The organism is Pseudarthrobacter sp. NPDC058362, assembly GCF_042723515.1.
In the GTDB taxonomy this organism is placed as follows: Bacteria; Actinomycetota; Actinomycetes; order Actinomycetales; family Micrococcaceae; genus Arthrobacter.
In genome coordinates this window covers 18330-131392 of the sequence record NZ_JBHXIW010000004.1, presented here as the reverse complement: position 1 = coordinate 131392, position 113063 = coordinate 18330, and the positions used below count along the sequence as shown (strand labels likewise).

The 113063-nt window shown below is 66.6% G+C and carries 106 protein-coding genes, 7 tRNA genes, 1 other RNA gene and 1 riboswitch (1 of these 115 only partly in view); of the genes, 33 read left to right on the top strand and 81 right to left on the bottom strand.

What is annotated here, in order from left to right:
• A protein-coding gene (locus ACFWIX_RS10310; protein WP_377216024.1) for a vitamin K epoxide reductase family protein crosses the window boundary here: on the top strand, window positions 1–572 show its 3' portion. The gene continues 100 nt to the left of window position 1, outside the view; the window shows 572 of its 672 coding nt (coding positions 101–672); the start codon falls outside the window, past its left edge; it ends in the stop codon at window positions 570–572.
• Between the two features lie 78 nt (window positions 573–650).
• On the opposite strand, the gene ndk is transcribed toward ACFWIX_RS10310, so the two are convergent.
• The 5 genes from ndk to ACFWIX_RS10285 all read right to left on the bottom strand — a co-directional run bounded on the left by ndk (window position 651) and on the right by ACFWIX_RS10285 (window position 7374).
• Window positions 651–1070 (bottom strand): nucleoside-diphosphate kinase, encoded by a 420-nt coding sequence (gene ndk / locus ACFWIX_RS10305; protein WP_377216023.1) that lies wholly within the window; start codon window positions 1068–1070, stop codon window positions 651–653.
• A 40-nt stretch (window positions 1071–1110) separates the two neighbouring features.
• A complete protein-coding gene (locus ACFWIX_RS10300; RefSeq protein ID WP_377216022.1) occupies window positions 1111–1581 on the bottom strand; it encodes a DUF4233 domain-containing protein in 471 nt (156 codons plus the stop codon).
• 2 nt (window positions 1582–1583) lie between these two features.
• Entirely contained in the window at window positions 1584–2954 is a 1371-nt protein-coding gene (locus tag ACFWIX_RS10295; RefSeq protein WP_377216021.1) for a bifunctional folylpolyglutamate synthase/dihydrofolate synthase, read from the bottom strand.
• Window positions 2955–2958: 4 nt separating this feature from the next.
• Entirely contained in the window at window positions 2959–6276 is a 3318-nt protein-coding gene (gene ileS / locus ACFWIX_RS10290; protein ID WP_377216020.1) for an isoleucine--tRNA ligase, read from the bottom strand.
• 339 nt (window positions 6277–6615) lie between these two features.
• Window positions 6616–7374: an SDR family oxidoreductase gene (locus tag ACFWIX_RS10285; protein ID WP_377216019.1), complete on the bottom strand. Its 759-nt coding sequence runs from the start codon at window positions 7372–7374 to the stop codon at window positions 6616–6618.
• Between the two features lie 27 nt (window positions 7375–7401).
• On the opposite strand from ACFWIX_RS10285, the gene valS reads away from it, so the two are divergent.
• Window positions 7402–10020, top strand: coding sequence for a valine--tRNA ligase (gene valS, locus ACFWIX_RS10280; RefSeq protein ID WP_377216018.1), 2619 nt, complete (start codon window positions 7402–7404; stop codon window positions 10018–10020).
• A 310-nt stretch (window positions 10021–10330) separates the two neighbouring features.
• Here valS and ACFWIX_RS10275 read toward each other — a convergent pair whose 3' ends face one another.
• From ACFWIX_RS10275 to ACFWIX_RS10250, 6 genes are all read right to left on the bottom strand, one after another.
• On the bottom strand, window positions 10331–10945 hold the full coding sequence (locus tag ACFWIX_RS10275; RefSeq protein WP_377216017.1) for a disulfide bond formation protein DsbA: 615 nt from the start codon (window positions 10943–10945) through the stop codon (window positions 10331–10333).
• Between the two features lie 81 nt (window positions 10946–11026).
• The gene (gene clpX, locus ACFWIX_RS10270) at window positions 11027–12307 is read right to left on the bottom strand and encodes an ATP-dependent Clp protease ATP-binding subunit ClpX (protein ID WP_377216016.1); all 1281 of its coding nucleotides are present in this window, start codon (window positions 12305–12307) and stop codon (window positions 11027–11029) included.
• A 174-nt stretch (window positions 12308–12481) separates the two neighbouring features.
• Window positions 12482–13141 (bottom strand): ATP-dependent Clp protease proteolytic subunit, encoded by a 660-nt coding sequence (locus ACFWIX_RS10265; RefSeq protein ID WP_058267539.1) that lies wholly within the window; start codon window positions 13139–13141, stop codon window positions 12482–12484.
• 36 nt (window positions 13142–13177) lie between these two features.
• On the bottom strand, window positions 13178–13798 hold the full coding sequence (locus ACFWIX_RS10260; protein ID WP_377216186.1) for an ATP-dependent Clp protease proteolytic subunit: 621 nt from the start codon (window positions 13796–13798) through the stop codon (window positions 13178–13180).
• A 248-nt stretch (window positions 13799–14046) separates the two neighbouring features.
• The gene (tig, locus tag ACFWIX_RS10255; protein ID WP_377216015.1) at window positions 14047–15423 is read right to left on the bottom strand and encodes a trigger factor; all 1377 of its coding nucleotides are present in this window, start codon (window positions 15421–15423) and stop codon (window positions 14047–14049) included.
• An 81-nt stretch (window positions 15424–15504) separates the two neighbouring features.
• Window positions 15505–15579, bottom strand: a tRNA-Pro gene (locus ACFWIX_RS10250).
• Between the two features lie 116 nt (window positions 15580–15695).
• Here ACFWIX_RS10250 and ACFWIX_RS10245 point away from each other — a divergent pair.
• Window positions 15696–15769 (top strand) — tRNA-Gly (locus ACFWIX_RS10245).
• A gap of 48 nt (window positions 15770–15817) precedes the next feature.
• On the opposite strand, the gene ACFWIX_RS10240 is transcribed toward ACFWIX_RS10245, so the two are convergent.
• From ACFWIX_RS10240 to ACFWIX_RS10230, 3 genes are all read right to left on the bottom strand, one after another.
• Window positions 15818–16747, bottom strand: coding sequence for an Fpg/Nei family DNA glycosylase (locus ACFWIX_RS10240; protein WP_377216014.1), 930 nt, complete (start codon window positions 16745–16747; stop codon window positions 15818–15820).
• Complete coding sequence (locus ACFWIX_RS10235; protein WP_377216013.1) at window positions 16747–17241, bottom strand: ribose-5-phosphate isomerase; 495 nt, start codon at window positions 17239–17241, stop codon at window positions 16747–16749. The genes ACFWIX_RS10240 and ACFWIX_RS10235 overlap by 1 nt, the downstream gene beginning before the upstream one ends.
• A gap of 80 nt (window positions 17242–17321) precedes the next feature.
• Entirely contained in the window at window positions 17322–18338 is a 1017-nt protein-coding gene (locus tag ACFWIX_RS10230) for a hypothetical protein (protein WP_377216012.1), read from the bottom strand.
• A 144-nt stretch (window positions 18339–18482) separates the two neighbouring features.
• On the opposite strand from ACFWIX_RS10230, the gene pepN reads away from it, so the two are divergent.
• The 4 genes from pepN to ACFWIX_RS10210 all read left to right on the top strand — a co-directional run bounded on the left by pepN (window position 18483) and on the right by ACFWIX_RS10210 (window position 22755).
• Window positions 18483–21077 (top strand): aminopeptidase N, encoded by a 2595-nt coding sequence (pepN, locus tag ACFWIX_RS10225; protein WP_377216011.1) that lies wholly within the window; start codon window positions 18483–18485, stop codon window positions 21075–21077.
• The gene (locus ACFWIX_RS10220; protein ID WP_377216010.1) at window positions 21074–21547 is read left to right on the top strand and encodes an OsmC family protein; all 474 of its coding nucleotides are present in this window, start codon (window positions 21074–21076) and stop codon (window positions 21545–21547) included. Before pepN ends, ACFWIX_RS10220 begins: the two co-directional genes overlap by 4 nt.
• Before the next feature lie 69 nt (window positions 21548–21616).
• Window positions 21617–22300 (top strand): mechanosensitive ion channel family protein, encoded by a 684-nt coding sequence (locus ACFWIX_RS10215; RefSeq protein WP_377216009.1) that lies wholly within the window; start codon window positions 21617–21619, stop codon window positions 22298–22300.
• A gap of 2 nt (window positions 22301–22302) precedes the next feature.
• Window positions 22303–22755 carry a globin gene (locus tag ACFWIX_RS10210; RefSeq protein ID WP_377216008.1) on the top strand — a complete coding sequence of 151 codons (453 nt, stop codon included), beginning with the start codon at window positions 22303–22305 and terminating at the stop codon, window positions 22753–22755.
• Window positions 22756–22796: 41 nt separating this feature from the next.
• Here the strand turns inward: ACFWIX_RS10210 and ACFWIX_RS10205 are convergent, their stop codons facing one another.
• A complete protein-coding gene (locus tag ACFWIX_RS10205; protein ID WP_377216007.1) occupies window positions 22797–23456 on the bottom strand; it encodes a hypothetical protein in 660 nt (219 codons plus the stop codon).
• A 62-nt stretch (window positions 23457–23518) separates the two neighbouring features.
• Here ACFWIX_RS10205 and ACFWIX_RS10200 point away from each other — a divergent pair, with 62 nt between their 5' ends.
• A complete protein-coding gene (locus ACFWIX_RS10200; protein WP_377216006.1) occupies window positions 23519–24499 on the top strand; it encodes an acyl-CoA thioesterase in 981 nt (326 codons plus the stop codon).
• Between the two features lie 131 nt (window positions 24500–24630).
• Here ACFWIX_RS10200 and ettA read toward each other — a convergent pair whose 3' ends face one another.
• From ettA to ACFWIX_RS10185, 3 genes are all read right to left on the bottom strand, one after another.
• Complete coding sequence (gene ettA / locus ACFWIX_RS10195; protein WP_377216005.1) at window positions 24631–26313, bottom strand: energy-dependent translational throttle protein EttA; 1683 nt, start codon at window positions 26311–26313, stop codon at window positions 24631–24633.
• Window positions 26314–26365: 52 nt separating this feature from the next.
• Window positions 26366–26959 carry a DUF6993 domain-containing protein gene (locus ACFWIX_RS10190; RefSeq protein ID WP_377216004.1) on the bottom strand — a complete coding sequence of 198 codons (594 nt, stop codon included), beginning with the start codon at window positions 26957–26959 and terminating at the stop codon, window positions 26366–26368.
• Window positions 26960–27081: 122 nt separating this feature from the next.
• Complete coding sequence (locus ACFWIX_RS10185) at window positions 27082–27642, bottom strand: single-stranded DNA-binding protein (RefSeq protein WP_377216003.1); 561 nt, start codon at window positions 27640–27642, stop codon at window positions 27082–27084.
• A 220-nt stretch (window positions 27643–27862) separates the two neighbouring features.
• Here ACFWIX_RS10185 and ACFWIX_RS10180 point away from each other — a divergent pair.
• Window positions 27863–27935, top strand: a tRNA-Arg gene (locus tag ACFWIX_RS10180).
• A 351-nt stretch (window positions 27936–28286) separates the two neighbouring features.
• Here the strand turns inward: ACFWIX_RS10180 and mptB are convergent.
• Window positions 28287–29843: a polyprenol phosphomannose-dependent alpha 1,6 mannosyltransferase MptB gene (gene mptB / locus ACFWIX_RS10175; protein WP_377216002.1), complete on the bottom strand. Its 1557-nt coding sequence runs from the start codon at window positions 29841–29843 to the stop codon at window positions 28287–28289.
• A 177-nt stretch (window positions 29844–30020) separates the two neighbouring features.
• Between mptB and orn the strand changes: the two genes are divergently transcribed.
• From orn to def, 3 genes are all read left to right on the top strand, one after another.
• The gene (gene orn / locus ACFWIX_RS10170; RefSeq protein ID WP_377216001.1) at window positions 30021–30650 is read left to right on the top strand and encodes an oligoribonuclease; all 630 of its coding nucleotides are present in this window, start codon (window positions 30021–30023) and stop codon (window positions 30648–30650) included.
• 129 nt (window positions 30651–30779) lie between these two features.
• Window positions 30780–30852 (top strand) — tRNA-His (locus ACFWIX_RS10165).
• A 93-nt stretch (window positions 30853–30945) separates the two neighbouring features.
• Window positions 30946–31518, top strand: a complete 573-nt coding sequence (gene def, locus ACFWIX_RS10160) for a peptide deformylase (RefSeq protein ID WP_377216000.1) — start codon at window positions 30946–30948, stop codon at window positions 31516–31518.
• A gap of 6 nt (window positions 31519–31524) precedes the next feature.
• Here the strand turns inward: def and ACFWIX_RS10155 are convergent, their stop codons facing one another.
• The 5 genes from ACFWIX_RS10155 to rnpB form a co-directional block, all read right to left on the bottom strand.
• Complete coding sequence (locus ACFWIX_RS10155) at window positions 31525–32322, bottom strand: HNH endonuclease family protein (protein WP_377215999.1); 798 nt, start codon at window positions 32320–32322, stop codon at window positions 31525–31527.
• Window positions 32323–32444: 122 nt separating this feature from the next.
• Window positions 32445–32654, bottom strand: a complete 210-nt coding sequence (locus ACFWIX_RS10150; RefSeq protein ID WP_377215998.1) for a hypothetical protein — start codon at window positions 32652–32654, stop codon at window positions 32445–32447.
• Between the two features lie 66 nt (window positions 32655–32720).
• Complete coding sequence (locus ACFWIX_RS10145; RefSeq protein ID WP_377215997.1) at window positions 32721–34199, bottom strand: glyceraldehyde-3-phosphate dehydrogenase; 1479 nt, start codon at window positions 34197–34199, stop codon at window positions 32721–32723.
• Between the two features lie 266 nt (window positions 34200–34465).
• Entirely contained in the window at window positions 34466–34975 is a 510-nt protein-coding gene (locus ACFWIX_RS10140) for a TspO/MBR family protein (protein WP_377215996.1), read from the bottom strand.
• A gap of 61 nt (window positions 34976–35036) precedes the next feature.
• An RNA gene (rnpB, locus tag ACFWIX_RS10135) (RNase P RNA component class A) lies at window positions 35037–35424 on the bottom strand.
• A 56-nt stretch (window positions 35425–35480) separates the two neighbouring features.
• On the opposite strand from rnpB, the gene ACFWIX_RS10130 reads away from it, so the two are divergent.
• Window positions 35481–36245 carry a YaaA family protein gene (locus tag ACFWIX_RS10130; protein ID WP_377215995.1) on the top strand — a complete coding sequence of 255 codons (765 nt, stop codon included), beginning with the start codon at window positions 35481–35483 and terminating at the stop codon, window positions 36243–36245.
• 15 nt (window positions 36246–36260) lie between these two features.
• Here the strand turns inward: ACFWIX_RS10130 and ACFWIX_RS10125 are convergent, their stop codons facing one another.
• Together ACFWIX_RS10125 and ACFWIX_RS10120 are read right to left on the bottom strand one after the other, a co-directional pair.
• The gene (locus ACFWIX_RS10125) at window positions 36261–36998 is read right to left on the bottom strand and encodes a zinc ribbon domain-containing protein (protein ID WP_377215994.1); all 738 of its coding nucleotides are present in this window, start codon (window positions 36996–36998) and stop codon (window positions 36261–36263) included.
• Window positions 36999–37088: 90 nt separating this feature from the next.
• Window positions 37089–38039: a Nif3-like dinuclear metal center hexameric protein gene (locus ACFWIX_RS10120; protein WP_377215993.1), complete on the bottom strand. Its 951-nt coding sequence runs from the start codon at window positions 38037–38039 to the stop codon at window positions 37089–37091.
• A gap of 98 nt (window positions 38040–38137) precedes the next feature.
• Between ACFWIX_RS10120 and msrA the strand changes: the two genes are divergently transcribed.
• The 3 genes from msrA (at window position 38138) to epsC (ending at window position 40286) form a co-directional block, all read left to right on the top strand.
• Window positions 38138–38662, top strand: a complete 525-nt coding sequence (gene msrA / locus ACFWIX_RS10115; protein ID WP_377215992.1) for a peptide-methionine (S)-S-oxide reductase MsrA — start codon at window positions 38138–38140, stop codon at window positions 38660–38662.
• Window positions 38663–38726: 64 nt separating this feature from the next.
• The gene (cysK, locus tag ACFWIX_RS10110) at window positions 38727–39662 is read left to right on the top strand and encodes a cysteine synthase A (protein ID WP_377215991.1); all 936 of its coding nucleotides are present in this window, start codon (window positions 38727–38729) and stop codon (window positions 39660–39662) included.
• 39 nt (window positions 39663–39701) lie between these two features.
• Window positions 39702–40286 (top strand): serine O-acetyltransferase EpsC, encoded by a 585-nt coding sequence (epsC, locus tag ACFWIX_RS10105; protein ID WP_377215990.1) that lies wholly within the window; start codon window positions 39702–39704, stop codon window positions 40284–40286.
• 90 nt (window positions 40287–40376) lie between these two features.
• Here epsC and gndA read toward each other — a convergent pair whose 3' ends face one another.
• Entirely contained in the window at window positions 40377–41813 is a 1437-nt protein-coding gene (gene gndA / locus ACFWIX_RS10100) for an NADP-dependent phosphogluconate dehydrogenase (protein WP_377215989.1), read from the bottom strand.
• Between the two features lie 195 nt (window positions 41814–42008).
• On the opposite strand from gndA, the gene ACFWIX_RS10095 reads away from it, so the two are divergent.
• Window positions 42009–42734 (top strand): FadR/GntR family transcriptional regulator, encoded by a 726-nt coding sequence (locus ACFWIX_RS10095; RefSeq protein ID WP_377215988.1) that lies wholly within the window; start codon window positions 42009–42011, stop codon window positions 42732–42734.
• Window positions 42735–42893: 159 nt separating this feature from the next.
• On the opposite strand, the gene ACFWIX_RS10090 is transcribed toward ACFWIX_RS10095, so the two are convergent.
• From ACFWIX_RS10090 to ACFWIX_RS10070, 5 genes are all read right to left on the bottom strand, one after another.
• Window positions 42894–43184 carry a hypothetical protein gene (locus tag ACFWIX_RS10090; RefSeq protein ID WP_377215987.1) on the bottom strand — a complete coding sequence of 97 codons (291 nt, stop codon included), beginning with the start codon at window positions 43182–43184 and terminating at the stop codon, window positions 42894–42896.
• A 104-nt stretch (window positions 43185–43288) separates the two neighbouring features.
• A tRNA-Val gene (locus ACFWIX_RS10085) sits at window positions 43289–43364 on the bottom strand.
• Window positions 43365–43456: 92 nt separating this feature from the next.
• Entirely contained in the window at window positions 43457–44377 is a 921-nt protein-coding gene (locus ACFWIX_RS10080) for a Sir2 family NAD-dependent protein deacetylase (protein WP_377215986.1), read from the bottom strand.
• A 6-nt stretch (window positions 44378–44383) separates the two neighbouring features.
• A complete protein-coding gene (locus ACFWIX_RS10075) occupies window positions 44384–44878 on the bottom strand; it encodes a peroxiredoxin (protein WP_377215985.1) in 495 nt (164 codons plus the stop codon).
• Window positions 44875–45294, bottom strand: coding sequence for a DUF3052 domain-containing protein (locus tag ACFWIX_RS10070; protein WP_377215984.1), 420 nt, complete (start codon window positions 45292–45294; stop codon window positions 44875–44877). The genes ACFWIX_RS10075 and ACFWIX_RS10070 overlap by 4 nt, the downstream gene beginning before the upstream one ends.
• Before the next feature lie 426 nt (window positions 45295–45720).
• Here ACFWIX_RS10070 and aceE point away from each other — a divergent pair, with 426 nt between their 5' ends.
• From aceE to fabF, 6 genes are all read left to right on the top strand, one after another.
• Window positions 45721–48462: a pyruvate dehydrogenase (acetyl-transferring), homodimeric type gene (gene aceE, locus ACFWIX_RS10065; RefSeq protein WP_377215983.1), complete on the top strand. Its 2742-nt coding sequence runs from the start codon at window positions 45721–45723 to the stop codon at window positions 48460–48462.
• A 171-nt stretch (window positions 48463–48633) separates the two neighbouring features.
• The gene (locus ACFWIX_RS10060) at window positions 48634–49878 is read left to right on the top strand and encodes a PucR family transcriptional regulator (RefSeq protein ID WP_377215982.1); all 1245 of its coding nucleotides are present in this window, start codon (window positions 48634–48636) and stop codon (window positions 49876–49878) included.
• A gap of 88 nt (window positions 49879–49966) precedes the next feature.
• A complete protein-coding gene (locus ACFWIX_RS10055) occupies window positions 49967–50896 on the top strand; it encodes an ACP S-malonyltransferase (RefSeq protein WP_377215981.1) in 930 nt (309 codons plus the stop codon).
• Entirely contained in the window at window positions 50893–51954 is a 1062-nt protein-coding gene (locus tag ACFWIX_RS10050) for a beta-ketoacyl-ACP synthase III (RefSeq protein ID WP_377215980.1), read from the top strand. Before ACFWIX_RS10055 ends, ACFWIX_RS10050 begins: the two co-directional genes overlap by 4 nt.
• 79 nt (window positions 51955–52033) lie before the next feature.
• A complete protein-coding gene (locus ACFWIX_RS10045) occupies window positions 52034–52279 on the top strand; it encodes an acyl carrier protein (RefSeq protein ID WP_377215979.1) in 246 nt (81 codons plus the stop codon).
• A gap of 157 nt (window positions 52280–52436) precedes the next feature.
• A complete protein-coding gene (gene fabF / locus ACFWIX_RS10040) occupies window positions 52437–53672 on the top strand; it encodes a beta-ketoacyl-ACP synthase II (protein ID WP_377215978.1) in 1236 nt (411 codons plus the stop codon).
• Window positions 53673–53802: 130 nt separating this feature from the next.
• Here the strand turns inward: fabF and ACFWIX_RS10035 are convergent, their stop codons facing one another.
• The 17 genes from ACFWIX_RS10035 to ACFWIX_RS09955 form a co-directional block, all read right to left on the bottom strand.
• Entirely contained in the window at window positions 53803–54306 is a 504-nt protein-coding gene (locus ACFWIX_RS10035) for a DUF3145 domain-containing protein (RefSeq protein ID WP_377215977.1), read from the bottom strand.
• Window positions 54307–54588: 282 nt separating this feature from the next.
• Window positions 54589–55515 (bottom strand): tyrosine recombinase XerC, encoded by a 927-nt coding sequence (locus ACFWIX_RS10030; RefSeq protein WP_377215976.1) that lies wholly within the window; start codon window positions 55513–55515, stop codon window positions 54589–54591.
• Window positions 55516–55598: 83 nt separating this feature from the next.
• The gene (gene dprA / locus ACFWIX_RS10025) at window positions 55599–56783 is read right to left on the bottom strand and encodes a DNA-processing protein DprA (protein WP_377215975.1); all 1185 of its coding nucleotides are present in this window, start codon (window positions 56781–56783) and stop codon (window positions 55599–55601) included.
• Between the two features lie 11 nt (window positions 56784–56794).
• Window positions 56795–58339 (bottom strand): YifB family Mg chelatase-like AAA ATPase, encoded by a 1545-nt coding sequence (locus tag ACFWIX_RS10020; protein WP_377215974.1) that lies wholly within the window; start codon window positions 58337–58339, stop codon window positions 56795–56797.
• Window positions 58339–58695 (bottom strand): YraN family protein, encoded by a 357-nt coding sequence (locus ACFWIX_RS10015; protein WP_377215973.1) that lies wholly within the window; start codon window positions 58693–58695, stop codon window positions 58339–58341. Before ACFWIX_RS10015 ends, ACFWIX_RS10020 begins: the two co-directional genes overlap by 1 nt.
• A gap of 109 nt (window positions 58696–58804) precedes the next feature.
• Entirely contained in the window at window positions 58805–59131 is a 327-nt protein-coding gene (locus tag ACFWIX_RS10010; RefSeq protein WP_056335405.1) for a DUF2469 domain-containing protein, read from the bottom strand.
• A gap of 39 nt (window positions 59132–59170) precedes the next feature.
• Window positions 59171–59944, bottom strand: coding sequence for a ribonuclease HII (locus tag ACFWIX_RS10005; protein ID WP_377215972.1), 774 nt, complete (start codon window positions 59942–59944; stop codon window positions 59171–59173).
• A gap of 2 nt (window positions 59945–59946) precedes the next feature.
• Entirely contained in the window at window positions 59947–60762 is an 816-nt protein-coding gene (gene lepB, locus ACFWIX_RS10000) for a signal peptidase I (RefSeq protein ID WP_377215971.1), read from the bottom strand.
• On the bottom strand, window positions 60763–61440 hold the full coding sequence (lepB, locus tag ACFWIX_RS09995) for a signal peptidase I (protein ID WP_377215970.1): 678 nt from the start codon (window positions 61438–61440) through the stop codon (window positions 60763–60765).
• 78 nt (window positions 61441–61518) lie between these two features.
• Window positions 61519–61878, bottom strand: coding sequence for a 50S ribosomal protein L19 (gene rplS, locus ACFWIX_RS09990; protein ID WP_377215969.1), 360 nt, complete (start codon window positions 61876–61878; stop codon window positions 61519–61521).
• A 221-nt stretch (window positions 61879–62099) separates the two neighbouring features.
• Window positions 62100–62894, bottom strand: a complete 795-nt coding sequence (trmD, locus tag ACFWIX_RS09985) for a tRNA (guanosine(37)-N1)-methyltransferase TrmD (RefSeq protein WP_377215968.1) — start codon at window positions 62892–62894, stop codon at window positions 62100–62102.
• Window positions 62895–63440 carry a ribosome maturation factor RimM gene (gene rimM / locus ACFWIX_RS09980; RefSeq protein WP_377215967.1) on the bottom strand — a complete coding sequence of 182 codons (546 nt, stop codon included), beginning with the start codon at window positions 63438–63440 and terminating at the stop codon, window positions 62895–62897.
• Between the two features lie 107 nt (window positions 63441–63547).
• Complete coding sequence (locus ACFWIX_RS09975) at window positions 63548–63790, bottom strand: RNA-binding protein (RefSeq protein ID WP_377215966.1); 243 nt, start codon at window positions 63788–63790, stop codon at window positions 63548–63550.
• Between the two features lies 1 nt (window position 63791).
• Window positions 63792–64214 carry a 30S ribosomal protein S16 gene (rpsP, locus tag ACFWIX_RS09970; RefSeq protein ID WP_377215965.1) on the bottom strand — a complete coding sequence of 141 codons (423 nt, stop codon included), beginning with the start codon at window positions 64212–64214 and terminating at the stop codon, window positions 63792–63794.
• 199 nt (window positions 64215–64413) lie between these two features.
• Window positions 64414–64857, bottom strand: a complete 444-nt coding sequence (locus ACFWIX_RS09965) for a hypothetical protein (RefSeq protein ID WP_377215964.1) — start codon at window positions 64855–64857, stop codon at window positions 64414–64416.
• Window positions 64858–64968: 111 nt separating this feature from the next.
• Window positions 64969–65844, bottom strand: coding sequence for a VOC family protein (locus ACFWIX_RS09960; RefSeq protein ID WP_377215963.1), 876 nt, complete (start codon window positions 65842–65844; stop codon window positions 64969–64971).
• Window positions 65845–65908: 64 nt separating this feature from the next.
• On the bottom strand, window positions 65909–67006 hold the full coding sequence (locus ACFWIX_RS09955) for an amidohydrolase family protein (RefSeq protein WP_377215962.1): 1098 nt from the start codon (window positions 67004–67006) through the stop codon (window positions 65909–65911).
• A 78-nt stretch (window positions 67007–67084) separates the two neighbouring features.
• A riboswitch (TPP riboswitch) is annotated at window positions 67085–67192 on the top strand.
• On the opposite strand from ACFWIX_RS09955, the gene thiC reads away from it, so the two are divergent.
• A complete protein-coding gene (thiC, locus tag ACFWIX_RS09950) occupies window positions 67187–68989 on the top strand; it encodes a phosphomethylpyrimidine synthase ThiC (protein ID WP_377215961.1) in 1803 nt (600 codons plus the stop codon). (Overlaps the previous riboswitch by 6 nt.)
• Here thiC and ACFWIX_RS09945 read toward each other — a convergent pair.
• Both ACFWIX_RS09945 and ffh read right to left on the bottom strand, forming a co-directional pair.
• Window positions 68986–69582 carry an alpha/beta fold hydrolase gene (locus ACFWIX_RS09945; protein WP_377215960.1) on the bottom strand — a complete coding sequence of 199 codons (597 nt, stop codon included), beginning with the start codon at window positions 69580–69582 and terminating at the stop codon, window positions 68986–68988. The two genes, thiC and ACFWIX_RS09945, sit on opposite strands and share 4 nt — an antisense overlap.
• A gap of 100 nt (window positions 69583–69682) precedes the next feature.
• Complete coding sequence (gene ffh, locus ACFWIX_RS09940) at window positions 69683–71260, bottom strand: signal recognition particle protein (RefSeq protein ID WP_377215959.1); 1578 nt, start codon at window positions 71258–71260, stop codon at window positions 69683–69685.
• A gap of 79 nt (window positions 71261–71339) precedes the next feature.
• Here ffh and ACFWIX_RS09935 point away from each other — a divergent pair, with 79 nt between their 5' ends.
• The gene (locus ACFWIX_RS09935; RefSeq protein ID WP_377215958.1) at window positions 71340–72743 is read left to right on the top strand and encodes a glucose-6-phosphate dehydrogenase; all 1404 of its coding nucleotides are present in this window, start codon (window positions 71340–71342) and stop codon (window positions 72741–72743) included.
• 76 nt (window positions 72744–72819) lie between these two features.
• Here the strand turns inward: ACFWIX_RS09935 and ACFWIX_RS09930 are convergent, their stop codons facing one another.
• Window positions 72820–73158, bottom strand: a complete 339-nt coding sequence (locus ACFWIX_RS09930; RefSeq protein ID WP_050687078.1) for a P-II family nitrogen regulator — start codon at window positions 73156–73158, stop codon at window positions 72820–72822.
• Window positions 73155–74513 carry an ammonium transporter gene (locus tag ACFWIX_RS09925; protein ID WP_377215957.1) on the bottom strand — a complete coding sequence of 453 codons (1359 nt, stop codon included), beginning with the start codon at window positions 74511–74513 and terminating at the stop codon, window positions 73155–73157. The genes ACFWIX_RS09930 and ACFWIX_RS09925 overlap by 4 nt, the downstream gene beginning before the upstream one ends.
• Before the next feature lie 227 nt (window positions 74514–74740).
• Here ACFWIX_RS09925 and ACFWIX_RS09920 point away from each other — a divergent pair, with 227 nt between their 5' ends.
• Window positions 74741–75976 carry an MFS transporter gene (locus ACFWIX_RS09920; protein WP_377215956.1) on the top strand — a complete coding sequence of 412 codons (1236 nt, stop codon included), beginning with the start codon at window positions 74741–74743 and terminating at the stop codon, window positions 75974–75976.
• A 36-nt stretch (window positions 75977–76012) separates the two neighbouring features.
• Here the strand turns inward: ACFWIX_RS09920 and ftsY are convergent, their stop codons facing one another.
• The 7 genes from ftsY to coaD form a co-directional block, all read right to left on the bottom strand.
• A complete protein-coding gene (gene ftsY, locus ACFWIX_RS09915; RefSeq protein WP_377215955.1) occupies window positions 76013–77215 on the bottom strand; it encodes a signal recognition particle-docking protein FtsY in 1203 nt (400 codons plus the stop codon).
• A 23-nt stretch (window positions 77216–77238) separates the two neighbouring features.
• On the bottom strand, window positions 77239–80844 hold the full coding sequence (smc, locus tag ACFWIX_RS09910; protein ID WP_377215954.1) for a chromosome segregation protein SMC: 3606 nt from the start codon (window positions 80842–80844) through the stop codon (window positions 77239–77241).
• Between the two features lie 95 nt (window positions 80845–80939).
• Window positions 80940–81890 (bottom strand): bifunctional DNA-formamidopyrimidine glycosylase/DNA-(apurinic or apyrimidinic site) lyase, encoded by a 951-nt coding sequence (mutM, locus tag ACFWIX_RS09905; RefSeq protein WP_377215953.1) that lies wholly within the window; start codon window positions 81888–81890, stop codon window positions 80940–80942.
• 5 nt (window positions 81891–81895) lie between these two features.
• Complete coding sequence (gene rnc, locus ACFWIX_RS09900) at window positions 81896–82588, bottom strand: ribonuclease III (RefSeq protein ID WP_377215952.1); 693 nt, start codon at window positions 82586–82588, stop codon at window positions 81896–81898.
• A gap of 20 nt (window positions 82589–82608) precedes the next feature.
• Window positions 82609–82812: a 50S ribosomal protein L32 gene (gene rpmF, locus ACFWIX_RS09895; RefSeq protein ID WP_009356569.1), complete on the bottom strand. Its 204-nt coding sequence runs from the start codon at window positions 82810–82812 to the stop codon at window positions 82609–82611.
• 36 nt (window positions 82813–82848) lie between these two features.
• The gene (locus ACFWIX_RS09890) at window positions 82849–83373 is read right to left on the bottom strand and encodes a YceD family protein (protein WP_377216185.1); all 525 of its coding nucleotides are present in this window, start codon (window positions 83371–83373) and stop codon (window positions 82849–82851) included.
• Between the two features lie 123 nt (window positions 83374–83496).
• A complete protein-coding gene (coaD, locus tag ACFWIX_RS09885) occupies window positions 83497–83997 on the bottom strand; it encodes a pantetheine-phosphate adenylyltransferase (RefSeq protein WP_377215951.1) in 501 nt (166 codons plus the stop codon).
• Between the two features lie 43 nt (window positions 83998–84040).
• On the opposite strand from coaD, the gene ACFWIX_RS09880 reads away from it, so the two are divergent.
• Window positions 84041–85270, top strand: coding sequence for an aminotransferase class I/II-fold pyridoxal phosphate-dependent enzyme (locus ACFWIX_RS09880; RefSeq protein ID WP_377215950.1), 1230 nt, complete (start codon window positions 84041–84043; stop codon window positions 85268–85270).
• Window positions 85270–86058 (top strand): spermidine synthase, encoded by a 789-nt coding sequence (locus ACFWIX_RS09875; RefSeq protein WP_377215949.1) that lies wholly within the window; start codon window positions 85270–85272, stop codon window positions 86056–86058. The genes ACFWIX_RS09880 and ACFWIX_RS09875 overlap by 1 nt, the downstream gene beginning before the upstream one ends.
• A 45-nt stretch (window positions 86059–86103) precedes the next feature.
• Here ACFWIX_RS09875 and rsmD read toward each other — a convergent pair whose 3' ends face one another.
• The 4 genes from rsmD to thiL are packed head-to-tail and all read right to left on the bottom strand — an operon-like array spanning window position 86104 to window position 91106.
• Window positions 86104–86709, bottom strand: a complete 606-nt coding sequence (rsmD, locus tag ACFWIX_RS09870; protein WP_377215948.1) for a 16S rRNA (guanine(966)-N(2))-methyltransferase RsmD — start codon at window positions 86707–86709, stop codon at window positions 86104–86106.
• Between the two features lie 60 nt (window positions 86710–86769).
• Window positions 86770–89058, bottom strand: coding sequence for an ATP-dependent DNA helicase RecG (locus ACFWIX_RS09865; protein ID WP_377216184.1), 2289 nt, complete (start codon window positions 89056–89058; stop codon window positions 86770–86772).
• Window positions 89059–89065: 7 nt separating this feature from the next.
• Window positions 89066–90058: a DAK2 domain-containing protein gene (locus ACFWIX_RS09860; RefSeq protein WP_377215947.1), complete on the bottom strand. Its 993-nt coding sequence runs from the start codon at window positions 90056–90058 to the stop codon at window positions 89066–89068.
• Window positions 90059–90080: 22 nt separating this feature from the next.
• On the bottom strand, window positions 90081–91106 hold the full coding sequence (thiL, locus tag ACFWIX_RS09855; RefSeq protein ID WP_377216183.1) for a thiamine-phosphate kinase: 1026 nt from the start codon (window positions 91104–91106) through the stop codon (window positions 90081–90083).
• A gap of 239 nt (window positions 91107–91345) precedes the next feature.
• On the opposite strand from thiL, the gene ACFWIX_RS09850 reads away from it, so the two are divergent.
• Both ACFWIX_RS09850 and ACFWIX_RS09845 read left to right on the top strand, forming a co-directional pair.
• Window positions 91346–91801, top strand: a complete 456-nt coding sequence (locus ACFWIX_RS09850) for a DUF3515 domain-containing protein (RefSeq protein WP_377215946.1) — start codon at window positions 91346–91348, stop codon at window positions 91799–91801.
• A 129-nt stretch (window positions 91802–91930) separates the two neighbouring features.
• Window positions 91931–92908 carry a hypothetical protein gene (locus ACFWIX_RS09845; protein WP_377215945.1) on the top strand — a complete coding sequence of 326 codons (978 nt, stop codon included), beginning with the start codon at window positions 91931–91933 and terminating at the stop codon, window positions 92906–92908.
• A gap of 16 nt (window positions 92909–92924) precedes the next feature.
• On the opposite strand, the gene ACFWIX_RS09840 is transcribed toward ACFWIX_RS09845, so the two are convergent.
• From ACFWIX_RS09840 to leuC, 6 genes are all read right to left on the bottom strand, one after another.
• Window positions 92925–94073: a D-alanine--D-alanine ligase family protein gene (locus tag ACFWIX_RS09840; protein WP_377215944.1), complete on the bottom strand. Its 1149-nt coding sequence runs from the start codon at window positions 94071–94073 to the stop codon at window positions 92925–92927.
• 1 nt (window position 94074) lies between these two features.
• Complete coding sequence (locus ACFWIX_RS09835; RefSeq protein WP_377215943.1) at window positions 94075–95127, bottom strand: NAD(P)H-dependent glycerol-3-phosphate dehydrogenase; 1053 nt, start codon at window positions 95125–95127, stop codon at window positions 94075–94077.
• A complete protein-coding gene (locus ACFWIX_RS09830; protein ID WP_377215942.1) occupies window positions 95124–95879 on the bottom strand; it encodes a lysophospholipid acyltransferase family protein in 756 nt (251 codons plus the stop codon). Before ACFWIX_RS09830 ends, ACFWIX_RS09835 begins: the two co-directional genes overlap by 4 nt.
• Window positions 95880–95888: 9 nt before the next feature.
• On the bottom strand, window positions 95889–97214 hold the full coding sequence (gene murA, locus ACFWIX_RS09825; RefSeq protein WP_377215941.1) for a UDP-N-acetylglucosamine 1-carboxyvinyltransferase: 1326 nt from the start codon (window positions 97212–97214) through the stop codon (window positions 95889–95891).
• A gap of 179 nt (window positions 97215–97393) precedes the next feature.
• Complete coding sequence (gene leuD, locus ACFWIX_RS09820) at window positions 97394–97996, bottom strand: 3-isopropylmalate dehydratase small subunit (RefSeq protein ID WP_377215940.1); 603 nt, start codon at window positions 97994–97996, stop codon at window positions 97394–97396.
• Between the two features lie 9 nt (window positions 97997–98005).
• Entirely contained in the window at window positions 98006–99460 is a 1455-nt protein-coding gene (gene leuC / locus ACFWIX_RS09815) for a 3-isopropylmalate dehydratase large subunit (protein WP_377215939.1), read from the bottom strand.
• A gap of 140 nt (window positions 99461–99600) precedes the next feature.
• On the opposite strand from leuC, the gene ACFWIX_RS09810 reads away from it, so the two are divergent.
• Together ACFWIX_RS09810 and ACFWIX_RS09805 are read left to right on the top strand one after the other, a co-directional pair.
• A complete protein-coding gene (locus tag ACFWIX_RS09810) occupies window positions 99601–100320 on the top strand; it encodes an IclR family transcriptional regulator (protein WP_058266868.1) in 720 nt (239 codons plus the stop codon).
• A gap of 42 nt (window positions 100321–100362) precedes the next feature.
• Entirely contained in the window at window positions 100363–100899 is a 537-nt protein-coding gene (locus ACFWIX_RS09805) for a DUF1697 domain-containing protein (RefSeq protein WP_377215938.1), read from the top strand.
• Here the strand turns inward: ACFWIX_RS09805 and ACFWIX_RS09800 are convergent.
• The 4 genes from ACFWIX_RS09800 to ACFWIX_RS09785 all read right to left on the bottom strand — a co-directional run bounded on the left by ACFWIX_RS09800 (window position 100896) and on the right by ACFWIX_RS09785 (window position 104657).
• Window positions 100896–102506, bottom strand: a complete 1611-nt coding sequence (locus ACFWIX_RS09800; protein ID WP_377215937.1) for a GTPase — start codon at window positions 102504–102506, stop codon at window positions 100896–100898. The two genes, ACFWIX_RS09805 and ACFWIX_RS09800, sit on opposite strands and share 4 nt — an antisense overlap.
• Window positions 102503–104374: a dynamin family protein gene (locus ACFWIX_RS09795; protein WP_377215936.1), complete on the bottom strand. Its 1872-nt coding sequence runs from the start codon at window positions 104372–104374 to the stop codon at window positions 102503–102505. The genes ACFWIX_RS09800 and ACFWIX_RS09795 overlap by 4 nt, the downstream gene beginning before the upstream one ends.
• A 6-nt stretch (window positions 104375–104380) precedes the next feature.
• Window positions 104381–104456: transfer RNA gene (locus ACFWIX_RS09790), tRNA-Glu, on the bottom strand.
• 129 nt (window positions 104457–104585) lie between these two features.
• Window positions 104586–104657: transfer RNA gene (locus ACFWIX_RS09785), tRNA-Gln, on the bottom strand.
• A gap of 300 nt (window positions 104658–104957) precedes the next feature.
• Here ACFWIX_RS09785 and ACFWIX_RS09780 point away from each other — a divergent pair.
• The gene (locus tag ACFWIX_RS09780) at window positions 104958–106355 is read left to right on the top strand and encodes a hypothetical protein (protein WP_377215935.1); all 1398 of its coding nucleotides are present in this window, start codon (window positions 104958–104960) and stop codon (window positions 106353–106355) included.
• Here ACFWIX_RS09780 and ACFWIX_RS09775 read toward each other — a convergent pair.
• The 7 genes from ACFWIX_RS09775 to ACFWIX_RS09745 form a co-directional block, all read right to left on the bottom strand.
• On the bottom strand, window positions 106352–107089 hold the full coding sequence (locus ACFWIX_RS09775; protein WP_377215934.1) for an HAD family hydrolase: 738 nt from the start codon (window positions 107087–107089) through the stop codon (window positions 106352–106354). The two genes, ACFWIX_RS09780 and ACFWIX_RS09775, sit on opposite strands and share 4 nt — an antisense overlap.
• Window positions 107089–108603, bottom strand: coding sequence for a glutamate--tRNA ligase (gene gltX, locus ACFWIX_RS09770; RefSeq protein WP_377215933.1), 1515 nt, complete (start codon window positions 108601–108603; stop codon window positions 107089–107091). Before gltX ends, ACFWIX_RS09775 begins: the two co-directional genes overlap by 1 nt.
• Window positions 108604–108657: 54 nt before the next feature.
• Complete coding sequence (locus ACFWIX_RS09765; protein ID WP_377215932.1) at window positions 108658–109434, bottom strand: fumarylacetoacetate hydrolase family protein; 777 nt, start codon at window positions 109432–109434, stop codon at window positions 108658–108660.
• 5 nt (window positions 109435–109439) lie between these two features.
• Window positions 109440–110240 carry an MBL fold metallo-hydrolase gene (locus tag ACFWIX_RS09760; protein WP_377215931.1) on the bottom strand — a complete coding sequence of 267 codons (801 nt, stop codon included), beginning with the start codon at window positions 110238–110240 and terminating at the stop codon, window positions 109440–109442.
• A gap of 114 nt (window positions 110241–110354) precedes the next feature.
• Complete coding sequence (locus ACFWIX_RS09755; protein WP_377215930.1) at window positions 110355–111467, bottom strand: branched-chain amino acid aminotransferase; 1113 nt, start codon at window positions 111465–111467, stop codon at window positions 110355–110357.
• Window positions 111468–111568: 101 nt separating this feature from the next.
• On the bottom strand, window positions 111569–112618 hold the full coding sequence (locus tag ACFWIX_RS09750; RefSeq protein WP_377215929.1) for a 3-isopropylmalate dehydrogenase: 1050 nt from the start codon (window positions 112616–112618) through the stop codon (window positions 111569–111571).
• Window positions 112619–112683: 65 nt separating this feature from the next.
• The coding region (locus ACFWIX_RS09745; protein ID WP_377215928.1) for a hypothetical protein at window positions 112684–113063 on the bottom strand (380 nt) is incomplete at its 5' end.

Sequence of the window (113063 nt, the reverse complement as noted above, 5' to 3'; positions counted from 1 at the left end):
GGCCGTTCGGTTGGCTCCTGGTGATTACCGGCGTCGTCGGCTGGATCGCCTCCGGAGTCCTGGTGCTGGAGAAGCTCGAAGTCCTCAAGGACCCAAGCCACACGACGGTTTGCGACGTTAACCCGTGGATATCCTGCGGACAGGTCATGCAGACGTGGCAGAGCTCCGTGTTTGGCTTTCCCAACATGTTCATCGGGATCGTCGCGTTTGCGGTGGTTATCACGGTTGGCATGGCACTGCTGGCCGGCGCAACCTTCGCTCGGTGGTACTGGGTTGGCCTGCAGGTGGGCGTCACGCTGGGCTTCGCCTTCGTGGTGTGGCTCTGGTCCCAGGCGCTCTACGTCATCAACATCCTCTGCCCGTTCTGCATGGTGGTCTGGGCCGCCATGATTCCGCTGTTTGTGTGGGTGACCATCCGCAACATCACCGCCGGAGTTATTCCCCTTCCGGCCAAAGCAGCCAAAATCCTCGGCGACTCCGGCTGGATCATCACTGCCCTGCTGTACATTGCGGTGATTGCAACGATCTTCTTCGCGTTCATCCACGTGTTCGCCGGAACCTCCGGCTACTAGCTCCCACCAACTCCGCGAGATGACAGTTAAGGCCGATGTTCTTCGTGAACATCGGCCTTAACTGTCATCTCGCGTGGATCAGTTCTGGAACCAGATCTTGATCTCGCGCTCGGCGGACTCGGTGGAGTCGGAGCCGTGCACCAGGTTCTGCTGGACCTTCAGGCCCCAGTCGCGGCCGAAGTCGCCGCGGATGGTGCCAGGGGCCGCCGTCGTGGGGTCCGTGGTGCCGGCCAGCGAACGGAAGCCCTCGATGACGCGGTGGCCTTCGAAAATTGCTGCCACCACGGGACCGCTCAGCATGAACTCGACGAGGGGCTCGTAGAACGGCTTGCCGACGTGCTCTTCGTAGTGCTGCTCCAGCAGCCCGCGGGTGGCGTCCACCTTCTTCAGTTCAGCCAGCGTGTAGCCCTTGGCTTCGATCCGGCCCAGGATGGCGCCGGTCAGGTTACGGGTGACGCCGTCGGGCTTAATCAGGACGAGGGTGCGCTCAGTGGTCACAACTGCTCCAATGCGTTTTGGCGGGATTTCGGACATTAGTCTACGGGGCCTGGTCCGGGTGCGCCGGGCCCGGGCCTGCCTGGTCCGGGTGGGCGGCTTCCCATTCGGCCTGTTCCCGCTCGCGCTGCGCACCCTCGTGGTCAAGCCGGATGCCGGTACGGATGCCATACCACCAGGCAAGTGCGAACATGGCGCCCACCAGGAACATGGCCGGTTCGATGAACCCGGCGAGGATCAGCACAGCCTGGAGTGCCCAGCCCAGGCCGATGCCCCAGGGGCGGTTGAGGAAAGCGCACGCTGCGACCATGACCAGGCTGAGGCCGATACCCACGGCCAGGATGAGCACGGGGGACATTTCGCCGCGCCGCAGGCCGAAGACCGCCAACGTCGCAAAGAACATCACGAACGCCTCGAGCAGGAGGACGGTGGAAGCGAACATGACTTTGGTGGAGCGCCGCTTCTTCGGCATGCCGGGGCGCCATTCACGCTGGGCCTTGGTGAGCCTGGCCATCACTACGCCTCCGTCTTCCCGAGCAGGATGCGGGCCTCGGCCACCAGGGTGATCGAGCCGGTGACCAACACGGCCCCGGAGAGGTCGTCATTCGCTTCGGCACGCTCCACGGCCCACTCGAGGGCGTCGTCAAGCCTCTCGGCAATGTGCACGTTGTCCTCGCCGAAGCCCAGGTCCACTGCGAGTTCCGCCAGTTCGGCCGCGGGCACGGCGCGCGGGGAGTTGGACTGCGTGAAACAGTATTCCTCCGCCACTCCGCCGAAGGATTCCTTCAGCTGGCGCAGGATTTCTTCAGCATCCTTTTCCCTCAGCACGCCCACTACCGGCACCAGCCGGGTGAAGGTGAATGCTTCCTGGAGTGCAGCCGCCGAGGCCTTGATGCCGTCCGGGTTATGCGCGGCGTCCACGATGATGGTCGGAGCCGTACGCACCACCTCGAGCCGGCCCGGCGACGTGACCTGCGCGAAGCCTTCCTGCAGCACCGTGAAGTCGAGTTCCTTCTCGCCGCCGAAAAATGCTTCCAGCGCGGCTACGGCCACGGCAGCGTTCTGGGCCTGGTGGGCACCGTGCAGGGGTACCAGCAGGTCCGGGTAACGGCCTGCGATCCCCTGGACCGTCACCATCTGGCCGCCCACCGCAACAGTCCGGGACTCGACGCCGAACTCCACGCCTTCAAAACGGAACGGCACCCCCACGTCCTTGGCCTTCTCCAGGAGCACCTGGGCAGCGTCCAGCGGCTGCGCGGCGCTGACGAGGTAGCCGCCGGGCTTGATGATTCCGGCCTTCTCGTGGGCGATGTCCTCGGTGGTGTCACCCAGGAGGTCCGTGTGGTCCAGGGAGATCGGAGTAACCACCGACACCTGGCCGTCACCGACGTTGGTGGCGTCGGTGATGCCGCCGAGCCCCACCTCGATGATGGCCACGTTCACCGGCTGGTCCGCGAATACGGCGAACGCCAGAATGGTCAGGCACTCGAAGTAGGTCAGCCGGGGCTGGCCATCGGCTTCCAACTCCGCATCAACGATCTGCAGGTAGGGGCGGATTTCGTCCCAGATCCGCACAAACGTCTCATCCGGAACCGGGTGCCCGTCGATACTGATGCGCTCGGTCACCTTGGACAGGTGCGGGCTGGTGTAGCGTCCGGTACTCAGGCCGTGGGCGCGCAGCACCGACTCGATCATGCGGGACGTCGACGTCTTGCCGTTGGTCCCGGTGATGTGGATGATCGGGAACGCCTTGTTGGGCTCGCCCAGCACATCCATGGCCCGGAAGAGCGGTGCCAGCCGGGGCTCCATCTTGTTCTCCGGGGCGCGTCCCAGCAGTTCCGCGTAGACGCTTTCGACGGAAAATTCGTCGTGTGAATGTTCGGACATAGGATCAGGCCTCCACTTTCGACACCATGACGGCGGGCTCGTCAACGTCCGCCGGCTCGGCGGTGAGGTCCACACTCAGCGTCTCGCCCTTGACGAGCTCTGCGTTGGCCCGGAGGGCGTCCACCACGTTCTGCCGTGCGGCGACGGAGGTGCGGATCCGGTCGCTCACGTTCAGTCCGGCGTCCTTGCGGGCCTGCTGGATGGCGCGGACCAGGTCCCGGGCCAGGCCTTCGGCCTCCAGCTCCGGAGTGACCTCGGTGTTGAGGACCACGAAGCCGCCACCGGGGAGCACCGCCACGGATGCGGAACCGCCTTCGGACTCAGCAACCACGGTCTCCAGGGTGTACTCCTGCGGCTCAAGCTCCAGCCCGCCGGCAGTCACCACGCCGGACTCGGACACCGACCAGTCGCCCGACTTGGACCCCTTGATGGCAACCTGGACGTTCTTGCCCAGGCGCGGGCCGGCCGCGCGGGCATTGACCACGAGCTTCTGCTGGATGCCGAATTCCTCCGGCGCGGCCGTGGCGGCGTCCAGCAGGCGGACCGAGCGCAGGTTCAGTTCATCGGCAACGACGGCGGCGAACCCTTCCAGCGCATCCGCGCCGGGTGCCACCACAGTAAGTTCCTGCAGCGGCAGGCGGACGCGAAGGTTGGCGGCCTTGCGCAGCGACGAGCCCGTGGAGCAGATCTGCTGGACGCGTTCCATGGCTTCGACCAGCTCCGGGTTGGCCGGGAACAGGCCGGCATCCGGCCAGTCGGCCAGGTGCACCGAACGGCCGCCGGTGAGTCCGCGCCAGATCTCCTCGGTGACGAGTGGCAACAGGGACGCGGCCGTGCGGGTGACGGTCTCCAACGCCGTGAAGAGCGCGTCGAAGGCATCGTGGTCCTCGTCGAAGAACCGTTGCCGGCTGCGCCGGACGTACCAGTTGGTGAGCATGTCCAGGTAGCTGCGCAGGGCATCGCAGGCACCGGAGATGTCGTACTCGTCAAGCTTGGCGGTCATGCTGCGCACCAGCTCGCCGGTGTGGGCCAGCAGGTACTGGTCCAGGGTGTCCGCGTAGCCGTCGTAGCGCAGCTTCGCGTCATAGCCGGCGCCGCCGTTGGCGGCATTCGTGTAGAGGGTGAAGAAGCTGTACACGTTCCACAGCGGCAGGATGACCTGGCGTACGCCGTCGCGGATGCCCTGTTCGGTGACGATCAGGTTTCCGCCGCGGAGGATGGGGCTGGACATCAGGAACCAGCGCATGGCGTCGGAGCCGTCGCGGTCCAGGACTTCGGAGACGTCCGGGTAGTTACGCAGGCTCTTGGACATCTTCTGCCCGTCGGAGCCCAGCACGATGCCGTGGCTGATGACGTTCCGGAAGGCGGGCCGGTCGAACAGCGCGGTGGAGAGGATGTGCAGCATGTAGAACCAGCCGCGGGTCTGGCCGATGTACTCCACGATGAAGTCGGCCGGGTTGTGGGTGTCGAACCACGCCTCGTTCTGGAACGGGTAGTGCACCTGGCCGTACGGCATGGAACCGGAGTCAAACCAGACGTCCAGGACGTCCTCGACGCGGCGCATCACGGACTGGCCCTCTTCGGGTGTGCGGGGATCGTCCGGGTTGGGCCGGGTCAGTTCGTCGATGAACGGGCGATGCAGGTCAATCTGGCCGTCCTTGTTCAATGGAAGGCGGCCGAAATCGGCTTCAATCTCGGCCAGCGAACCGTAGACGTCGGTGCGGGGGTATTCGGGATCGCTGGACTGCCACACCGGAATGGGGCTGCCCCAGTACCGGTTGCGGCTGATGGACCAGTCCCGGGCGTTTTCCAGCCACTTGCCGAACTGGCCGTCCTTGACGTTGCCGGGGATCCAGTTGATCTCCTGGTTCAGCTCGGACATGCGGTCCTTGAACTTGGTCACTTCCACGTACCAGGAGGACACCGCACGGTAGATCAGGGGGTTGCGGCAGCGCCAGCAGTGCGGGTAGCTATGCTCGTAGCTGGCCTGCCTGACCAGCCGGCCCTGGGCACGAAGCACCTGCGTGATGGGCTTGTTCGCTTCGAAGACCTGCAGTCCCGCGATGTCGTGGAGGTCGCCGTGCTTGAAGAGCGGCAGGAATTTGGCGCCTTCGTCGACGGAAAGGATCACCGGGATACCGGCTTCTTCGCAGATTTTCTGGTCGTCTTCACCGTAGGCAGGAGCCTGGTGCACGATCCCCGTGCCATCGGTGGTGGTCACGTAGTCCGCGGCAAGGATCCGCCAGGCGTTCTCCATGCCGTACTTTTCGTTGTCGCTGAAGTCCAGCCACAGCGGCCGGTAGGCCAGACCGGCCAGCTCCGCGCCCGTGTGCGTGGAAGTGATGGCTGCGGCCGCGACAGCGGCGTCCGGATAGCCCAGGTCCTTGGCGTACGCCGGCAGCAGGTCAACGGCCAGCAGGAAGCTTCCGGTGACCGGAGCTTCGCCGGCAGCCGCCTTGATCCCGCTGGGGCCGGCAGGCAGCACGGCATACGTGATGGAAGGGCCGACGGCGAGCGCAGCGTTGGTGGGCAGCGTCCAGGGCGTGGTGGTCCAGGCGAGCGCCTGCACTCCTGCGAGCTGCTTCGAGAGCTCCGACTCCCCCGGCAGGATCGGGAACGTCACGGTGACGGTCTGGTCCTGGCGGTTCTTGTAGACGTCGTCGTCCATGCGCAGTTCGTGGTTGGACAGCGGCGTCTCGTCCTTCCAGCAGTAGGGCAGGACGCGGTAGCCGTTGTACGTCAGGCCCTTGTCGTGCAGCTGCTTGAACGCCCACAGGACGGATTCCATGTATTCAACGTTGAGCGTCTTGTAGTCGTTATCGAAGTCGACCCAGCGGGCCTGGCGGGTCACGTAGTCGCGCCATTCGTCGGCGTACTTCATGACGGAGGCACGGCAGGCCTCGTTGAACTTGTCGATGCCCATGGCTTCAATCTGGGTCTTGTCCGTCATTCCCAGCTGCTTCATGGCTTCGAGCTCGGCGGGAAGGCCGTGGGTGTCCCAGCCAAACCGGCGTTCCACCCGCTTGCCGCGCTGGGTCTGGTAGCGGCCCACCAGGTCCTTGGCGTAGCCGGTGAGGAGGTGCCCGTAGTGGGGCAGGCCGTTGGCGAAGGGAGGCCCGTCGTAGAAGACGAATTCGTTGCTGCCGGGAGCACCGCCGGGGGCATCGGCACTGCGCTGGTCGATGCTCGCCTGGAACGTGCCGTCCTGGTCCCAGTACTTCAGGATGCGTTCTTCGACCTCCGGAAACTTCACGGAGGCGGAAACGCCTGCGCCGCTGGGGGAAGTGCTGCTGGAGGCTGAGGCCTTGGGATAATACGTCATTCTCGACATCCTGGGTTGGGCTTGGCGAACCTCCGGCTTCCGCCGGCAGTTCCGTTCAGGATGCGAGGACGGCTTCGGCACTGCCCTTCCGGACCGTACGCCAACCGCGGTACCACCTCACTTACCGGCGCTGCCTGTCCCCTGGGGAACGGGCGGGCCGGCCGCTCATTACTGCTGTGACGGGCTTACCCGTCCGGTTCTACTGGCGTGGACCACCTGCCGTTTCGGCAGGCCGGTCCGCGCGTTCTTCCGGAAGCTCGCCGGTGATTGCCGGGTCGTAGCCACTCCTGAGTCTACTATCCCTGCGGCGCAGGTTTCCATTCAGCTCCGGGCCCCGGGTCAGCCTTTCCGAATGAGTTTATGGTTGGCGGCCTGGGCAACGGGGCGGATCACGATCTGGTCCAGATTTACGTGGTGCGGAACGGTCACGGCGTAGCGGACGACGTCCGCCACGTCGTCGGCGGTGAGCGGTTTCTCGACGCCCTGGTAAACCTTTGCCGCCGCTTGCTGGTCGCCGAGCCGGTTCAGGGCGAACTCTTCGGTCTGCACCAGCCCGGGGGCGATCTCGATGACGCGGATGTTGTTCTCGGCCTCCTCGAGCCGGAGCGCGTTGGTCATGGCGTGCTGGGCGAACTTGGCGGCGTTGTAGCCCCCGCCTCCCTCGTACGCCACCAGGCCGGCAGTCGAGGTCAGGTTCAGCACTGTGCCTTCGCCGTTGGCGCGCAGCATCGGCAGAAAGGCGCGGGTGAGCTTCATGGTGCCCAGGACGTTGACCCGGTACATCCATTCCCAGTCGTCGGTGTCGGCCGATCCGACGGTGTCGGCGCCGCGGGCCCCGCCCGCGATGTTGACCAGCGTGCTGATGCCCCCGGCTTCGGTGACCTGCGCGAGGAGGCGCGCGACGTCGTCGTCCTCTGCGATGTCCCCGGGAAGCGCGACGGCGCCGGTTTCAGCCGCCAGCGCCGCGAGCCTTTCCGCGCGGCGGGCCACGGCGTAAACGGTCCATCCTTCAGCGCGCAGCGCGCGGACGGCCGCTTCGCCGATTCCGCTGCTCGCGCCGGTCACCAAAGCTGTCTTGTTCTGCGATTCGTCAGTCATGCCACCACCCTATGAAAGAATTGCCCAATGGCTGAAGACACGCAGGGCACAGACACGCCCACCACCGCCCCCATCAATGTTCCGGACAAGCCGGCCCTCGAAGGCTTGGAAGCCTCGCTGACTCAGCGCTGGCTGGCCGAAGGGACCTACAAGTTCAACCCCGACACCACGCGGGACCAGGTCTACTCCATCGACACTCCGCCGCCCACCGCCTCCGGGTCCCTGCATGTGGGGCACATGTTCTCCTTCACCCAGACGGACGTGCTGGCCCGCTACCAGCGCATGACCGGCAAGAACGTGTTCTACCCGATGGGCTGGGACGACAACGGGCTCCCCACCGAGCGCCGCGTCCAGAACTACTACGGCGTCCGCTGCGATCCGGCCATCCCTTACAACGCGGACTACCGCCCGCCCGCCCAGCCGGCCAAGAACCAACGCGACTTCGACGTCGTCTCGCGCCGGAACTTCATCGAGCTGTGTGAAGAGCTGGCTGTGGAGGACGAGAAGGTCTTCGAAAGCCTGTTCCAGCAGCTGGGCCTTTCCGTGGACTGGCAGCTGACCTATCGCACGATCGACGACGTTTCCCGCGAGGTGTCCCAGCGGGCGTTCCTGGCCAACCTGGCCGCCGGCGACGCCTACATGGCCGAGGCCCCCACCCTCTGGGATGTCACCTTCCGGACGGCCGTTGCCCAGGCTGAACTTGAGGACCGCGAGGTGGCCGGTGCCTACTACCGCTACCCCTTCTTCACCGAAGACGGCGAAAAGATCTACATCGAGACCACCCGCCCCGAACTCCTCGCCGCCTGCGCGGCGCTGGTGGCAAATCCCGACGACGAACGGTACCAGCCGCTGTTCGGCAAGACCGTGACGTCCCCGGTCTTCGGCGTCGAGGTGGAGGTCAAGGCCCACCCTCTTGCCAAGGCGGACAAGGGTTCCGGCATTGCCATGGTGTGCACGTTCGGTGACCTGACCGACGTGACCTGGTGGCGTGAACTCCAGCTGCCCACCCGCGCCATCGTGGGCCGCGACGGCCGCATTATTGGCGAGACCCCTGACTGGATCACCACTGAGGCCGGCCGTTCCGCGTTCGCGTCGATCGCCGGGAAGACCGTGTTCAGCGCCAAGGAAGGCGTGGTGGAGCTGCTGGCCGCCGAGGGCCTCCTGGACGGCGAACCAAAGAAGATCATGCACCCGGTGAACTTCTTCGAGAAGGGCGACAAGCCCCTGGAAGTTGTCACCTCGCGCCAGTGGTATATCCGCAACGGCGGCCGGGATGAGGACCGCCGCGAACGGCTGATCAGCCGGGGCCGCGAGATCGACTTCCACCCGGCGTTCATGCGGTCCCGGTTCGAGAACTGGATTTCTGGCCTGAACGGTGACTGGCTGGTGTCCCGCCAACGCTTCTTTGGCGTGCCGATCCCCGTCTGGTACCCACTGGACGCAGACGGCAACCCGGACTACGACGCGCCCATTCTGCCCTCGGATGAACAGCTGCCCGTTGACCCGGCCGCCGACGCTGCCCCGGGCTACGACGAAGCCCAGCGCGATGTGCCCGGCGGCTTTACGGGCGACGCCGACGTCCTGGATACCTGGGCCACCTCGGCCCTGACCCCGCAGATCGTGGGCGGCTGGACCCGCAACGAGGAACTGTTTGCCAAGGTGTACCCGTTCGACCTGCGCCCGCAGGGACACGACATCATCCGCACCTGGCTGTTCTCCTCCGTAGTGCGCGCGGACGCCCTGCAGGAGAGCGCCCCGTGGAAGCACGCCGCGATCTCCGGCTGGATCCTGGACCCCGACCGGAAGAAGATGTCCAAGTCCAAGGGCAACGTGGTAGTCCCCACGGACGTACTGAACGAGTACGGTTCCGACGCGGTCCGGTACTGGGCCACATCCGCGAAGCTGGGGGCGGACACCGCCTACGAAATCGCCCAGATGAAGATCGGCCGCCGCCTGGCCATCAAGCTCCTGAACGCCTCCAAGTTCGTGCTGAACCTGGGCGCCACCGAGGATTCCGTGGTTGGCGATGACCTGTCCGTTCTTTCCAACGCGCTGGACCGGGCGCTGCTGGCGCAGCTGTCCGACGTGACGGCACAGGCCACCAAGGCGTTCGAGAACTATGACTACGCCCGCGCGCTGCAAATCACGGAATCGTTCTTCTGGCAGTTCACCGACGACTACGTAGAGCTGATTAAGGACCGCGCCTATGGTGCCGCCGGCGAGGCGGAACAGGCTTCCGTCCTGGCTGCGCTGGCTACAACGCTGGACACGCTGCTGCGCCTGTTCGCCCCGTTCCTGCCGTTCGCCACCGAAGAAGTGTGGAGCTGGTGGCGCCACGGTTCAGTGCACCGGGCAGCCTGGCCGGCGCCCGTAGCGGTGGACGGCGACACCACGATGCTGGCTACGGTGGGCACTGCCCTGAGCGGCGTCCGGAAGGCCAAGTCCGAGGCGAAGGTCAAGCAGCGCACCGAGGTGCTCACGGCCACCATCACCGCGTCCGAGTCCCTGACTGCACAGCTCAAGGCCGGACTCAACGACCTGAAGGCGGCATCCAACGCCCGGGAGCTCACCCTGGTGGCGGGCGACGGCGAACTGGCCGTCAGCGGCGTGGTCCTTGCAGCACCTGACGGAGCAGCCGGGGAGTAGAAACCCGTTTTTGGGCCGGCCTGTTTTTGGGCAAAGGGGAAGCCCCATCAGCGTTTTGCCGTTGGTGGGGCTTCGACTTTTCGGCCATCCGGTGACGACTTCGATGGTCTGGCAGGATCCGCCGAGCTTCAGGTCTTCCTACCACGTCACTGGTAGCCTGCATCCGGCTTTGCCGATGGCTGCGCCGGTAATACATATCACTGAATCTTTGGTTCCTGCGTCCCGCTTCTTTCGAAGTGGGTAAGAACTATTGTGGTCCCGCCCCCGGCGGTGCGCAAGGGGCCCGGACTAACTACATGGCAGTAGTTTCCTAGTCGAACCGGGGGCTTTCGGTGCGGCTGCGCTTGAGCTCGAAGAACGACGGGAAGCCGGCCAGCGTGGTAGCGGCGTCCCACAGTTTTCCGGCTTCCTCACCACGGGGGATACGGGTCAGCACCGGGCCGAAGAACGCGGTTCCGTTGAAAGCCACGATGGGCGTCCCCACATCCTGGCCCACCAGGGAGATTCCTTGGTCGTGGCTTGCCCGGAGTGGGGCGTCGTAGGCGTCCGTGGTGGCCGCCTCGGCCAGGGACGCCGGGAGGCCGCACTCCGCCAGTGCCTTGCTGATGACCACGGAGCGGTCCGTTTCGCCGGCTTCGTGGATCATGCTGCCCATGGCGTCGTAAAGCGGTTTGACGGTTTCCTGGCCGTGCTCCTGCTGGGCTGCGATGATGACCCGGACAGGTCCCCACGCGTTGTCCATGGCCTCGCGGTAGCCGGGGTCCAGGTCCCGGCCTTCATTCAGGACGGACAGGCTCATCACGTGCCATTCGGTCTGGATGTCCCGGACGGATTCCACCTCACCGATCCACCGCGACGTCACCCAAGCGAACGGGCAGGCGGGGTCGAACCAGAAATCGGCACGGTTCTTGGCAGGTTCGGTCATGGAAGCTCCTTGGTGGGCACTGGGCTTAATAGGCACTGGGCTTGATAGGCACTGGGCTGATGGCACTGTGCGGACGGGAGGTCAGGCCGACTTCCGCCTCTTGGCCGCGTGGGGAACGATGGTGGGTTCAACGCCGTTGAGGACCACGTCGCGGGTAATGACCACGCTGGCCACGTCCTCGCGGCTGGGAAGGTCGAACATGACGGGCAGCAGCACTTCTTCCATAATGGCCCGGAGTCCGCGGGCCCCGGTGCCGCGCTCAAGGGCCTGCTCCGCGATGGCCTCCAGGGCGTTGTCGTCGAACACCAGCTCCACGCCGTCGATCTGGAACATCTTCTGGTACTGCTTGACCAGTGCGTTCTTGGGCGTGGACAGGATCTGGATCAGGGCGTCCCGGTCCAGGTTGGAAACCGTGGTGATGACGGGAAGCCGCCCGATGAACTCCGGGATGAGTCCGAACTTCAGGAGGTCCTCCGGCATGACTTCACCGTAGGAGTCCACCTTCTTGCTGGCCTCGTTCAGCGGGGCACCAAAGCCGATGCCCTTCCGGCCCGAGCGGGAGCCGATGATTTCCTCGAGGCCTGCAAAGGCTCCGGCGACGATGAACAGCACGTTGGTGGTGTCGATCTGGATGAATTCCTGGTGCGGGTGCTTCCTGCCGCCCTGCGGCGGAACCGATGCCACGGTCCCCTCGAGGATCTTCAGCAGCGCCTGCTGCACGCCTTCGCCGGAGACATCCCGGGTGATGGAGGGGTTTTCGCTCTTGCGCGAGATCTTGTCGATCTCGTCGATGTAGATGATGCCCTGTTCGGCCTTCTTGACGTCGTAGTCCGCGGCCTGGATGAGCTTGAGGAGGATGTTTTCGACGTCCTCGCCCACGTATCCGGCTTCGGTCAACGCGGTGGCGTCCGCGACGGCGAACGGTACGTTCAGGCGCCGGGCGAGGGTTTGGGCGAGGTAGGTCTTGCCGCAGCCGGTGGGACCGATGAGGAGGATGTTCGACTTGGCGATTTCGACGTCGTCATGGTGGCCACCGTCCGCCAACGTCCCCGCCTTGGGCGCGTGGCCGGCCTGGATACGCTTGTAGTGGTTGTACACGGCGACGGCAAGGGAGCGCTTTGCCGGTTCCTGGCCGATGACGTATTCCTGCAGGAAGTCGAAAATTTCCCGGGGCTTGGGAAGTTCAAAGCTGCCGAGGTCCGCGACTTCGGCGAGTTCCTCTTCGATGATTTCGTTGCAAAGCTCAATGCACTCATCACAGATGTAGACACCGGGCCCGGCAATGAGCTTGCGCACCTGCTTCTGGCTCTTTCCGCAGAAAGAGCACTTCAGCAGATCCGTGCTCTCGCCAATCCGAGCCATATGTGAACCCCTTAGTATCGTGCTGCCGGGCAGCCTTGCACCTTTGCTGGAAACTCCACCAGCCTGCATGGACCGGTTTGTGACGATATCCACTCTAGGTCACATCGGCGCCCAAGGGTGGAATGAAAAGGCCGGTGCGGCCAAAAGAACGGCCGCACCGGCGCTTGTTTGCTCCTAGCGGGTGATCGCCTGGGGTTTGATCTTGCGCGAATCAAGCACCTGGTCGATCAGCCCGTATGCGTGGGCCTCTTCCGCGGTGAGGATCTTGTCGCGCTCGATGTCGTTGTTAACCTGCTCGGACGTGCGTCCGGAGTGGTGGGCCAGCGTGTCCTCGAGCCAGGAACGCATCCGCATGACCTCAGCGGCCTGGATTTCGAGGTCCGATGCCTGGCCGCCCTGTCCGCCGGAGAGGGCGGGCTGGTGGATGAGCACGCGGGCGTTCGGCAGGGCCAGGCGCTTGCCGGGGGTGCCGGCCGCGAGCAGGACGGCGGCCGCACTGGCGGCCTGGCCCAAACAAACAGTCTGGATCTCGGGGCGGATGTACTGCATGGTGTCGTAGATCGCCGTCATCGCCGTGAACGAACCGCCCGGCGAGTTGATGTAGAGCGTGATGTCGCGGTCCGGGTCCGTGGACTCGAGGACCAGCAACTGCGCCATGATGTCGTCCGCGGAGGCGTCATCCACCTGCACGCCGAGGAAGATGATGCGGTCCTCGAACAGCTTGGTGTATGGGTCCTGGCGCTTGAAGCCGTACGGGGTGCGCTCCTCGAACTGCGGCAGGACGTAGCGGCTGGACGGAAGATTACCGGCAGACCACCCGAAGTTGTAGTTCATGTTCTTTGCTCCTGATCTGAGTGTTCTTGGTGCCGGTTACTTCTGGGAATCCGCGTCGCCGGAACCGTTGGAGGTTCCGCCGCCGCCGGACACCGATCCGGCGTGTGCCGCGATCTTGTCGAAGAATCCGTATTCGAGCGCTTCGGTGGCCGTGAACCACTTGTCGCGGTCGTTGTCCTTGAGGATGGTCTCCACCGTCTGGCCGGTCTGCTCTGCGGTCAGTTCGGCCATGACCTTCTTCATGTGCAGGATAAGCTCCGCCTGGATCTTGATGTCCGAGGCCGTGCCGCCGATTCCGCCGGACGGCTGGTGCATGAGGACGCGGGCGTTGGGGGTGGCGTAGCGCTTGCCCTTCGTGCCTGAGGAGAGAAGGAACTGGCCCATGGAGGCGGCGAGGCCGGTAGCCACGGTCACGACGTCGTTCGGGATGAACTGCATGGTGTCGTAGATGGCCATGCCGGCCGTGACGGAACCGCCCGGGGAGTTGATGTACAGGTAGATGTCCTTTTCCGGGTTTTCCGCGGAGAGGAGGAGCAGCTGCGAGCAAATGGCGTTGGCGTTGTCGTCCCGCACTTCGGAGCCCAGCCAGATGATCCGTTCCTTGAGGAGACGGTTGTAGATGTAGTTGTCCTGGGCAGCAGGATCGACGGTCGCCATCCGGGGAGCCTCGTGGTGCTGTGACATGTGTACTTACCTCTCGCTGGTGACGGTGACATCACTGAAAATCTCTACTTGGACCCTAACCGGTTTCGCGGGTGTTTTGTTCGCGCACCATGGGCTGTTCGCTGACGGCGCACGATCGGCGGAACCGCGCGGCGGCGGCCTGTTCCGGAAATGCGGACGGCCTCCGGATCACGTGATCCGGAGGCCGTTCCGCTGCGCATGCAGCGGGCGTTCAGAAGCGGCTAGGCCTTGGCCTCTGCCTTCTCTTCTTCGGCGGGTGCTTCAGCAGCTTCGGCTTCAACAGCGTCAGCGGCAGGTGCCTCTTCACCGGCGGGGCGGACAAAGTCGCTCAGGTCCACGGAGTTTCCCGCGGTGTCGGTGACCTCAGCCTGGCCGAGGACGACGGCAAGCGCCTTCCGGCGGCGGACCTCGGAAACCATCATGGGAACCTGGCCGCTCTGGTCGATGATCTGGGCGAACTGGTTCGGGTCCATGCCGTACTGGCTGGCGGTGGTGACGATGTAGTCGATCAGCTCGCTCTGGCTGACGTTGACTTCTTCCTTCTCGGCGATGGCGTCGAGGATGATTTCGTTCTGGAAGGCGCGGGCCGTGTTGGCGCGGACTTCCTCGCGGTGCTCGTCGGTGTCGTGCTCGCCCTCACCGTGGCCGTTGCCCTCCTTGAAGTGGGCTTCCAGCTGCTCTTCGACGACGGAGTCCGGAACCGGAACCTCAACGAGCTCGACGAGCTTGTCCAGGACCTTGTCGCGGGCCTCGACGCCCTGCTCGACAACCTTGGAGTCGGCTGCCTGCTTGGCGAGGTCTGCGCGTAGTTCCTCGAGGGTGTCGAACTCGGATGCCAGCTGGGCGAAGTCGTCGTTGGCTTCGGGGAGCTCACGCTCCTTGACTGCCTTGACGACAACCTTCACCTGGGCCTCCTGGCCAGCGTGCTCGCCGCCTACCAGGGTGGTGTTGAAGATGGCGTCCTCGTCAGCGCTCAGGCCGGTAACGGCCTCGTCCAGGCCCTCGAGCATGGTGCCGGAGCCAACCTGGTAGGACAGGCCGGAGGCGGAGTCGACATCATTGCCGTCGATGGAGGCCGTGATGTCGATGGTCAGGAAGTCGCCGTCGGCAACCGGACGCTCAACGGACTTCAGCGTGCCGAAGCGGCCCCGCAGTTCGTCCAGCGCCTTGTCCACGTCTTCGTCGGAGGACTCTGCGGCAGCGACCTCAACCTTGATGCCGGCGTAGTCGGGCAGTTCGACCTCGGGGCGGACATCCACCTCGGCAGCGAACTTCAGGCCGCCGTCGGTAGCGGACGGGTCCGGAACCTCGGTGATTTCCACCTCGGGGCGGCTGAGGGGGCGGATGCCGGATTCCTGCACGGCAGCCTGGTACCAGCCGTTGAGGCCTTCGTTGATGGCCGTCTCCAGGACGTAGCCGCGGCCCACGCGCTGGTCGATGAGCTTGGCAGGGACCTTGCCCTTACGGAACCCAGGGACCTGGATCTGCGAGGCAACAGTCTTGTAGGCCGAGTCGATGCTGGGCTTCAGTTCCTCAAAGGGGACCTCAACATTGAGCTTGACCCGCGTGGGGGTGAGGTTCTCGACAGCGCTCTTCACGGTCTAAGTACTCCTGGGATTGTTGGATGGGGTTCTGCAAACGCAACGTTCTTGTCCGGCCGGGTGGTCCGGGCAGCAGAGTCGGGGTGACAGGATTTGAACCTGCGACTTCCTGCTCCCAAAGCAGGCGCTCTAGCCAAGCTGAGCTACACCCCGTTAATGCACAGGCAAGTCTACGGTCTCCGGCGCGGGGATTGCACATTTGACACGTGGGGCATGAATTAGGTTTAGTTATATCCGGCTTGGACAGCCACCCCGGAGTTACCGGCCCCGGGGACGTAGCTTAATGGTAAAGCCTCAGTCTTCCAAACTGATTACGCGGGTTCGATTCCCGTCGTCCCCTCCAGGAAAAACACCCCCAGTCACCGGACCGGGGGTGTTTTTTGCGGCAGCCCTAAGCCTGGCAGGAGGGGCACCAGTAGAGCTTGCGCCCGGCCAGCTCAGCCAGCAGCACCGTGGTCCGGCAAACCCGGCACGGCAACCCTTCCCGCTTATAGACGTAGTGCGCGTCAGCGGCCTCGGGATACTCCGCAGACTTCAGAGCAATCCGCTGCTGCGGGTCCGCGCTGCCACCGCTCCAGTAGCGCGCCGGTGTGGTGATAATCCGCCCGTCCGCGACGCCGTCATTCATCAGGACCGCCAGTTCCCGCCACAGGCGCCGTGCCGCAGCATCCTCGACGGCGGACCCGGGCAACCAGGGGTCGAGCCGGCGGCGGAAGAGCACCTCTGCCCGGTAGACGTTGCCCACCCCGGCAATGACGGCCTGGTCCATCAGTAGTGCGGCCAAGGGCGTCCTGCGTCCGCGCAGCCGGGCCGCGAACCTGGCGGCGTCGCCGCGGACGTTCCGCAACGGGTCCGGGCCAAGGCGCGCCGACACCGCTGCAGCCTCGACAGCGGTGATGGCGGCGCAGGTGGTGGCGCCACGAAGGTCGGCCCAGCCGTGGGAACTGGCCAGGCGGACCCGGACGGCCCCCACCGGAGGAGGCGGGCCGGCGTAGGAGGCACCGCCGTCGTCCGCTGCCGCGGGAGTCTCCCGCTCCCCTACCCGGCGCGGCGCACCAATGCTGGACGCACCCGCGAACGTGCGGTCACCACCAAAGCTCCACGCACCGTAGAGCCCCAGGTGCACATGCAGCACCAGGCCGTGGTCGAAATGCAGAAACAGGTGCTTACCGTGGGCGTCGGCGGCGACAAGGGTGTACCCGTCAAGCAGCGCCGCGCCCGCGGCGAACCGGCCCTGCGGGCTCGACACCGCGAGCCGCCTGCCGCCGAAGACGTCACCGAACTGCCGGGCCAGGCGGCGTACCGAATGCCCTTCGGGCACTACTCGATGACCTCGCCGGTGGCCTCGTAGGCCGCGATCTTGCCGATGCGCCGGACGTGGCGTTCGTCATTGCTGAACGGTTCGGTCAGGAAGGCCTCGATCAGCTCCGTGGCCTCTTCAACCGTGTGCTGGCGTCCGCCGACGGCCACGACGTTGGCGTCGTTGTGCTCGCGCGCCAGTTTGGCCGTGGAGAGGTTCCAGGCCAGCGCAGCGCGGATTCCTTTGACCTTGTTTGCGGCGATCTGCTCGCCGTTGCCGGAGCCGCCCAGCACGATCCCGAGCGCGTGGACGCCGGCCTGCTGGTCTGCCACCACGGCGAGCGCCGCGTTGATGCAGAAGGACGGGTAGTCGTCCTGGGTGTCGTATTCCTTGGGTCCGTGGTCCACAACCTCGTAGCCCTTGGCGGTGAGGTGGGAAACCAGGTGGGCGCTGAGCTCCATCCCGGCGTGGTCGGTGGCGATGTGGACCCGCGGGAAGGCTGGGGCTGAAGTCACGAGCAGTATCCGTTCAGTGGTGGGCGCTGGACCGGACCGCTGCGGGCCTGGCCGGGAGCAGGACAACAGGGATAAGGATACTAGGACCCGCCTCCAGCAGCGGTGTCCGGGGTCCCGCCGCGACGGGCGCGCGCCGCAACCCTCGTGAGGACGTCCGCCAGGCGGGCGGCGGTGTCAGGGCTTCCGCCGCTGACCGCCACCTGCTGGCCGTCGTTTTTGCGGACGACGACGGCGGGACCGCTGCTGACGAGCATGGCTGCGGTCCCGTCGTGGTGCCGGTAGCCCCACCCGCCATAGTCGGCGGCCTTAACCTCCGCGGCGCTGGCAGCGGAGATGGCACCGGCCGGAACGTCCATGACCGGGACCAGTCCGGCGAGCCGGACCTTCAGTCCCCGGCGGTCCGCGGTGACGCGGGCGAAGAGGAACGCGGCGCCCACCACGGCGAGGAGGACCAGCAGCAGGCCCAGCCAGGGCACGGCGATGGCGATCAGGGCGCCCGGAAACAGTGATGCCACGGCGATCATCACAAACACGGAGCTGCGCGCATGGACCCACAGCCGGATGTCATCCCGCACCAGGTCCGGATCCAGTTCACGGGCCACGGCGGCTTCCAGGGCCTGGTCATCTTCCGGCGACCACTGCCGGTCTGCCTTGTAGACGAAGGCCATCACCACGCCCAGGGACAACGCCGCCCCCGATCCCAGGGCGAGGACGGTCAGGTCAACCCTGGACTGGCGCGCGTCCGCGAGCCCGGCCTGGCCCACCAGGCCGGCGGCCAGGACACTGGTGATGAAGAGGGTAAGGAAGAGGCCGGTTCCCATCATGATGCGGCGCATCACCACCGGCCGGCTCAGCGGCACCGCCTGGACCAGCCCCAGCCAGCCGACCACGATGATCAGGGCTGCGCCGCCCCCCATGTAGGCACCAAACGGGGCGAATGATGCACCGCCGTCGTCCGTCCAGCGGATAGCCAACGGGTCCGGAAGGTCAGGGCGCAGCAGCGAGGCGCACACGACAAAGCCCGCGGCCAGGACCACAGGAAATCCCAGCGCGAAGCGCAGCGCCCTCGCGTCCACCGAATCCAGAAACTTTGCCATACCTCAACGCTACTCCCGCTGCACTGCGGCGGACGGTCCGGAGAAGGACTCTCCGGACCGCCTAACTGTCGTCCGGGGATGCAAGAATGAACCGAACCGGCGATGGAGCCGCCAGCCGGTGAACGCTAATTCTCTGGAGGACCCTTGCCAGGCATAAACCTGACGCGCGACGAAGCCCGCGAACGAGCTCAGCTGATCACCGTGGATTCCTACGAGGTGGACCTGGACCTGACGCGCGGCAGCGAAGTCTTCGGCAGCACCACCACGGTGAAGTTCGGGGCGAAGCCCGGTTCCTCCACGTTCATCGACGCCATCACCGCGGCAGTCCACAGTGTCACCCTGAACGGGCGCACGCTGGATCCCGGAGCTGTGTCAGACGGGGTAAGAATCCAGCTCCCCGGCCTTGCGGAGCAGAACGAACTGACCGTGGTTGCCGACGCGCCCTATATGAACACGGGCGAAGGACTGCACCGTTTCGTGGACCCGGTGGACAACGAGGTCTACCTCTACACCCAGTTCGAGGTGCCGGACTCCCGCCGGATGTTCGCGGTGTTCGAGCAGCCCGACCTCAAAGCCACGTTCACTTTCACCGTCACGGCGCCATCGCACTGGGACGTCGTCTCCAACTCCCCCACCCCGGTGCCCGTGGAAACTTCACGGGACCCCGACGGCGGCGCCCGCTCGGTCTGGGCGTTTGCGCCCACCCCCCGCCTGTCCTCCTACGTCACGGCGCTGATCGCAGGGCCGTACCAGTCGGTGCGCAGCGAGGTCACCAGCTCCGACGGACGGGTTGTTCCGCTGGGGGTGTTCGCGCGTAAGTCCCTGATGCAGTACCTGGACGCGCAGAACATCTTCGAACTCACCCGGCAGGGTTTCGCATTTTTTGAGGCGCAGTTCGGCTGCCCTTACCCGTTTGAGAAGTACGACCAACTGTTCGTGCCCGAGTTCAATGCCGGCGCCATGGAAAACGCCGGCGCTGTGACCATCCTGGAAGGCTACGTCTTCCGCAGCAAGGTGACCGAAGCCCAGGTTGAACGCCGCGCCATCACGGTGCTGCACGAGCTCGCACACATGTGGTTCGGGGACCTGGTGACCATGCGGTGGTGGAACGATTTGTGGCTGAACGAGTCCTTCGCCGAGTACATGTCGCATCTGGCGGCCGTGGAGAACACCTCGTTCACCGGGGCGTGGACCACGTTCGCGTCGGTGGAGAAGTCCTGGGCCTACAAACAGGACCAGCTCCCCACCACGCACCCGATCTTCGCGGAGATCAAGGACCTGCAGGACGTCGAGGTCAACTTTGACGGCATCACCTACGCCAAGGGCGCCTCGGTGCTGCGGCAGCTCGTGGCCTGGGTTGGTCCGGAGCAGTTCATGGCAGGTGTCCGCGAATACTTTGCCAAGCACTCCTGGCAGAACACCGAGCTGCAGGACCTGATGGTGGAGCTGGAGAAGGCCAGCGGCCGGGACCTGGACAGCTGGGGCCGGCAGTGGCTGGAAACTGCCGGGGTGAACACGCTGGCCCCCGAGCTGGACGTGGACGCCGACGGCACGATCCGAACGTTCAACATTGTGCAGACAGCGGTGCCGGAGTGGCCCACGCTCCGCCCGCACCGGCTGGCCGTGGGTTTCTACAACCTGGACGGCGCCGGCAAGCTGCAGCGGGTCCACCGGGAGGAACTGGACGTGGACGGGGAGCGCACGGAAGTGCCGGCCCTGGCCGGGCTGCAGCGACCGGACCTGGTCCTGGTCAATGATGACGACCTCGCGTACGCCAAGGTCCGGCTGGACCCGGCGTCGCTGGCCACCGCCACCGGGCACCTGAGGGATTTTGCCGGCAGCCTGCCGCGGACCCTGGTCTGGAACTCGGCCTGGGACGCCGCACGCGACGGCGAAGCTCCGGCCCGGGGCTACGTGGAGCTGGTGCTGGCCAACGTGGCGGCCGAAACCGACTCCTCCGTCATCCTGGTGCAGCTGCGGCAGCTGGCCACCACGCTGAACTTCTACGTGGCAGAGGAATACCGCGAGGCCACGGCGGTGGCCGCCGCGGACCGGCTGTGGGAGCTCGCGTCCGACGTTCCGGGCGGATCCGACGCCCAGCTGCAGTTCGTCAAGGCGTTCGCGCTGCACGCCCGGACGGACGCCGAGCTCTCCGCCGTGGCGGGGTTGCTCGACGGCACCGTGGAGCTGTCCGGGCTCACCGTGGACCAGGACCTGCGCTGGGAACTGGTCGCCTCACTGGTGGCCGGCGGCCGGATGGGCCAGGACGGGATCGACGCGGAGCTGGCGAAGGACAACACGGCCAGCGGCCAGAATGCGGCCGCGCTCGCCAAGGCGGCAATCCCCACACCGGAGGCGAAGGCTGCGGCATGGGATTCGATCGTGGTCAAGGGCGAGCTGTCCAACGCGCTGCAGGGCTCCGCGGTGGCCGGGTTCATGCGCGTCCTGGACCGGACACTGCTGGAACCGTACGCGGAGAAGTATTTCGAGGCAGTGCCGGGAATCGTCGAATCCCGGACGCACGCGCTCGCCCAGCAGATCGTCGTCGGGCTTTACCCGGCGCTGCTGACCACGCAGGAGACCGTGGACCGTACGGACGGCTTCATCGCCGCCTTGCCTCCGGCCAGCGCCGCACTGCGCCGCATGATGCTGGAAAACCGCGACGGCGTGGCGCGCGCCCTTCGTGCCAGGGACACAGACGCTGCTGCCGGCCCTGACGCTGCGGGGGCCCGCCGATGAACCTCACTGAGCATCACTACGAACTGGAAGTCCGATGGACGGGAAACCTCGGGGACGGCACGTCGTCGTACCGCGGCTATTCGCGGGATCACGATATCGCGATCCCCGGACTGCCCGTCCTCAAGGGTTCCGCTGACCCCACGTTTCACGGCGACCGGGAGCGGTACAACCCTGAACAACTGCTGCTGGCGGCCCTGGCGCAGTGCCACATGCTTTCTTACCTGCACGTGGCGGTCCGGCACGGCGTCGTGGTCACCGATTACCGCGACCCTGCTGCCGGCCTGCTGCGGCTCAACCGGGACGGCAGTGGACAGTTTGAGCGGGTCGTCCTGCGGCCGCACGTCACGGTGGCGGACGCCGGGCAGATAGGACTGGCGCAGCGGCTGCACCGCGAGGCCAACGCGGTCTGCTTCATTGCCCGCAGCGTCAACTTTCCGGTAGAGCACCAGCCCGTGACCTCGGCGGGCTGAACCGGACAGGCCGCCCGGCGCTAGGGTGGAAAATGAACGTAGCCCATCCCCAAGGAGCCCCCGCCGCACATGGTCAGCTTGTTGTCAGTCCTTCCCCCGGTTGCCGCCGACCCTGACGGGATCAGCATTCCCGGGGTGGCGATCAGCCTCGGCGTCGGTTTTGCCGTCTGGCTGCTTGCCACGTACGTCATCTCCCGCATCACCAAGCGGGTGGCCGCCGGCAGCAGCCTGTTCAAGCGGCCCACCTTCAAATGGGCCGCCCCGGCGCTCCGGGCGCTCGACCATGAGCGCAGGGTCCAGCGTGCGGAGACCATCGGTTCGCTGCTGAACAGCATCGTTGGTGTCCTGGTGGTGGTGATCACCGGCATGTACGTACTGCAGAACCTGGACATCAACATCGCTCCCCTGCTGACCAGCGTCGGCATCCTGGGTATCGCCATCGGTTTCGGCGCCCAGCAGCTGATCCGGGATTTCCTGGCCGGAATCTTCATCACCATCGAGGACCAGTTCGGCATCGGTGACGTCATCGAAACCAGCGAGGTAGTGGGCGTAGTGGAATCCATGGGCCTGCGCATCACCCGCGTCCGGTCCGACGACGGCGCCATCTGGTACCTGCGCAACGGCGAGATTCTGCGGGTGGGAAACCGTTCGCAGGGAAACTATGTGCCCCTGCATGAGGGCCCGGACGGAACCACGGACCAGGGCACCACGAAGCCTGACAACGACAAGACCGACCAGAAAGCCGGCGACTAGCCATGACCACCACGCCTGAACCGCGCCAGCCACGCCAGCTGATGCAAAACGACCCGTTCAGCCAGCCGGGCTACACGGACAACTTCTACGACGCCGTGGGCGGGCACGAAACGTTCGTGAAGTTGATCGACGTCTTTTACGACGGGGTGGCCACCGACCCGCTGCTGCGTCCCATGTATCCCGAAGAGGACCTGGGTCCGGCCAAGCGTCGGTTCCTGATGTTCCTTGAGCAGTATTGGGGCGGTCCTACAACCTACGGTGCGGAGCGCGGACATCCGCGGTTGCGCATGCGGCACATGCCGTTCAAGGTCACGCCGGAGGCAAAGGACAGGTGGCTTTTCCACATGCGGGCCGCCGTCGACGCGCTGGAACTGCCGCCCCTGTACGAGGGCACGCTGTGGGACTACATGGAGCGTGCGGCGCTGTCCATGGTCAACAGCCCGTCGGAGCCGTAGGCACGGTACGCCAGGGATAGGTCCGGGCAGGGCCGGATCGGTTACGGCAGGCCGCTGCCGGACCGGACGAGGACATGCCCGCGGGGTCCGGTCAGGCGGAACCAGCGGCCGGAGCGGTAAAGCTCCTGCTCGCCGTCCCCGAGGAAGCCCAGGGCGAGGGCCGCGAACGCCGCCCCGGCCGGCAAGCCGGAGTCGTCCAGTTTCCTGCCCCACACTGCAGCCCTTGCATTGTTGACGATCAGCGTCCCCGGTTTGTCCGGCACGATTTCCGCGACCTCGGCCATGCCGGCCTCCGCGGCGCTGCGCAGGAAGGCATCGGCGACGGTTCCCGCGTGCTCCCAGCCGCCGCGGGGCGCACTCACGCCGGTCCAGGATTCAGTGACGATTGACGGCGGGACCGGCAGTTCGACGTCGTCCGCTCCCGCGCGGGCTATCCGGTCCAGGACGGCTGCAAGCGGCACCGTGACATCCGTGCCGGAGGGCTGCGCGAGCGCCATGGTGCGCAGCCCGAGGATAGTGGGAGTCGATTCGCCCAGCAGACGGGGCCGCAGGACGCAGACGTAAGCGGCAAGGACGGTGCCGGCCCCCTGGAGGCGGATGGCGCCGTCGTCAATGGCCTTGGCGCGGGTGGCGAAGGTTTTCAGGTCGGCCAGGTCCCGGGGGTCTGCGAAACGGAAAGAGCTGGTAAGAAGATCGGACACACTCAAACCCTACCGGCTGGCCTCCGGTTGAGCGGTCCTTGGGTGACGTCTAGAGTCAAGCCATGACTGAAGCCGAAACCGGACTGTTGGCCCCGCCCAACGGTGACCCCACCGCATCGCTGATCAAACTGCTGGACCTTGGCGAACTGGAAGGTGCCCGGACAGACGAGGACATCTTCCTGGGTCCATCGCAGCAGCAGCCGCATCACAGGGTGTTCGGCGGGCAGGTCCTGGCGCAGTCGCTGGTGGCATCCATCCGCACCGTTGACCCTGACCGCTTTGTCCACTCCATGCACGGCTATTTCCTCCGTCCGGGCGATGCCAACAAGCCCATCACGTTCGGTGTGCAGCGGCTGCGTGACGGACGCTCCTTTTCCGCGCGGCGGGTCCACGCGTACCAGGACGGTGTCCCGATCCTCTCGATGATCGCTTCCTTCCAGGGGAACGACGAAGGCATTGAGCACGCGTCTACCATGCCGGCGGGAATCCCCGATCCCGAGTCGCTTCCAAGCACGGCGGACCTGCTGGGCAAGTTCGACCATCCCGTGGCCCGGCACTGGGCTTTCGAGCGGCCGTTCGACATCCGGCACGTCGATCCCCCGCTGTACGTATCGGCAAAAGGTCCCAGGGAGCCGCGCAACGCGGTCTGGATGAAGACGTTCGGGCCCATGCCGGACAACACCAACCTGCACCGTGCAGCGCTGGCGTACGCGAGCGACTACACGCTGCTGGAATCCATCCTGCGCCGGCACGGGCTGAGCTGGATCACGCCCGGCATGAACGTCGCGAGCCTGGATCATGCGATGTGGTGGCACCGGCCGGCCCGGGTGGACGAGTGGCTGCTGTACGTCCAGGAGTCGCCCAGTGCGCAAGGCGCCCGGGGGCTGGCAACGGGCAAGATCTTCAACCGGGAGGGCGAGCACGTGGCATCGGTGGCCCAGGAGGGGATGATCCGTGTGCCAACGGACTTCAAGAACAAGGTGGTGGGAGCCTTCCAGTCCAAGGTCGTGGAGCACCAAATCCGGAAGGCATCACGGGAGTAGCAGGGCGGCTGAGCGGGGCTGATTGGCGGGGGTTTAGCCGGCTGTGGGAAAGGCCGGCGTCCGCGTGTGGAGTACACGTGGTCGCCGGCCTTCCGTATGCCTGCTGTCTGCCGGCTACAGCCGCGAGGGTGTCAGTCGCGGGTCAGGCGGCGGTGCGTGACCCGGTGGGGCTTGGCCGCGTCCGGGCCGAGGCGCTCGACCTTGTTCTCCTCGTAGGACTCGAAGTTACCCTCGAACCAGTACCACTTGGAGGGGTTTTCTTCGTCGCCCTCGTAAGCAAGGATGTGGGTGGCCACCCGGTCCAGGAACCACCGGTCGTGCGAGACCACCACGGCGCAGCCGGGGAATTCCAGCAGCGCGTTTTCCAGACTGCTGAGGGTCTCGACGTCGAGGTCGTTGGTGGGCTCGTCAAGGAGCAGGAGGTTTCCGCCCTGCTTGAGGGTCAGTGCCAGGTTCAGCCGGTTGCGCTCGCCTCCGGAGAGCACCCCTGCCTTCTTCTGCTGGTCCGGGCCCTTGAAGCCAAAGGCGGCCACGTAGGCGCGGGACGGCATTTCGACATTGCCCACCTGAATGAAATCCAGCCCGTCCGAGACGACTTCCCACAAGGTCTTGTTGGGGTCGATGCCGCCGCGGCTCTGGTCAGCGTAGGAGATTTTGACCGAGTCGCCGATCTTGAGTTCTCCGCCGTCCAGCGGCTCCAGGCCCACAATGGTCTTGAAAAGGGTGGACTTGCCGACGCCGTTGGGTCCGATCACGCCGACGATGCCGTTGCGTGGCAGGCTGAAGGACAGCCCGTCGATCAGCACGCGGTCGTCGAAGCCCTTCTGCAGGTCCTTGGCCTCCAGGACCAGGCCGCCCAAGCGGGGTCCCGGCGGGATCTGGATCTCTTCGAAATCGAGCTTGCGGGTGCGGTCTGCCTCGGCGGCCATTTCCTCGTAGCGGGCCAGACGGGCTTTGGACTTGGTCTGGCGGCCCTTGGCGTTGGAACGGACCCACTCGAGTTCCTCGGCAAGGCGCTTGGCCTGCTTGGCGTCCTTCTTGCCCTGGATTTCGAGACGCGCACGCTTCTTCTCCAGATAGGTGGAGTAGTTGCCCTCGTAGGGGTACAGGTGGCCGCGGTCCACTTCGGCGATCCATTCGGCCACGTGGTCCAGGAAGTACCGGTCGTGGGTGACCGCCAGGACGGCGCCTGCGTAAGTGGACAGGTGCTGTTCAAGCCACAGCACGCTTTCCGCGTCCAAGTGGTTGGTGGGCTCGTCAAGAAGCAGCAGGTCCGGCTTCTGCAGGAGCAGCTTGCACAGGGCCACGCGGCGCCGTTCACCACCGGAGAGGTTGGTCACGTCCGCGTCCGCCGGCGGGCAGCGGAGGGCGTCCATGGCCTGTTCCAGCTGGGAGTCGAGGTCCCAGGCATCGGCGGCATCGATGGCCTCCTGCAGCTGGCCCATCTCTTCCAGGAGTGCGTCGTAGTCAGCGTCCGGGCTGGCCATTTCTTCGGAGATCTCGTTGAAACGCTGGATCTTGCCGTAGATCTCGCCGACGCCTTCCTGGACGTTGCCCAGGACGGTCTTTTCCTCGTTCAGCGGGGGTTCCTGGAGCAGTATTCCCACGCTGTAGCCGGGGCTGAGCCGTGCCTCGCCGTTTGACGGGGTGTCCAGTCCGGCCATGATCTTCAGGATGGTGGACTTACCGGCACCGTTCGGGCCCACGACGCCGATCTTGGCGCCCGGGAAGAAGGACATGCTTACGTCATCAAGAATGAGTTTTTCGCCAACGGCTTTGCGGGCCTTGGTCATTGTGTAGATAAATTCCGCCATGGTTCCAAATCTAGTGGGTAGGCGGTCATATCTCACATTCCGAAGCTGCCGCTCAGGATCCGACGAAGCACTTGCCGCTGGCCAGGACAGGCATCACCGTTACCGTCACGGCGCCCTCACGAACCTGGCCGATTACGCAGTCCTTCCCTTGGAGCACAGCGGCCTCGATCGAGTCCGCCGCCAGCCCGGTGGGTGTAGTGCTTTCCGATACCTCAAGCGAGCGGGTATCAATGCCTGCTCCGGTCAGGGCATCACGGACCTGTGCCGTGGACGGTTTGGGCGCACCCGCGGCGAGCCTGCCCAGGACATCGGTCACTTTGGTGCGTAATCCTGAAACGGCAGCGGCCTGTCCAGTGGGGCCGGCCGTTGCAGTTCCTGTGGGTTCGGCGGTGGGAACCGTGATTCCAGCTCCCGGCGTACCGTCCTGGGCAGATCCCGAAGCCGCCGGCGAGCTGCCCGTGACGCGAGGATCCTGAGCGGCCCCGCTGCAGCCGGTGAGCACCAGGAGCGATGCCGTGAACGCTGCCCCCGCCACCATTGCTGCCCTCCGGAGCCTTCCCTTCCTGCCGTGCAGCAGGTGAACGCCGGAAACGCCCGGCGCAGGGTGGGCCGCACCGGATGTCCGGCGGTCAGGCGTTGTGGGCATGCTGTCATTGTGCCACGATGCCGCGGCTGCTCCGGCGGGCACCGGGTCACGGCCGCGCCGGGTCATGACGCACCGGGTCATGATGCACCGGGCCCGCGGGCACCGTCTCATGGCAGCGCGGGTCAGGCCGGCGCCGCCGTGAGTTCACCCGTGTTCGTGTCCAACGACGAGAGGGCTCCGTCGCGTTCCTCGACTGTCAGTGTCTCGACGCCAAAGTCACCCGGGTCTCCGCCGTTTTCTTCAGCCCCCTCAAAGGTTTGGTCAGAGACCGGGGCTGAACCGGCGTCGTCCGTTCCTTCCTGGTCCACGAGCGAAAGAACGGGCCTGGTGGCGTTGCGGATGTAGTTGGCGGAGCCCCACTGCAGATCGTGGCCCACCGCGTCCGCGTCGATCTCGGTGGAGTGGTAGGTCCGGCCGTCCCGTTCCCAGCTGCGCAGCTTCAGTTTGCCAATCACAATGACGGGCTGGCCCTTGCGCACGCTGCAGGCCAGGTTCCCGGCAAGCTGGCGGTACCCCTGAACGTTGAACCAGTTCGTTTGCCCGTCTGCCCACGTGCCCGTCTCTTTGATGAAGCGGCGGGTAGTGGATGCCAACCGGAAAGAGGCCGTGGCCACTCCCCCGGTCGTGGTGGAAGTCTTGACGTCCGTGGCCACGAAGCCACGGACCGTAATGAAGTCGCTCATCTCTTCGTCCTGTCTCAGATGGTGATGCCCGTTAGCAGGCATCACCAGCATGTCTCCGGGCGGGCGCCCGAAGGAGGGGTGCGTTTGGCTATGTGCATAACCCGCAGGGTTCCGGCGGGTGTGGAGGACTGGTGGCCAACGGTACAGCGGCTGATTCCAGCCGCACGCGGGGCAATGTAAACTTTTTGAGGCGCCCGGACTTAGGGTCCAGGGGTGGCCCGCCTCAGTAGCTCAGGGGATAGAGCAGCGGCCTTCTAATCCGCCGGTCGGGGGTTCGATTCCCTCCTGGGGCACCGTGTGATGAGTCGAGACATCCTTCACGGAGGAGTCGGGTCATCATTGACACCCCCGGTCTTCGGACCGGGGGTGTTCTTGTTGTCCGGCCCCTCCCACAGTCCGTCCTGTTTTCGACGCGCATCTTCATCGGCGCTGCGCATGTCCCCGGACGCGCCCCATATGTGGGCGTCGCCGGCGAGGATGCGCCTCGACCACAATTTTGTGCGTCGAAGCCCGACGGCGCAGGGCCGCTCCAGGCGGTCAAGGCTTCCGGCACACTCCGTGGGCTTCTGTTCGGGCGGCGGGACCGGGGTTCGACGGCATCCAGGCGCCATCGCGGTGACGGCCGGAACGGCTGGTGCGGCTGGTCAGATCACCGGGCGTTCGACCACGGGTTCCCCGGTCTTGCGGAACAGGGTTCTGGTGCGGGGGTCCCAGAAGATCAGGTACAGGCCGAAGAGCAGGCCCGTCAGTGCGGCGGCCACACGGGCGAGGGCCAGCGCGAAGCCAAGGTCCTCGGTTTGCAGGTACGGGAACACTTCCAGCTGGTCGGAAATGGCGTAGATCATGAAGAACGAGACCACGAAGTAGAGGGTCTTGACCTGCCAGTCGTTGCGGATCCCGGTGACCGCGAACAGCGGAATGAGCCACACCACGTACCAGGCCTGGATGATCGGAGCCAGCACTACCACCGCCGCCAGGGCCAGGGTCAGCCTGCGCATCAGGCGGTCGTGATCACCCCTGAAGATCTGCCAGGCAATGATGCCGAGGGCCAGGACTTTGCCCGCGGTGAACACCAGCCCGGAAAAGACGTCGTACCCCAGGCCAAACGCCCGCGCCAGGGACCCCACCACCATGCCGATGAGCCCCACGGGTGCGTACCAGATGGCCAGGCTGCCGGGGGCCGAGAGCCCATTGATCCAGCCAAAGCCGAAGCCGTTGACCAGTGCCATGAGCACCAGCATCCCCAGGCTCAGCGCGGCAGTCAGACCCCAGAACCAGAATTTCCGCAGCCAGCCGGCCTCCTTGCCGGCCCACATCAGCCCGATGAACGGCAGGAAGATGATCGTAATGGGCTTGACCGCAATGGACAGCGTGACCAGGACGATACCCAGTACCACGCGCCGCGTGGCGCAGTAGTAGAGACCGGCGAGAGCCAGGCCAATCATGAGCGCGTCGTTGTGGACGCTTGCGATGAAATTGGTCAGGAAGAGTGGATTCGCAGCGGTCAGCCAGAGGGCGCGGTGCGGGTTCACGCCATGCAGCTCCGCAAGCCGCGGCACATAGACGATGCAGAGAACCACACCAACCAGGGCAACCAACCGGAACAGCATGACGCTGGCCTCCGGCTGCACGTTCGTTACCCACACCACGAACTGCTCGATCCACAGGAAGAGCTGGCCATACGGGACGGGCGCTTCGGTCCACATCTTGTCGGCGCCCAGCTGGAAGTAGTTCGACAGCGCGGAGATTCCGTTTTCGTACGGGTTGAAGCCTTCCAACATCAGGCGGCCCTGGCCGATGTAGGCGTAAACGTCCCGGCTGAACAGCGGGATGCTGAACATCATGGGCAGCCCCCAGGCAACAACCGCGGCCAGGGTCACCCTACGTGCCGCGGGCCCCCAGACGCGCACTTTCTGCCCCAGGCGGAGCCAGGCCCTGACCAGCAGCATGCCGCCGACGGCGAGCAGGATAATGGACAACGCCACTCCCAGCGCCTCCGCGCGCATCCAGATGAACAGTGGCATCCGGCGGAGTTCGGAGACGGGGGCGAGCCAGCCCACCCCCAGGGATCCGACCAGCATGAACATGGAACCAGCGAAGCCCGCAAGCAGCGGAGAGCGGGGACTGTCCATCCCGGCGTCCTCCGCGGGAACGGCTGCGTCACCGGCCAGCTCTCCCGTCGCGGGCACAGGCGCCGTCATGTCAGGATCGTCCAATCTTCAGGCGCGAAGATGTGTGGTGTCTTGCGCGCAGCGGCCGGGCCCGGCGTCCCTCGCGGGCCGCCGCAGCAGGTGGAGCATGCGGCGGAATCGTCCGCCGCGCGTCCCAGAATCCTAGCATCGGCGGTCCGCCGGGACGTGTAAAGGTAGGCTGGTCGGGTGCCTATTACTAACGAACGAATCGTCTGGATCGACTGCGAAATGACCGGCCTGGACATCAAGAATGACGCCCTGATCGAGGTGGCCGCCCTGGTCACCGACTCGGACCTGAACATCCTGGGTGACGGCGTGGACGTCGTCATCAAGCCGGATGATGCCGCCGTGGCACAGATGGGCGATTTCGTCAGGGACATGCACACCAAATCCGGCCTCCTGAAGGAACTGCCCAACGGCAAGACTATGGCGGAAGCGGAGGCCCTCGTCATGGAGTACATCGCGGAATGGGTGCCGGACCCCCGCAAGGCTCCGCTGGGTGGCAACTCGGTTGGAACGGACCGCGTATTCCTTGCCCGGGACATGCCCGCCGTGGTTGAGCACCTCCACTACCGGGTCATCGACGTGAGCACCATCAAGGAACTCTCACGCCGCTGGTTCGCGCGTGCCTACTTCCAGTCCCCCGCAAAGAAGGGCGGCCACCGCGCCCTGGGAGACATTAAGGATTCCATCGACGAGCTCCGGTACTACCGCGAGGCCGTCTTCGTTCCCGCCCCCGGTCCGGACAGCGCCACCGCCCAGCAGATCGCGCGCCGTATCACCACGGCCGAATCCCCGAAACAGCCGCAGGCGTAATCTGCGCCACGTTTCCATGAATTTTCCGGGAAATCGGCAAAAGTGGCCAAAACAGTGCTGAACAGCAGGTAAGCTATTTGAGTTGCCTTTCCAGAGGGCCGGGTAGCCGGTCGCTCCGCAGGGCACATGGTGGGCGTAGCTCAGTTGGCAGAGCGCCTGGTTGTGGTCCAGGAGGTCGCGGGTTCAACCCCCGTCGCTCACCCTCACGGGAGGCCGTACCGGATATCCGGTGCGGCCTCCTTTTTTTGCGTACCCCATGTATCAAATACCGGCCACAGCGCAAAGGACGGACGACATGACAGTTCTGCCAATCACCATCTGGGGAGAACCTGTTCTCCACCGCCGGGCCGCAGAGGTTGAGGTCTTCGACGACGCCCTCCGCACGCTCATCGAGGACATGTTCGAAACCAACGACGCCGCCAACGGCGTGGGGCTCGCTGCGCCCCAGATCGGCGTGGGCAAGCGCATCTTCGTGTACAAATACGCCAACGACGACGGCGCTCCCCCTACGGGCGTCGTGGTGAACCCCCAGCTGACGCTCTCCAAGATCTCCGGAGCGCTTCCCGACCCGGATGAGGAGGAAGAGGGCTGCCTCTCATTCCCCGGCGGGCACTACCCGCTAAAACGTGCCGAATGGGCACGGGTGGAGGGCTTCGATGGCTACGGCCAGCCTGTCCGGTTCGAAGCGACGGGCTGGTTCGCGCGGGTGATCCAGCACGAATACGACCACCTCGACGGCAAGCTCTACGTCAACCGGCTGATCGACCGCTACGCGCGCAAAGCCATGAAACAGGCGAAGAAGAGCGGCTGGGGTGTGCCGGGGCTGACCTGGATGCCCGGCGTGGACCCCGATCCCTTCGGCCACTAGGCTCCGTTATCGTGCCAGGATGGTTCGCTGGTCCGGGCAGGTGGCCAGGACCCGCTTCATGGCGTCCTTTTCGGCCTGGGTGACCCAGAGGCCATAGCCTGCTTTGACCGACACCTGGCGGGCCACATAGTGGCAGCGGAACGCCTTGTTCTTTGGCAGCCAGGTGGCGGCGTCAGCGGCGCCCTTTTGCTGGTTGGCGGGCCCGTCCGCGGCCACGAGGTTCACGGGATCGTTGGCCAGGTGCTGGCGCTGCCGGGTTGTCAGTTGCTGGGCGCCCTTCTGCCACGCATCCGACAGCGCCACCACGTGGTCGATCTGCACTTCACGGCTGCTGTCTGCGCCGCGGCGGAAGTCGATGGTCTTCGACGTGTACGGATCCTGGAAGCGGCCCGACGCCACCCTACACCGGGATCGGTCCGTGAACGCGACCTCCAAGAGATCGCGCCGCAGGATGTCGTTGCGGGTATCGCAGCCGTTCCGGTCGGCGTCCAACCAGGCCTGGCCGAACGCCTCCCGCTCGTAGTTGTTGGCCGGTGCCCGGCCTTTGACGGGCAGGCCCTCAAGGACCGACAGCGCCGTAGCATCCGGCACCTGTCGTACGGCTACCACCGGCTTCATCCAGGCGGGGTCGTAGACGGGCGCTTCGACCGGGCCGGCGGCCGCGGGCTCCGCCAGTGCGAACTGCCCGTCGGTAAAGAACCACGCCACTGTCGCCAGCGCAGATACCGCGGCCAGTGCCAGCAACACCCATGCCTGGCGGGATCGGCGGCGGGCACGGCGGTAGGCGGTCCAGCTGGCGCTCATGGCGTCACCGCGCTGCGGTTTACATCCTGCACCCGAAGAGCCTAGGGCACCGGAACATCCCTTCCGCGGATTTCCACAGTGTGGAGGAAGAGTGACGCGTCACATGGGGCGGCGGGCGGCCTCTACTGCTCGCGCATCACGCGGCGGAGGTCCTCCTCGGCGACCGCCAACAGGCCTTCGAGCTGGCGGACCCGGTCCTCGCCGACGTCGCCCGTTGCCTGGGCGGCCCGCGCCCCTTCGAGGAGGCGCAAGGCTTCCTTGTGGTTGGCCTTGGCGACATCCAGGGCGTGTTCGAGGGTGGTTTCGTGCTGAACCGCGGGTTCCTTAGTCATGCCACCAGTGTGGTCCGGTTTCCCGGCTGATTCCAGAGGATCAGCCGGGAAACCGGGTGACCGTTATTAGACTGCGATGGTTGCCAGCGCGGCGGCCGACTCCTTGGCCGGGAATGAGGGCGGGTTGACCCCGGCCATTTCCTCCATGACCCGGACTACCTGGCAGCTGTAGCCGAACTCGTTGTCGTACCAGACGTAGAGGACAAGGTTCTTATCGTTGGAAATCGTGGCGAGCCCATCCACGATGCCCGCACGGCGGGAACCGACGAAGTCCGTGGAAACAACTTCCGGGGAGTCGATGTAGTCGATCTGCTTGCGCAGGTCCGAGTGCAGCGACATCTCGCGCAGGAAGTCGTTCACCTCATCCTTGGTGGTGCCGTTCTCCAGGCTCAGGTTCAGGATCGCCAGGGAGACGTCCGGCGTGGGGACGCGGATGGAGCTGCCGGTCAGCTTGCCCAGAAGCTCGGGCAGGGCCTTGGCAACAGCCTTCGCAGCGCCGGTCTCGGTAATGACCATGTTCAGCGCCGCTGAACGGCCACGGCGATCGCCCTTGTGGAAGTTGTCGATCAGGTTCTGGTCATTGGTGAACGAGTGCACCGTTTCCACGTGGCCGTGGACTACGCCGAACTTGTCGTTGATGGCCTTGAGCACCGGAGTGATGGCGTTCGTCGTGCAGGACGCTGCGGAGACAATCCGATCCGAATCCAGGATGTCCCCGTGGTTGATGCCATGGACGATGTTCTTCAGTTCGCCCTTGCCCGGCGCCGTGAGCAGGACGCGGGCAACGCCCTTGCTCTGCAGGTGCTGGGACAGGCCTTCCGTGTCGCGCCAGCGGCCGGTGTTGTCCACCACCAGGGCGTCCTTGATGCCGTAGGCGGTGTAGTCAATGGTGGCCGGATCGTTCGAGTAGATGACCTGGACCTGGACACCGTTGGCCGTAATGGTGTTGGCCTCCTCGTCAATCCGGATGGTTCCTTCGAACGAACCATGCACGGAATCGCGGCGCAGCAGGCTGGCGCGCTTGGAGAGGTCGTTGTCAGAACCGCGGCGCACCACGATGGCGCGCAGACGCAGCCCGTGGCCGCCTCCGGCCTTCTCAACGAGGAGGCGTGCCAGAAGTCGTCCGATACGGCCAAAGCCGTAGAGCACGACATCCGTGCTGGTGCGGTCGTCGCCGCCGCGCTTGCCCACGATCTCTGCGAGCTCGGCGCGGAGGAACTCCTCCAGGCTGGCGCCGTTACCTTCGTCCTTGAACTTCTGGTTCAGCCGGGCGATGTCGATGGCCGCTGCGCCGAGTTCCATACCGGCGAGCGCGTTCAGCAGCGGAGCGGTCTCCTCCAGGCGCAACTCGTCCTTGCTCATCCGGCGGGCGAAGCGGTGCGCCTTGAGGATGTTCATGGTGGACTTGTTGATCAGGCTCCGGCCGTGGATGCTGGTCACCACGTTGTTCTCGCGGTAAAGCCGCCCGATCACCGGGATCATGGCTTCGGCAAGAGCCTCCCGGCCCATCCACGTATCAAGACAAGAATCTGACGTCTGGCTCACAGAAATACCTTCCTCGGTTCAGCCGCATACGTCTTCGTACGCGGATGTCGGCCACCGGATGATGTCCAGGGGCGCCGTGGCCTGCCGGGTTCGGCCCGCAGGCGCGTGGGTCGCTGCAAAGAAAAACCGCCGGCTGCGAACGCAGCCCAGGCGGGAGAACTTCTACGTCCGGAATCCATTCTAGGTTGGCCGCGGCGCACCGGAAGGCTCCGGACGCGTGAAATCACTCACACGGGAATCCACAACTGATGCCCGTGCGTCCGCCGTCAGTTATGGATCGCCGAGTAGAGGTTCAGGCTGGCGGAGAACACCACCCAGGAGAAATATGGCAGCAGGAGCAAACCGGCGGTCCGGCTGACGGGCCCAAAGCGGAGGGTCAGGAACGCCAGGGAAGCTGCAAGTGCAGTGATGACGAGGAACGCAACCCACAGGGCGGGAGCGCCCAGGAACGGGTACAGTCCAAAAAATGCCAGCGGCCAGGCGGCATTGAGCCCCAGCTGGGCACAGTATCCGGCCAGGGTGCCGCCGCGCAGCGCACCGCGGCGCCATACCAGCCAGGCCGCGACAGCTACGCCGGCGTAGAGGAGCATCCACATGGACCGGAACATCCAGCCAGGCGGCATCCAGGGCGCCTGCGCCGAGGCAGCGAACCAGTCACCGGCGGACCTGATGGGAACAGCGGCGAGGAACCAGGTGGCGGCCGACAGCGCCAGGAACCCTGCGAGCGCGGGCAGGTCGCGGACCCGGCGGGGTGCGGGGGCGGTATCAGCAGGCACGGTTCAGTTCCCCAACAGCGTTTCAGGTCAGTCGACGGCGTTCCAGGTCAATCACGGCAGGTGGATGGGACAGCCGATACGCCGGGTTCTGTACTCCCCCGCTGTTGCCGGCGAAGGAGTGACGGCCATCCATCTAGGAGTACCGTTGCCGGCACCCTCCAGCGGCCTACCCGGACACTCGGGCGGGCAGCCCTCAAATGTGTCCTGTCTGGCCTTGCTCCGGGTGGGGTTTACCTAGCCTTCCCGGTCACCCGGGAAGCTGGTGGTCTCTTACACCACCGTTTCACCCTTACCTGCGCTTGCCATCCGGGGACGGCAAGGCTGGCGGTCTGTTTTCTGTGGCACTGGCCTGCGGGTTACCCCGAGTGGGCGTTACCCACCACCCTGCCCTGTGGAGCCCGGACGTTCCTCGAGCCACTTGCGTGACGCGCGGCCGCCTGGCTGTCCCATCCGCGTCCAGTCTACCGGCGCCGCAGCCTGCTTCAGCCGCCGGTAGGATCGGACGGTGCTGATTCTGCTTCCCCCCTCCGAAGGCAAGACCCCGGCCGCCCGGGGCCCGGCCCTCGACTGGGACTCCCTCGCCTTTCCGGCGCTGAACGCAAGAAGGGCCGAAATCCTTGAGTCGCTGGGCACCGTCAGTGCGCACGAGGATGCCCTCGCCCTCCTGGGGGTGGGCGCATCGCTGCGTGACGACGTCGTACGCAATACGCGGCTGCATGCCGAACCTGCGGCGCCAGCGCACCGGATCTATTCCGGCGTCCTGTACGACGCCCTGGGGTACGGAACCATGAGTGCGGCCCAGCGGCGCAAAGCGGACGACGCAGTGCTGGTCATTTCCGCGCTCTGGGGCGCCATCCGCTTCGGTGACAGCGTTCCGGCCTACCGGCTTTCGATGGGAACGGCACTGCCCGACGTCGGACGCCTCGCCCCGTTCTGGAAGCCCCACCTGGCCGCCGCCCTCGCCCCGGTGGCGGAGGGGCACCTGCTGGTGGATTGCCGCTCCAGCACCTACGCGGCGGCCTGGGCACCGCCGCCGGAACAGACGGCCGCCGTCAACGTGTTTACCGAAACCGGCGGGGTCCGCAAGGTAGTGAGCCACTTTGCCAAGCACACCCGGGGCGAATTGGCGCGGCACCTGCTGACGCGGCGAGGCAAGGCGCCCGCAACCCCGCAGGCCCTGCTGAAGGCTGCACAGGAGAAGTGGGCAGCTGAACTCGTTCCTGGCACGGCACGCAAGCCGCACGCGCTGAACATCATCCTGCCCGGCTGAGGACAGCCGGGCCGGTCAGGCCCATTCTTCGGAGCGGACCAGGATAGCTCCCGAGTCCGGACAGAAAACGATGTCCTCCGGTGCTGCGGCCTTGATGTCGGCAAGGTCCCCGGGACTGAGCTTCATGCCGGATGCCTCCGACGTGCCATGGAACAGCCGGGCGGCCCCCACACCGCGCCGGGCGAGTGTTTTCTCGTAGACCGCCAGCAGCGGTGCATCGAGGGCCTGGGCGAACGCATCGCGGCGGCCCTTGACCTCGGCCGTTTCCGCGGCTACGGCGGCGAGTTCCTGGTCGAGTTCGCCGCGGATTGAACCGAAAGAGCCCTGGATGTCGTCAACGATCCTCTGTTGGGCAGCCTGCTTTTCGCGGAGGGTGTCCAGCCGTTCCAGGACCTCCAGCTCCACGTCCTCAAGGTCCGAGCGCCGCTTGTTGAGTGAGGCGATGTCCTTCTGGAGCGCCACGAGGTCCTTGGACAGTCCCGTCCCGCTGTTGAGCCGCGCTTCGTCCCGGCTGATCCGTACGGTGACCTGTTCGACGTCGGCCTCTGCGCGCTTGAGCTCGGCTTCAGTATCGTGGACGGCAACCTTGGCCGCGCCGAGTTCGCCGTTGGCCACGGCGAGCGCCGCTTCGAGGTCTTTGATCCGGGGGTCCGTCTCCAGGGCGCGCCGGCGGTTGGCCAGCGCGGTCAGCTTGGCGTCCAGTCCCTGCAGGTCGAGCAACTTCAACTGTTCTGCCGGTGCTGCCTTGGCCACTTCTACCTCCGCTTGATCCTTTCCGGCCGCGGCCGGGCACCGAACCGGCGCTTCCTAGACTCTAGCGCCTGGCCCGCTTCCATGCCCGGCTTAGCCTGGAGTCAGGATAAAGTCCCAGGGGTCGCTGTTAGTGGTGCTGACCCGGATTTCGACGTCGTGGCCCTGGTCGCTCAGCACGTTTCCGAGCGCCGATGCTGCCGCGGGGAGCCAGAGCCATTCGCTGGCAAAATGCGAGACATCGACCAGGTAGGGCCTGCCGTTGAGGGCTGCTTCCCGTGCCTCCGAGGCTGGATGGTGGCGCAGGTCGGCGGTGACGTATACGTCCGCGTTGCTGGCCCTGACCTCATTGAACAGCGAATCCCCGGCGCCGCCGCACACGGCGATCCGCCGCACCAGTCCGTCCTTGTCCCCGGACACGCGCACTCCCCCGGCCACCGAGGGCAGGATGCCGAAAACGCGGGCGGCGAAGTCGCCAAGGCTCATGGCGTCGGGCAGTTCGCCCACGCGGCCGATGCCTTCCTCCGGCAGTCCGTTGGCCGACGTCGCCAACGGAGCGACGTCCTGGAGCCCCAGCGCATCCGCCAGGACATCGGAGACGCCCCCGACGGCGGAATCGCCATTGGTGTGCACCGTCAGCAACGCCGTCCCCGATTCGATGAGGCGGTGCACCGCCCGGCCCTTGGGTGTGGTGGCGGCAACGGTCGTGACGCCCTTCAGCAGCAGCGGGTGATGCGTGATCAAGAGCTCGGCACCCCAGTCCACGGCTTCTTCAATGACTTCAAGCGTGGGGTCCACGGCGAACATGACCCGCGACACCGGTGCGGCCGGGTGCCCGGCCACCAGGCCCACCTCGTCCCAGTTCTCCGCCAGTGACTCGGGCCACAGCTCTTCCACCGCCAGAAGCAGCTCGGCCAGGGTTGGAACGGTTTCGGAAGGTGCCGCCGAACCTGGCCCGCCGGGCCCCGGGAAGGGGGCATCGCCGTCGTGGGTCCGGTCATTGTGGTCTTCGGGTCCGGTAACGTCGGTGTCCTCAGGTTCCATAGTCTTATTTCTACCCCATTGCCTGGTCAGACCGGCACGTGCGGACTGCGCCGGCCGGGGCAGGGAATCATCCGGGCCCGCCAACCATTGAAGAGGTCATGAAAACTTTTGTCCTGGGCGGAGGCTGCTTCTGGTGCCTCGACGCCGTCTACCAGAAGACCAAGGGAGTCACCTCAGTGGTCTCCGGCTACACCGGCGGCCATGACCCGGAGCCTGATTACTACTCGGTGTGCAGCGGAACGACGGGCCATGCCGAGGTGGTTGCGGTGACTTTCGATGAGGACGTCATCCCAGCGGATGTTGTCCTGGACATGTTTTTTGCCCTGCACGACCCCACCACGCTGAACCGCCAGGGATACGACGTGGGCACGCAGTACCGGTCGTCGATGTTCTATGAGACAACGGAAGAGAAAATCCTGTTCGAGGAAGCCATCGAACGCAACCAGGCGCTGTGGCACGCTCCGATCGTCACCGAAGTCAGCCGGCTGCCGCGCTTCCACGTCGCCGAGGAGTTGCACCAGGACTATTACGCCAAGCACCCCGAACAGGGCTACTGCCAGGTGATCATCAATCCCAAGCTCGCCAAGGCGCGGAAATATTACTCTGCATGGCTTAACGCTTAGCCAGCCTTGGGCGGCCTCGTTAGGCTGACCTCAGTATCCACCCCTCAAAGATAGGCGTATGTACATGGCACGGATCTATGACGATGTAACGCAGCTGGTCGGCGGAACCCCGCTGGTCAGGCTGAACCGGCTCAGCGAGGGACTGGACGCCACCGTCGCCGTCAAGCTCGAGTTCTACAACCCGGCCAACAGCGTCAAGGACCGCATCGGTGTGGCCATCATCGACGCTGCGGAAAAGTCCGGCGCGCTGAAGCCCGGCGGCACCATCGTCGAAGGAACCTCCGGCAACACCGGCATCGCCCTGGCCATGGTGGGCGCGGCCCGCGGCTACAAGGTCATCCTCACGATGCCGGAGACCATGTCCACCGAGCGCCGCGTCATGCTGCGCGCCTTCGGTGCCGAAATCGTCCTGACCCCCGGGTCCGAAGGCATGCGCGGCGCCGTGGAGAAGGCGCAGGAAATCGTGGCCAACACGGAGAACTCCATCTGGGCACAGCAGTTCGCCAACGAAGCCAACCCGCAGATCCACCGAAACACCACGGCCGAGGAAGTCTGGGCCGACACCGACGGTGGAGTGGATATCTTCGTCTCCGGCGTGGGCACCGGCGGAACCATCACCGGCGTCGGACAGGTCCTGAAAGAACGCAAGCCCGGCGTGCAGATCGTCGCCGTGGAGCCGAAGGACTCCCCCATCCTCAACGGCGGGGCCCCCGGACCGCACAAGATCCAGGGCCTCGGCGCGAACTTCATTCCAGAACTGCTGGACACCAACGTCTACGACGAGGTCCTGGACGCCAGCCTGGAAGACTCCGTGCGCGTTGCCCGCGAACTCGGCGTCAAGGAAGGCATCCTCGGCGGCATTTCCTCCGGTGCCATCGTCTGGGGCGCGCTGGAACTGGCCAAGCGCCCGGAAAACAAGGGAAAGCTGATCGTCGCCGTGGTCTGCGACTTTGGAGAGCGTTACATCTCCACGGTCCTCTATGACGACATCCGCGGCTGATCGGTCCGCAATCCGCCCGTTTCCTGTAGAAAGAACTTTGTGGGCTTTTTCGCAAGACTGAAGGAAGACCTCGACGCCGCCCGGTCACACGACCCGGCGGCGCGGGGTTCTTTCGAGAACTTTTTCGCCTATTCCGGCCTCCACGCCATTTGGATCCACCGGCTGACGCACCGGATGTGGCAGAACCCCGGCCTACGGTTTCCGGCCCGCCTGCTCTCCCAGCTGGGCCGGTTCCTGACCGGCATCGAAATCCACCCCGGCGCCACGATCGGCCGGAGGTTCTTCATCGACCACGGAATGGGCGTGGTCATCGGCGAAACCGCGGAAATCGGCGAAGACGTCATGATCTATCACGGTGTCACCCTGGGCGGGCGGTCCCTGGCACGGATCAAGCGACATCCCACCATCGGGGACCGCGTGACCATCGGCGCCGGCGCGAAGATCCTCGGCCCCATCACCATCGGCCGCGACAGCGCGGTGGGGGCCAACGCCGTGGTGGTCAAGGATGCACCGCCGGAGTCGATCGTCACCGGCGTGCCTGCCAAGTGGCGGCACCGGGACGCGCAGCGGGAAACCAAACCCGCGGTTGACCCGGCCGAATACGACATCGAATACCGGATCTGACACCCACCGCCCAAAAGGCGGGCAGCTCCCCCGAATGTTCCGGGAGGCTGCCCGCCTTTCGCGTTTGCTGAACCTGGCGGGGGGCAGTACCTAGTGGGTGTCCACCGCTTCAACTTCGGACTTGTCCTCGCCCCACAGGGTGTGGAACGTACCCTCGGCATCCACGCGCCCGTACGTGTGCGCCCCGAACAGATCGCGCTGGCCCTGGATCAGGGCTGCGGCGACGCGCTTGCGGCGCAGCCCGTCGTAGTAGGCCAGCGAGGAGGAGAACACGGGAACCGGGATGCCAAGCTGGACCGCGGTTGCCACAACCCGGCGCCAGGCCGGGAGGGCGTTGGCGATGGCCTCGGTGAAGGCCGGGGCAAACAGCAGGTTGGCGGGCTTTTCCTCGGCCGCGTAGGCCTTGGTGATGTCCTTGAGGAGCTCGGCGCGGATGATGCAGCCGGCACGCCAGAGGCTGGCGATCTCGTCCAGCTTGAGGTCCCAGTTGTATTCCTTGGCAGCTGAGGTCAGCATGTCCAGGCCCTGGGCGTAGGAGACCAGCTTGGAGGCGTAGAGCGCCTGGCGGACGTCTTCGACGAACGTTTCCGGGATCTCCACCTCTGCCTCACGGCCCGCCAGCAGTTCCTGGCCGAGCTTGCGCTGGCCTGCCTGCGAGGACAGTGCGCGGGCGAAGACGGATTCGGCGATGCCGGATACCGGCGAGCCCAGTTCCAGGGCGGAGATAACGGTCCAGCGGCCGGTTCCCTTCTGGCCGGCGGCGTCAACCACGACGTCGACGAACGGCTTTCCGGTCTTGGCGTCCACGTGGCCCAGAACCTCGGCGGAGATTTCGATCAGGAAGGAGGACAGCTCGCCCTGGTTCCATTCGGTGAAGATCTTGGCCTGCTCTGCGGGCTCGATGCCTGCACCGGAGCGCAGCAGGTCGAAGGCTTCGCCGATGACCTGCATGTCCGCGTACTCGATGCCGTTGTGGACCATCTTCACGAAGTGTCCGGCGCCGTCGGTTCCAACCCAGGCGCAGCAGGGCTCGCCGTCCACCTTGGCCGAAATTTTCTCCAGCAGCGGACCGAGGGCCTTGTAGGACTCCCTCGAGCCGCCGGGCATGATGGACGGGCCGTTGAGGGCACCTTCCTCACCACCGGAGACACCGACGCCCACGAAGTGGAGGTCCTTCTTGGCCAGCGCTGCCTCGCGGCGGCGGGTGTCCTCGTAGTGGGAGTTGCCGGCGTCGATGATGATGTCGCCCGGTTCCAGGAGGGGTTCCAGCTGCTCGATGACGGAGTCGACCGGCTTGCCGGCCTTGACCATGATCAGGACGCGGCGGGGCTTCTCCAGCGAATCCACCAGCTCCTGCAGGCTCTCGGTCCGAACGAAGTCACCTTCAGAGCCGTAACGTTCCAGCAGGGCGTCCGTCTTCTCCACGGAGCGGTTGTGGAGGGCGACCGTGAAACCGTTCCGGGCAAGGTTGCGCGCCAGGTTAGCGCCCATCACCGCGAGGCCGGTGACACCGATGTGTGCAGACATCAAATACTCCAATTCATCTTCGTGCGACGGACGGCGGCCCCGCCTTGCGGAAGCGCCGTTGTAGCGAGGGGTCGGAATAAAGCATATATATTCCCCGGCGCACGGAAAAGCGGTGACCGCACTGTGGGACCTTTTGTGTCGGGGCGGGTTGGTGCGGCAGTGGGCGGCGATATCGTTCCCACTAGGCTTGTCAGCATGACCAGCAGCCTGCACCACCGTGCCATCGAGAACCTCGGCACCCGCATCATCTCAGGTGAGCTGGCCGCCGGCCACGTCATGCTCGCCGAGCAGCTGGAAGAAGAACTTCAGGTTTCCCGGTCGGTTATCCGCGAGGCGGTCCGCGTTCTCCAGTCCATGGGCCTGGTGGAGACGACAAAACGCGTGGGAATCCGGGTGCTGCCCTCGCACCGCTGGAATCCTTTCGACGCGCAGGTCATCAGGTGGCGGCTTGCCAGTGAGGCGCGCGGCGCCCAGCTGCGTTCCCTCGCAGAGCTGCGCGCCGCCGTCGAACCCGCTGCAGCAGAGCTGGCCGCACACAACGCGCCCGCCCAGCTCAGGCTGGAGCTGATGGACGCCGCCTACGCCATGCGCGAGGCCGGCCACAGCGGCGACGTTACCCGTTTCCTGGAGCTGGACATCCGGTTCCACTCGCTGCTGCTCTCCGGCTCAGGCAATGAAATGTTCGCCAACCTCATGGGGCAGGTGGCCGAGACGCTGACCGGGCGCACAGTTCACGGCCTCATGCCGGACCATCCGCACGAGGGCGCGCTGCAGTGGCACGTCGACGTGGCCGAAGCCATCAGCCGGGGCGACGCCGCGGCGGCCAGGGAAGCATCCGACCGCATCCTCCGCCGCACCATGTCCCGGATGGCGGATACCTGGACAGGCCAGCCCAGGGTCTTTGTTCCGGTGGCGGACTGACACCGCCGGCAACCTGCCACCAGGTTCATCCTGGGACCCGGCGCAACATTTTTTTGTTTCCGGAAGTTCACGGTATATTCGTTTTCAGGCCCTCCCCCGCGGCATCCCCCAATAGTCGCGGTGGAGGGCTTTCCAATGCCCCGGGACGTACCGGACGGGTCACGCCGCGTCCGCTATCTCTCCGCGCAGCCTCCAGCCGCCGCCAAGGCCGTCCCGTTCCAGGACCATGGTAGTCAGGGCGGAATTGCGGTTCCGGCCCAGCCTGACCTGCAGTTGGAGGACCTCCACGTCCACGCCCGCTGCACCGCGCGGCATCCGACGATGGACCTCCCACCAATTGATGCGCTCATACCATCTGACCGGCTGGGCAGCCACGTCCCATTGCCGCCCGTCCCGGAGCACCGCCGTCGGATGGCCATCCCGGCCGGTGCGCACTATTACCTGTTCCATGTGCGCAACCTACGGCAGGGGTCTGACAATGCCGCCGGCGCAGCCGGGAATGCGGAAAACCCCGCCTTCGCGGCTGTTCAGGCCTGCAATGACGGGGTTTCCAATGGTGGGTCCTACCGGGATCGAACCGATGACATCCACGGTGTAAACGTGGCGCTCTACCAGCTGAGCTAAAGACCCGGACCGCTGATTTCCGGCACTTCGCACCGCAACCAACGAACATAGACTGTACCTGAACAGTGCCGGTAAAGGCGAATCGGTGGTGGCCCGGCCTACAGCGGCGGAAGTTCCGCCGCCAGCCAAGCCAGCGCTTCGCTCACACCGGCGTCGAGTTTGATGAGGGCGCGGTCATCGCCGCGCGTAGGTCCGCGGTTGATGATGATGACCGGTTTGCCGACCTTTGCGGCATGCCGCACGAACCGCAGGCCGCTCATCACCGTCAGGGAGGACCCGGCCACCACCAGCGCGGGCGAATCATCCACCACTGCGTAGGACTGTTCCACCCGGTCCTTGGGCACGCTTTCACCGAAGTATACGAAGTCCGGCTTGAGCGTCCCGCCGCAGGCCGGACACACGGCAACGACGAAACTGCCGATCAGCTCCCGGTCCTCCACCGTGGCGTCCGCATCCGGAGCCATCTCCACGAGCCCACTCCGGTCAGCCCGCTCCAGGAAGTCCGGGTTCAGTTCCGCCAGGACCGCCGCCAGGAACTGCCGCGGGTAGGTCCTGGCGCAGTCAAGGCAGACCACTTGGTCGTAGCGCCCATGCAGGTCGATGACATTGACGCTGCCTGCCCCCTGGTGCAACCGGTCCACGTTTTGGGTGATCAGTCCCGACAGATAACCGCGGCGCTCCAGGGCGGCAGCCGCGTAGTGGCCGGCATTGGGGTCGGCATGGCGGAGGTGGGACCAGCCGATGTGGTTCCGGGCCCAGTAGCGCTGACGGTTCGCAGCGCTGCGGACGAAGTCCTGGTAGGTCATCGGCGACCGCGGCGGCGACCCGGGGCTGCGGTAATCCGGGATCCCCGAATCCGTGCTAAGCCCCGCACCAGTCAATAACGCAAAGGGGCTGCCTGCCAGGACAGCGGCTATGCGTTCGAGGACGCGGACGTCCTCATCAGAAGGATGGGAGGGGCCCGACGGCGGCATGCTGGCAAAGCCGGTCAGGCCTACCCCGTGCCGTCCGCCGGCCATGAAGCATCAGTCCTGCACCAGGGTGGTCAGAGCCGCCTTGTATTCCGCCAGGTCCCTTGCCTGCCCGCGCGGGTTCACCACGCTGTAGCGGACGATGCCCTCGCCATCGATGATGAATGTGCCGCGCAGGGCCATCCCGGTTTCGGCATCGAACACCCCGTATTCCGATGCAACGGCGCCGTGGGGCCAGAAATCCGCCAACAGATCGAAGCTGTAGCCCTCCTGGGCCGCGTAGGCCCGAAGGCTGAATTTGCTGTCCACAGAGACAGCCAGAACCGTCGCGTTGGCGTCCTCGAACGCGGCGATATTGTCGCGGATCTCGCAAAGTTCACCGGTACAGATGCCGGAGAACGCAAAGGGGTAGAACACCACCACGACGTTCTGGCCGGCGAATGAGGAGAGGCGGACCGGCTCCCCGTATTGGTTGACCAGTTCGAAGTCAGGCGCCGGCTGGCCGACCGCGGGAATGGTTCCGGCGGTCACCGCAACTGCGGTCGTCACTTATTCTTCCGGCTGACCAGGCGGGATGCGCTCCAGTCCTTGGAAACGCCGGCGGAGGTGGTCACGTGCAGCCCGGCGGTGGGCGCGGCCTCCTGGATGTCTGCCGGGGAAACGTAGCCGTCGCGGCCGGACTTCGGGGTCAGCACCCAAACCACCCCGTTTTCGCTCAGGGTGGTGAGTGAGTCCATCAGGCTGTCGACGAGGTCGCCGTCGCCGTCGCGCCACCAGAGGATGACGGCGTCAGCCACCTCGTGGTCGTCCTCATCCAGCAACTCGGCGCCGGTGAAGTCCTCGATATCGTCACGCAAGTCGAAGTCGACGTCGTCGTCGTAACCGAACTCCTGAATCAGATCCCCGTTCTTGAAACCCAATTTTTCCGCCACATTTACCGAAGTGGCGGCGTCGGCCTCGCTCACGTGTTCCTCCAATGCCTCATATATGCAGTGTGCATGGTGATTTCCATTACTCCCAAGCCAACACCCTTTGGGCCCGCGCTTCAAGCTGCCGCCCCCGCCGGACGCCATATTCTGCGTCACACCGCGGCCGGAAACCTGCCCCGCGGCGGCTTCTGTCACACAACCAGTATGACGGCGAAATACAAAGGCGGCGCCCGGCCTGCAGCTACGCATCGGCTTCCACTGCGGGCTAGAGTGGCTGATGACAACTGTGCCCGCCGGACGACAACCATGTGAATCCGTGCAGGCATGGGAGCGCTAGGACCCTGCCCGGCACACATGACCGGGCTGTTGTAACCGATACGTCGCATCACGGCGTACGTACGCCGGGCAGTCACCCTGCCTGGCCTGAGTGCGCCGATTCACGCGCGCAAAGAGAGGTTGGACGTGGCTGCAGGAGAAGATACCTCCCATATCCTCAGCGGGTTGACTAACCAGCTGCCTGATCGTGATCCGGAAGAGACTGCCGAATGGGTTGAGTCCCTGGATTCCCTGATCAGGGAACAGGGCACCGAACGTGCCCAATACATCATGCGGAGCCTGCTGCAGCGCGCCGGTGCGCAGAGCGTCGGGGTGCCGATGGTTACCACCACGGACTACGTGAACACCATCCCGGTGGACCAGGAAGCCGAATTCCCGGGCAACGAGGAATACGAGCGCCGCTACCGTGCCTACATGCGCTGGAACGCAGCCGTGATGGTGCACCGCTCCCAGCGCCCGAACATCGGGGTAGGCGGACACATCTCCACCTACGCCGGCGCGGCCACCCTCTACGAAGTGGGCTTCAACCACTTCTTCCGCGGCAAGGACCACCCCGGCGGCGGCGACCAGGTCTTCTTCCAGGGCCACGCCTCCCCCGGCATGTACGCCCGCGCCTTCATGGAAGGCCGGCTGTCCGAAGAGGACCTGGACGGCTTCCGCCAGGAGAAGTCCCGCGAGGGGCACGCGCTGTCCTCCTACCCGCACCCCCGCCTGATGCCCACCTTCTGGGAGTTCCCCACGGTTTCCATGGGCATCGGCCCCATGAACGCCATCTACCAGGCACAGTCCAACCGCTACCTGCACAACCGCGGCCTCAAGGACACCTCCGACCAGCAGGTCTGGGCCTTCCTGGGCGACGGCGAAATGGACGAGCCCGAGTCCCGCGGTTTGCTCCAGCTCGCTGCCAACGAGAACCTGGACAACCTGAACTTCGTGATCAACTGCAACCTGCAGCGCCTGGACGGGCCGGTCCGTGGCAACGGCAAGATCATGCAGGAACTCGAGGCCTTCTTCCGCGGTGCCGGCTGGAACGTCATCAAGGTCGTCTGGGGCCGCGAGTGGGATGAACTGCTCACCAAGGACACCGACGGTTCACTCGTGAAGATCATGAACGAGACCCCGGACGGCGACTACCAGACCTACAAGGCAGAATCCGGCGGGTTCGTGCGCGAGCACTTCTTCGGCAAGACCCCGCAGACCAAGGACATGGTCGCGGACCTCACCGACGACCAGATCTGGAACCTCAAGCGCGGCGGCCACGACTACCGCAAGGTCTACGCAGCCTACAAGGCAGCCACGGAGTTCAAGGGCAAGCCCACCGTCATCCTGGCCAAGACCGTCAAGGGCTACGGCCTCGGTCCGCACTTCGAGGGCCGCAACGCGACCCACCAGATGAAAAAACTCACCCTCGATGACTTGAAGAAGTTCCGCGACCACCTGCGGATCCCGGTCACCGACGAGCAGCTGGAGAAGGACCCCTACCAGCCGCCGTACTTCCACCCGGGCACGGACGCTCCGGAAATCCAGTACATGCTCGAACGCCGCGCCGCCCTGGGCGGATCGGTTCCGGAACGCCGCTCCAAGCACGCCGCCGTCACCCTGCCGGACGCGAAGTCCTACGAGGTGGCCAAGAGGGGCTCCGGCAAGCAGCAGGCCGCCACCACCATGGCGTTCGTCCGCCTGCTCAAGGACCTGATGCGGGACAAGGAGTTCGGCAAGCACATCGCCCCGATCATTCCCGATGAGGCGCGCACGTTCGGCATGGACGCGTTCTTCCCCACCGCGAAGATCTACAACCCCAAGGGCCAGAACTACCTGTCCGTGGACCGCGACCTCGTCCTGGCCTACAAGGAATCCCCTGCGGGCCAGCTCATCCACCCCGGCATCAACGAAGCCGGCGCCGTGGCAGCATTCACCGCCGCCGGCACGGCCTACGCCACCCATGGCGTGCCGCTGGTACCGGTCTACGTGTTCTACTCCATGTTCGGCTTCCAGCGCACCGGTGACGCCTTCTGGGCGGCCGCGGACCAGATGACCCGCGGCTTCATCATCGGCGCTACCGCAGGCCGGACCACCCTGACCGGCGAGGGCCTGCAGCACGCCGACGGCCACTCCCCGCTGCTGGCATCCACCAACCCGGCCGTGGTCACCTACGACCCCGCCTACGGCTACGAGATGGGCCACATCATCCGCGACGGCCTCGAACGCATGTACGGGCCCGAGAGCACCGACCGGAACCTCATGTACTACCTCACCGTGTACAACGAGCCGATCACCCAGCCCGCCGAACCCGAAGAACTCGACGTCGAGGGTGTCATCAAGGGCATCTACCTGCTCGCACCGGCCAAGATCGACGGTCCCCGCACCCAGCTGCTGGCCTCCGGCGTGTCCGTCCCCTGGGCCATCGAAGCCCAGCGGATCCTCGCCGAGGACTGGGGCGTCTCCGCGGATGTCTGGTCCGTCACGTCCTGGAACGAACTGCGCCGCGACGGCCTCGCCGCCGAGGAAGAAGCCTTCCTCAACCCGGGCCAGCCCGCCCGTGTGCCGTTCGTGACGCAGCAGCTGGCCGGTGCGACCGGACCGGTCGTGGCCGTGAGCGATTACATGAAGGCCGTTCCGGACCAGATCCGCCAGTTCGTCCCGAACGAATTCGCCACCCTCGGTGCTGACGGCTTCGGTTTCTCCGACACCCGCGCAGCAGCCCGCCGCTTCTTCAAGAACGACACCCACTCCATCGTGGTCCGTTCGCTGGAGATGCTGGCCCGCCGCGGCGAGGTCGATGCCGAGGCTCCGGCCAAGGCCATCGAGAAGTACAAGCTGCACAATGTCAACGCGGGAACCACGGGCAATGCCGGAGGCGAAGCCTGACCCTGGCGCCCTGAACGGGACGAGACGACGGCGGCCCCCACCTTCCGAGGTGGGGGCCGCCGTCGTCTCTGCGCCGGCAAGTCAGGCGGCACCATGCTGTGGCGCAGGACATGGCGGATTGTAGCCTTCGCACAAATGGAGCTTCCGCGGCGCTGCCCGTATGCTCAGATCATGCCAGCTCCAGCCACCCCGTCCGCCAAGCGCAAGCCCGCCGCCTCCAAGGCCTCTCCGGAGAAGACGGAAACGCTCAAAAAGCTCCGCGCCAACGTTGGGCAGCTGTCCACCACCACCATGCGGGAGCTGGAAAAATCCCTTCCCTGGTACAGCCGGCTCAGCGCGGACGAACGTTCCGCACTGGGCATGGTGGCGCAGAACGGCATCGCCGCCTTCGTGACCTGGTATGAGCGGCCCAGCTCCCCGTCGTGGATCCTGACCGATGTTTTCGGGACCGCCCCCACCGAGCTGACCCGCTCCATCAGCCTTCAAAAGGCGCTGCAGCTGATCCGCATCGTGGTGGAAGTGGTGGAGGACCAGGTTCCGGTGATTGCGCCGGAGGCGGACCAACCGTCCCTGCGCGAAGCGGTGCTGCGGTACTCGCGCGAGGTGGCCTTTGCCGCCGCGGATGTCTATGCCCGCGCTGCGGAATCACGCGGTTCCTGGGACACCCGGCTGGAAGCACTGATCGTGGATGCCATCCTTCGCGGTGAGAACACGGATGCGCTGCGTTCCCGCATCGCAGCGCTCGGCTGGAAAGCCCAAGAACGTTTTACCGTCATGGTGGGCAACTCCCCCTCGGAGCCCAGCGCCAGCTACGTCAGCGAACTGCGCCGCATGGCCGGGCGCTATGCCGAAGACGCCCTCGTAGGCATTCAGGGCGACCGGCTCATCCTCATCCTCGGCGGGGTACAGGACCGTGAAACCGCCTACGTAAAGCTGAGCGAAATGTTCGCTCCGGGACCCGTGGTCTACGGCCCCGAGGCGGGCTCGCTCCTGGAGGCCAGCAGTTCCGCGCAGTCCGCGTTCGCGGGCCTGACCGCAGCCCGCGCCTGGCCCGCCGCGCCACGACCGGTGGCGGCCGACGACCTCCTCCCCGAACGGGTCATCTCCGGAGACGACGCCGCCCGCCGTTCCCTGGTGAAGAACATCTACCGCCCACTGCTCGCGGCATCCAACGGCCTGGTGGAGACCTTGGGCACCTACCTCGAGCTGGGCCATTCACTCGAGGCGACGGCCCGCGAACTGTTCGTCCACGCCAACACCGTGCGCTACCGCCTCAAGCGCGTCTGCGACGTCACCGGCTGGGATCCGCTGCTCCCCCGGGAGGCATTCGTACTCCAGGCAGCCCTGGTGGTGGGCCGTCTTTCCACTCCGCCCAAGGCTGCCGCGGAGCGTCACCCTTCGCGAAATCAGCCGTGACCCGTTGTAGACTTCCTACAACCTGACCACGTGAGCTTGGTGCGGACAAACACCGCTGGATCACACCGCAATTTGGAAAGCTGGATACGTGCTTGCAATAGTCTGCCCTGGACAGGGCTCCCAGACCCCGGGCTTCCTTGCCCCCTGGCTCGAGCTGCCCGCCGTGGCGGACCAGCTGGCGTCCCTGAGCGACATCGCAGGCATCGACCTGATCGCCCACGGCACCACCTCGGACGAGGAAACCATCAAGGACACTGCCGTGGCGCAGCCCCTGATCGTCGCTGCCGGCCTGGTCACAGCCTCTGCCCTCTTCGATGTTGAGCTCAGCAGCCTCCCGGTCATCCTGGCAGGCCACTCCGTCGGTGAAATCACGGCATCCGCGTTGGCCGGTGTGCTCACCGAGAAGGAAGCGATGACCTTCGTCCGCGAACGCGCCAACAGCATGGCAGCCGCAGCCGCAGTAACTCCGACCGGCATGAGCGCGGTCGTGGGCGGCGACCCTGCCGAGGTGCTGGCCGCCATCGGGGCAGCCGGCGCCACGCCTGCCAACGTCAATGGCGCCGGACAGACCGTGGCCGCGGGCACGTTCGACCAGCTTAAGGCGCTGGCCGAAAACCCGCCCGCCAAGGCCCGCGTCATCCCGCTGAAGGTGGCCGGCGCATTCCACACCAGCCACATGTCGCCCGCCGTCAGCGCCCTGGAGGCGCTGGAGCCGCAGCTGGCTCCACAAGCGCCGCGCGTCCCCCTCCTCTCGAATTACGACGGCGGCGAAGTCACCGATGGCGGCGCCGCCGTCGGCAGCCTCATTGCGCAGGTTTCCCGCCCCGTCCGCTGGGACCTCTGCATGGAAACGCTTGTCCGGCGCGGAGTTACCGGCCTGGTCGAGCTGGCACCGGCCGGCACGCTTGCCGGCCTCGCCAAGCGCGGCATGCCCGGCGTAAAGACCGTTGCCGTCAAGACCCCCGACGACCTGTCCGCCGCACTGGCGCTGTTCGCAGAACTGGAGGGCAACGCATGAGCGTTCCCACGTTGAAGCAGGCTCCCATCCACGAGCACACCCGGATCCTGGGCCTCGGCGCCTACCGTCCCGACGTCATCGTCACCAACGAGGACGTGTGCCAGTGGATCGATTCCTCGGACGAGTGGATCCGCCAGCGCACCGGCATCGTGACCCGCCACCGGGCCGCCGCTGACATCAGTGTCATTGACATGGCGGAAGGCGCCGCCCGCGAGGCCATGGAAAAGGCCGGCATCGAAGCATCGGAACTGGGTGCCGTCATCGTGTCCACGGTGACCCACCCGTACGCCACGCCGTCCGCCGCGGCCGCCCTGGCCGACCGGCTGGGAGCCACCCCCGCCCCCGCCTTCGACATCTCCGCTGCCTGCGCCGGCTACTGCTACGGCATTGCCCAGGGTGACGCCCTGGTCCGCTCGGGCGCCGCGAAGTACGTCCTGGTGGTCGGAGCCGAGAAACTTTCGGACGTCATCGACAACCGTGAACGCACCATCTCCTTCCTGCTGGGCGACGGCGCCGGCGCAGTGGTGATCGGTCCGTCCGAGACACCCGGCATCGCACCGTCCGTGTGGGGCTCTGACGGCAGCAAGTGGGACGCCATCGGCATGACCCGTTCGCTCCTGGACGTCCGCGACTTGGGACTGGCAGCACGTCAGTCCGACTCCACCGGAGACCTGGCACTGCTCGAAGAAGCCCAGGAACTCTACCCGACCCTCCGCCAGGACGGCCAGACCGTCTTCCGCTGGGCTGTGTGGGAAATGGCCAAGGTGGCCCAGCAGGCGCTCGAAGCCGCAGGCGTCGAGGCCGAGGACCTGGTGGCCTTCATCCCGCACCAGGCCAACATGCGCATCATCGACGAGATGGTAAAGAAGCTCAAGCTGCCCGAAACGGTTACAGTGGCACGGGACATCGCTGACGCAGGCAACACGTCTGCGGCGTCCATCCCGCTGGCCACCCACCGCCTGCTCCAGGAAAACCCCGGATTGAGCGGCGGGCTTGCCCTCCAGATCGGCTTTGGAGCCGGCCTGGTATTCGGCGCCCAGGTAGTAGTCCTTCCGTAGGAACATCCACACGGACCGCATCCGCGGCCCGCACCGTTTCCGGCAGCCCCTGCCGGCAATACAAGAAAAGGAGCCATCAATGGCTAGCAACGAAGAGATCCTGGCCGGCCTGGCTGAAATCGTCAACGAAGAGACCGGCCTGGCCCCGGAATCCGTAGAAATGGACAAGTCCTTCACCGAGGACCTGGACATCGACTCCATCTCCATGATGACCATCGTGGTCAACGCTGAAGAGAAGTTCGGCGTCCGCATCCCGGACGAAGAGGTCAAGAACCTCAAGACCGTCGGCGACGCCGTCAGCTTCATCGCCGGAGCACAGGCCTAGTCAGCCTTTCGCCGAAAGGCGCCTGCGGGGCTGCCGGTCCGGATTGTCCGGCCCGGCACCCCGCTGTCTTTATCCGGCGCACCCTGCGCCGCCCACCAAATGTGCGGGACCCTCCGAAGAACCGGAGACGGACTCCCCATCGACAGAGAGTGATCCCATGACACGCAAAGTAGTCATAACCGGTCTGGGCGCCACCACGCCCATCGGCGGCGATGTACCCACCATGTGGAACAACGCGCTCAAGGGGGTCTCCGGTGCCCGCACCCTGGAGGACGAATGGGTTGCCCGGTATGAACTTCCCGTCCACTTCGCCGCACGCTGCAGCACGCCCGCCCTGGATGTCCTCAGCCGCGTCGAGGCCAAGCGGATGGACCCCTCGACCCAGTTCGGCGTTATCGCCGCCCGCGAAGCCTGGGCGGACTCCGGCATCACCGAGTTTGACAAGGACCGTCTGGCCGTGGCCTTCGCCACCGGTATCGGCGGCGTGTGGACGTTGCTGGATGCCTGGGACACCCTGAAGGAAAAGGGACCCCGCAGGGTCCTGCCCATGACGGTTCCCATGCTGATGCCCAACGGCGTCGCGGCCGCCGTCAGCCTTGACCTCGGCGCGCGCGCCGGTGCGCACACCCCTGTCTCCGCGTGCGCCTCCGGCACCGAAGCCATGCACCTGGGCCTGGAGCTGATCCGTTCCGGCAAGGCCGATGTGGTGATGTGCGGCGGTGCAGAAGCAGCCATCCACCCAATGCCGCTGGCAGCGTTCGCTTCCATGCAGGCCCTGTCCCGCCGCAATGATGACCCTCAGGCCGCGTCACGTCCGTACGACACCGCCCGCGACGGCTTTGTCATGGGCGAAGGCGCCGGTGCGCTGGTGCTCGAGGCCGAGGAACACGCCCTGGCCCGCGGTGCGCGCATCTACGCTGAGCTCGCGGGCACATCCGTCACAGCGGACGCCTACCACATCACCGCACCCGACCCCGAAGGCCTGGGCGCCACCCGGGCACTGAAGGCGGCCATGTTCGACGGCCGCATCCAGCCGGAGGACGTGGTGCACGTCAACGCGCACGCCACCTCCACCCCCGTGGGTGACAAGCCCGAGTACACCGCACTCCGGGCGGCGCTGGGTAGCCACGTGGACGATGTCGCCGTGTCCGCCACCAAGTCCCAGATGGGCCACCTCCTGGGCGCTTCCGGTGCTGTGGAGGCTGTCCTGACTGTGCTTGCCGTTTATGACCGCAAGGCCCCGGTCACCATCAACCTCGAGAACCAGGATCCGGAGATCCCCCTCGACGTTGTGACCTCCGCCCGCGACCTGCCCTCCGGCAGCATCGTGGCACTGAGCAACTCGTTCGGCTTCGGCGGACACAACGCCGTGGTCGCCGTCCGCAGCGTCTAACACCAGGCTGCCACCGGTTTAGCCGGAACAGCGCAGAAGAGGCCCCGCCGGCGGCGGGGCCTCTTCTGCGCTATGGAGCAGTTGCTACTTCCTGTGCTGGAGGAGGCACGGGAAGAACGTACGACGGCGGTCAGCCCACCTGGTGCAGCCAGCGCACCGGTGCGCCTTCCGCTGCGTGCCGGAAAGGCTCGAGCTCCTCATCCCAGGCCTCACCGAGTGCGAGCGAGAGTTCGTGGTAGACGGCTGCAGGATCGCCGGCACCTGATTCGTAGGCATAACGGATGCGGTCCTCGGAGACCATGATGTTGCCGTGGACGTCAGTCATGGCATGGAAGATCCCCAGCTCGGGGGTATGCGACCAGCGGCCCCCATCGACACCCTGGCTCGGCTCCTCGGTGACCTCGTAACGCAGGTGGGCCCAGCCGCGCAGCGACGAGGCCAGCTTGGCCCCCGTTCCCGGCGTTCCGGTCCACGACAGCTCCGCCCGGAACATTCCGGGCGCAGCAGGCTGAGGGGTCCACTCCAGGTCCGTCCGCTTGTCAACGACGGACCCGATGGCCCACTCCACATGCGGACACAGGGCGGTAGGGGCCGAGTGAACAAACAGCACACCGCGGGTCATTGCAACAGACATTCCATCCTCCATAGCTCTAGGTACGTCTTCCCCAACGCCCTCAGCCCGGATGGAACAGTCATGCAAATTCACCTGCGGTTGCGGTTCTTCCGCGATATTCAGCTTAGATAATGCAAGGTCCGGGCTGCCAAAGCGCAGGAAGCCTGTGAGCTTCAAGCAGCAGTTGAAAGTTGCCGGACGTGATTCTTATTGTGCCGTACGCTCCGAAATTACGCCAGTGCAATACACCCCGCTTCCGGACTGCCTGGCGGTGATGCGGCCAGGCAGTGGTGCCCAGGGTTTTCAGGCACGGGGATGGGCCTGCTGGTAACTCTTGCGCAGCCGGTCGACGGAGACGTGGGTATAGATCTGGGTGGTGGCCAGGCTGCTGTGGCCCAGGATTTCCTGAACGGCGCGCAGGTCTGCACCGCCGTCCAACAGATGGGTGGCGGCAGAGTGCCGGAGAGCATGAGGACCGGACGCGGAGGTGTCCCCCAAGGCCTCAAAAAGCCCATGGACCAGGGACCGCACTTGGCGCTGGCCCACGCGGCCTCCCCTGGCGCCGAGGAACAATGCGGGACCGCTCCCGGCCCCGGCGAGCTGCGGACGCCCCCTCCGGAGCCAATCATCCAGCGCCACAGCGGCCGGTACGCCGTAGGGAACCGTGCGTTCCTTGTCGCCCTTTCCGATCACCCGCAGGGTCCGGCGGTCCTGATCGAGGTCATCAATATCCAGCCCCGTCAGTTCACCCACCCGGATGCCCGTGGCGTACAGCAGCTCCACCAGTGCCCGGTTCCGGACAGCCAGCGGATCCCCCTCTGCTGCGGCCTGTTCCAGCCTGTCCAGGATGCGGTTCAGCTTGGACTCCTGCAGCACACCCGGCAGCTGCCGCTCCCGCTGCGGTGCCTTAAGCCGAAGCGCGGGATCCGCGTCGATTCGTTCTTCCCTCAGGGCCCAGGCCGTGAAAGACCGTGCGGTGGCGGCCCTGCGCGCCAGGGTGGCCCGGGCGACACCTGACTGGCTCTGGGTGCCGAGCCAACGGCGAAGTGTTCCCAGCTCAAGACCCTCGGGCCCCGTGCAGCCCTCACCGGCCGCGAACGAGAGCAGGCTGCCCAGGTCGCCCCGGTACGCCCGGAGCGTGTGCGCCGACATGGCCCGCTCTCCGGAAATGTACCGGCAAAAAGCGTCCAGGGCGTCTGTGAGCGCTGCCGGCAGTTGCTCGTCTTCCACCACTCCACTGTCTCAGGCCCGGGTGCCGGATCGGTTCCCGGACACGGCAGTCAGGACAGATCATCGGATATGCCCCGCCGCCGTCACACGCTGGCCTTGCCGCGTTTCCATCCCCCACGCTCAGACACAGCCAGCCCCAGCAGGCCCAGCCGCCCCAGCCCGGCCCGTACGGAGTCGGTGCCAAGCCCGGCCACCGCAGCCAGCTTTTCCACGGAGGTGGTGGACCGCAAGGGCAGTGCGTCCAGCAGGATGAGGTCCTCGAGGGTAAGCCCATCCTGCACCTGCGAAGCACCCTGGGGCGGCTCCGGCAGGTCCGCTCCGCTCGGCGATGCCAGCTCGGCGATTTCGGCGGCATCGGTAACGCAGATTGCACCTCCGTCCCGCAGGAGCCGGTGGCAGCCTGCGGAGTTGGCACTGTGCACCGATCCGGGCACGGCACCCACCGCCCTGCCCAGGGCCTCAGCGTGATGCGCTGTATTCAACGCCCCGGACCGCCACCTGGCCTCCACGACGACCGTGACCGCGGAGAGTGCCGCTATAAGCCTGTTGCGCTGGAGGAACCGGTATCTCGTAGGCGCTGACCCCGGCGGCACTTCTGCCAGCACGGCACCCTGGTTTGCCACGGCGCGCAGCAGTTCCTCATTGCCGGAGGGGTAGAACCGGTCCACGCCGCCGGCCATCACGGCGATGGTGGGAACAGGTCCGCTGCCTCCGGCCAATGCGGCGCGGTGGGCGTGGGCATCGATTCCGTAAGCGCCGCCGGATACCACCGTGAAGCCGCGCTGCGCCAGGGAGTAGGCAATTTCTCCCGTTACGGCGGCACCGTAGCTGGTGCTGTCCCGGGACCCGACCAAAGCGATGCTTCGCTGCACATGCGGCAGCTGCTGTTCGTGCCCGCGCCACCAGAGGCAGATTGGTTCCTGGATGCCGAGGTCGGCAAGTTGCGCCGGCCAGAGGTCATCCGATGGGATCAGCAGCCGACCGCCCAGGCGCGCCATGGTGGCAACGTCGCGTTCCGGGGCAAGGTCGGGTACCCGGGGCAGCCAGCGTTTGATGCTGGCAGCCAGGCCGGACCAGCCGGCCGCTGCACCGCTCCCGGCGAGCAAGCCACTGATTTCCTGTTCAATCAAAGCGCCGCCGGTGACCTGGCCGGTAGCGAGGCGCAGGGCGTCCACGGCCCCCGCAGCCTGGACAAGGGCCAGACCGGCGGCGTCCTGCGGTTCCATGAGCCGTGACAGGGCCGCCCGGGCAAGTCTCTCAGCCTCCATGCCGGGTTCCTTCATGCCGCTGCCGCCACTGCCTGCCGCAGGCCGAGGGCCTGACCGATGTCGTCAGGGTCCGGCGCGTCCCGGTGCCCCAGGTCCGCCAGGGTCCAGGCCAGCCTGAGCACGCGGTCGTACCCCCGGGCGGTGAGGACGCCGCGTTCGAGCGAGTGGTCCAGGATCCGCGTTGTGCCGGGGGCCAAGCGGAGGTCGCCGCGGAGGATGCGGCCCGGCACCTGTGAGTTTGTCTCGAACCCGAAGGCCTCAAGCCTTCCTCGTTGCCTGGCACGGGCCTCCTTGACCCGGCCTGCCACTGCCGCGGTGCCCTCCTCCGCTGCGGACTGCCCGAACTCCGCGAGCGAGACCCGGTCAACCTGCAGCTGGATGTCCACCCTGTCCAGCAAGGGACCGGAGAGCCGGGCAAAGTAGCGGCGCCGCATCATGGCGGTACAGGTGCATTCAAGTCCCTTGCCGGACGCCTTGCCGCAGGGGCAGGGGTTGGCTGCCAGAACCAGCTGGAACCTGGCAGGGTACGCGGCTGTCCCCGCCGAGCGGTGGATCACCAGCTCTCCGGATTCCAGCGGCTGGCGCAGCGCGTCGAGCACGCGCCGCTCATATTCCGGTGCCTCGTCCAGGAACAGCACGCCGCGGTGCGCCCTGGATGCCGCCCCTGGCCGCGGCAGGCCGGATCCCCCGCCGATGATGGCTGCGGATGTGGCGGAATGGTGCGGGTTTTCGAAGGGCGGCCGCCGAAGCAGCTGCATCATGGAAGAGGGCAGCCCGCACAGCGAGTGGATGGCCGTGACCTCCATTGATTCCCGGTCTCCGAGGTCCGGGAGCAGGCCCGGAAGGCGCTCGGCGAGCATGGTCTTCCCCGCACCGGGCGGTCCCGTCAGCAGGAGGTGGTGGGCCCCGGCCGCAGCAACCTCAAGGGCGCGGCGGGCGTCACCCTGCCCGGACACGTCTGCCATGTCCGGAACCGCCCCGGGGGCTGAAGGGCAGTCCCCTTCCTGGTCATCGTCTTCCGGTTCGAAGTCCAGCGCGAGGTTCTGGGGATCCGCGCCAAAGTCGACGGCGACCCGAGCAAGTGTCCGATAACCGCTGACGTTGGCCCCGGGAACCAGCGCGGCCTCCGCATAGTTGGCCTGCGCGACTACGATGTCGGGGTAGCCTGCCTGGACTGCAGCCATGACGGCTGGAAGGATGCCGCGCACCGGGCGCAGCCTGCCGTCCAGGCCAAGTTCGGCGATGAAGACGGTCCGGCCGGAGGGCCTGGTGTCGTTGGCCGCACGGAGAACTGCCATGGTCACCGCAAGGTCGAAGCCGGAACCGCGTTTGGGGAGCGAGGCCGGAATGAGGTTGGCCGTGATCTTGCGCCGGCTCAACGGAATGCCGGAGTTCTTGGCGGCGGAACGGATGCGTTCCTTGGCCTCGTTCAGAGAGGCGTCCGGAAGGCCAAGGATCACGAATGCAGGCAGCGTCTGGCCGATGTCGGCTTCCACCTCCACCATGTACCCGTTCAGCCCGACCAGCGCCACGGAGTAGGTGCGGCCCAAGACCATCACCCCACCCCCTTGAGGTGCTCCAGTTGGGGTGCGCCGCCGCCGTAGTCCACTACCGCAATGACGTCCACGCGGCGCAGGGGCATCCGCAACTCCCGGTCGCGGCACCAGGCCGACCCGAGGCGGTGGAGCCGGGCCAGCTTGTCCGCCCCCACCGCTTCGAAGGGATGGCCGTAGTCCAGCGAACGCCGCGTCTTCACTTCCGCAATGACCAGGGCATCCCCGTCCAGGGCCACAATGTCGATCTCGCCTTCAGGGCAGCGCCAGTTGCGCTCCACCACCAGCATGCCCTGCGATTCCAGGTAACCGGCCGCGAGTTGCTCACCCCGCCGGCCCAGTACGTCTTTGGCTTTCATGTCCACCTCCACCACCAGCCTGGCGGTGTGCGGTGGATAGGGGGGAGGAAACTTTCGCTATGTGGACAGGCCGCCTTTCAGGACCGGCTGTGGAGGAGAAGTGGACGGGTTAGTTGCCCAGGTCTACGTCCTTCGGAAGCGCCAGCTCCTCGTTGCGGGGCAGTTCCTCGACGTTGACGTCCTTGAAGGTGAGCACGCGGACGCTCTTGACGAACCGTGCCGAGCGGTAAACGTCCCAGACCCAGGCGTCCTGCAGCGTGAGGTCGAAGTAGACCTCACCGTCGGCGCTGCGCGCCTGCAGGTCAACATGGTTGGCAAGGTAGAAGCGACGCTCGGTCTCGACTACATAGCTGAACAGGCCCACAACATCGCGGTACTCGCGGTAGAGCTGCAGTTCCATGTCAGTCTCATAGTTTTCAAGATCCTCAGCACTCATGCTTCCATCTTGCACCATCGGCAGCCGCGCAGCGGCCGGTCAGGCCCCGGCCTCCTGGAGCTCCCCGTCCTGCAGTGCTTCCAGTTCGCCGCCAAGCAGCCGCCAGCTCACCCGGTGGTAGGGGGTGGGCCCGTCATTCCGGAGCGCCTCCCGGTGCAGTGCCGTGGCGTATCCCTTGTTCACGTCCCAGCCGAAGCCGGGATACTCGGCGTGCAGGGCCCGCATGGCCTGGTCCCGTTCCACTTTGGCGATGACGCTGGCAGCGGCAACGCTGAGGCACTGCATGTCTGCCTTGACCTTGGTGTGCACGGGCGCTTCGCACGCGATTTCCTGGACAGGTTCATCGAAGAGGGACGGCTGCCCGGACGGCGAGAGCCAGTTATGGCTCCCGTCCAGGAGGACCACGTCAGGTGTGATGCCAGCGGCCACTACCGTATTCCATGCCCTCGTGCCGGCCAGGCGCAGCGCGGCGATGATGCCGAACGCGTCGATCTCCGCCGCAGAGGCATGGCCGACGGCGGACGCAACGCTCCAGCGGCGGACCAGCGGCTCAAGCCGCTCCCGCTCAGGGGCGCTCAGCAGTTTGCTGTCACGAACGCCCGCGAGAGGTTTTTGGCATTCCAGGTCCACCACCGCGATGCCGACACTCACCGGGCCGGCCAGCGCTCCCCTGCCTACTTCGTCGACTCCCGCCAGGTAGCGGACGCCGCTGCTGCGGAACGTCCGTTCGTGCCGCAGGGTGGGTGCCTTGGCTGCCGGCGGTTTCCGGGCGGGCTTCTTCGCGGCAGTGGCGGGCAGGGTGTTCGCTGGCATGGTCAGGAGCCCGGCGGTACGTTCTTGAAAACGTCCGGGTAGTTGTCGAGGGTGGTGATCCGGTTCAGCGGCCAGGCAATGACGGCAGCCTTGCCCTCGAGGTCGTCCAGATCGATGAAGCCGCCGTCGGCATCCATGTGCGCCCGGGAGTCCGCGGAGTGGTTTCGGTTGTCGCCCATGACCCACACTTTCCCTTCGGGTACCACCACGTCGAATGCCCGGACCTGGGGAACTTCAGCGGGGTTGATATAGCCCTCATCAATGGCTTTTCCGTTGATAGTCAGTTTACCGCCGGCTTCGCAGCAGACCACATGGTCGCCGGGCAACCCGATCACCCTCTTGACCAGGTGCTGCTCGGAATTATCCGGCAGGAGGCCCACGAAGGTCAGGCTGTCCTGCACCCAGGTGAATGGACCGTCCGCCTTGTCCGGCACAGCGGGCAGCCAGCCCTTGGTGTCACGGAACACCACCACATCGCCGCGACTCAGCGCGAACGGTTCAGGGACCAAGAGGTTCACGAAAATCCGGTCGTCCACGTCCAGGGTGTCCACCATGGATTCGGAAGGGATGAAGAACGCCCGGAAAAGGAACGTCTTGATCAGGAAGGAAAGGACGACGGCGATGACCACCACGGTGGCGATCTCTTTCAGCCACGTCAGCACCGGATGGGCGTCGCGCTTTTCTGCTGTTTTGGCCGCAGCACGGCTTTCGGGGCGGTTTTCGGCGCCGGGCACTGCCGCGTCTGCCTGCTCCGCACCGGAGGCACCGGGAGCGCCCTCGGGCCGTGGTTCAGGCATGCGGGAGTGGTTCTCGGGCATCTACTGTCCATTCTGTGTGCTGGGGCCTGCGGCAGCCGGCCGTGGTACTGGTGCAAATCTATCAAGGGGCCAGATGATCCGGATGGGCCGGCCCACCACCCGGTCCACCGGAACCATTCCCCCGCCCGGTGCGCCGAGCAGGCTGCGGGAGTCCGCCGACACCGACCGGTGGTCCCCCATCACCCAGAGCCGGCCGGCCGGGACCAGCGCCTCGAACTCCTGGGTGCTGGGGACATCCCCGGGGTAGAGGTACGGCTCGTCAAGCGGTTCACCGTTGACCGTTACCATGCCGGCGGAGTCACAGCAGGCCACCAGGTCCCCGGGAACGCCGATGACGCGCTTGATGTACATGGTGTCGCTCCCGGCCAGGCCCAGCCACACGGCGGCGCCGGTGATGGCTTCACCCAGCGGGCCCCGGCCGCTGTCCAGCGGCGCGAACGTTCCACGGCCGTCGAACACCACGATGTCGCCGCGGCGCACGGGGTCCGTTTGGAAGGCCGTCCGTGACACCAGGATCCGGTCATCCTGGCGGAACGCCGGCTCCATGGACTGCGACGGGATGAAATACCCATCGATCCACAGGGCCCGGACCAGCCCGCTGGCCACGAGCGCACTGCACAGGACCAGCAACACAAAACGCCAGCCCTTAATGCGGGGCTGGCGTTTTGTCTGGTCCATGTCCGTGTCCTCGGCGCTGGTGCTTGGTGCTCCGGCGCCGGCCGGCTACGGCTGGGTCCGGCCTGTGGTCCGGGAGGACTACTTGGCGGTGTTGAAGTCGCGCTTTTCCTTGATCTTGGCGGCCTTACCGCGCAGTGCACGCATGTAGTACAGCTTGGCACGGCGGACGTCACCCTTGGTGACAACCTCGATCTTTTCGATGATCGGGGAGTGCACCGGGAAGGTACGCTCCACGCCGACACCGAACGAAACCTTGCGGACGGTGAAGGTTTCGCGGACGCCGTCACCCTGGCGGCCCAGGACGAAGCCCTGGAAGACCTGGACGCGGGAGTTCTTGCCTTCGATGATGTTCACGTGAACCTTGATGGTGTCACCGGCGCGGAAAACGGGAACATCGCTGCGCAGCGACGCTGCGTCGACGGAGTCGAGAATATGCATGGTAATTGCACTCCTGGTGAACGCCACAGGTCATTCACTTTAGGTCACGGCGGGCAAGCCCGGACACCTGGCGGTGCACCGGAAATTCCGGCCGAAAGGTAAATGGTCCTGCCGTCTTCACCGATTGAAGCGGCAGGTTGTCAGGCTGTTGGCGGCGCTCCCCCTGTGGCAGGTGCGGGCCCAGCAGACACAAGGACTAATTTTGCCACACCCGGAGGGCATCAGCCAATCGGCCGGCGCACCAGCCTGCCGTCCACGATCTCGTACCCCAGCCCGTACAGTTCGGAACGGTCGGCGCGCGGGAGGTTGCCGGCGTCGAACCCCTCGAGGAGGTCCGGCCGCCGCTCCGCCGTGCGCCGGTACTGCTCGTGACGCCGCCATTGCGCGATTTTTCCATGGTTGCCGCTCAACAATACCGCGGGGACGTCGCGACCCCGCCACTGGGAGGGCTTGGTGTAGACGGGATACTCCAGCAGTCCGTCGGAGTGGGACTCCTCCACCAGCGATTCGGGATTTCCCACGACGCCGGGCAGGAGCCTGCCCACGGCCTCCACCATGGCGAGCACCGCCACTTCACCACCGTTGAGGACGTAGTCCCCGAGGCTGACGGGGCGCACCTCGAAGTGCTCTTCGGCCCACTCTAGGACCCGCTCGTCAATGCCTTCGTAGCGCCCGCACGCGAACGTGAGGTGCTCTTCTTCGGCGAGTTCGTAGGCAAGGGCCTGGGTGAACCGCTCGCCCGCAGGCGACGGGACGATCAAGACCGGCTTTCCCGCACCTTGGGGCCGGGCTTCGACCACGGCCGAGAGCGCCTGCGCCCATGGCTCCGGCTTCATGACCATGCCTGCGCCGCCGCCGTAGGGGGTATCGTCCACCGTGCGGTGCCGGTCGGTGGTGAAGCTGCGGAGGTCGTGGACGTACAGGTCCAGCAGCCCGTCCTGCCGGGCTTTGCCGATCAGCGAAAGTTCCAGGGGCGCCAGGTATTCGGGAAAGATGCTGACGACGTCGACGCGCATCTACGCGCTGCCTTCCGGACCGTCCGTGGCGGCTTCCCCGGCGTTCAGTTCGAAGAGTCCCGGCGGAGGGGTGATAAGGATGTAGCCTTCGTCGATGTTGACTTCGGGAACGATCTCCTCGACGAAGGGGACAAGGATCTCCCCACCCTCCGGGGTGGTGACCATCAGCAGGTCCTGGACCGGCATCGTGTTCAGAGCGGCAACCTTGCCCACCACGGCGCCATCCACGCGGGCCTCCAGACCGACGAGCTCGTGCTCGTACCAGCCTTCGTCGTCCTCCTCGGCAAGCCCGGCCGTCTCGATGAACAGTTTTGCCCCGCGCAGCGTTTCAGCTTTGTTGCGGTCGGCCACTTCCTCGAAGCCGAGCAGGAGGATGTCCTTGTTCCACCTGGCGCTGGAAACCGTGAGCGGACCGGAGGACGCAGGTTCCACGAGGAAACCCGCGCCGGGAACAAAGCGGTCCCCGGGGGCGTCGGTCAGGACCTGGACCGTGACTTCTCCGCGGATGCCGTGGGGTTTGCCGATTCGCGCCACCTGAAGCTTCATCTGTTCCTCTGTTTTGTTCGCTCTGTGGGTGTTGGTTGGGTAAAAGCACTCCGGCCCCTCCACCGTGCGGTGGAGGGGCCGGAGCAAAAACTGGTGTTGCCGAGCGCTCAGCGGCGGCGGTCGGTGTCGACGACGTCGACCCTTACCGGTTCGCCGCCGGCCAGTGCTGCCACGACAGTGCGCAGTGCGCGTGCCGTCCGGCCCTGGCGGCCGATCACCCGTCCCAGGTCATCCTGGTGAACGCGAACCTCGAGGGTATCCCCGCGGCGGTTGTTCTTAGAATTGACCTTGACGTCATCCGGGGAATCGACGATTCCGCGGACCAGGTGCTCCAGCGCTTCTGCCAGCAATCTACTCAGCCTCGGTGGTCTCTGCTTCAGCGTCGGCCGGGGCTTCGGCTGCGTCAGCCTTGGAGGCCTTCTTGGTGATTGCTTCCGGAATGATCACGGAACCCTTTTCCGGGGCAACGAAAGCTTCCTTCGGAGCCTTGGTCTTCAGGGTGCCTTCCTGGCCCGGGAGGCCCTTGAACTTCTGCCAGTCACCGGTGATCTTCAGGATCGCGGCAACCTGCTCGGACGGCTGGGCACCGACGGACAGCCAGTACTGCGCACGCTCGGAGTCGACCTCGATGTATGAGGGCTCTTCGGTGGGGTGGTACTTGCCGATTTCCTCGATGGCGCGGCCGTCACGCTTGGTGCGTGAGTCTGCAACGACGATGCGGTAGTACGGGGCGCGCATTTTACCAAAGCGCTTAAGGCGAATCTTTACGGCCACTTTTGTGGTCACTCCTGTTTCAGAAAAGGGGTTGAACCCGGCGTTCTGCACCCGTGGGGCGGGCCATACTTGCGGGCTCGAAGGACAGGATCCAGACGCGGAGAGAGGGGCCACGCAGATCGAGTACCTGTCCATTGTGCCAGATCAGCGCATGGATTTCGACTTGGCATCCGCCCGGCACGCCGGGCCCGGGCGGCGCTTAGGCCGACCAGACGTACAAGGAGGTGCGGTCGCCCTCGTCCACGCTGCCGGCCAGTCGGGCCACCTGCTCAACGTAGGTCCGCGACTGGGCTGCACCGAACGGCATGTCATCCTGCCCGGCCCATTCCGCTGCGACATCGTCCAGCACGTTTCCCTCGCCTTCGGTTTCGTAGGTGAGGAGGTCGGCCAGGGCCCTGACCATGGCCGGTGGAACGGCCAGGAGCGAGTCGCTGGCCACGTCCACCATGGTCAGCTCATAGTCGGCTCCGCCTGCGTGCACCGCCTTGCCGGCGAGGTCACCCAGCTGCTCGACCTCGAAGTCGCTGATGTCCGGGATCCGCACCGCCTGGCCGCCGGCGGCGGCGGGACTGCCGCTGTCCAGCTGGCCGGCCCGCTTCAGGGCGGCGTCGTGCGTGGCGACAAAAATCTCGGTGAAGCCCATGGGAGTTACCCTCGTTCCGTCGTCGGTACGGCGCGGATAGCGGCGCCTTGCGCCTCCGCCGCTCCGGCAGGTGGCCGGGTATTTCTCAGCCTAGTACAGCGCAGGGCCGGATCAGCGCACGGCAACCCGAAGCCGGTTCCGCCAGGGATCCTCGAAGCGCAGCTCCGCTCCGGTGTGGTGCGACGGCACCCCCGCGACCTTGAGCCGGTCGGCCAGCGCGCCGACGTCGTCTGTTGACGGCACTTCGATGAGCACCTCGCCGAGCCCCAGCGTGTCCTTGCGCGGGCCGGCGCCGCGGCTGTTCCAGACGTTCATGGCCATATGGTGGTGGTAGCGGCCGGCGGAGACGAAGAGCGCCTGGCCGTGCCAGCCGGCCGTCTTCTCGAAGCCGAGGGTACCGACGTAGAAGTCCCGCGCCGTCTGCACGTCACCCACTTGGAGGTGGACGTGGCCCACGCCGGCTCCCGTTCCGCGCTGCCCCTCAAGGGATTCTTCGGTGAGGTACTGCTCGAGGTAGCGCTGGGGCGTCAGGGCCAGGCTGTCCATCACCACGTCCGTGCCGTTCCAGGACCAGTTGCTGCGGGGGCGATCCCAATATAGTTCAATGCCGTTGCCCTCGGGATCGCTGAAGTAGAAGGCCTCGCTGACCAGGTGGTCGGCGCTGCCCGTGAACAGGCCCGGGTCGAACTGGGCAGCCGTGGCCACCGTAGCGGCGAGGGCCTGCTGCGTTTCGAAGAGAAGTGCCGTGTGGAACAGGCCGGCCTCTCCCCGGCCCGGCAGGTGCAAACCGGGCGCCGGAGCCAGGTGGACCAGCGGCCTGCCCAGCCGGCCCAGGTAGACGCCGCCGTCCTGCTCGGCCACGACGTCCAGGCCCAGCGCCTTTTGGTAGTAGTGCGTCATGAGCTTCATGTCGCCCACCTTGAGCATCACCGTGCCCATGCCGAGCCCGGAGGGAAGAAGGTCCTGTTTTTCGGTCTCTGCGGTCATTGGAACGCCCCTACTCGTGCGGCCGCCCGGGTGGTGGCCCTGTCATGTCAAATGACTTGAAGCTTCAATTTATTCCTTGTTCATAAACTATGCGGCCGGCCAGCACCACCTGCTGCAGATGGCGGATTGCTTCCGGCCGGGTCCGCGGATCTGCGCTGCACACCACCACGTCTGCCCGCGCGCCTTCGGAAATGCCGTCCGCTCCCAGCCACTCGCGCGCGCCCCAGCAGGCGGCGTCGAGCGCCGCAGCTGCCGGCAGGCCCGCGGCATGGAGCGCCAGGATCTCGTCCGCAATGCGGCCGTGCCGGATGACGCTCCCGGCGTCGGTGCCCGCGAAAACCCGCACGCCGGCGTCGAACGCCTCCGCCACCCGCTCCGCGCGGCGCTCCCAGAGCGCCAGCATATGGGCCGCGTAGCGCGGGAATTTCGGCTGCGCCTGCGCGGCAATGTCCGGAAAAGTGGCGATATTGATCAGAGTGGGCACAATCGGCACGCGCTGCTCGGCGAAGCGGGACAGGTGCCGCGGCAGGAGGCCGGTGGCGTGTTCAATGCAGTCGATGCCGCCGTCCAGCATCTGGTCAAGGGTCTCCTCGGCGAAACAGTGGGCGGTGACACGGGCGCCTTCGTCGTGCGCCGCCCGGATGGCATCGCGGACGACGGCGGAAGGAAAGGAGGGTGCCAGGTCGCCAGCGCCCCGGTCGATCCAGTCGCCAACGAGCTTCACCCAGCCGTCGCCGTCGCGCGCCTGTTTCCGGACCATTTCGACGAGCCCGTCCGGTTCGACTTCGTGGGCGAACCCCCGGAGGTAGCGCCGGGTGCGCGCGACGTGCCGCCCGGCGCGGATCAGTACCGGAAACTCTCCGCCGCCCTGCATCCAGCGCGTGTCCGCCGGGGAACCGGCGTCCCGGATCAGCAGCGTGCCGGCAGCCAGGTCCGCCCGCGCCTGTGCTGCGGCGGTGGCGGCGTCCACGGGACCCTGCGGCCCCAGGCCGATATGGCAATGTGCGTCAACAAACCCCGGCAGCACCCAGCCGGGCAGGACCCGGTCCGGCACCCGCTCAGGCTTCCGGAAGGTCAGGCGCCCGTCCACGGACCACAGCCCGCGCACTTCCCGGTCCGGGCCTGTGAGCGCCGGTCCGCTGAAATGGATAACCTCCGGCATGGAACTCCTCTCGTCCTGCCCGGTCAGGCTAGCACCGTGAATGTGACGCCGCTCCCCCGGTGCCTGTGGTAGCTTCTTCCCTGACCACACGGGTGCCCCTGCAGGGGCTGAGATCGGGCTGACGCAGCCTGCGACCGTCGAACCTGTCCGGGTAATGCCGGCGAAGGAAGTGAGTATTCCTTGAGTACACCAGAAACACAGCTGAACCCTGCCCTCGATGCGTCTGCGGAGCCTGTCACGCAGTCCCTGAAGTCCCATTCGCTCGCCTTCCTCGAAGACAGCGAATCAGGCCTCCGGGTTCCTGTCACCGAGATTTCCCTGGCGAACTCCCCCAACGGCGAGCCCAACCCGCCATTCCGTGCATACCGGACCGCCGGTCCGGGAAGTGACCCGGTCCGGGGCCTGCGGCCCTTCCGCACCGAGTGGATCGAAGCGCGCGGGGACACGGAAGCATACAGCGGACGGGAGCGGAACCTGCTCGACGACGGCCGGTCGGCTGTCCGCCGCGGCGCAGCCTCCGCGGAGTGGAAGGGCGCGCAGCCGGTGCCCCGCCGCGCCGTCGACGGCAAGACAGTCACCCAGATGCACTACGCCAGGCAGGGCATCATCACGCCCGAGATGCGCTTCGTGGCGCTGCGGGAAAACTGCGATGTGGAACTGGTCCGCAGCGAGGTTGCCGCGGGCCGGGCCATCATCCCCAACAACATCAACCACCCGGAATCGGAACCGATGATCATCGGCAAGGCATTCCTGGTGAAGATCAACGCCAACATCGGCAACTCCGCTGTCACCAGTTCCATCGCCGAGGAAGTAGACAAACTGCAGTGGGCCACCCAGTGGGGCGCGGATACAGTCATGGACCTCTCAACCGGCGACGACATCCACACCACGCGCGAGTGGATCATCCGCAACTCCCCCGTGCCGATCGGCACCGTCCCCATCTACCAGGCCCTGGAGAAGGTCAACGGCGAAGCAAACGCCCTGACGTGGGAGATCTTCCGTGACACGGTGATTGAGCAGTGCGAACAGGGCGTGGACTATATGACTGTCCACGCCGGCGTGCTCCTGCGCTATGTTCCGCTCACTGCCAACCGGGTCACCGGCATCGTGTCCCGCGGCGGCTCCATCATGGCGGGCTGGTGCCTGGCGCACCACCAGGAAAATTTCCTGTACACGCACTTCGACGAACTCTGCGAAATCTTCGCCAAGTACGACGTCGCGTTCTCGCTCGGCGACGGGCTGCGGCCGGGCGCCACGGCGGACGCCAATGACGCCGCCCAGTTCGCCGAGCTGGACACCCTGGCCGAGCTCACCCAGCGCGCCTGGGAGTACGACGTCCAGGTCATGGTTGAAGGTCCGGGCCACGTCCCGTTCCACCTGGTCCGTGAAAACGTCGAACGGCAGCAGGAGCTGTGCAAGGGCGCCCCGTTCTATACCCTGGGGCCGCTGGTCACCGACGTTGCCCCCGGCTACGACCACATCACTTCGGCCATCGGCGCCACGGAGATTGCCCGCTACGGCACGGCGATGCTCTGCTACGTGACTCCCAAGGAGCACCTGGGCCTGCCCAACAAGGACGACGTCAAGACCGGCGTGATCACCTACAAGATCGCGGCACACGCGGCGGACCTGGCAAAGGGCCACCCCGGCGCGCACGAACGCGACGACGCCCTGTCCAAGGCAAGGTTCGAGTTCCGGTGGCGGGACCAGTTTGCATTGTCCCTGGACCCGGTCACGGCCGAGGCGTTCCATGATGAGACCCTGCCGGCTGAACCGGCCAAGACCGCACACTTCTGCTCCATGTGCGGGCCGAAGTTCTGCTCGATGCGGATCAGCCAGGACATCCGGGACGAGTACGGTTCAGCGGAGGCGCAGGCCGCACTGGCGGAGGCGGCGTCCGGAATGCGGGAGAAGAGCCAGGAATTCCTTGCCGCCGGCGGGAAGGTCTACCTCCCGGAGTTGAAGGTGCCGGCGGGGAGCTAGGAGGCTTGTGCCGTCTGGCCGCGGCTGACACCTGCGATAAACCGCCGGATGGTCCTGTCGCCTTCCACGGAATCGTGCGGCCGGTGCCCGCCGGCAGCAGTGCGGTGCACGGCGCCGGTTTCCCGCAGGTAGCCGGCAATCTCTTCGAACAACGGCTCCCAGCCTCCGGTGAGCACCAGGGTGGGGACACCGGGAACGATATGCAGCGGAGCTTCTGCGCACTCGCGGAACTGTGCCCGGTGCGCCGCCGTTGCGGGCAGGTCGGCCGTCAGGGACAGGCAGGCCGGCTCCACGAGAACCAGGGAATGGACGAGGTCAGGACGTTCCACCGCGGCGAGCATCGCGGGTATGGCGCCTTGGGCGTGGGCCACGACATGGCCGCCTGACGCGCCGCGGCCGTCGTCCTGCAGCGCGCGGAGGATGATCGCGGCGTCCCCGCCAAAGGACGGCTCTGCCGTCCCGGCCGCGGGACCGTACCCGAGGCGCCGGAGGAACAGGGCATCGTAGGCCAGCGCCATGCCGTGCTGGCGGGGCCAGGCGGCCGCGCCGAAGCTTCCGGCGCCATGCACGAACACTACCCGTTGCTTGACCATTACCCCACCCTATTCCACGGCTACAGCATCTTAAGTAAGTAGCGCCAAGTGTCGTTTTGAAGGGTCAAAACGGCACTTGGCGCTACCTGGTTGGGATGGGTTACTTGCCGAGGAACTTATCGAAGCCCTTGGGCAGGTTCAGCTGCGAGGGGTCGAAGTCGCCCTGCTGGCCGAACGCGGCACCGGTGGGCAGCGCCTTGCCGGCGTTGGCGCGGCGCGCTTCGGCCTCCCTGCGCTCCTGCGCAGCCTTGGCGGGGTTGCCGGACTTGGCCTTTTTCTTGGGCGCGTTCTTGGCATTCTTCCGCGCCCCGCCGGCGCCGGGGAGGCCCGGCATTCCCGGCATTCCGGGCATGCCGCCCTGCGCCATCTTCTTCATCATCTTCTGCGCCTGCGCAAAACGCTCCAGCAGGCCGTTGACCTCGGAGACGTGCACACCCGAACCCCGGGCGATGCGGGCGCGGCGGGAGCCGTTGATGATCTTGGGGGCGAGCCGCTCATGCGGCGTCATGGACCGCACGATCGCCTCGACCCGGTCAATCTCGCGCTCGTCGAACTGCTCCAGCTGCTGGCGCATGTTCTGGGCGCCGGGCATCATCATGAGCATCTTCTTCATGGAGCCCATATTGCGGATCTGCTGCATCTGGGCGAGGAAGTCTTCCAGGGTGAAGTCTTCCTGGTCGGCGAACTTCTTCGCCATCCGGGCTGCCTCGTCTTTGTCCCAGGACTTTTCCGCCTGCTCGATGAGCGTCAGGACGTCGCCCATGTCCAGGATGCGGGAGGCCATCCGGTCCGGGTGGAACAGCTCGAAGTCGTCCAGTCCTTCGCCGGTGGACGCGAACATCACGGGCTTGCCGGTCACCGACGCAACGGAAAGTGCGGCACCGCCGCGCGCGTCGCCGTCGAGCTTTGAAAGCACGATGCCGGTGAAGTTCACGCCTTCATCGAACGCCAGCGCCGTGTTCACGGCGTCCTGGCCGATCATGGCGTCGATGACGAACAGGACTTCGTTGGGCACGATGGCGCGGCGGATCTGGCGCGCCTGTTCCATCATGTCGGCGTCGACGCCGGTCCGGCCGGCCGTGTCCACGATGACCACGTCGTGGAGTTTCTGGCGGGCTTCCTCCACGCCAGCACGCGCAACCGCAACGGGGTCGCCGGCGGGCTGGTCGAGCTCAGAGGACGTGGCTCCCGGGTGCGGCGCGAACACCGGCACCTTGGCGCGCTGGCCCACCACCTGGAGCTGCGTGACGGCGTTGGGCCGCTGCAGGTCGCACGCCACGAGCATGGGGCTGTGGCCCTGGGACTTCAGCCACTTGGAGAGCTTTCCGGCGAGGGTGGTCTTACCGGCGCCTTGGAGGCCGGCCAGCATGATGATGGTGGGGCCGTTCTTGGCCAGGCGGATCCGGCGGGTCTCACCGCCGAGGATCTCCACCAGCTCCTCGTTGACGATCTTGACGATCTGCTGGCTCGGGTTCAGCGCACCGGACACCTCGGCACCCAGGGCGCGTTCCCGGACGCGGCCGGTGAATTCACGGACAACGGGAACGGCAACGTCGGCGTCAAGGAGCGCGCGGCGGATCTCGCGTACGGTGGCGTCAACGTCAGCCTCGGTGAGGCGGCCCTTGCCGCGGAGATTCTTGAAGGTTGCTGTCAACCGGTCAGAAAGTGAATTGAACACGTGCCGTTCTTTCAGTGGATGATCGGGACTCGACTATCTAGGGTACCAACTCGGACACGCAAGGTGGCATGCTGGCAAAATGACCAGCCCAACAACTGTCAGGACCCTGCTCATCCTCGGCGCTTCCGGCGACCTCACCGGCCGGCTGCTGCTCCCTGGCCTCGCCCGGCTGGTGGCACGCGGACGTGCCGGGGGTCTGCGCCTGGCCGGTGCCGGCTCTGATCCATGGACGCAGGAACAGTGGCGCCAACGGGTTGGCGAAGCCTTCAGCACCGCCGCCAGGGATGCCGATGAGCAGAACCGGCAGGCCCTGGAATCCATGGCCGGCGAAACCGCGTACCACCAGCTGGACGTCACGGCGGACGGCGCCCTGGCCGGACTCATCGCCAGCCTTGAAGGGCCGGTGGCCATCTACTTCGCACTGCCGCCGCAGGTCAGCCAATGGGCCTGCGAGGCCCTGCAGCCGGATCAGCTTCCGCCGGGCACGCGGCTGGTCATGGAAAAGCCCTTCGGCTCCGGCGAGGAATCGGCGCGGGCCCTTAACCGGACCCTTGTGCAACTGGTTCCCGAGGACCACATCCACCGCGTTGACCATTTCCTGGGCAAGGCCACGGTGCTGAACATCCTGGGCCTGCGCTTCGCGAACAACTTCCTGGAGCCGGTCTGGAACCGGGAGCACGTGGAAAAGGTGGAAATCATCTTCGACGAGGACCTGGCGCTGGAAGGCCGCGCCCGGTATTACGACGGCGCCGGCGCCCTCCGGGACATGGTCCAGAGCCACCTGCTGCAGATCATGGCGCTCATGGCCATCGAGCCGCCGGCCACCATCGGCGAGCGCGACCTCCGCGATGCCGTCGCCACCGCGCTTCGGGCCAGCAGCGTCACTGCCCCGTATGGGGAGTCCACCCGCCGCGCCCGGTACACAGCGGGGACTGTGGCCGGTGTTGACGTCCCGGGCTACGCCCGGGAGGAGGGCGTGGATCCGGGCCGGAACACCGAAACCCTGGCCGAAGTCGAGGTCCGGATCGCCAACTGGCGCTGGAGCGGCGTTCCCTTCATCCTGCGTTCGGGCAAGGCCATGGGCACCAAGCGCAAGGAGGCGGTGGTGACTTTCCGTCCCGTCCCCCACCTTCCCGAGGGCTTCACGGGAGTGGACTCCCCCAACCAGCTGCGCATCGGCTTCGGACCGGACACGCTCCAGTTCGACGTAGACGTCAATGGCCCGGGCAACATCTTCAGCCTGGGCCGGATCACCCTGGATGCGGAGCTGAGCGCCTCGGATCTCCTCCCCTACGGTGAAGTGCTGGAGGGGGTGCTCAACGGGGACCCGCTCCTGTCCGTCCGGGGCGATACAGCGGAGGAATGCTGGCGGATCGTGGAGCCGGTGCTTCAGTCCTGGGCGGAGGGCGCCGTTCCGCTGGAGGAGTACGACGCCGGCTCGGACGGTCCGCTTTCCTGGCCCGCCAGGGGTGCGGTCCACTGAGCGCAAACGCCAGAGGCCTGTCCGCAGATCCTCACCGTCAAGGTTCGGATCCGCGAACAGGCCTCTGATACGGGCGTCAGATTGCGGCTACCCCGCGTTCGCCGGTCCGAACCCGGACTGCCTCGAAAACGTCCATCGTCCAGACCTTGCCGTCGCCGGCGCGGCCCGTGTTGGAGCTGGCGATGATGACGTCCAGGATGTCGTCCGCCTGTTCGTCCGTAGCAAGGACCTCCACCCGGATTTTCGGCAGCAGATCAACGTTGTACTCGGCTCCGCGGTACACCTCCGTGTAGCCGCGCTGCCGGCCGTAGCCGCTGGCTGCGCTGACCGTGAGGCCCTGGACCCCGTAGGATTCCAGCCCTTCCCGGATGGCTTCGAGTTTTTCGGGCCTGACGATGGCAGTAATCAGTTTCATGCCCCCACGCTTTCCTTGCCTGTTGCCGATTCGGTCTGCTGCGTGCCGGCTGCTGCCTGGTCCGCCGTCTGGCTCTTGCCGGTCATCACGTCATGCAGGGGCTGGAACGAGCCGCCGTGCCCGGAGACGCCGAACTCGTAGGCCGTCTCCGCGTGCAGGCTGAGGTCCACGCCCACGGTTTCCTGCTCCTGGGATACCCGGAAGCCCATGGTCTTGTGGATGGCCAGGGCAATGATGACCGTAAAGACTGCCGAGTAGGCGATGGCGATGCCGGCCGCAGCCAACTGGGCCCACATCTGGGTCATGCCGCCGCCATAGAAGAGGCCGCCGCCGGCGCCGTCTTCCGGCAATGCGATGAAGCCAAGTGCCACGGTGCCGATGATGCCCGAAACCAAGTGCACACCCACCACATCCAGCGAGTCGTCGAAGCCCCAACGGAACTTTAGACCCACGGCCAGGGCGGAGGCAACGCCTGCCACGACGCCCAGTCCCAGGGCACCCACCGGGCTGACGTTGGCGCAGGCCGGAGTGATGGCAACCAGCCCGGCCACCACACCGGATGCTGCGCCGAGGGACGTGGGGTGGCCGTCGCGGATGCGTTCGGTGACGAGCCAGCCGAGCATGGCCGCTGCCGGCGCCGCCAGGGTGTTGACCCAGATGAGACCGCCCTGTTCAGCGGAAGAGGCGAGGCCGCCGTTGAAGCCGAACCAGCCGAACCACAGGATGGCTGCGCCGAGCATGACGAACGGGATGTTGTGCGGCCGGTGATTGGGGTCCTTGCCGAAGCCTTTGCGGTTGCCGATGATGAGGACCAGGATCAGGGCCGCCACGCCGGCGTTGATGTGGACGACGGTGCCGCCTGCGAAGTCGATGGCCGGGCCGAGCGCCTGGCCGATGGCGCCTTCCTCACCGAAGAGACCGCCACCCCACACCATGTAGGCCAGGGGGCAGTACACCAGTGTGACCCAGACGGGCACGAAAACGCTCCATGCGCCGAACTTGGCGCGGTCGGCGATGGCGCCGCTGATCAGGGCAACGGTGATGATGGCGAAGGTTGCCCCGTAGCCCACCAGGATGAGGCCGTCCGGCGAATCCGCCGTGTTGACTCCCTCGAGGCCGAAGCTCGCAAACGGGTTCCCGACGATCTGCAGGAAGCCGTCACCGCCCGTCATCGAGTAGCCCCACAGCACCCACACGACACTGACGATGCCGATGGAGATGAAGCTCATCATCATCATGTTCAGCGCTGCCTTGGCGCGCGTCATGCCACCGTAGAAAAATGCGAGCCCTGGTGTCATGAGCAGCACGAGTGCTGCCGCCACCATCAGCCATACGTGACCTGGGGTAAGTTCCATGGTGCACGTCCTCCCTATGATCGATTCTGCGGAATACTCCGCCTGCCAACGCCGTTTTGCGTCCTGTATCGAGTCTGGGGTTGACGTGTTTCGGCTGCCGCGGATTTATATTGCGGCCCTGTTACATCAACCTCCAGGAAGTAAATGGTGCATATCCGGCTTGTTACGGTGGTGTTTCGTCCCCTTCGCCGGTTCCCGGCACTGTCCACGGCAAGGATTGCGGCATCATGACGGCAGAACCCCGCGACAGCGGCGCCCCACCCACGTTCCTGGCGCGATTCCTGCAGCGTCCCGGAAAGTTCCCGCGGGACATCAAGGTGATGCTTGCCGCCGCGTTCCTGATCGCCCTTGGCTTCGGCCTCGTGGCCCCCGTGCTGCCGCAGTTCGCCACCACGTTCGGGGTGGGAAACACCGAGGCGTCCGTGATCGTGGCCATCTTCGCGTTCATGCGCCTGGTGTTTGCTCCGGCAGGCGGGGCGCTCATTGGACGGCTGGGGGAACGGCCCGTCTACGTCGCGGGGCTGCTGATTGTGGCGGCGTCCACGGCAGCCTGCGCCTTCGCCCAGGACTACTGGCAGCTGTTGCTGTTCCGAGGCCTGGGCGGTGCCGGATCGGTGATGTTCACGGTCGCCTCAATGGCACTGGTGGTCCGGCTGGCGCCGGCCGAAAGCCGCGGCCGGGTGTCCGGCGCCTACGCCTCGGCGTTCCTGGTGGGCAACGTGTGCGGGCCCATCGTGGGCGGCCTGCTGGCAGGTTTCGGCCTGCGCGTTCCGTTCCTGGCCTACGCCGCCGCTCTGGTGGTGGCCGCCTGGGTGGTCCAGACGCAGCTGAGCCATCAGCGCCGTAGCAGCGGAGGCGCGCAGCGAACTCCGGCGCTTTCGTTTACCGAGGCCTTGGCGGCAGGCGCCTACCGGTCCGCGCTGGTCTCCAGCTTCGCCAACGGGTGGGCGACATTCGGCGTGCGGATGGCAACGGTACCGCTCTTCGCCGCTGCCGTTTTTGGTTCCGGTCCGGCCGCTGCGGGGCTTGCCCTTGCCGTATTCGCTGCGGGCAATGCCGCAGCGCTCACGTTTTCCGGCCGCCTGGCGGACAGCGTGGGGCGCCGGCCCATGATGGTCTGGGGGCTTCTGGTTGCCGCGGGCGCCACAGCGGCGATCGGCACGACAGCGGATCTGGGCTGGTTCCTGGCCGCTTCTGCGCTGGCCGGCGTCGGCTCAGGCCTCTTCGGCCCGGCCCAGCAGGCCGCGGTAGCGGATGTCATCGGCAACGACCGTTCCGGCGGCAAGGTCCTGGCCGTCTACCAGATGGTGTCAGACGTCGGAGCGATCGTGGGTCCTGTACTGGCCGGAGTGCTTGCGGACCGGCTGGGTTATGGCTGGGCGTTCGGGGTGACCGGCGGGATCATGCTGGTGGCGGCCTGCAGCTGGCTCGCCACCAGGGAGACCCTGCGCCCGGCTCACTGAGCGGGCGCAGGCCGATCTGCCAAACGCGCGCTACGGCTAGTTCAGCAGCGCGTCAACGAAGCCTTCAGCCTCGAACGGTGCAAGGTCGTCCGCGCCCTCGCCCAGGCCAATGAGCTTGACCGGCACGCCAAGGCTCTTCTGGATGGCCACCACGATGCCGCCCTTGGCGGTGCCGTCCAGCTTGGTCAGGACGATACCGGTGATGTTGACCACTTCGGAGAACACCCGGGCCTGGTTAAGGCCGTTCTGGCCCGTCGTTGCGTCCAGCACCAGCAGGACCTCGTCAACGTCCGCGAGTTTCTCGACGACGCGCTTGACCTTGCCCAGCTCGTCCATCAGGCCTACCTTGTTCTGGAGGCGGCCCGCGGTGTCGATCATGACCACGTCCACCTCTTGCTCGATGCCGGCCTTAACGGCCTCGTAGGCAACCGAGGCGGGGTCGGCGCCGTCGATATCCGACTTAACGGTGGGGACGCCCACGCGCTGGCCCCAGGTGGCCAGCTGTTCGGCGGCGGCGGCACGGAACGTGTCCGCGGCTCCCAGCAGGACGTCCTTGTCCTCGGCCACCAGGACGCGTGCCAGCTTGCCGACGGTGGTGGTCTTGCCCACCCCGTTGACGCCGACGACCATCATGACCGCGGGCTTGCCGTCCTGCCGCTCGATGTTGAGGCTGCGGTCCATGGTGGGGTCCACCAGCTTGACCAGCTCTTCGCGCAGGAGGGCCTTGACGTCCTCGGGGGTGCGCGTGCCCAGGACCTTGACGCGTTCACGGAGTGCATCCACCAGCTGCATCGTGGGCTCGGTGCCCAGGTCCGCCAGGAGGAGGGTTTCCTCCACTTCGTCCCAGACGCCCTCGTCGATCCGGTCGCTGGAGAGCAGCGCAAGCAGGCCCTTGCCCATGATGTTGTTGGACCGGACCAGCCGCTCCCGCAGGCGCATGAGCCGTCCGGCAACGGGCAGCGGGGTATCGACGGGGATGGTTTCGAGCCCGGCGGCATCGTCCGGAACCTCAGCGCCCTCCAGGCCTTCCAGCTCCACGCCTGCAGGCGCCGTCCGGTCCGCCACCGGCGCATCGGAGACCATAGTGCTGCCGCCGCGGGCGGCCTCGGGATCATTGGCGTCGCGGGTCCCCGGGTACTGGTTGATGTTCCGGCGGGTCTTGAGCAGGACCGGAATCAGCCCGCCGATAACCACCAGGGCAGCAACAATGGACAGGATAATGGGAAGGATTTCATTCACTCCCCTAGCTTCTCACAGGGCAGCTACACGTCCGCGGTCTGCCGGTCCCCTGCCAGGCGTTGGCTGATGACGGTGGAAACGCCATCACCGCGCATGGTCACGCCGTAGAGGGCGTCCGCCACTTCCATGGTGCGTTTCTGGTGGGTGATCACAATCAGCTGGCTGGATTCCCGCAGCTCCTCGAAGATGGTGATGAGGCGGCCCAGGTTGGTATCGTCCAGGGCAGCTTCCACCTCGTCCATGACATAAAACGGGGACGGCCGCGCCTTGAAGATCGCCACCAGCAGCGCCACGGCCGTCAGCGAGCGTTCACCGCCCGAGAGCAGTGAGAGCCGCTTGATCTTCTTGCCGGCCGGCCGGGCTTCCACCTCGATGCCTGTGGCCAGCATGTCGTCCGGGTCGGTGAGGACCAGCCGGCCCTCACCGCCCGGGAACAGCCGTTCAAAGACCCGCACGAACTGGGCCTGGGTGTCCTCGAACGCTTCAGCGAACACCCGCTGCACGCGCTGGTCCACTTCCTTGATGATGTCCAGCAGGTCCTTGCGGCTGGCCTTCAGGTCCTCCAGCTGGGAGCTGAGGAACTGGTGTCGTTCCTCCAGGGCCGCGAATTCCTCCAGGGCCAGGGGGTTGACCTTGCCCAGGCTGGCAAGATCCCGTTCCGCCCTGCGAAGCCGCTTCTCCTGCTCGGCACGCACGTAGGGATTTCCCTCGAAGATATCCTCGCCGGCCTCGTCCACAGGGGTACGGAGGGCGGCCCATTTGTCCCCGGACTCCTCCGCCGGTACGGGCACAGGGACGTGAGGCCCGAACTCTGCCACGAGCGCGTCCGGGGTAATCCCCAGTTCGTCGATGGCCCGGGTTTCCAGGGCCTCGATCCGAGCCTTTTGCTGGGCGCGGGCGAGTTCGTCACGGTGGACAGTATCGGTCAGCTCCGCCAGCTCGCGGGCCAGGGCTTCGGTGGCCGAGCGCACCTCAGCCAGTTCCTTGTCCCGTCGTTCCCGGTTTTCCTCGGCGAGGTCCCGTTCGTGCCGGGCAAGGTCCACGGAAACGTCCAGGTACCGAAGGGAAAGGCCCACGGCGGCACCCACCGCAGCGGCCCGTCCCGCCTGCAGCCGGCGCCGGCGGGCCCGCTCTGCGGCTTCGGCCCGGGCACGCCGCTCGGTGACGGCGGCCCGTTCCAGCGAAGCGGCCCGGTTTCCTGTGGCGGACAGCTGCTCTTCGGCGCTGCGCAGCGCCAGGCGCACCTCCATCTCGGCGGCACGGGCGACCGACGCTGCCTGGGCGAGTTCGTCGCGGTGTGCGGTTGAAGGCTCTTCCTCCAGCGGCGCCTCCTGCGCTGCGGCAAGCCTCGCTGCCACAGCGGCGAGCGCTTCCTCCTCCGCGGCGACATTGGCCTCGGCGCGGGCCAGGGACTGGGCCAGGCGGTCGCTTTCCCCCACAGCGCTGCGCAGGACGGAATTCAGGTGGCCCAGGCGTTCGGCGACGGCGGCGAGGCGGGCGTCGGACTCGTGCAGCCGGTCCATCGCGGCATCGGCCCGGTCCTGCGCGCCGGCCCGCCGCGCCTCTGCGGCGGCCAGTGCAAACCTGTTGCGCTCCAGAGTGGCGGTGACCTCCTGAAGGTCAGCTTCGGCGCCGTCCACGGCGGCCTGAACCTCAAGCAGCGAGGGTGCCTTCGCCGAGCCGCCGTTGGCGGAGACGGCGGTGAAGATGTCCCCGGCGCGGGTAACCGCGGTGACGTCCGGGTGGCGGTCCACCAGTTCCGCCGCGGCTTCGAGGCTCTTGACGACGGCGGTGCGCGCCAGCAGGTGCCTGACCCGTCCGGCGAACTGTCCGTGCCCGCCCACCACGCCTGCGGCCGGGAGGGCACCCTCCGGGAGTTCCGGCAGCGGCGGCCCGGATGCCGGTTCCCCGTCTCCTGCCGAAGCCATCAGCAATGCTGCCCGTCCGGCGTCGTCCGTTTTAAGCAATTGAAGGAGCGCCACCGCGGTTTCCGGGCCGTCCACGAGGACCGCCTCCGCTGCTTCGCCCAGGGCAGCTGCGATGGCGGCCTCGAATCCGCTTTCCACCTCAATCTCGCCGGCGAAGCTTCCCCGGATACCAGCCAGTCCCGCCTGGAGTGCGTGGCTGGCGCCGTTCTTCCGTTCCAGCCCCAGCTTCAATGCATCCCGGCGGGCCACGAGGGCGTCCCGGCGGCGGATTCCCTCATTCACGTCCGCGGCCAGGCCGGCGATGTCCTCCAGTACAGCATCAAGCGCTTCGGCCGCGGCTTCGTACTCGGCGTCCAGGGACTCTTCGCCCTCCTCCACGCCTGCCACCTGGTTCTCCAAGGCGGAGAATTCGGCTTGGGCGCGGGCACGGCGCTCTTGTCCTGCGGCCAGTGACTCGCGCAGCCTGCCGAGTTCCGCCTGCGCAGACTCCACCCGTGAACGGGCCGCAGCCACTTGCCCGGCGAGCTTGGCCAGGCCTTCGCGCCGGTCGGCGGCCGCCCGCAGCTGCGCGGTGAGCCTTTTATCCTCGGCCAGTGCGGCGCGTTCTGCCTCCGCCTTCGCGGCCTCGGCCTGTTCCAGGGCGCTGCGCCGCTTCTCCGTGTCCCGTTCCAGCCCGGCGAGTTCTTCGCGGACGCTCGCGGCTTGGCGCTCCAGCTGGTCGGGGTCGCGGCCGGATGCCGGTTCGGTGTCCACGGCACCGAGCAGGCGGCTGCGCTCCTGCGCGAGCGAACCCAGGGACCGGAACCGCTCTCTGGCAGCACTGAGCCGGTACCAGGTATCCCGGGCGGCATTGAGCCGGGGCGTGGCCTGGGCTGCCAGCTGCTCCAGCTCCGCCTGCTGCCGGCGTCCGGCTGCGAGGTCGTGTTCGACGGCGGTCCGCCGGGCCTTCAGCGCGGCCTCGTCAGCCACGTCCCGCTCCAGGGCCGACTGCAGCTGGACCAGGTCATCGGCAAGGAGCCGGGCACGCGCGTCCCGGACGTCGAACTGGACGCGCTGGGCGCGGCGGGCCACTTCGGCCTGCTTGCCCAGGGGCGTCAGCTGGCGCCGGATCTCCCCGGTGAGGTCCGTGAGCCGCTGGAGATTTGCCTGCATGGCCTCGAGCTTGCGGACGGTGCGTTCCTTGCGGCGGCGGTGTTTGAGGATTCCGGCGGCTTCCTCGATGAAGCCGCGGCGGTCCTCGGGGGTTGCGTGCAGCACACGGTCCAGCTGCCCCTGCCCCACGATGACGTGCATTTCCCGGCCCAGGCCTGAATCGGAGAGCAGTTCCTGGATGTCCAGCAGCCGGCAGCCGGACCCGTTGATGGCATACTCGGACCCGCCGGTCCGAAACAGTGTCCTCGAGATGGTCACCTCGCTGTATTCGATGGGCAGGGCACCATCAGCATTGTCGATAGTGAGCGAAACATGGGCGCGGCCCAGCGGCGGCCGGCCGGAGGTGCCGGCGAAGATGACGTCCTCCATCTTGCCGCCGCGCAGGGTCTTCGCGCCCTGCTCGCCCATCACCCAGGCCAGGGCATCCACCACGTTGGATTTGCCGGACCCGTTGGGGCCCACCACAGCGGTCACGCCGGGCTCAAAATCGAAGGTGGTGGCCGACGCGAAGGACTTGAATCCCCGGACGGTCAGGCTTTTGAGGTGCAAGGTATTTCGGGTCTCCTCGTGGTGTCAGCGGGTGCCGGGCTGACACCAAATCTAACCCGGCGGACCTCCCGGCCGTGGGATGCGCAGGCTTTCCGCTACCAGCGTCCGTTGCGGGGCCGCGGCTGGCAGACCGGGCAGGTGTGCGACGACCGGTTCATAAACTGCTCACGGCGGATGGTGGCGTTGATGCCGGCGGCCGCGCACCGGTGGCAGGGCTCGCCGGTGCGGCCGTAGGCGTTCAGCGACCGATCGAAGTAGCCGGAGGCGCCGTTGACGTTCACGTACAGCGAGTCGAAGCTGGTTCCGCCGGCGGCGAGGGCATCCGTCATGACGTCCCGTGCGGCGGCCACCAGCCGTTCGGCGTCCGCCCGACGCAGGGTGTCTGTGGGCCGTGCATAGTGCAGGCGCGCCCGCCACAGGGCCTCGTCCGCATAGATGTTCCCGATTCCGGACACCAGGCCCTGGTCCAGGAGGGCCCGTTTGAGGCCGGTTTTGCGCCCGCGCAGCCGGCGGTAGAACAGGTCGAAGGAGAAGTGCGGGTCCAGCGGATCCCGGGCGATATGCGCCGCTTCGGCAGCGATCAGGGGCAGGGGGCTTTCCGCCTGCCCGCCGGGGCCGCCGTCGTCTGTTGGTACCAGGTCGGTGACGAAGAGTCCGCCGAAGATCCGCTGGTCCACGAACCGCAGCTGGCCCGGCATGCCGGCGACCGCACTGAGGCGCAGTCGGACCTTCAGGTGTTTTTCGTCCGGGACGCCGGCGTCCTGCATCAGCAGCTGCCCGCTCATGCCCAGATGCGCCATCAGGGCCACCTCCGGCCGGCTTCCCCCAGGCGTCTCCCCATCCACGAGCGGAAGCCACAGGAACTTGCCCCGGCGCACCACATCGGTGACGGTGGCTCCTTCAAGGTTCCCCACGAAATCCGCAGGACCTGCGGCGTGCCGCCGGATGGACCGCGCATCCAGCACGTCCGCCGCTTCGATGGTGCGACCGCGGACCCAGGTGGCCAGGCCGCGGCGCACCACTTCCACCTCAGGGAGTTCAGGCATGGCCGTTACTGGGTTGCGCCGGCGCCGTTGAGGGCGCGCCACGCGTCAGCGGCTGCTTCCTGCTCCGCTTCCTTCTTGGAATGGCCGGAGCCCTTGCCATACGCGGTACCGCCAACGTGCAGCACCGCGGTGAACGTGCGGGCATGGTCCGGCCCGGTGCCGTCCACGGCGTAGTTGATGGTGCCCAGCTGCCGGCTCGCGGCCAGTTCCTGGATGCTGGTCTTCCAGTCCGTCCCCGCGCCGAGCGCAGCGGCGTCCTTGAGCAGCGGCCCGATCAGTCGCATCACCAGCTGGCGGGCGGTCTCGATGTCGTTGGAGACGTAAGTGGCGCCGATCAGGGCTTCCATGGTGTCCGCCAGGATGGACGCCTTGTCCTTGCCGTGGGTCAGCTTCTCGCCCTGGCCCAGGTAAATGTATTCGCCGATGCCCAGGCTGCGGCCGATCCCGGCCAAGGCTCGGGTGCTGACGACGGCGGAACGGCGCTTGGCGAGTTCACCCTCAGGCAGGTCCGGATTGTCCCGGTACAGGGCATCCGTGACAGAGAAGCCCAGGATGGAATCCCCCAGGAACTCCAGCCGCTCGTTGGTGGGGATGCCGCCGTTTTCGTAGGCGTAGGAACGGTGGGTCAGCGCAAGACGAAGCGTCCCGGCGTCAATAGAGACACCGAGACGCTTCAGAAGCTCTTCAGTTGAAGACATCGCGTCAGCCTGGCGGCCGATTAGACGTCCGCGACCTTGCGGCCCTTGTACTCAAGGAACAGCGCGGTGCCAGCCGAGTCGGTAACGACCTTTGCCTGGTGCGGCAGGCTGTAGGTGACCTGGCCGTTTTCAACGGTCTTCACCAGGTGGGGTGCGGTCGCCTTCCACTGCGAGCGGCGGGCGCGGGTATTCGAGCGAGACATTTTCCGCTTGGGAACAGCCACGGCTAACTCATTTCTCTCTAGACAAACACGTACAAATCAATTTTGCCGGTCAGGCTTAGCCATATCAGCTAGGGCAGCCCAGCGAGGATCAAGGACCTCGTGGTGGTGCCCCGGCTCGTCTTCCAGGCGAACTCCGCATTCGGAGCAAAGGCCCTGGCAGTCTTCCCGGCACACCGGCTGGAACGGCAGCATGGTCACCACTGCGTCCCGCAACACCGGTTCAAGATCGATTACATCGTGCTCGACTCGACGTTGCTCTTCATCTTCTTCTCCATCCGAAAGCTGGACGCCTTCGTAGAAGAAAAGTTCTTGCACATTGACCTCAAGGTCATACGCAAGGGGATCCAGGCATCGGCCGCATTCACCAGTTACTTCGGCGAGCGCGGTTCCTGATACCAGAATTCCTTCGTGTACGGCCTCAAGCCTCAGGTCCAGCTCGATGTCCGAGCCTTCCTGAACGCCAATGAGCGCCACACCAAGGTCACCTGGTGCGGGTACATGTTCCTTCAGTGTCCGCATGCTTCCCGGACTGCGCCCGAGGTCCTTGACGTCGAACGCCAGGGGCGAACCAGCATCTCTTTTAATGAGAACTCCTGTTGAACATATGACCGACGTACCATCTTAGCCTGAAGAGCCGCAGGGACTCAAACCAGCAAACCGGCGGCGCCGAAGTACCGGTCAAGCCTACCCGTTCGGCCGCTGATCCGCCGCAGGCGCGCCCGCGGACATCCGCCGCAGCACCGAACGCGGCACGTAATCGGAGATGTCCCCGCCCAGCCCCGCAACCTCCTTGATCAGCGTTGAGGACAGGTGCAGGTAGTGCGCCTCCGCGGGCAGGAAGACGGTCTCCACGCCGCTGAGCTGCCGGTTCATGGTGGCCATCGGCAGTTCATAGTCGAAGTCCGAGGAGGACCTCAGGCCCTTGACGATCGCGGAGACTCCCCGCTGCCGGCAGTACTCTGCAAGCAGCCCCTCCCCGACGGGTTCCACCACGATGCCCTTAAGTGAAGCCAGCGTTTCCCGTGCCATTTCCAAGCGCTCGGGCTGGGTGAACCGGTACTTCTTGGCAGGATTCGTGGACACCGCAACGATGACTTCGTCGAAGAGGCCCGCGGCCCGGGCGATGACCTCGAGATGGCCGTTATGGATGGGATCGAAGGATCCTGGGCACACCGCTCGTCTCATGCTCCGAACCTACCGTATGGAAACGCCGGGATACCATGACTGGATGCATCCAGCAGCGGAACTTTCCCCCTCCACGGAGCCTGCTCCCTGGCAGCGCACGGCCCTCGGAGCCAACCTTCTGTCCCCGGACGGCGGCCTGGGCGTCACCATCTTCGAAGAGATGACCACCCTGGCCGCGAAGACCGGCGCCATCAACCTGGGCCAGGGTTTTCCGGACGAGGACGGTCCGCTGGAAATCCGCGAGGCCGCCCGCGCTGCAATCGCTGCCGGAGCCAACCAGTACGCGCCCGGCAAGGGTATCCCGGAACTGCGCGAAGCTGTGGCGGCACACCAGCAGCGTTTCTATGGCCTCACCCCGGACCCGCAGGCGGAAGTGATCGTCACCACCGGAGCCACCGAAGGAATCGCGGCCGCGCTGCTGGCCTTCTGCCGGCCGGGCGATGAAGTCCTGACGCTGGAGCCCTTCTACGACTCCTATGGGGCAGTGATCGGGCTCTCCGGCGCCACCCACGTGACTGCTCCCCTCCTGGCTCCCGACTTCATGCCGGACATGGCGGCGCTGGAGGCGGCCTTCAGCGAACGCACCCGCGTAGTGCTGCTGAACAACCCGCATAACCCCACAGGCGCTGTCTTCCCGCGTCACGTGCTGCAGCGCGTCGTGGACCTGGCGGTCAAGCACGGCAGCATCATCGTCACGGACGAGGTGTACGAGCACCTCACCTTCGGCGCCAGCCACATTCCAGTGGCCACCCTGCCCGGCGCGGCCGGGCGAACGCTGACCATCTCCTCCGCCGGAAAGACGTTCTCGCTCACGGGATGGAAAATCGGCTGGCTGACGGGGCCGGAAGATCTCGTAGCTGCCGTCCGGACCGTCAAGCAGTTCCTGACGTACAGTTCCGGCACCCCGTTCCAGGCGGCCGTCGCGACCGGCCTTGCGCTTCCGGACGCGTTCTACGACGGCGTTGCGTCCACCTTGGCGCGGAAGCGGGACATCCTGGGCGACGGCCTGAGGGCAGCCGGCTTCGAGGTCTTCTCACCCCAGGGAACCTATTTCATCAACGTGGACACCGCCCCGCTGGGCATCAGCGACGCGGTGGACCTTGCCCGCCGGCTACCCGCGCTGGTGGGCGTTGCAGCCATCCCTGTGCCGGTGTTCTGCCACGATGAAGGCGCACGCCGCACCCGCAGCCTTCTCCGTTTCGCTTTCTGCAAGAAGGTGGACGTCCTGGAGGAAGCCGCCGGACGGCTGGCCACCCTGGGCGGAAAGCTCTGATGCCGGCGGGGACCGACATTCCGGCCTCGCGGTTCCTTCGCGGTGCGGGCCAGCATGCGTCCATCGAAGCCGACGCTTTCACCGAAGGGAGTTTCGTGCTCAGCATCGGCGGCGCGGAGCAGTCGCACGTGAATCTCGCACGCCCGGAGGAGATCTTCTACGAGTACCTCCGCCGGATCGGCCACCTGGTGGATCTTGCGGCCCCGGCAGGTGCTCCCCTGCGCGCCCTGCACCTGGGTGCCGGCGCACTGACCCTGGCCCGCTACATCCAGGCAACCCGGCCAGGCTCGGAACAGTACGCGGTGGAGCTCGAACGGGAGCTCCTGGACTTCGTGCTCCGGTACCTGCCGCTGCCGGACGGTACGGAACTGCACGCTGTCACGGGCGATGCCCGCGCCGAGCTTGCCGGGCTGGACCCGGAGCTCCGCTTCGACGTGGTCATCCTGGATATTTTCTCCGGTCCCGAGGCCCCGGCCCACCTGGCCTGTGCCGATTTCTACAGAGAGGTGCGCGCGCGGCTGAACGCCGCCGGCATCCTGGTGGTCAACGTTGGCGACGAGCCGGGCCTGACGCTGGTGCGCAGCCAGGTTGCAGCCATGCGCCAGGCTATGGCTGACGTGGCCGCGGTTGCCGAGGCAGGCATGTTCGAGGGGCGCTATCCGGGCAACATCATCCTGGCCGGAACCCAGACCGCATGGCCGGCGGAATGGAGTGTCCAACTGGCAGCACGCGGCCCCCACCCGGCCCGGGTCCTGACAGGCCCCGACCTGGACCCGCTGGGCGGCTGACCGGCCGGAGGGTCACGTGGGCGGCGGAAGGATCGGGACTGCCTGTCAGGCTTGCGGCAGGTCGTCGCCGTCGATCGCGTCAGGCACCGCGGGTTCAGCGAACCAGAGCCGCGTCTCTCCGTACTTCTTCTCCGCAAAGCGGGCCATCCCTCCGGGCCACTCAGGTTCCGGTGAACGGGATGACCGTTCCACCACCACCACAGCACCGGGTGCCAGATGGGCGGAGAGCTTCTCAAGGACCGCCGAGAGGGCCACTTCGTCCAGCGGGTATGGCGGATCCAGGAACACCAGCTCCCAAGCTGCTGCCTCCGGAACGCGGTCCAGGAACGGCTCCACCTTGGACCGGTGCACAGTCACGGCCTTGCGGCCCACGATCCCGTTGATGAGGTCCGCGTTCCGCTGGCACACTCCGCTGGCCTTGGCGTCGGACTCTACAAGGTCCACCGCCTGCGCCCCCCGGCTGGCACTTTCGACGCCCAGCGCGCCGGAGCCAGCGTACAGGTCCAGCACCCGCGCGCCAGAGATGACGTCAAAAGCGTCCAGCCGGGAAAACAGTGCTTCCTTCACCCGGTCGGTGGTGGGCCGGGTGAGGGACCCGGGCACGCCCGTGAGGGGCATCCCGCCTGCCGCCCCGGCAACAATCCGGCTCATCGCCGGCCCCTTCCGGCAGCACGGCGCACCGCACGGCCAGCGGCAACGGCCGGCACCCTATTAACCGCGTTCAAGGAACGCCTCCTTCTCGGGGTTGAGGTACTTGTCGATGGCGTCCGCGAGCGCCGGATGCGCCGCGAGGTTCGGATCAAGCGCGACGATCCGGTGGGCGTCGTCGCGGGCCCGGGCGATCACATCCTCGTGTTCCAGGACCCGCAGCAGCTTCAGCGTGGACCGCCCGCCGGACTGGGAAGCGCCCAGGATGTCGCCTTCGCGCCGCAGCTTGAGATCTTCCTGGGACAGTTCAAACCCGTCCGTGGTGGCCGCAACGGCGTCCAGGCGCCGCCGGCTCGGGTGCCCAGGTTCCAATGCGGTGACCAGGAGGCAGGTGCCGGGCAGGCCGCCGCGGCCCACCCGCCCGCGCAGCTGGTGCAGCTGGGAGATGCCGAACCGGTCAGCGTCGAGGATCACCATTAGCGTGGCGTTGTGCACGTCCACGCCCACTTCGATCACGGTGGTAGACACCAGGACCTTGATGCGGTTCGCGGTGAAGTCCGCCATCGCGGCCGACTTCACGGCAGGGTCCTGCCGGCCGTGCAACGGGGCCAGGGGAACACCGGCGAGCGCGGGTTCCTGGGCCAGCTGTTCGACGACGGCGGTCACCGAAGCGAGCTCCCGGGCAGGACCGTCGTTGTCCAGGTCCGCCCCTGCCGGACCCCCGCCCAGAGGTTCCGCTTCCCCCGGGCTGAAGTCGCCGTCGTCGTCCGTTCCGATCTTGGGGCACACGACGTACACTTGGTGGCCCGCGTCAACCTCTTCACGTGAACGCGACCAGATGCGCCCTGCCCAGCCGGGGTTTTCGGCAAGGCCCACCACATGGGTGGTGATTCCGGCGCGGCCGGCCGGGAGCTCGTCCAGCACGGACGTTTCAAGGTCGCCGAACACGGTCATGGCCACGGTCCGTGGAATGGGCGTGGCGGTCATGACCAGAAGGTGCGGCGGTTTGCGTGCCTTGGCGCGCAGGGCGTCGCGCTGCTCCACACCGAACCGGTGCTGCTCATCCACCACGATCAGGCCGAGGTCGTAGAAGGAGACGTTGTCGCTCAGCAGGGCGTGGGTGCCAATCACAATCCCTGCCGTGCCCGAGGCCGCGTCCAGCATGGCCTGCTTGCGGGCTGCGGTGGTCATGGATCCGGTAAGGAGCGTAACCTGCACAGCAGGGGCGCTGCCCAGGCCGCCCAGGAGCCCGTCGCCGGACAGCGGACCGAGCGTGCGGCGGATGGATTCGTAATGCTGGGCTGCCAGGACCTCCGTGGGGGCCAGCAGGGCAGCCTGTCCCCCGGCATCCACCACCTGGAGCATGGCCCGGAGCGCAACCACGGTCTTGCCCGACCCCACTTCACCCTGGAGGAGCCGGTTCATGGGTGAATCCATGGCCAGTTCGGCGGCGAACGTTTCATCTACCGCGGCCTGGCCGGCAGTGAGCGTGAACGGCAGGTTGGCGTCGAATGCCGCGACCAGCCCGTCCGGGACGGGCTTCCGCGCGGTGGCTTCCTCGGCCGCGATCTGGGCCCGGCGGCGGGCCAGCGCGGACTGGAGCACCAGGGCTTCGTGGTAACGCAGGCGTTGGCGCGCGCGCTTCCAGTCGTCTGCGGACGTCGGGGCGTGAACCAGCCGATAGGCCTCCGCCAGCGGCATAAACCCTTCCCGGGCCGTGACATAGTCGGGCAGCGGGTCCGGCAGGGCATCGAGGTCCATGGTGTCCAGCAGCGCTTCCACGGCCTTCTGTATTTTCCAGCTGGGCAGCTTGGCCGTGGCCGGATAGACCGGGATGGGCATGGCGGCCAGCTTTTCGGCGTCCCCGCCCCCGGCCATGATCGGGTCCTCGTCCAGGACGAGGTAGTCCGGATTGGTCAGGCCCAGTGCGCCCTTGAAGCTGGTCACCTTGCCGGAAAACAGCGCCCGTCGTCCCGGCAGGAGATCGTTCCTGGCGCGGAACCCATTGAAGAAACTGATCTTCAGCGTCCCCGGGACCTTCCCGCGGTAGTCGGTGCCTCCCACCAGGCGGAGGCCGGCCTGTCCGTCGTCGTCCGAGACCACCACGTCCGTGATGGAGCCCTTCCGCTGCACCATCTTCCGGGTATTGCTGGAAAGGACACGGGCGATGAGGGTGACTTCCTCGTCGCGGGGAATTTCATTGATGGGCGTCAATTCGCCGCGGGTCAGGTAGCGGCGGGGAAAATAGGTGAGGAGCCCGCCCACCGTGGTGATGCCCAGGTTCTTTTCAATGACCGCCGCGGAGCGGTTGCCGATGCGCCGCTCCAGCGCCAGGTCCAGTTCAGCGGTCATGCCCAGTTCAGCGGTCATGCCCGTTGGCGAGGGAGTCCACCGTGCCCGCTACAGGCTCCCGGGGCAGCGCGAGTTCGCTGACGCTGATGTTGTCCGGATCACCCAGGGACCGGATGGCTTCCACTGCAGGTTCCGCGTCCGGGACGTGGACGTGCACCCGCCACCGGTAGTTGCCCTCCGGATCCGCGCCGTTGCCCACCTGGCTCATGATCACCGACTCGCCGATTTCGTCCAGGCGCTGCCGCAGGGTGGCGGCGTTCAACGGCGACAGGCTGATAGTGCACATGACTTCGACGCCGTCGTCGTCCGGCATGTCCGTGTGGATGTGCGGGTCCTGGACGTCGTAGCCGTGGAGTCCGTCCAGCAGCTCACCCTGCAGTTCCTCACCCAGCACCGCCGAGCGCAGGCAGTCCAGGATCAGGAGCATGCCCACTCCGCCGGCATCCACCACGTGGGCACTGGCCAGCGCGGCGAGCTGGTCTTCGGTGTGGACGACGGCGGCCAGCGCACCTTCCACGGCGGCGTCCAGTGCCAGCCCGAGGGCGTGGTTGCTGTCATCGCCGTTCTGCCCGGCGTCGACGGCGGCGGCTGCGCGCGCCGCGGCCTCCATCACCGACAGCATGGTTCCCGGCACGGGGTCGCTGAGGGCGGACCAGGCGCGGATCTGTGCCCGGTTCAGGGCAGCGGCGAGCAGGGTGGACGTCAGCCGGGTGTGCCCGGCCAGCGGTTCGGCAGCGGCAGAGAGGAAGACGGAGAAGAGCGTCCCCGAGTTTCCGCGTGCTTCCTCCATGGCGGCCCGCCCCGCGACGGCCAGGACTTCGCCCACGTCCGCCTGCGCGGCCGTAGCATCGTCGCAGGCCAGTGACCGGGCGGCGGCCCGGACGGTCAGGTATAGGTTGGTGCCGGTGTCCCCGTCCGCCACCGGAAAGATGTTGATGGCGTTCAACCGGTCGCTGTGGTTGCCCAGTGCCGTCTCAGCCTTGCCCAACCACCGCTTCATCGCTTGCGCGTTGGCGGTTACCTTAGTGTGCAAAATGATCCCATCCCCGGGTGCCGGCGGGCCGGCCCGCTATCGTCACGCCCGGGCCGTCCGTACGTCCGGGTGCTTGTATCGAGCCTATCGCAGCGAATCCCTCCGGCAGCTGAACACCGGCCGGGAATGTGGCCAGCAAGCCATGGTCCTCGCCGCCGCCCAGTACCCACTCGCGGGCATCTGTTCCCAGGATTTCCGCCGCCGGTGCGAGCACTGCTGCGAGGGCGTCCAAGGCTCCGGGTTCAAGGTCGACGACGACGCCGCCTGCCGTGGCCAGGCGTAGTCCCTCGCGCAGGAGACCGTCGGAGATATCCATCATGGCCGTCGCACCGGCCTGCCGGGCCGCCGGACCGGCTGCCAGCGGCGGCCTGGGCCTGCTTTGGCGCGAGGGGAAGACCTGCTGCGCGGGGCTGAGCTTCGAGGCCGGAATGTCGGATTCCAGCAGCGCAAGGCCTGCCGCGGCGTGCCCGGCAGTACCGGCCAGGGCGACGGTGTCCCCCGGCTGCGCGCCGGAGCGAAGTACTGGCCTGCCGCCGTCGAGCGTTCCAATGACGGCGGCCGTCACTGAAATCTCCCGTCCCCGCCCGAGGTCGCCGCCTGCCACGGAGCAGCGCTCCGCCCCGAGTTCGCGGACCGCTGCCACCAGGCCGTCGGCGAGGTCCTCCACCCAGGCAACCGGGGTATCCGGCGGCAGCGTGAGGCTGACCACCAGGGACGTGGCCGCGGCGCCCATGGCATTGATGTCGCTGAGGTTCTGTGCCGCCGCCTTCCAGCCCACGTCGAACCCGGTGGTGCGGTACCCGTTGGGCCATTCAAGGCGGAAGTCCTGGTCCTGGACCTGGGTGTCGATGCTGATGACCGTCCTTCCGTCCGGAGCTGCGATGATGGCCGCGTCGTCCCCGGGGCCCAGCAACGTTGCTTCCGCATGGTGCCCGGGCAGCTCGAGCCGGGGGAAGATTCGGGCCAGAAGTTCTGGCTCGGAGAGGCGGGAAACGGTGAGGGCGGAGTCCGGCATGGCGGCAGCGGACTCGGCCACCGAACGGGATCCGCCGGTTTGGCGCGTGGGGTTTTCAGGCACGCTCCTACGCTACAGCCAGCCTCCGACAGAGGGGGCCGCAGGGCCGCACGAAACCCCGGCCACCGCGGAATTGGCACCGTCTTCCGGGAACCGGGATGATGGAAGGCATGCGAGCCCTCTCCCGATTCTCCGTGTCCCTCCCGCGCGGAAGGACATCCGCGAGGGCTCAGGGAACTATGGCGGCATTGTGTTGCGGACTGGTACTGGCCGCCTGCTCCCCGGCTGTAGACGTCCCGGCCGCCGCGGATGCCGCCAACCCGGCCTGTGCGCCCATGATGGTGGCGCTGCCTGATTCCCTCGGGGACGCGAAGCTGCGCAAGACGAACAGCCAGGCCACTGCGGCGTGGGGCGAGCCCTCACTGGTGATCCTGCGGTGCGGGGTGAACGTTCCGGGACCCACCACGGACCGCTGCGTCACCGTGAATGGAATCGACTGGCTGCTGAAGGAAGGCGACCCCGTGTGGACGCTGACCACCTATGGCCGGTCCCCTGCCACCGAAATTCTGATGGACCCGGATAAGATCAGCTCGGCCACCGTCCTGGCTGAACTGGCCAATGCCGCGGGCAAGGTCCCGGCGAAGCGCAGCTGCATCGGCCAGGAGGAACTGCAGAACCTGCCGGACAGCCAGTAAGCGCCGGGCACGGCACTTAGGGGCGACTACGGGTCGTTGACAGAAGTCACTGTTGTCGACAGTATTGCGCGCAGGATGGGCGTCAGCCCGAATTCGTGGGGGATGCGGGGGCAAACGATGCGTTGGCGTGTGAGCAGGAAGGGTGGTCGGCGACCGGCCACGTCAAACGACCCTGTCACTGCGGCGATCGCCGCATGTGCGGCCGGCGGGCCGCTGATCGCGCGCCACCCGGACATGGTGCCGGGGATCGAGGAGCTGCCGGAGTGGATTGACGTGCACGACTCCGACGAGATTGACGGCTTTAACACGGTGGTTTGGTTCGACGACGAGATCAGCTCCTGCTGCGATGCCTACGACGACGGCCTGGACCAGGCGCTGGCGGACCAGGCGGGCATCGAGGACATCCTGGCGGAGGATCGCGAGGTGGTCTACCTGCGGACGAAGCTGGCTATTGCTGACGTGAAGGCTGCGGTAATCCGCGCTGTCGTTGAGGTAAACCGATCCCCCCGGAAGCCCGCACCCACCGGCGTGCTTTCGAACGATACGGTCGACAGGCTGGCGTCCGGGGTGCTGCCCCTGCTCGGGCAGGCGGGATTCGTGAACAAGCCGACTGGGCCGCGGTACTTCTACCGTGAAGGCAGCGAGGGCTTCGTCCAATCCATCGCGCTCGCGCCCGGCGCAGGCACTTCCGGCGACGGCACCAGCTATGCCGGACTCGTGTGGGTGATGTCCGGCACGCACGTGCCCGGTTTTGGCCGGGACGTCCCCTCGAGCCCCGACCGCGTGGCGCCGGTGCACTGCGGCCAGCCGGCCTACCACTGGGTCGCACCGACCGTCGACGCGCTGACCCGGTTATTGCACGACGAGGTGTTGCCCGTTCTCAACCTGACGCGCGGCCGCGCTGAGTTCGCTGCCTGGGTCGGCGGCGATCCAACGAGGGTGCCGGTGCCGAACCATCGACCGACGTATGCGCGACTCTTCGCGCAGTGGGGCCTGACCGATCAGGCGGCCCGCGTGGTGGACCACATCGACGAACACGAGCGGTCCCTGCGGCTTCACCCGGACACCGTCAGGGCCCGTGAGCTCATCCGGGACGCGCGGCCGTAGCCCCCGCCGGCGGGGATCAGCGCAGGCCGGTTTTCCGGTTCAGCGCCAGGTAGATCAGCTCGTCGATCAGTTCTGCGTAGTCCAGCCCGGAGGCCGCCCACATCTGCGGGTACATGCTCTTGGGCGTGAATCCCGGCATGGTGTTGATCTCGTTGATGATCAGGTCGCCACTGGCCGTGTAGAAGAAGTCGACCCGGCTCAGGCCTTCAGCCCCCACTGCGTCGAACGCGGCTGCGGCAAGCTCCCGGACCCGGGCGATGGCTTCTTCCGGAATATCTGCCGGGCAGCTAAGCGCCGCCGCCCCGTCCTCGACGTACTTGGCGGTGAAGTCGTAAAACTCGTGGCCACCGCCGGCTACCGAGATCTCGCCGGGCATGGACGTACGCGGAGCATCGGTGCCGCGGCCTTCCAGAACGGCGCATTCGATTTCACGGCCCACGATTCCGGCTTCAATAACCAGCTTGAGGTCGTGCCGGCGTGCTTCCTCGATGGCGGCATCGAGGTCCGCCAGCGAGTCCACTTTGGAGATGCCCATCGAGGAGCCTGCCCGGGCCGGCTTGACGAAGACGGGAAAGCCGAGGCGGTCCACCTGCTTGCGGACTAATTCGGGATCGTTGCGCCACTGCCGGTCAGTCACGGCGACGTAGGGACCGACCTGGAGTCCGGCGGCCTCGAAGACCACCTTCATGTAGTGCTTGTCCATGCCGACGGCGGAAGCCAGTACGCCGGCACCCACGTACCGGGTATCGGACAGCTCCAGCAGGCCCTGGATGGTGCCGTCCTCGCCGAACGGTCCGTGCAACAGTGGAAAGACCACGTCTACGGTGCCAAGCTCCGTCGGAACCTCGTTGGGCGCTGCCACGATCAGCTGGTGTTCGCCGCCGATCTCCGCAAGTGTCACGGTGCGGTCCGATGCTTCAACTTCGGGCAGGGACGCCGAAGCGAGGGACCACTGGGCGGTGTCGCCGGAGGCCAGCACCCACTGGCCGGATTTGGCGATCCCGATGGGAATGACGTCGTACTTGTCCCGGTTGATGGCGCCGAGCACGCCTGCTGCCGTGACGCAGCTGACCGCGTGCTCACTTGAGCGTCCGCCGAACAGTACGGCGACACGGGGCTTTATCCGGCGGTCTGGTTCATCTGCCGGCAGTTGGTGATGGGACATGTCAGTAATCGCCTTCAGGTTTCAGTTCCCGGGACAGCAAGGCGGGCCCCAGTTGGTCTACGGATAGTTTTCCGGCCAGGACGGCCACGACGGCGGCGGTGATGGGCATGTCCACCCCCAGCTTGCCGGCCAGCTCATGGACAGCCTGGCCGGACTTGATGCCTTCCGCGGTCTGCGTCATCTGCCGTCCCACTTCCTCCAGGGTGAGGCCCTGGCCCAGCAGGCGGCCGGCGGTGTGGTTACGGGAGAGCGGTGAGGAACAGGTGGCCACCAGGTCCCCGAGGCCGGCCAGCCCTGCCATCGTCTTCGCTTCTCCGCCCAGCGCCAGGGCGAGGCGGGATGTTTCGGCCAGGCCCCGGGTGATCACGGAGGCTTTGGTGTTGTCGCCCATCTGCTTGCCCTCGCAAATGCCTACGGCCAGCGCGATGACGTTCTTCACGATGCCGCCGATTTCCACGCCGACAGTGTCGGTGGTGGTGTACGGGCGGAAGTACGGCGCGGTGCAGCTTCTGGCGATCCAGCCGGCCACGGCCGGGTCGGTGCACGCGACCACGGATGCGGTGGGCTCCTCGCGGGCGATCTCCATGGCCAGGTTGGGTCCGGACACGATGGCGATCCGGTCTGCCGGAAGGCCGAGTTCGGCCGCAATGACCTCGCTCATCCGCGCATCCGTGTCGAGTTCCAGGCCTTTCATGAGCGACACCACCACGGCGCCCGGCGCAATGAAGTCCTTCCACGCCCGCAGCTGCGGGCGCAGGGACTGCGCAGGAACGGCAAGGACAACCAGCTCCGCCCCTGCCAGCACATCCTGCACGTCCGTGGACGCCGTGATGGACGCCGGCAGTGGCACATCTTTCAGGTACTGGGTGTTGAGGTGTGCCGTATTAATCTGCTCGACGACCTCGGGCCGCCGGCCCCAGAGCCTGATAGTGCGGTCGTCGCCTGAGGCCAGGGCCGCGTCAGCAAGGACCTTGGCGAATGTGGTGCCCCAGGAACCGGCGCCCAGGACGGCAACGGAGCGGGCCGAGCCCTGCCGGGCCTGTTCCTGGTTCACTGGGCCCCTGTTCCCGCGCCGGGCCGTTCCGCGCGGCCCGACGTCCCCTGCTGGCGGAAGGGATCCCAGCGTTCAGCCGGTGGTTCTTCGTTCCGCAGGCCTGCAAGCAGTTCAGTAATCGCATCCATGATGACGGCTGTGGCGGCGATGAGGGTTGACTTGTCCAGCGGCTTGCCCGCAAACGCGCTGAGGTCGACGGGGTCGCCCACCACGACCCGGGATTTCTTCCGCGGGAACAGGTGGACCTTCCTGCCGTAGCGCGGCAGGACCTCGTGGGCACCCCAATGAGCGATGGGAACGACGGGGATTCCGCCTTCCAGCGCCAGCCTGGCGGCTCCGGTGTGCCCCTTCATCGGCCACAGGTCGGGGTCCCGCGTCAGGGTTCCTTCGGGGTAGATGATGATCGCGCCGCCCTCGGCAACCACTTCCTGGGCGACCTGCAGCGACCGGTTCGCCCCCGCCGTCGAACGCTCCACCGGAATCTGCTTGGTGGCGCGCAGTAGCGGCCCCAGCCCCGGGACCTTGAACAGGGAGGCCTTCGCCAGGAAGTGCGGCGCACGTTTCTGGTTGTAGAGCAAATGGCCCACTACGAGCGGATCGATCTCCGTGCAGTGGTTGGGCGCGGCGATGAAGCCGCCTGGGGGCAGCTTTTCCGTTCCCGACCATTCCTTGCTCATCAGCAGGTTCATGAGGGGTCGGACCACGGTGGCGATAAACACGAACGTGGCCCTGCTCTTGGCCGATTCCTTCACAGCGTACCGTTACTTCCTGGCCGAGATGTCGAAGTCCGCACCGAGGCCGGCGAGCTTCTCGGTGAACCGCTCGTAGCCGCGGTTGATGATGTCGATGCCGGTGACACGGGAAGTGCCGGTGGCCGCCAGGGCGGCAATGAGGTGGCTGAAGCCGCCCCGAAGGTCCGGAACGTCGATGTCCGTGCCCTTGAGCTGCGTGGGTCCGGAAATGACAGCCGAGTGCAGGAAGTTTCGCTGCCCGAACCGGCACGGGACGCTGCCAAGGCATTCGCGGTGTACCTGGATGCTGGCACCCATCCGGATCAGGGCGTCGGTGAACCCGAACCGGTTTTCGTAGACCGTCTCATGCACGATGGACACGCCTTCGGCCTGGGTCAGTGCCACAACCAGCGGCTGCTGCCAGTCGGTCATGAAGCCGGGGTGCACGTCCGTTTCCAGGACCAGGGGGTTCAACTTGCCGCCGCGGTGGTAGAAGCGGATGCCGTCTTCGCCGATGTCCATGCCGCCGCCCACCTTGCGGTAGGTGTTCAGGAAGGTCATCATGTCGCGCTGGGAGGCGCCTTCCACGAAGATGTCGCCACGGGTCACTAACGCGGCCGAGGCCCAGGAAGCCGACTCGTTACGGTCCGAGAGCGCGCGGTGGTTGTAGCCGCCAAGGTCCCGGACGCCTTCGATGCGGATGGTCCGGTCGGTCTGGACGCTAATGATGGCGCCCATCTTCTGCAGGACGGCGATGAGGTCGATAATCTCGGGCTCGGTGGCGGCGCCGGACAGTTCGGTGATGCCTTCAGCCCGGGTGGCGCTCAGCAGCACCTGCTCGGTGGCGCCCACGGACGGGTAGGGAAGGGAAATTTTGGCTCCATGCAGGCCCTTGGGGGCGGAAATGTGGATGCCGCCGGGGCGCTTTTCGACGACGGCCCCGAACTGGCGCAGGACGTCCAGGTGGTAATCAATCGGCCGGTCGCCGATCTTGCAGCCGCCCAGGTCCGGGATAAAGGCTTCGCCGATGGCATGGATCAGCGGTCCGCAGAGCAGGATGGGAATCCGGGAATCGCCGGCGTGGGCGTCAATGGCGGTACTCGACGCGGTCTTGGCGTGCTTCGGGTCCAGGGTAAGGTCACCGGTGGCCGGGTCCTTGGCGACGGTGACACCGTGCAGCTGGAGCAGGGACGTGACGACTTCGACGTCCTTGATCTCGGGGACGTTGCGCAGCACGGAGGGCTCGTTGCCCAGCAGCGCAGCAACCATCGCCTTGGGGACAAGATTCTTCGCTCCGCGGACACTCACGCGCCCGGCCAGCGGAACGCCGCCGCGGATTGTCAGAACACTACTCATTTACCGGTTTCCTAACGATGACTCGCCCCAAAGATCCTTGCAAAGGCTCCAACCAAGCATAGGAGGTCGTGTTACCGAACCGAAATAAGCCCCGCCCGCGGACGGTCGTGGCGGCCTGCCGCGAGCCGCAGCCGCCCGGCATCCATCACCGCGGGCGGCCAGGTGAAGCCCGGTGAGGCTCAGGAATGGCGTGCCGGCAGGGTGGTGGGCATGAAGGAAGGCCGACGGGATTCGTAGGCCGTGATATCCGCCTCATGCTGGAGGGTCAGGCCGATGTCGTCCAGTCCTTCGAGCAGGCGCCAGCGGGTGTAGTCGTCGATCTCGAAGGGCGCCACGATGTTGCCGCACACCACGGTCTTGGACTGCAGGTCCACCGTGACCTCGGTTCCGGGCGCGTTTTCGAGTTCCTTCCAGATGAGTTCGATGTCGTCCTGGGCCACCTGCGCAGCGAGCAGGCCCTGCTTGCCCGAGTTGCCCCGGAAAATATCGGCGAACCGGGATGACAGGACTGCCTTGAATCCGTAGTCCTTCAGAGCCCACACTGCGTGTTCCCGGGAGGAACCGGTGCCGAAGTCCGGCCCGGCCACCAGGACGGACCCTGCATTGAACGGCGCCTGGTTCAGGATGAAGGACGGGTCCTTCCGCCATGCGGAGAACAGGGCGTCCTCGAAGCCGGTCCGGGTGATGCGCTTCAGGTATACGGCCGGGATGATCTGGTCCGTGTCGACGTTGCTCTGGCGCAGCGGGACGCCGATGCCGGTGTGGGTGGTGAATCTTTCCATGGCTGTGTCCTAGGCTGCGTCGGTACGGATGGCGGCGGGTTCGGGTGCCGGTTCAAGGTCCGACGGCGAGCTCAGCGTGCCGCGGACAGCAGTAGCGGCGGCCACGACTGGAGAGACGAGGTGCGTGCGGCCGCCCTTGCCCTGGCGTCCTTCGAAGTTGCGGTTCGATGTCGAGGCGCAGCGCTCCCCCGGCTCCAGCTGGTCCGGATTCATGCCCAGGCACATGGAACAGCCTGCGAACCGCCATTCGGCGCCGAATTCCTTGAAGACGCGGTCCAGGCCCTCAGCCTCGGCCTCAAGCCGGACCCGGGCAGAACCGGGGACTACCAGCATGCGGACCTGGGGGTCCTTCTGCCGGCCCCGGATGATGTCCGCAGCAGCGCGCAGGTCCTCGATGCGGGAGTTGGTGCAGGAACCCAGGAAGACGGTGTCCACCCGGATGTCCTTCATGGGCGTGCCGGCCTGGAGGCCCATGTACTGCAGGGCACGCTCGGCCGCAGCCTTGGCGTTCTCGTCGCCGAAGTCCTCCGGCGACGGGACAGCCTCGGACAGCGAGACGCCCTGGCCGGGGTTCGTACCCCAGGTGACGAACGGTTCCAGCGTGTCGGCATCCAGGTCCACCTGTGCGTCGAACGTGGCGTCGTCGTCGGTCCTCAGGGTGTTCCAGTACTCGACGGCGGCATCCCACTCAGCGTCTTCGGGGGCGTGCGGACGGCCCTTCATATACGCGTAGGTGGTCTCGTCCGGCGCCACCATGCCCGCGCGGGCGCCGGCCTCGATGGACATGTTGCAGATGGTCATCCGGGCTTCCATGGACAGCGCCCGGATGGCTGATCCGCGGTATTCCAGGACGTAGCCCTGCCCGCCCCCGGTTCCGATCTTGGCGATGACGGCCAGGATGATGTCCTTGGCGGTGACGCCGGAGCGGAGGGTTCCTTCGACGTTGATGGCCATGGTCTTGAACGGCTTCAGGGACAGGGTCTGGGTCGCCATGACGTGCTCCACCTCGGAGGTACCGATCCCCATGGCCAGGGCGCCAAACGCGCCGTGCGTGGAGGTGTGCGAATCACCGCAGACAACGGTCATGCCGGGCTGCGTGAGGCCAAGCTGGGGGCCCACCACGTGGACGATGCCCTGCTCCGCGTCGCCCAGGCTGTGCAGGCGGACGCCGAACTCCGCACAGTTGTTGCGCAGCGTCTGGATCTGGGTGCGGCTGGTGATGTCAGCGATCGGCTTGTCGATATCCAGGGTGGGAGTGTTATGGTCCTCCGTGGCGATGGTGAGGTCCGGGCGCCGCAACGGGCGTCCCGCCAGCCGCAGTCCCTCGAACGCCTGGGGCGACGTGACTTCGTGGACCAGGTGCAGGTCGATGAAGAGAAGGTCGGGCTGGGCATTGGCTCCATCGCCGTCGCCTTTGCGCACCACGTGTGCGTCCCAGACCTTCTCGGCCAATGTCTTTGCCATGGCCAGCTCCCTTCCCCGCGATTGAACAGAGTCCCGTTTAAACCGAGTTCCGTTTGATTAGTCCTACTGAAGCAGGGCGGCTCCGCGCTGCGCCAGCCGAAAGATTTGCATCTCAGATATTGAGACGGCAATATCATTACATGGACAATTCTAGTGGAGTCGGTGTCATTGATAAAGCGGCCCAGGTGCTCGATGCGCTTGAAGCCGGACCGACCACCCTCGCGCAACTCGTAGCAGCAACCGGACTCGCCCGGCCCACTGTCCACCGCCTCGCCCTCGCCCTGGTCCACCACCGCCTGGTCAGCCGCGACATCCAGGGCCGCTTTGTCCTGGGCAGCCGGCTCGTCGAACTGGCCTCCGCTGCAGGCGAGGACCGCCTGATCGCCTCCGCCGGCCCGGTCCTCATGCAGCTGCGCGACGCCACCGGCGAAAGCGCCCAGATCTTCCGCCGCCAGGGTGACTGGCGGGTGTGCGTTGCGTCCGCCGAGCGCCCCATCGGCCTGCGCGACACCATCCCCGTTGGTACCCAACTGTCCATGAAGGCCGGCTCAGCCGCCCAGGTATTGCTCGCGTGGGAGGACCACGACCGCCTGCTCGAAGGCCTGCAGGCGGCCCGCTTCACGCCTACCGTCCTGGCGGGCGTACGACGGCGGGGCTGGGGACAGAGCCTCGGCGAACGTGAGCCGGGGGTCGCCTCAGTCTCGGCACCGGTGCGCGGACCCTCCGGCCGGGTGATCGCCGCCGTTTCAATCTCAGGCCCCATCGAGCGCCTGACCCGGCAGCCGGGCAGGCTCCATGCCGAAGTGGTGTGCAACGCCGGCCGAATCCTCACCGAGGCACTGCGCAAGAACAACGACTAACTGCTACGCGGGATGGTACGGGGGCAGCGTTACCCTGATGGCATGGGTAGCTACGCAGTATTCCTCCGTGGCATCAACGTGGGCGGGATCAACATCACAATGGCCGACCTCCGCCGCGCGCTGCAGGACTGCGGCTTTGCGGATGCGAAAACAGTCCTGGCCACCGGAAACGCCGTGCTGAACAGTAGCCTGGACGCCGCGGGCGTGAAGCGGGAGGCGGAGAAATGCCTGCGCGGTGCCTTTGGCTACGAAGCCTGGGTGGTGGTGCTGGACGCGGCCCGCGTGGCCGAACTGGTGGGCGCCTGCCCCTACCCGGCTGACGACAAGGCCACGCACACCTACATCACGCTCTCCTCCGATCCCGCCGTGCTGGACGAACTCGAGGCCGCCGGCTCAGGCCTTGAGGCAACGACGCTGCAGCGGCTGGGCCCGGCGGCCCTGGCGTGGCTGGCGCCGGCGGGCGGGACCCTGGCCAGCCCATTCAGCAAGCTTTCGGCCAAGGCAAAGTACAAGGCTGCCACCACCACCCGTAACCTGCGGACCCTCATCAAGGTCCGCGATGCAGCTGCAGCGCTTTAGCGCGCCGCCTCCAGCGCGGCGTTGAAGGCCTGGAGCCTGCGCACCTCGGCGTCCACGGGTTCGACCACAAGCTCCCCGGCGACCTTTGCGACGGCCGCGTGCAGCCGCCGTCGTGCCTTGCGGGCACGCGAACGAGCTGCTGCCCCGGCAATGAAGCGCCCGGAGAGTGCAAGGACGATGCCCAACACCACTCCCAGCACGATCATCAGGGTAGGCACAGGCCAGCCCTCCACCAGTGGCACCTCCGGAACGGGAAGCTGCAGGTACCCGAGTCCGGCGAGGACGCCGAGCCAGCCGAGGCCGCCCAGGACCGTCATCAGTGCCAGCCACTGCACCACGTTGAAGACCTGCCACCACCAGGACCGGCGGTTGGCAGCGAGGTCCGTGCCCGCGATGGCCTGGTCCAGTGCATCGGGCAGGCGTTCCCGGCCTTCCCTGGCAGCGCCGCGGATCGCCGCACGCCAGGGTCCCGGTGCGCCGGCGCTGGCAGCATCGGCGAAGTCGCGCACGGCGGCGTCCGCCCTGGCGCGCTCCGGTGCGCCGGCCGCCGGAAGCGAGCTCCGGTTCAGCTCGGCCGGCGCGTTGCTGCGGAGGTTGAGCCGGCGCAGTGGGTCCGGCCTGAAGCGGGACAGCCAGCGCGTCACCGGCCAGCCGGTCCTCCTGGTGGCCTCAAGCCGGTAGGAAGCCGCTACTGCACGGACCACCACAGGCACGTTGGCCGCCGTCGCCAGCTCGTCTGCGAGCCGGGACCTGGAGGCCGCCTTGATACCGGCGGCCTCGCCGTCACCGGAGGCCTTCCCCAATAGCTCTGCAGCCCTGGTGACATCCGCGGCAAGCCGCTGGGCTTGCGCTTTTCGTTGCACGGCTGCCCGCCGGATGGCCGTCCGGACGTCCTGGACCCCTGTGCCAGTCAGCGCGGAAGCCGCCATGATTTGGACCCCCGGCAGCCCGTCCCGGGCCAGAATGCCGCGCAGCGATGCAAGGACCGGCTGGACGTCCTGCCCGGGCAGGCGGTCCACCTGGTTCAGGACCACCATGGTCACAGCGCCGTGGGAGGCCAACGGGGCCAGGAAATCCTGGTGCACCGCGGCGTCCGCGTACTTTTGCGGGTCCAGCACCCACACCAGCACATCCACCAGGCCCACCATGCGCCGGACCACTTCGCGGTTCGCTTCCCTGGTCGAATCGAAGTCCGGGAGGTCCAGCAGGATGAGCCCGGTGTCTCCGTCAGCGAAGCCGTCCACCGGTGCGGCATGATGGCGCTGGCGCACCTCCAGCCAGTCAAGCAGGGGCTCGCTGCCTGCGCTGCCCCAGACCCCCGCCAAAGGTTCCGACGTCGTGGGGCGGCGGGCGGCCGCCGTCGCAATTTCCGCCCCGCTGACGGCGTTGAAAAGTGAAGACTTGCCGCTGCCGGTGGCACCAAAGAATCCCACCACGGTGTGGTCCCCGGACAGGGAACGGCGTGAACTGGCACGTTCCAGTACTTCAAGGACGCCGTCGAGCGCTTCGTCCGGGAGCACCCCTCCCCCGAGCTCGCGGGCGTCATTCAGGGCCTCCAGGCGGCGATCCAGGCGGGTGGTTTCCCTGGCGCCGCTGTGGCGGCTCATGCTGCTGCCGCCAACCGGGCGAGCGCCGACGCCTGCGCTGACAGGGCGCCGGCTACCTTGGGGTCACCGGCCGGCAGGAGGGTGAGGAACCTCTGCTTCTCCCCGTCCAGGAGCCGGCGGCAGCGGACCGCCAGGTCGTCCCGGGCCGTCGCTGCCATCCTGCGGACTGCGTCCTCGCCGAAGACGGCCTCCAGGAGCCTCTGGCCCACCACGGCGGTCCCACCGGCAATGCCGATTTCCAGCCCCGTGAGCCCAGCGGTCATGGAGAACACGACGATCATGAGTGCAGCGCCGAGGCCGTTGACGCCAAAGGACAGCCAGCGCGCCTGGGTGCGCTTACCCTGTCCCTCGGTCCGGATCAGTTCCATCAGTCCCGCCTGCCAGCCGCGGATCTCGGCAGCTGCCTGTTCAGCGAACCCGGGGCCTGCGCCCGAGAGGTCCGCCGTGCCCAGCAGGTTCCGACCGGCCGGGTCCGACCGCCAGCGCTGGTCTGTCTCTTCCGCCGCGGTTGCCGCTTCGTCAAGGATGACGGCCTGGAGCCCGGTCTCGATGGCGGTTTCCACCTTCACCGCGGGCGTCGGTTCACCCCGGAAGAAGGCACCGAGCCGGTCGCGGAACCGGCCCACGTTCTGCTCGAGCGCCCGGAAGAACTCCCCGGTGCCCACGAAATCCTGCCAGCGTGCCAGCACTTCGCCTCGGAGCAGCGCGCCGTCTCTGGTCGCCTCCATAATCCTCCGGACGGCATCGCCATAGGCGGCGGTTGCATCCGCTTCGAGGCTGGCCGCAGCCGCCTCCTGCTGCTCAAGTGCCCCGGCGACGCCGGTCACCCTTTCCGCCAGGGCCCGGACAGCCCCGTTGAGGGTGCGTCGGGCAACATCGGAACGGCCGACGGCGTCCGCGGCCAGTTCCTCCAACCACATTCGGAGGGGGCGCGCAGCATCCGGAGGCAGCATCCCCGCCGGACCGAGGGCGGTCTCGTGGACGACGAACAGCTGAGCCCCGCCCAGCCCCTCACGGTCCAGGAGTCCGCGCAGGTCGGCACTGACCTCTTCCTCGGCGCCCGGCGGGACCCGGTCCAGCACGATCGCCACCATGATGTCGCGGGAGGCGGCGTCAACGAGCAGCTTCCATGGCACGGCATCCGCATACCGGTTCGCCGTGGTGACGAAGACCCAAAGGTCTGCAGCGGCGAGCAGTTGACCGGCCAGCCTCCGGTTTTCATCGGAGATTGAGTCCACGTCCGGCGCGTCGAGGATGGCAACCCCGGCGGGGACCGCAGGTTCGGCCAGCAGGATCAGGGACGACGCCGCGGCCTCCTCCGCGGGGACGTCGCCGCCGGGCAGCCGGCCGCTGTCCAGGCTTCCGCGGATGCGGCTGAGTCCCGGCAACACGCGCTGGCCCTCGAACCAGTTTCCCTCGGCAGGGTGATGCAGGAGGATCGGCTGGCGGGTGGTGGGCCGGATAGCACCCGCCCGCGTGACTGGATGGCCTGCCAGGGCATTGACCAGCGTGGACTTTCCGGCGCCCGTGGAACCGCCGACGACGGCCAGCAACGGCGCGTCCAGGCTGCGGTAACGGGGCAGGATGTAGTCGTCCAGCTGCGCCGCGGCTGCAGCGGCCTCCCGCCTGGCCTGCTCCGACCCGGGCAGGGCCAGGGGAAGCTCAACAGCGCGGAGCCCTGCGCGCACGTCTTCAAGGAGCTCCACTGCGGCGGCGCTGCGGCGGTCCGGTTGGGATGGCTGCTCCGGCTGGTGGTGCGGGCCCGGCCCGTTCTGAGACGTCACATGTTCATCATGCCAGTTCAGTCCGGCGGGCGACCGGGAGTTGCCGGAAAACAAAAATGGCCCCGGGCGTCTGCCCGGGACCATTTTCGATGGTGACCCCAGCGGGATTCGAACCCGCGTTACCGCCGTGAGAGGGCGGCGTACTAGGCCGCTATACGATGGGGCCGTGTACTTTCGCCAGCGTTTCCGCCGGTCAAGCTCAGTGATTGTTTCACACACTTTGCTCTAGTTTCAAATCGGCGAACCGCTTGAAACTGCCCTGTTTTGCAGCCGGATGGTGGCTGTAAACCAAGCGCTGGGATACCAGGACTCGAACCTAGAATGACGGTACCAGAAACCGTAGTGTTGCCAATTACACCATATCCCAATGGCACTTTCGGGCCGGTTTTCAGGGTATTTGCCCCGCTCCGTGCGCCTCAGCACGAGAAATTACTTTACCCGAGACTTTGGGCTTTGCACAAATCGGCATGCCCCGGGCTCAGGCCGGGCCCTTCGCTGGCTTGGTCCGACAGCAGAGGGCGCTTGCCATATCCCGGCAGCTAAGTTTACTCTCGGTAGGTTACTGATGGGTAACCAACTTTGTCCGGCGATTGACAGTCCCATGCCCGCCGGGGAAGGACAGTCTGCGGCACTGCTGCCGTCGGCTCCACTGCCGAGAGGAACAACCGTGACACAAAGCCGTGCCACCCGGATACACCTTTTCCAGTCCCGCGCCCAGCGCGTCGCCATCGCCGTTCTGGCCCTGCTTCTGATCGCCCTGCTGGCGTTCTACAGCCTGGTCACCTCGCGCATTACTGACGGCTCCAGCCAGCTCAGGGATGGAGCCAGTAAGGCATCGTCAGGAGCCGCGCAGCTCAAAAACGGGGCCGAGAAGCTGGCCACTGGGGCAGGCCTGGCGGATACCGGCGCAGGCAAACTGTCCGCGGGCGCGGCGAAAATCCACGCCGGCATCAGCCAGAAACTGGCCCCCGGAGCAGACAGGCTCCAGGCCGGCGCGCGGAACCTGGCCACCGGCGCCGCCAAGATCCAGGCCGATGTCAACAACAAGCTCGCACCAGGCGTCTACAAAGTGGACGACGGCGCCCAAAGACTCGCGGCCGGCGCCCGGCAGTTGTCGGCCGCCCTCACCCCGACCCCCTCGGGTGCCGCACCAAACAACCTGGCCGACGGTGCCACCCAGCTCGATGCCGGCGCAGCGCGCCTGGCCGACGGCGCAGTGGCACTGTCAGCCGGCACGGACCAGCTTAAGGGCTACCCGGGAGTCAACGGCGATCCCGCCGCGGGAACCGGAACGGCAGCCCTGCTGCAGGCCCTGGAGCTGCTCCAATCCGCCGCCCAGGACCCGGTCCAGGGCCTGGTTCCGCTCTCCGTGGTCAAGGACAAGATTGCCGCGATCACCGACGGCGCGCGGAGGCTGGACGCAGGCGCATCCCGTCTGCAGGCCGGCGCGGGGCAGCTTGAAGCGGGTGCAGGCCAGCTTCATGCCGGCACAGGAAAGCTCACCGATGGTTTCGCCACCCTCGCCGGGAGGCTGAACGGCACGGATCCCGCCAGCCCGGGCCTGGTCCTTGGTATCGAGCTTCTTGCCGACGGCACCGCCAAGATCCGGACGGGGATGGACGGCGTTCCGGGGAATCCCGAGCGGCCCGGCCTGATCAAGGCTTCCGCCCGCATGACCGACGGCACTGCGCGGCTGGCCGAGAGCACGGCAGCATTGAACGCCGGTATCAAGGGCGATCCGGCAGATCCGGACAACCCCGGGTTGCTCCGCGGGTCGCAGGCGCTCGCGGCAGGCGCCTCGGATCTGTCCACCGGCAACACGAAACTGGCGGCCGGCTCGGTCCAGTTGTCCAGCGGCGCCGGAAAGCTGGCCGCCGGCAACGCCCAGATCGCAGAGGGGACGGACAAGCTGTATTCGGGGGCTGCGGCGGTGACGCCGGCAGCCGTGCTGGAACGCTCCGGCCGGCCGCTCGCTCCGTGGGTGGTGGGCGGCGTCGGATCCGTGATCATCCTGCTGGCAGCCCTGGCTGTCCGCCAGCGCCGCCGGCCGTCGGCCGGGGCCTAAGCGAGGAGCCCGGGCAGGGAGGCGACCATTCCGCCGTCGTACCCCTGCCCCGACTCCCCCGTCCGGTTAAGCCAGACGCCCAGCAAGCCAGCCGCCGTCGACCCTTCCGCGTCGAGGAGGCGGTTATCGCCGACGTAGAGCGTGGCGCCGGGTTCGGTGCCCAGCAGCCTGACGCCCTCGAGGTAGATGGCGGGGTCTGGCTTGGCCACGCCGACGGTGTCCGTCCCAACCAGCCGCGTGACCCGCTCCAGGCCGGCGCTGTCCAGCTTGGCCCGCTGGTAGTCGTGCACGTTGTTGCTCACGGCGCCGTACGGTATGCCAGCAGCATCCAGCAGATCCAAGAACGGCAGGACGTCAGGAAACGGCTTGACGTAGGCGGGCTGCTTTTCCATGTAGGCGTTGAGCCACCGGTGGGATTCTTCGCCCTCGCCGAGTTCCACGCCGAAGTGCCCCAGCGCCGCACGGCCGCGCAGCAGCCGCTGCTCGTTGAAGGTCAGCTCGCCGGCCAGGTAGCGGTCGTAGTAGTGCGTGGTTTCGTGCGTGAAGATGCGGCCGAACCGTGCCCACCCGGCCTGGTCCAGGCCCGGCAGCAGGTGTTCGCTGACCTCGCGGAGGGCGGTGGTCATGGCGTATTCGAGATCAACAAGCGTGTCGTCAATGTCGAACAGGACGCCGTGGACCGCGCCAAAGGGGGTCTGCAGCACGGAGCCGGGCATCTGGCTGGTGGCAGTCATCAGCCGCGGAAGGCGCGGAGCCGGGCGAGGGAGGACTCCTTACCCAGGATCACCATGGACTCGAACAGCGGGGGCGAAATCCTGCGGCCTGATACGGCGGTGCGGACCGGGCCGAACGCGAGGCGGGGCTTGAGGCCAAGGTCCTCCACGAGCGCCTGCTTGAGCGCGGACTGGAGGTTCTCGGCAGTCCAGTCCTCCTCCGGCTCCAGGGCGGCGATAGCCGCGTCAAGCACCTCGTCGAGGTTTTCGGGCAGGCCCTTGCGTGCATCATCGGCGACATCCACGGCGTTGTCGGCCTTGAACAGGAATGCCAGCATCTCGGGGGCCTCGCCCAGGAGGGTGATGCGTTCCTGGACCAGCGGAGCCGCCTCGGTGAGGATCTCTTCCTGCCGGTCCGTGAGGATCTCCCCCACCAGGTCCGCCGCCCGCAGGTAGGGGACCAGGCGTTCCCGGAACACCTCCGGCGCCAGCATGCGGACATGCGTGCCGTTGATCGCCTCGGCCTTCTTCAGGTCGAAGCGCGCAGGGTTGCCCAGCACGTCATGGATGTCGAAATGCTCCACCAGCTGTTCAACGGTGAAGATGTCCTCGTCCGCGCTGAGCGACCAGCCCAGGAGCGACAGGTAGTTCAGCAGGCCCTCAGGGATGAAGCCCCGCTCCCGGTGCAGGAAGAGACTCGATTCGGGGTCGCGCTTCGAAAGCTTCTTGTTTCCCTGGCCCATGACGTACGGCAGGTGGCCGAACTCCGGCATGTATTCTGCAACGCCCACGGCGTACAGTGCCCGGTACAAGGCAATCTGCCGCGGGGTGGAGCTGAGCAGGTCCTCACCCCGCAGGACGTGGGTGATGCCCATGAGGGCGTCATCCACGGGGTTGACCAGCGTGTACAGCGGCGCGCCGTTGGCCCGCACCACGGCGAAGTCAGGCACGGACCCCGCCTTGAAGGTGATGTCGCCGCGGACCAGGTCCGTGAAGGTGATGTCCTCGTCAGGCATCCGGAGCCGCAGCACAGCGTGGCGGCCCTCGGCCTTGAACTGGGCGAGCTGTTCCTCCGTCAGGTGGCGGTCGAAGCCGTCGTAGCCGAGCTTGGGATCGCGGCCGGCGGCACGGTGACGGGCTTCGATCTCCTCCGGGGTGGAGTAGGACTCGTAGATGAATCCGCCGTCCCGCAGCCGCTGGATGACGTCCTGGTAGATGCCGCTGCGCTGGGACTGGCGGTACGGCTCATGCGGGCCGCCCACCTCAACACCCTCGTCCCAGTCGATGCCCAGCCACTTCAGCGCATCCAGGAGCTGGTGGTAGCTTTCCTCGCTGTCGCGGGCCGAATCGGTGTCCTCGATCCGGAACACCATGGTGCCCTTGGTATGCCGGGCGTACGCCCAGTTGAACAGCGCCGTGCGGATCAGCCCGACGTGCGGGGTTCCGGTGGGCGACGGGCAGAACCGGACGCGGACCGGGGTCTCCGCGGTAACGGGCGGGATGGAGGCAGCAGGCGACGGGGAAGCGATAGTCATAGTGGCTTCAACTTTACCGCCTGCATGCCTCCGCTCTTCGCGCGCCCGGCGTCCCTAGCGGCGGACAATCGGGTTGGACAGCCGCCCGATTCCCTCGATCTCCACCTCGAAGCGGTCCCCCGCGCTGACCAGTCCAACCCCGGCCGGGGTGCCGGTCATGATGACATCGCCGGGCAGCAGCGTGAAGGCCTGCGACACGATGGACACAATTTCGCGGACTCCGCGGATCATCTGGCTGGTGCTGCCGTCCTGGCGCAGTTCGCCGTTCAGCCGGCCCTGGATGTGAAGGTCCTCGGTGTCCAGGTCGGTTTCGATCCAGGGGCCCAGGGGGGCGGAGGTGTCGAAGCCCTTGGCGCGGGCCCACTGCAGGTCGGTTTTCTGGACGTCGCGGGCGGTGAGGTCGTTGCCGCACGTGTAGCCGAAGATCACATCATCCACACGGTCTTCGGGGACGTCCTTGCAGATACGTCCGATGACCACGCACAGTTCGGCCTCGAAGGAGACTTCCTCGGAGAACTCGGGCAGGACCACCGGGTCGTTCGGGCCCACCACGGAGGTGTTCGGCTTCAGGAAGAGCAGCGGCTGCGCCGGCACGTCGTTGCCCAGCTCGCGGGCATGTTCCACGAAGTTGCGGCCGACGCCCACCACCTTGCTGCGCGGAATGATCGGAGCCAGCAGGCGAACGTCTTCGAGCTTGTGGCGGACGGAGGTGCGCTCCACGCCATTAAAGAACGGGTCGCCGTGGATGACAGTGATTTCCTCACTGCCCGGCTCGCCTTCCACAATGCCGTAGAGGGGATCGGAATCGACTACAAACCTGGCAATACGCATGGCTCCTACCCTACCGTCCCGCTTTCGCTGCGCAGGTAGTGAAGCTGGGCCGCGACCGACGTTTCAGCCGCGCGCCTGACTGAACGTCCGACGTCGGCATACACGGCGTCGGTGACCTCACCCACGGACGCGTCCCGGCCCAGCCGGCCCAGGACAGCGCGGATCTGCACCAGGCGATCCTCCCGGTGGCGGAGGTAGTCCCGGGCACTACCTTCAAGCGACGGCAGCGGCGGACCGTGGGCGGGCAGGACTGCCGCCGGCCCCAGCCGCTCCAGGCGGGCCAGCGTGGCCAGGTAGTCGCCCAGCGTCCCATCCGGATAATCCAGCATAGTGGTGCCGCGCCCCAGGATCGTATCGCCGGTCAGCACGGAGCCCGCAGGGCCGTCATCCGGGAGGTGGAAGCACATCGAATCGGAGGTGTGGCCCGGGGCGGGAACCACCGCGATCTCCAGCCCGGCGGCCTGGATGCGTTCCCCCGCCGCCAGCAGCGGGCCGCCGTGGCAATGCGCGGGATCAGCGGCACGGACGGGCGCGCCGGTCAGTTCGTGGAGCCGGGGCGCCCCGGCGGTGTGGTCCGCGTGGCGGTGGGTAATGAGGATGAGCTCCACCGGGCCGGCCCCGGCAAGGGCCTGCAGATGTGTTTCATCCGCCGGGCCGGGGTCCACCACCACCGCGGTGGGGTGTCCGGGAGCCCGCACAACGTACGAGTTGGTCCCCTCCAGGCTCATGGGGCCCGGGTTCGGTGCAAGGATGTAGCCAGCGGACGGTGTGGCCCGCCGCAGGGCCGGAGTCGGTGCAGTGCTCACCAGGCAATCCTCCCAAATTAAGCGCAATGCGGGGTCACTTCGGCCGTCCCGGCCACCGGGAAGCGGCAGGAGTGACCCCGCATTGCTTGGGATAGCTTGAGTTGCCTGGGACAGCTAGACCAGGCGGGTGAGCCAGCCGTGGGTGTCCGGGTACGTCCCGGTCTGGATGCCCAGCAGGCGCTCGCGGATGGCCATGGTCGTCTCCCCGGCCTTGGCGTCTTCGGATCCGATGAACTCGGTGGCGTCCTTGAGCACGCCGATGGGCGTGATGACGGCGGCGGTCCCGCAGGCGAACACCTCGGCGATGTCGCCGGAGGCAACCCCCTCGCGCCACTCGTCGAGGGTGATCTTGCGTTCGGCGACCTCCCGGCCCATGTCCTGGGCCACCTGGATGACGGACATGCGCGTGACGCCCTCGAGGATGGTCCCGCTGAGCGCCGGCGTCACGAGCGAGCCGTCCTTCATGACGAAGAAGACATTCATGCCGCCGAGCTCTTCAACAGCGTTGTCGTTGAACTGGTCCAGGAAGAGCACCTGCTTGCAGCCGTTGGCCTCGGCCTCCTGCTGGGCGATGAGCGAGGCGGCGTAGTTGCCGCCGCACTTGGCAGCACCGGTACCGCCGCGGCCGGCGCGGGCATACTCTCGGGAGATCCAGATGGACACGGGCTTCAGCTCGCCGCCGAAATAGTTGCCTGCCGGTGAGGCGATGACGCGGAAGGAAACCTCGCGGGCGGCCCGGACGCCCAGAAACGCCTCGGTGGCGATCATGAACGGGCGCAGGTACAGTGCTTCGCCGTCGCCGGAGGGAACCCATTCCTTGTCGGCGGCCACGAGTTCGCGGATGGCGCCAAGGAAGTACTCGGCCGGCAGTTCAGGCAGGGCGATCCGCCGGGCGGACTTGTTCAGCCTGGCCGCGTTTGCTTCCGGACGGAACGTCCAGATGGAGCCGTCCGCGTGCCGGTAGGCCTTGAGCCCCTCGAAAATCTCCTGCCCGTAGTGCAGGACGGCCGCCGAAGGGTCAAGCGTAATGGGTCCGTAGGCCTCGACCCGGGGGTTGTGCCAGCCGCCGTTGCCGTTCTCGTCCACGCTGTAGTCGACGATTGCGGTGTGGTCGGTGAAGTGGTTGCCAAATCCCGGGTTCGCCAGGATGGCTGCACGCTCTTCGGCGGACTTCGGGTTGGCCGAAGGCAGCTGGGTGAATTCGACGCCAGGGGCAGTCTGAGTCATGGTTCCTCCACGATCGGCCGCCGGCGGTTCAGCGCTGAACGGCGGGCGGCATTTGGTGATTCGAGACAAGCTTACGCCCGTTGCCGCACGCGTTCGTACGGTCAGAGCCCGGCTGCGATCGCGTCGCCCACCTGGGCGGTCGTACGCGCAGCACCGGTCCGGCTTTCGACGTCGGCACTCACTGCCGCTTCGATCTTCTGCGCAGCTGCGGAGTAGCCCAAGTGGTCCAAAAGGAGCGCCGCGGACAGGATTGCCGCCGTCGGATCCGCTTTGCCCTGGCCGGCGATGTCCGGAGCCGATCCGTGGACCGGCTCGAACATCGACGGTGCGGTGCGGTCCATGTTGATGTTGCCTGATGCGGCCAGTCCGATGCCCCCGGTGATGGCGGCTGCGAGGTCCGTGAGGATGTCGCCGAAGAGATTGTCGGTAACGATCACGTCGAACCGGGACGGCTCGGTGACCATGAAGATGGTGGCGGCGTCAACGTGCAGGTAGTCGTGCGTGACCTCGGGGAACTCCTGGGCCACGGCCTCGACGGTGCGCTTCCACAGGTGGCCGGCGTAGACCAGGACGTTGTGCTTGTGGACCAGTGTGAGGTGCTTGCGCTCCCTGGCGCTGGCGCGGCGGAAGGCATCACGGACCACGCGCTCCACGCCGTGCGCGGTGTTCAGGGACACTTCGGTGGCCACCTCGTGCGGGGTGCCGGCGCGAAGGCTGCCTCCGTTGCCCACGTAAGGGCCCTCTGTCCCTTCGCGCACCACAATGAAATCGATGGTGCCGGGGTTGGCCAGCGGACTGCCCACCGTGCCGTACAGCCGTGAGGGGCGGAGGTTCACATAGTGGTCCAGGCTGAAGCGGAGCTTGAGCAGCATCTCGCGCTCAATGATGCCTGAAGGAATGCGGGTATCGCCGGGGGCCGCGCCCACCGCGCCGAAGAGGATGGCGTCCCGGGTGCGGAGGTCCCCCAGGACCTCATCCGGCAGCGTTTCGCCCGTTTCCAGCCAGTGCTCGGCGCCGAGCTTGTAGTGGGTCTGCTTGAGCTCGACACCCTCCGCGGCCACCGCCTTCTCCAGGATTTTGACGGCCTCGGCGATAACCTCCGGCCCGATGCCGTCGCCGGGAATGACTGCAAGATCAATGGAAGCGCTCATAATTTCAGGGTAGCCAACTGATCCATATGCTGGGCAATCCGTCTCAGGATGCGGGAGGACCCTCTCTACGTGCCACTGGTGCGCCGCCGCCCCCACCGCATGGTCGTACGGGTAGCCACCGCCGAGCAGGCGAGGAGCAGGACGGCCAGGCCAGCCATTAGGGGAGCGGCGGAAGGCGAAACAGCCGCCGCAGTCTGGACACCGTACCCTGGGTTTCTGCCAGCGAGGCCCCCGGACAAAGCCTGCGGGCCGGCCTGTGTGATGGCCACGCCGGATGGTTCCCGCTCCGAGGAGGGCATCCGGCCGGACTCCACCGGCACCTCAACCACCGGACCCGGCTCCACCGGCACCACCGGCACCTCAACCACCGGACCCGGCTCCACCGGCACCACCGGCACCTCAACCACCGGACCCGGCTCCACCGGCACCACCGGCACCTCAACCA

Bases quoted from the DNA above. Each gene is read 5' to 3' on its own strand.
- gltX (WP_377215933.1), bottom strand. From the start codon at position 108,603: ATGACTATCGCTTCCCCGTCGCCTGCTGCCTCCATCCCGCCCGTTACC.
- ACFWIX_RS09930 (WP_050687078.1), bottom strand. From the start codon at position 73,158: ATGAAACTGATTACTGCCATCGTCAGGCCCGAAAAACTCGAAGCCATC.
- ACFWIX_RS10200 (WP_377216006.1), top strand. From the start codon at position 23,519: ATGACTGAAGCCGAAACCGGACTGTTGGCCCCGCCCAACGGTGACCCC.
- ACFWIX_RS10020 (WP_377215974.1), bottom strand. From the start codon at position 58,339: ATGGTCTTGGGCCGCACCTACTCCGTGGCGCTGGTCGGGCTGAACGGG.
- ACFWIX_RS09875 (WP_377215949.1), top strand. From the start codon at position 85,270: ATGCCGGCGGGGACCGACATTCCGGCCTCGCGGTTCCTTCGCGGTGCG.
- ACFWIX_RS09755 (WP_377215930.1), bottom strand. From the start codon at position 111,467: ATGACTCAGACTGCCCCTGGCGTCGAATTCACCCAGCTGCCTTCGGCC.
- rimM (WP_377215967.1), bottom strand. From the start codon at position 63,440: ATGAAGCTTCAGGTGGCGCGAATCGGCAAACCCCACGGCATCCGCGGA.
- ACFWIX_RS09865 (WP_377216184.1), bottom strand. From the start codon at position 89,058: ATGACCGCTGAACTGGACCTGGCGCTGGAGCGGCGCATCGGCAACCGC.
- ACFWIX_RS10005 (WP_377215972.1), bottom strand. From the start codon at position 59,944: ATGCCAGCGAACACCCTGCCCGCCACTGCCGCGAAGAAGCCCGCCCGG.
- ACFWIX_RS10050 (WP_377215980.1), top strand. From the start codon at position 50,893: ATGAGCGTTCCCACGTTGAAGCAGGCTCCCATCCACGAGCACACCCGG.
- ACFWIX_RS09935 (WP_377215958.1), top strand. From the start codon at position 71,340: ATGACCAGCCCAACAACTGTCAGGACCCTGCTCATCCTCGGCGCTTCC.
- ACFWIX_RS09860 (WP_377215947.1), bottom strand. From the start codon at position 90,058: ATGAAGCGGTGGTTGGGCAAGGCTGAGACGGCACTGGGCAACCACAGC.
- ACFWIX_RS10220 (WP_377216010.1), top strand. From the start codon at position 21,074: ATGAACCTCACTGAGCATCACTACGAACTGGAAGTCCGATGGACGGGA.
- ACFWIX_RS10285 (WP_377216019.1), bottom strand. From the start codon at position 7,374: ATGACTGACGAATCGCAGAACAAGACAGCTTTGGTGACCGGCGCGAGC.
- ACFWIX_RS10155 (WP_377215999.1), bottom strand. From the start codon at position 32,322: ATGAGCGCCAGCTGGACCGCCTACCGCCGTGCCCGCCGCCGATCCCGC.
- clpX (WP_377216016.1), bottom strand. From the start codon at position 12,307: ATGGCTCGGATTGGCGAGAGCACGGATCTGCTGAAGTGCTCTTTCTGC.
- ACFWIX_RS10150 (WP_377215998.1), bottom strand. From the start codon at position 32,654: ATGACTAAGGAACCCGCGGTTCAGCACGAAACCACCCTCGAACACGCC.
- cysK (WP_377215991.1), top strand. From the start codon at position 38,727: ATGGCACGGATCTATGACGATGTAACGCAGCTGGTCGGCGGAACCCCG.
- ACFWIX_RS10190 (WP_377216004.1), bottom strand. From the start codon at position 26,959: ATGCCCACAACGCCTGACCGCCGGACATCCGGTGCGGCCCACCCTGCG.
- ACFWIX_RS09805 (WP_377215938.1), top strand. From the start codon at position 100,363: ATGGGTAGCTACGCAGTATTCCTCCGTGGCATCAACGTGGGCGGGATC.
- ACFWIX_RS09775 (WP_377215934.1), bottom strand. From the start codon at position 107,089: ATGACTGCCACCAGCCAGATGCCCGGCTCCGTGCTGCAGACCCCCTTT.
- ACFWIX_RS10230 (WP_377216012.1), bottom strand. From the start codon at position 18,338: ATGGCAAAGTTTCTGGATTCGGTGGACGCGAGGGCGCTGCGCTTCGCG.
- lepB (WP_377215970.1), bottom strand. From the start codon at position 61,440: ATGGACCAGACAAAACGCCAGCCCCGCATTAAGGGCTGGCGTTTTGTG.
- mutM (WP_377215953.1), bottom strand. From the start codon at position 81,890: ATGCCTGAACTCCCTGAGGTGGAAGTGGTGCGCCGCGGCCTGGCCACC.
- ACFWIX_RS09920 (WP_377215956.1), top strand. From the start codon at position 74,741: ATGACGGCAGAACCCCGCGACAGCGGCGCCCCACCCACGTTCCTGGCG.
- ACFWIX_RS09840 (WP_377215944.1), bottom strand. From the start codon at position 94,073: ATGTCCCATCACCAACTGCCGGCAGATGAACCAGACCGCCGGATAAAG.
- coaD (WP_377215951.1), bottom strand. From the start codon at position 83,997: ATGAGACGAGCGGTGTGCCCAGGATCCTTCGATCCCATCCATAACGGC.
- ACFWIX_RS10010 (WP_056335405.1), bottom strand. From the start codon at position 59,131: ATGAGTGCTGAGGATCTTGAAAACTATGAGACTGACATGGAACTGCAG.
- ACFWIX_RS09765 (WP_377215932.1), bottom strand. From the start codon at position 109,434: ATGCGTATTGCCAGGTTTGTAGTCGATTCCGATCCCCTCTACGGCATT.
- ileS (WP_377216020.1), bottom strand. From the start codon at position 6,276: ATGACGTATTATCCCAAGGCCTCAGCCTCCAGCAGCACTTCCCCCAGC.
- leuC (WP_377215939.1), bottom strand. From the start codon at position 99,460: ATGGCAAAGACATTGGCCGAGAAGGTCTGGGACGCACACGTGGTGCGC.
- msrA (WP_377215992.1), top strand. From the start codon at position 38,138: ATGAAAACTTTTGTCCTGGGCGGAGGCTGCTTCTGGTGCCTCGACGCC.
- ACFWIX_RS10045 (WP_377215979.1), top strand. From the start codon at position 52,034: ATGGCTAGCAACGAAGAGATCCTGGCCGGCCTGGCTGAAATCGTCAAC.
- ACFWIX_RS09925 (WP_377215957.1), bottom strand. From the start codon at position 74,513: ATGGAACTTACCCCAGGTCACGTATGGCTGATGGTGGCGGCAGCACTC.
- rnc (WP_377215952.1), bottom strand. From the start codon at position 82,588: ATGTCTTCAACTGAAGAGCTTCTGAAGCGTCTCGGTGTCTCTATTGAC.
- ACFWIX_RS10210 (WP_377216008.1), top strand. From the start codon at position 22,303: ATGACCACCACGCCTGAACCGCGCCAGCCACGCCAGCTGATGCAAAAC.
- gndA (WP_377215989.1), bottom strand. From the start codon at position 41,813: ATGTCTGCACACATCGGTGTCACCGGCCTCGCGGTGATGGGCGCTAAC.
- def (WP_377216000.1), top strand. From the start codon at position 30,946: ATGACAGTTCTGCCAATCACCATCTGGGGAGAACCTGTTCTCCACCGC.
- ACFWIX_RS09955 (WP_377215962.1), bottom strand. From the start codon at position 67,006: ATGCCGGAGGTTATCCATTTCAGCGGACCGGCGCTCACAGGCCCGGAC.
- ACFWIX_RS09960 (WP_377215963.1), bottom strand. From the start codon at position 65,844: ATGACCGCAGAGACCGAAAAACAGGACCTTCTTCCCTCCGGGCTCGGC.
- ACFWIX_RS10300 (WP_377216022.1), bottom strand. From the start codon at position 1,581: ATGGCCAGGCTCACCAAGGCCCAGCGTGAATGGCGCCCCGGCATGCCG.
- trmD (WP_377215968.1), bottom strand. From the start codon at position 62,894: ATGCGCGTCGACGTCGTCAGCATCTTTCCCGAATACCTGGCGCCCCTG.
- ACFWIX_RS10035 (WP_377215977.1), bottom strand. From the start codon at position 54,306: ATGTCTGTTGCAATGACCCGCGGTGTGCTGTTTGTTCACTCGGCCCCT.
- ACFWIX_RS10295 (WP_377216021.1), bottom strand. From the start codon at position 2,954: ATGTCCGAACATTCACACGACGAATTTTCCGTCGAAAGCGTCTACGCG.
- ACFWIX_RS10120 (WP_377215993.1), bottom strand. From the start codon at position 38,039: ATGGAACCTGAGGACACCGACGTTACCGGACCCGAAGACCACAATGAC.
- valS (WP_377216018.1), top strand. From the start codon at position 7,402: ATGGCTGAAGACACGCAGGGCACAGACACGCCCACCACCGCCCCCATC.
- ACFWIX_RS10090 (WP_377215987.1), bottom strand. From the start codon at position 43,184: ATGGAACAGGTAATAGTGCGCACCGGCCGGGATGGCCATCCGACGGCG.
- rsmD (WP_377215948.1), bottom strand. From the start codon at position 86,709: ATGAGCCGGATTGTTGCCGGGGCGGCAGGCGGGATGCCCCTCACGGGC.
- lepB (WP_377215971.1), bottom strand. From the start codon at position 60,762: ATGCCCGAGAACCACTCCCGCATGCCTGAACCACGGCCCGAGGGCGCT.
- ACFWIX_RS09880 (WP_377215950.1), top strand. From the start codon at position 84,041: ATGCATCCAGCAGCGGAACTTTCCCCCTCCACGGAGCCTGCTCCCTGG.
- murA (WP_377215941.1), bottom strand. From the start codon at position 97,214: ATGAGTAGTGTTCTGACAATCCGCGGCGGCGTTCCGCTGGCCGGGCGC.
- thiL (WP_377216183.1), bottom strand. From the start codon at position 91,106: ATGCCGGACTCCGCCCTCACCGTTTCCCGCCTCTCCGAGCCAGAACTT.
- ACFWIX_RS09850 (WP_377215946.1), top strand. From the start codon at position 91,346: ATGGCGGCATTGTGTTGCGGACTGGTACTGGCCGCCTGCTCCCCGGCT.
- fabF (WP_377215978.1), top strand. From the start codon at position 52,437: ATGACACGCAAAGTAGTCATAACCGGTCTGGGCGCCACCACGCCCATC.
- ACFWIX_RS09795 (WP_377215936.1), bottom strand. From the start codon at position 104,374: ATGGTCCCGGGCAGACGCCCGGGGCCATTTTTGTTTTCCGGCAACTCC.
- ACFWIX_RS10265 (WP_058267539.1), bottom strand. From the start codon at position 13,141: ATGAACTACAACTTCGGGTGGTCTGCCGGTAATCTTCCGTCCAGCCGC.
- ACFWIX_RS10260 (WP_377216186.1), bottom strand. From the start codon at position 13,798: ATGGCGACCGTCGATCCTGCTGCCCAGGACAACTACATCTACAACCGT.
- ACFWIX_RS10275 (WP_377216017.1), bottom strand. From the start codon at position 10,945: ATGACCGAACCTGCCAAGAACCGTGCCGATTTCTGGTTCGACCCCGCC.
- ACFWIX_RS09965 (WP_377215964.1), bottom strand. From the start codon at position 64,857: ATGGGCTTCACCGAGATTTTTGTCGCCACGCACGACGCCGCCCTGAAG.
- ACFWIX_RS10185 (WP_377216003.1), bottom strand. From the start codon at position 27,642: ATGAGCGACTTCATTACGGTCCGTGGCTTCGTGGCCACGGACGTCAAG.
- ACFWIX_RS09810 (WP_058266868.1), top strand. From the start codon at position 99,601: ATGGACAATTCTAGTGGAGTCGGTGTCATTGATAAAGCGGCCCAGGTG.
- ACFWIX_RS09750 (WP_377215929.1), bottom strand. From the start codon at position 112,618: ATGAGCGCTTCCATTGATCTTGCAGTCATTCCCGGCGACGGCATCGGG.
- ACFWIX_RS10080 (WP_377215986.1), bottom strand. From the start codon at position 44,377: ATGGCCGGCGGACGGCACGGGGTAGGCCTGACCGGCTTTGCCAGCATG.
- ACFWIX_RS09800 (WP_377215937.1), bottom strand. From the start codon at position 102,506: ATGAGCCGCCACAGCGGCGCCAGGGAAACCACCCGCCTGGATCGCCGC.
- rplS (WP_377215969.1), bottom strand. From the start codon at position 61,878: ATGCATATTCTCGACTCCGTCGACGCAGCGTCGCTGCGCAGCGATGTT.
- ACFWIX_RS10060 (WP_377215982.1), top strand. From the start codon at position 48,634: ATGCCAGCTCCAGCCACCCCGTCCGCCAAGCGCAAGCCCGCCGCCTCC.
- ACFWIX_RS10095 (WP_377215988.1), top strand. From the start codon at position 42,009: ATGACCAGCAGCCTGCACCACCGTGCCATCGAGAACCTCGGCACCCGC.
- mptB (WP_377216002.1), bottom strand. From the start codon at position 29,843: ATGACGGCGCCTGTGCCCGCGACGGGAGAGCTGGCCGGTGACGCAGCC.
- dprA (WP_377215975.1), bottom strand. From the start codon at position 56,783: ATGGAGGCTGAGAGACTTGCCCGGGCGGCCCTGTCACGGCTCATGGAA.
- ACFWIX_RS10215 (WP_377216009.1), top strand. From the start codon at position 21,617: ATGGTCAGCTTGTTGTCAGTCCTTCCCCCGGTTGCCGCCGACCCTGAC.
- ACFWIX_RS10015 (WP_377215973.1), bottom strand. From the start codon at position 58,695: ATGAAAGCCAAAGACGTACTGGGCCGGCGGGGTGAGCAACTCGCGGCC.
- ACFWIX_RS09945 (WP_377215960.1), bottom strand. From the start codon at position 69,582: ATGGTCAAGCAACGGGTAGTGTTCGTGCATGGCGCCGGAAGCTTCGGC.
- leuD (WP_377215940.1), bottom strand. From the start codon at position 97,996: ATGGAAAGATTCACCACCCACACCGGCATCGGCGTCCCGCTGCGCCAG.
- ettA (WP_377216005.1), bottom strand. From the start codon at position 26,313: ATGGCGGAATTTATCTACACAATGACCAAGGCCCGCAAAGCCGTTGGC.